This is a genomic window from Dinoroseobacter sp. S124A, assembly GCF_049801015.1.
Classification (GTDB): Bacteria; Pseudomonadota; Alphaproteobacteria; order Rhodobacterales; family Rhodobacteraceae; genus Dinoroseobacter.
Genome location: NZ_JBNAGD010000003.1, coordinates 1 through 111,620, shown reverse-complemented (window position 1 = coordinate 111,620; position 111,620 = coordinate 1). Strand labels below are relative to the sequence as shown.

Genomic DNA, 111,620 nt, shown 5'->3' with positions numbered 1-111,620 from the left:
CTTCGATGTGATTGTAATCGGTGGCGGCCATGCCGGTACTGAGGCAGCTGCTGCTTCAGCGCGGCTGGGTGCTCGCACGGCCCTCATTACGTTGTCGCTCGACAATATCGGGGTCATGTCCTGCAATCCGGCGATTGGGGGCTTGGGCAAAGGCCATCTGGTGCGCGAGATCGATGCCATGGACGGTGTCATGGGGCGCGTGGCAGATAAGGCAGGAATTCAGTTTCGACTTCTGAACCAGCGGAAGGGACCAGCTGTCCAAGGACCCCGTGCACAAAGTGACCGCAAGATTTATCAAAGGGAAATGCGGCGGGAGATGGAGTCTCTGCCATCGCTGCAACTGATAGCGGGCGAGGTGGCTGATCTCATCCAACAGGGAACTGCGATTGAGGGCGTCGTTCTCGCAGATGGAGCAGAGATTCGTGCGAGCTCGGTTATCGTTACAACGGGAACTTTCTTGCGCGGGGTAATTCACATCGGTGATCGGAGTTTCTCCGGCGGCCGGATTGGAGATCGGCCTTCGATCAGACTGGCTGAACGCTTTGATAGTTTTGACCTGCGCCTGGGGCGACTGAAAACCGGGACTCCGCCAAGGCTTGATGGACGAACTATTGATTGGTCGTCTCTGGAAAGTCAGCCTGGGGACGTCGACCCAACGATGTTCTCATTCCTGTCGTCGGCACCGACCGCGCGGCAGATTTCCTGCGGGATCACCCATACAAACCCACATACGCACGATATCATCCGGCAGAACCTCGATCGCTCAGCGATGTATGGCGGGCACATCGAGGGGGTAGGGCCCCGATACTGTCCATCCATCGAAGACAAGATTGTCCGGTTCGCTGACAAGATATCTCACCAAATCTTCCTCGAGCCCGAGGGACTCGAGACCAATACAGTATATCCGAACGGGATCTCGACCTCCTTGCCGGAAGATGTTCAGAATGATTATGTGCGAAGTATCAAAGGGTTGGAGCAGGCAGAGATTCTGCAGCTAGGTTATGCGATCGAGTATGACTATGTGGATCCCCGAGCTTTAGATCATACTCTGGCGGTTCGGGGATTGAACGGACTGTACTTGGCGGGACAGATCAATGGAACAACAGGGTACGAAGAAGCTGCGGCGCAAGGCCTTGTCGCGGGATTGAATGCCGCACTTGCCCCAGATCGCAACTTTGTTCCAAGTCGATCGACGTCGTATATCGGGGTTATGATTGATGATTTGGTCACCCATGGTGTCGCTGAGCCGTACAGAATGTTCACGTCTCGCGCTGAGTATCGCCTCGCGCTGCGCTGCGACAATGCAGATCAAAGGCTGACGCCGCTCGGTATTGAGCTGGGATGCGTTGGACCTGAGCGGAGCAAGGTATTCTCTCGGAAGAGTGAGGCGCTGCGTTCAGCACTCGACTTGCTCAACGAGCGCTCTCTAACACCCAAGCAAGCGAACCTAGCGGGTCTTCATGTGAATGAGGATGGCCGTCGTCGCACAGGATTGGATTTGCTTGCATTGCCGAGCGTAGGCTTTGATCAGTTATCTGGCATTTGGCGGGAGCTTGAGGTGGAAGCGTCGGTTGCCGCCCAGGCTAAGATCGAAGCAACTTACGCGCATTATGTTGCGCGTCAGCAGCGGGACGTTGAAGCAATGAAAAAGGATGAGGCGCTCGAACTGCCGATAGATCTAGATTATTCAACGATTGCGGGGCTGTCGAACGAGGTGCGTCAAAAGCTCGAGGCGGCTCGTCCAGATAATCTCGGGCAGGCTGCCCGGATTGAGGGGGTGACACCGGCCGCGCTGACGTTGATTTTGTCGTCCGTACGCAAGCGCTCCTTGCGCAAAGCTGTTTGAGTCTGGGAATGGTCTTGCAGGATGTTTCACGTGAAACACGCGAACGGCTCCAGATTTACGAAGCTCTTACCAAGAAATGGACGAAGAGGATCAATCTGATTGCTCCGAGTACTGTGCCGGAACTGTGGGAACGCCATATTGTCGATTCTGCCCAACTGTATGAGTTTATCCCTCATTGTGTCGAAAGCCTCGTAGATTTCGGATCTGGAGCCGGGTTTCCAGCGATGGTTCTTGGAATCCTCGCGTCTGAACAGCGTCCAGAGTTCACTGTGACCTGCGTCGAATCTGACAGCCGAAAGGCGGTTTTTCTCAGGACTGTCGCTCGCGAAGTCGGTGTTAATGTCAGAGTTCTCAATGACCGTGTTGAAGCGATAGAACCCCTGGAGGCAGATCTTGTAACAGCTCGGGCATTTGCCGCGCTTCCTTCACTGTTGGACGCATCCGAACGGCACCGGAAGCCTGAAGGCGTTTCTCTGTTTCCCAAGGGCAAATCTTATGAAAAGGAACTGGCCGCAGCGCGGAAAATGTGGGATTTTGATTTCAAGGCCCACCCCAGTCAAACCGAGCCGGGAACCGTTATTCTAGAAGTTGGAGCTTTCGCGCGTGTCTGAATTTTCGCACCAACCCCGCTCGCGTGTTATTGCGATTGCCAATCAGAAGGGGGGGGTTGGCAAAACGACGACGGCGATCAACCTGGCAACAGCTTTGGCTCTCTCAGGTAAATCGGTGCTCATTATCGACCTTGATCCGCAGGGAAATGCGTCCACCGGTCTGGGATTTCCGCCGGAGGAGCGGACGCTGTCAACCTATGACCTCCTTATTGAGAACGCGTCGATCGCTGATGTTTCACGTGAAACATCAATCGACAACCTTTACCTTGCAGCGGCGACGACCGACCTGAGCTCGGCGGATATCGAGCTCATTTCCAATAGCCGTCGTGTGTTCAAACTTCGGACGGCTTTGACCCAGCTCTCTAATATGCCTCAGAGGATCGACTATGTTCTGGTCGATTGCCCTCCAAGCCTGAACCTTCTGACGATCAACGCAATGGTGGCGGCGGATTCCGTGCTCGTACCGTTGCAAAGCGAATTCTTCGCGCTCGAAGGGTTGTCTCAGTTGCTGATGTCTGTCCGCGAGGTGCGCGAGACGGCAAACCCGAAACTTCGGATCGAGGGTGTTGTCCTTACAATGTACGATCGCAGGAATAATCTGTCGCGGCAGGTTGAAGAAGACGCGCGAGAGAACCTTGGTGACCTTATTTTCAAGACGATTATTCCAAGGAATGTGCGCGTTAGCGAGGCACCTTCTTATGCGATGCCGGTTATCAAATATGACCCGACATCGCTGGGGTCGCAGGCCTATCTAGGCCTTGCCGAAGAAATACTCGAACGTCACAGCCTGGTTGCCTGAGAGGGAAAGAGATGAGCGCAGACAAGAAAGCGGAACGTCGCGGGCTCGGGCGTGGCCTGTCAGCTTTGATGGCCGATGTGAATATCGGCACCCCTGAGAACGCAGATCAGGCCCCCGCGGAGCGTGCAACAAGCGCGGATCTCCGTGTTCCCATTGAAACGGTCCGGCCCAACCCGGATCAGCCCCGTCGCGTTTTTCTGCAGGAAGACTTGGACAGTCTTGCGGAATCGATCCGGGAAAAGGGCGTTCTTCAGCCATTGATCGTGCGCAAGGACCCGGACGACGCGGAGATGTACCAGATCGTTGCGGGCGAACGCCGTTGGCGCGCGTCTCAGCTCGCGCAGCAACACGATATTCCTGTTCTGGTGCGCGACTTGTCCGACACGGAATCTCTGGAAGTCGCGATTATCGAGAACATTCAGAGGGCGGATCTCAACCCTGTTGAAGAAGCGCAGGGCTATCGTCAACTCATGGACCGCTTCGGACACACTCAGGAGCGTCTGGCACAAGCTCTAGGTAAAAGCCGCAGTCATATAGCCAACATGTTGCGTCTGATGTCGTTGCCCGAGGATGTTCTGGACTTCCTTGCCGCCGGTGACCTGACCATTGGTCACGCGCGCGCGCTTATCACCGCGGATACGCCCAGTGCGCTCGCGCGGGAGATCATTCAAAAGGGTCTGTCTGTACGGGATGCTGAGCGGCTGGCCAAAGGTGTGACGGCGAAACCCCCGACCGCGAAGAAGCCAGCTTCCGGTAAACTCGAGAAAGACGCCGATACCCGGGCTTTGGAGCTCGACCTTGGTGCCAATCTGGGAATGCCCGTCTCGATTGACCACAAACCGAACGGGGAATCCGGCGCTCTGACGATCAAGTATGGATCCCTGGACGAACTGGATGACCTGTGTCGCCGTCTTGGCGGGTGAGCTCTAGTCGCTCGGTCGCGACCAGATAAATATCGAAACGAGGCTCAGAACGACAGCCTGGATCGCGAGGACGTAGGGCGCAACGCCGAGGATCAGACTGATCGAAAAGGCGGCCAGAATAGACGCACTGGCCATCCATTTTGCACGCAAGCTGATGGCGCCGCGTTCCTGCCAGTCGAGAATGGGTTGTCCCAATCTTGGATGCTCAATGAGCCAGAGGTGCAGCCGATCCGACCCTCGCGCGTAGCAGAATGCCGCGAGGAGCAGAAACGGAACCGTGGGCAAAAGGGGGAATACGATCCCGATAACCCCAAGTCCAAGCGCGGCCGAGCCGCCCGTGACCCAAAGAACCCTCATGTATGCGCCACCAAAAGCTGCCGCAGGACTGCGTTTAACACCATCATACCGGAAGAAGTGGCGCGCAGCTGCGTTCCGTCCAGTTTCAGAAGACCGGTTTCGATCAACTCGTTGAGGGGTTCCACAGGAAGGGCATGTCCCGAGAGCGCTTCATATCGGTCCGTTGAAACACCGTCATGAAGGCGCAGCCCCATCATCAACATCTCATCGGCTTGATCTGCGAAGGGAATTCGGGAACGCGGGGTTTCACCGTTTCCGGTCTTCTGAACCGCGTCCAGCCATTTTTCTGGCGAGAGATGGGTTGAGGTCGCCCATTTCCCGGACGTGAGCGACAGGCGTCCATGCGCCCCGGGACCGACCCCTGCGTAATCTCCGTAGCGCCAATAGATCAGGTTATGACGTGACATGGCATCGGGGCGGGCATGGTTTGAAACCTCATAGGCGGGCATGCCCGCCACCCCGCATATCTCCTGCGTGCGCTCATACATGTCGGCGCCGAGATCCTCGTCCGGCAGGCCCGGGAGCCGTCCAATGGCCGCGCGTGCGCCAAACGCCGTGCCGGGCTCAATGGTGAGCTGATAGAGCGACAGGTGGTCAACCGCCATATTTAGAGCCGTTTTGAGCTCAGCCTCCCAATCCTGCAGGGTCAGGTCTTGCCTGGCATAAATCAGGTCAAAGCTCACCCGATCAAAGCAGTCCCGCGCGATGTCAAAGGCCTTGCGGGCCTCGGCGACGCTGTGCAGCCGACCCAAAGCCCGCAGGTCGCGATCGTTCAGCGCTTGCACCCCCATGGACACGCGGTTGATCCCGGCATCCCGATACGCACGGAAGCGTCCGGCTTCGACAGAGCTTGGATTCGCCTCCAAGCTCGTTTCGAAACTGTTCGAGGTCCGCCAAGTGGCCCGGATCCGATCCATCAGATCCGCCACCAAGTCGGGATCCATCAGAGACGGTGTGCCGCCGCCAAAGAACACGGTATCCAGCGTCCGACCCTTGGTTTCCTGACCGACGCGGTCGATTTCAGAGAGCAACGCGGTTCGCCACAGATCCTGATCAACGCGATCGCGGACATGGCTGTTGAAGTCGCAATAGGGGCATTTGGAGGCGCAGAACGGCCAGTGCAGATAGAGCCCGAAGCCGCCATGCTGCCAATCCTCCATCGCGGCTAGCCTTTGAACGCCGTAACTTCGATCTCGATCAGCATTTCGGGCTCCAGCAGCCCGGCAAAGACCATAGTGGCGGCCGGACGGATCTCACCCAGGGCGGCGCCAAGAACGGGGATGACCTTCTGGGCCAGCGCGCGGTCCGATAGCGTGTATTGGACCCGGCAGATCGTATCGGGGCTGAAATCAGCTTCCTCTAGGACACTAAATATCGTTTTAAAACAATTACTTGCTTGGTCTTCGACGCCCAATGGCAAGCTCATGGTCGTGTAGTCATACCCGGTGACGCCCGACAGGAAGCACCAATCCCCCTGTACAACCGCCCGGGAGTAGCCAATTTCGGCCTCAAAGGGCGATCCTGAGGATATCAGGCGTCTCATGACCCCTCCGGAAAACACGCCGCCTTGAACTTCGCGAAAGCATCGGCGCGGTGGCTGATCTTGTTCTTCTCCCACCGGTCCATCTCACCAAAGGTAATGTCATAGCCATCGGGCTGGAACACCGGATCATAGCCATGTCCCTGATCGCCGCGCATAGGCCAGACCAATTGACCATCCATGGTGCCGGGAAAAACGTGGTCCGTCCCGTCGGGCAGGGCGAGCACCAGCGTGCAGCAGAACCGTGCCCGCCAAGGGGTTGCGGCGCCCTTCGCCAAGAGCGCGTCATGCACCTTGGCCATGGCCATCTTGAAATCGCGTCCCGTCGGGGTCTCGGCCCAATCTGCCGTGTAGACACCGGGCGCACCGTCGAGTGCGTCGACCTCCAACCCGCTATCATCGGCAAGGGCGGGCAAACCGGTCTCTTTCGCGGCGTAATGAGCCTTGATCCGGGCATTGCCGACAAAGGTCGTTTCGGTTTCCTCGGGTTCCGACAGACCATGCTCGGCCGCCGAGGTCACGGCGATGCCGTAAGGCTCCAGCAGATGGGCAATCTCTTCGATCTTGCCCTTGTTGTGACTGGCGACGAGCAGGGTCTTGTCGGCAAAGAGGGTCATTGGCCGACGGCCGCTTTCTGAGCTGCAACCAGCTCTGCGACACCGGCTTCGGCCAGATCCATCAGCGTGTTCAACGCATCGCGCGAGAAGGGTGCGCCCTCGGCAGAGCCCTGAACCTCGATCAGGCCCCCAGATCCGGTCATCACGAAATTCGCGTCCGTGCCGGCCTCGGAATCCTCGGCGTAGTCCAGATCGAGGACGGGCTGACCCGCGTAGATCCCGCAGGACACGGCGGCTACGTGATCCATCAGCGGATCGGTGATGATGTCGCCGGTTTTCATCAGCTTGTTCACGGCCAGACGCAAGGCAACCCAGGCTCCGGTGATCGACGCGCAGCGTGTGCCGCCATCCGCCTGGATCACGTCGCAATCCACGGTGATCTGCCGTTCGCCCAGGGCGACCCGGTCCACACCCGCCCGCAGGCTGCGCCCGATCAGACGCTGAATTTCCTGTGTTCGGCCCGATTGCTTGCCCGCTGCGGCTTCGCGTCGCCCCCGTGTATGGGTCGCGCGGGGCAGCATGCCGTATTCCGCCGTGACCCAGCCCAGTCCGGAATTGCGCAGGAAGGGGGGCACGCGCTCTTCGACCGAGGCCGTGCACAAGACGCGGGTTTCGCCCATGGAAACCAGGCAGGAGCCCTCGGCATGTTTCGTGAACCCGGTCTCGATGGAGACAGCGCGCATTTCATTGACTTGACGTCCTGACGGTCGCATGACGATCCTTTCGCTATTTGCGCCAGATAGGCGCGCCCTTATCTAAATGGCAAGCCGTTGACGCCAGAGTTGGGCGTGAAATAAAAGAGCGGCCCCCAAGCCGTTCTGGTGAGCATGACAAAGGCGCGCGACCCGATGGATGACCGATCCCAGGTGATGGCAGAAATGAACGATCGCTCCCGCGAGGTGTTTCGCCGGGTGGTCGAAGGCTATCTGAGCTCGGGCGACCCGGTGGGCAGCCGCACCCTGACGCGCAGCATGTCGGAAAAGGTCTCGGCCGCGACGATCCGGAACGTGATGCAGGATCTGGAATATCTCGGGCTGCTCGACTCGCCTCATATCTCCAGCGGTCGGATCCCGACGCAGCTTGGTTTGCGGATGTTCGTGGACGGTTTGCTCGAGGTTGGGGATCTGTCGCGCGAGGATCGCGAGACGATCGAATCCTCGGCGGGTGAGAACAATGATGTGGGCACCTTGCTGGATCGTGTGGGCTCGGCCCTCTCGGGGATCACGCAAGGAGCGAGCCTTGTGCTTACGCCAAAGCACGAATCCGCGCCGATCAAGCATATCGAGTTCGTCAGCCTTGGACCGGACCGCGCTCTGGTGGTGCTGGTCTTTGCCGATGGCCATGTGGAGAACCGGGTGTTTTCGCCTCCGCCGGGGCAGACGCCGTCCTCCATGCGTGAGGCTGCGAATTTCCTGAATGCTCTGGCCGAGGGTCGCACCCTGTCCGAGCTGTCCGATGTCATCGGGCGCGAGATTGCGACACGGCGCAGTGAGCTGGACCGCATCGCCGCGGCGCTGGTCGAGGCCGGAACTGCCGTCTGGCAGGATGCGGGCGAATCGAGCGAGCGGTTGATCGTGCGGGGCCGCGCGAACCTGCTGGGCGATGGTCCGCCCTCCGAGGACCTGGAACGGGTGCGCGAGCTTTTTGACGATCTGGAACGCAAGCGGGATATCGCCGCTTTCCTCGATCTGGCCGAGACGGGCGAGGGTGTGCGCATTTTTATCGGTTCAGAGAACAAGCTTTTCTCACTTTCGGGTTCCTCTCTGGTCGTCAGCCCTTATATGAACGCGGACCGCAAGATTATCGGAGCCGTTGGTGTGATCGGACCGACCCGACTGAATTACGGACGAGTCGTTCCGGTGGTGGAGTATACAGCGCAACTGGTCGGCAAGATCCTGGGCGACCGGGCATAGAGGAAACGAAGAGATGGCAGACCCCAAAACCGAAGAAGACATTTTCGCTGAGGTCGACGCGGAGATTGCCGCGGAAGAAGAGGCCGCCAATGCCGAAATGGAAGCCGCCCTTGCGGAAGAGGGGCCCGATGCCCCCGGTCCCGGGGTCGAGGCGATCATTGCCGAGCGGGACGAGCTGAAGGATCGGCTCATGCGCTCGCTGGCCGAGGCCGAGAACATCCGCAAGCGTGGCGAGCGGGATCGTCGCGAAGCCGAACAATATGGCGGCTCCAAGCTTGCGCGCGACATGCTGCCGGTGTTCGACAACCTGCGCCGTGCGCTCGATACCGTTGATGACAGCCAGCGCGAGATCGCAGGCGGCATGATCGAAGGCGTGGAGCTGACCATGCGCGAGATCCTCAATGTCTTTGGCAAGCATGGCATCACGCCGATTGCGCCCGAAGTGGGCGATACGTTTGATCCGCAGCTTCACCAAGCGATGTTCGAAGCCCCGGTGCCGAACATTCCGGCGGGCGGCATCATTCAGGTCATGTCCGAGGGCTTCCTCCTCCATGACCGGTTGCTGCGCCCGGCTCATGTCGGGGTATCCTCGACCCCGGCAAGCTAAACGCCTCACAGATCGAAAAGCCCCCGCCGGTTCGTGCCGGTGGGGGCTTTTTTATGTCCGGAGCTCGCGATGAGGGACCGGAAACAGGCTCTTCACAAGGGTTTCTTGCCCGCCTCGTCTTCTGAGAGCGTCTTCAACTCATAGATCAGGTCTAGCGCCTCGCGCGGACTGAGCGCGTCTGGGGAGATCTCGGCAAGACGGTCTTCCACAGGATGCGAGGCCGGGGCAACCGGGGCCGGGGGCGGCGCGCTCGCAAAAAGGGGCAGATCCTCCAGCAAGGCTTTGGCTGGATTGCCGCCCTCCCGCTCCCCGGATTCCAGCGTGTCCAGCACCGCGCGGGCCCGGGCCACCACGCTCTCCGGCAGGCCCGCAAGCTTGGCCACCTGAACCCCGTAGGAGCGATCCGCAGCCCCGCGCCGCACCTCGTGGAGGAAGATCACGTCGCCCTCCCACTCCTTGACCGAAACCGTCGCGTTCTCGACACCGGGCAGCTGCGTCGCGAGGCCGGTCATCTCATGGTAATGGGTGGCAAACAGGGCCCGACAGCGGTTGACGCTGTGCAGATGCTCCATCGTGGCCCAGGCGATCGAGAGCCCGTCATAGGTCGCGGTGCCGCGCCCGATCTCGTCGAGGATGACCAGCGCCCGATCCCCGGCCTGGTTCAGGATCGCCGCGGTTTCGACCATCTCGACCATGAAGGTCGAGCGGCCCCGGGCCAGATCATCCGATGCGCCCACCCGGCTGAAAACCTGCGTGACGAGCCCGATATGTGCGGCCTCGGCGGGGACATAGCTGCCCATCTGGGCGAGGATCGCGATCAATGCGTTTTGCCGGAGGAAGGTCGACTTACCCGCCATGTTTGGCCCGGTCAGCAGCCAGATCGCAGCGTCATCCGCGCTCAGGTCGCAGTCATTGCGTACAAACGGGCTGCCGGTGGCGCGCAAGGCGGCCTCGACCACCGGATGGCGTCCGCCCGTGATCTCGAACCGGCGGCTGTCATCCACCTGCGGGGCGCACCAGTCTTCGTCGCGGGCGAGTACGGCCATGGCCGTCATCACGTCGAGCTCGGCGAGCGCGCGGGCGCAATCGGACAGAACCGCTGCCTGATCCAGGATCGCCGCGCGGAGCCGTTCGAACACGGCCTTCTCAAGGGCCAGCGCTCGGCCCCCGGCATTCAGGATCCGTGTCTCAAGCTCCGACAGCTCCACCGTTGTAAAACGCACCGCGTTCGCGGTCGTCTGACGGTGGATGAACCGCTCGGACAGGGGCGGGGACAGCATCTTGTCCGCATGGGTCGCGGTGGTTTCGATGAAATAGCCCAGCACATTGTTGTGCTTCACCTTTAGGGAGCTGACCCCGGTGACCTCGGCATAGTCCGCCTGCATCCCCGCAATCACGCCGCGCCCCTCGTCGCGCAGCTGGCGGGCCTCATCGAGTTCTGGCTCGAACCCGGAGGCGACGAACCCGCCATCCCGCGCCAGCAGCGGAGGTTCGGCAATGAGCGCCTCCTCCAGCAGATCGCACAGGGCGTCATGGCCGAAAAAGCGGCTCTTTGACTGGGCCCAGAGCGGGGGAAGCCCGTCCTCGGGCAGCGCTTCGGCCAAAGCCTCGGCTTGAGCCAGCCCGTTGCGAATGGCGGCGAGGTCCCGTGGACCGCCCCGTTCAAGGGCCAGACGCGACAGGGCGCGATCCATATCCGGGACCTGTGCCAGCGCGCTGCGCACTATGTCCAGAAGGTCAGGCGCCTCAAGCCCGTGCCGCACCCCGTCCAGCCGGCCGCGGATCACGTTCAGATCCGCCGAGGGGCTCGCCAGTCGCCGGGCCAGCAGCCGCGCGCCCTGGGCCGTCGCGGTCCGGTCGATCACCGACAGAAGCGCGCCGTCGCGCCCACCGGAGAGGGATTGGGTCAGCTCCAGATTGCGCCGGGTCGCGGCGTCGATCTGTAGGCTGCGCTGGGCGCGTTCCTTCACCGGCTTGCGCAGCAGGGGCAGCTTGCCCTTCTGCGTCAGTTCCAGATAGCCGACAATCGCCCCCATGGCCGACAGATCCGCGCGCTCGAAACTGCCGAACGCATCCAGATCCGCCACACCATAGAGCCGGCAGAGCCGCCCGACGGCGCCGGTGCTGTCAAAGCTCGCGCGGGAGATTTCGGTCGCGGCCGCCCGGTGCTCTTCGACGAGCGCGCGCAGATCGCTCTGCTCGGTCAGTAGCACCTCGCGCGGGGTAAGACGCGCCAGTTCCAGCGGCAGCCGCGCCGGGGGGCAGGCCATGACGCGGAACTCGCCGGTCGAGATATCGACCCAGGCCATCGCCGCCTCGTCCCGCACGACCGCGAAGGCCGCAAGGTAGTTGTTGCGCCGTGCCTCAAGCAGGCTGGCCTCGGTCAGGGTGCCCGGCGTGACCAACCGCTGCACCGCCCGTTTAACCACCGATTTCGAGCCACGCTTCTTGGCCTCGGCGGGATCCTCGATCTGCTCGCAGACGGCGACCCGAAACCCCTTGCGGATCAGGGTGAGCAGATAGCCCTCGGCGGCATGCACGGGGACGCCGCACATGGGGATGTCGTCGCCATTATGCTTGCCGCGTTTGGTCAGCGCGATGTCGAGCGCCGCCGCCGCCTCGACGGCGTCGTCAAAGAACATCTCGTAGAAATCACCCATCCGGTAGAACAGCAGCGCATCCGCGTGATCTGCCTTGATCTCCAGGTATTGCGCCATCATCGGCGTCACGGTTGTGCTGGCCACCTGCATCCCCCTTGCCCGCGCGCAGAGTATGCCTCTGCGCGCCGGTGCGAAAGTCGCAATCGCCCGTGCGTGCAAGGTGTTGAGGCACCCCGCCAACCTCGTTACACCAGTCGGACCGTTGAGGAGGAGAGACCATGGCCGGCAACAACAAGATCACCCGCGAGGACGCGCTCGCCTACCATCTGGAGCCGACCCCGGGCAAGCTGACGGTCAATGCCTCGACCCCCATGAGTACCCAGCGAGATCTGAGCCTGGCCTATTCGCCCGGCGTCGCCGTGCCCTGCGAAGCGATCGCCGAAAATCCCGAGACGGCCTATGACTACACGACCAAGGGCAACCTTGTGGCGGTGGTCTCGAACGGCTCGGCTGTGCTGGGGCTCGGCAATCTGGGCGCGCTGGCCTCCAAGCCGGTGATGGAGGGGAAGTCGGTCCTTTTCAAACGGTTCGCGGATGTGAACTCCATCGATATCGAGCTCGACACCGAGGATCCCTCCGCGATCATTCAGGCGGTCAAGCTGATGGGGCCGACCTTTGGCGGGATCAATCTCGAGGATATCAAGGCGCCCGAATGCTTCATCATCGAGCAGCGCCTCAAGGAAGAGATGGACATCCCGGTCTTCCATGATGACCAACACGGCACGGCGGTGATCACGGCGGCGGGGCTGCTGAACGCGCTGCATATCACTGGCAAGAAGATCGAAGACTGCCGCATCGTTCTGAATGGGGCGGGCGCGGCAGGGATCGCCTGTATCGAGCTTGTGAAGGCGATGGGCGCCAAGCATGACAATTGCATCGTCTGCGACACCAAGGGCGTGATCTATCAGGGTCGCACCGAGGGTATGAACCAGTGGAAATCGGCCCATGCGGCGCGGACGGATCTGCGCACGCTGACCGAGGCGATGAAGGGAGCCGACGTGTTCCTCGGTGTCTCGGTCAAGGGTGCGGTGACGGCGGAGATGCTTCAATCCATGGCGGATGATCCGGTGATCTTTGCCATGGCGAACCCGGATCCGGAAATCACCCCGGAAGAGGCCCACGCCATTCGCCCCGACGCCATCGTCGCCACCGGCCGTTCGGATTACCCGAACCAGGTGAATAACGTGCTCGGCTTTCCGTATCTGTTCCGCGGCGCGCTGGATATCCGGGCACGGGCCATCAATGACGAGATGAAGATCGCCTGTGCGCAGGCTCTGGCCGAGCTTGCCCGGGAGGATGTGCCCGACGAGGTCGCGCTGGCCTATGGCCGCAAGCTGAGCTTTGGCCGGGATTACATCATTCCGACGCCGTTCGATCCGCGCCTGATCCATACGGTGCCGCCCGCCGTGGCGCGTGCCGGGATGGATACGGGTGTGGCGCGCAAACCCATCGTGGACATGGCGGGCTACGAGCAGTCGCTGCGCGCGCGGATGGATCCGACAGCCTCGATGCTGCAGGGCATGTTTGCCCGGGCAAAGGGCACACAGGCGCGCATGATCTTTGCCGAGGGCGACGATATCCGCGTTTTGCGGGCTGCGGTGACCTACCAACGGTCCGGCCTTGGCAAAGCGCTGGTCGTGGGTCGCGAGGATGACGTGCGCGAACGGTTGGAGGCCGCGGGGATCGGCGATGCTTACCGTGAGCTGGAGATCGTGAATGCGCGGAACACCCGGCATTTGGACAGCTACAAGGAGCTGCTCTACACCCGGCTGCAACGCAAGGGCTATGACCGGTCCGATGTGCACCGTCTGGCGGCGCGGGACCGGCATGTGTTCTCGTCGCTGATGCTGGCACATGGGCATGGGGATGGACTTGTGACCGGGGCGACCCGGAAATCGGCCCATGTTCTGGGGCTGATCAACACGGTGTTCGACGCCACCGCCGAGGATGGCGCGGTCGGGGTGACGGCGCTTTTGGTGAAGGGGCGGATCGTGCTGATCGCGGATACGCTGGTCCATGAATGGCCGAGCCAGACGGATCTGGCGGATATCGCGACGCGGGCGGCCGGGACGGCGCGGTCTCTGGGTCTCGAGCCTCGTGTGGCCTTTGTCAGCTTCTCGACCTTTGGCTATCCGGTCTCGGAGCGGGCCACAAAGATGCATGAAGCGCCCCGTGTTCTGGACGAGCGCGGTGCCGATTTCGAGTATGATGGCGAGATGACCGTGGATGTGGCGCTCGACCCGGACATCATGGAGCAATACCCGTTCTGCCGCCTCACGGGGCCTGCGAATGTGTTGGTGGTGCCGGCGCGGCACTCGGCCTCGATTTCGGTCAAGCTGATGCAGCAGCTCGGCGATGCGACGGTGATCGGGCCGATCCTGTCGGGCGTGGGCAAGCCGATCCAGCTCTGCTCGGCGACATCGACGGCCAATGACATTCTCAACATGGCAGTTCTGGCGGCCTGCAAGGTGGGCTAGGGGGCGCGGTCCTTGCGGACCGCGCGGACGCGCATCGCTGGATCGGTTTTGCGGCCGGTGACGTCACCGCCTCAGCGCCGACATGAAAAAGGCCCCTTTCGGGGCCTTTTGCGATGGGGATGGGTGAAGCGCGTTCAGCTTCCGGTAAAGGGAGCGGCGTCGCCCCAGATCGCCTTGACCCGGGCATCGCGTCCGCAGCCCTTGCGGTACCGCTTATAGGCTTCGGCCTTGGTCTTGGGTCCGAACCGGGTGAGGACGCGGGTTTGCGACTTGTAGTAATCCTGGTGGTAGTCTTCCGCCTCGAAGAAGGTCGCGGCCTCGCGGATCGGGGTGACAATCTTGCGGCCGAGATCGGCCTCCGCCTGAGCCACGGCGGCTTCGGCATCGGCACGTTGGGCCGAGGTGGCGAAGATCGCCGTTGTATAGCTGTGCCCGCGGTCGCAGAACTGCCCGCCCGCATCCAGCGGGTCGATGCTGCGCAGGAACTTGTCGAGGATCTCGCGCGTGGAGACCTTGCGCGGGTCATACTCGATCTCGACCACTTCCAGATGGCCGGTTCCGCCGCGCGTCACCTGCTTGTAGCTCGGGTTGTCGACCGTGCCGCCCGCGTAGCCGGAGACCACCTCGATCACGCCAGGCACTTGTTCGAAGTCTTTCTCGACGCACCAGAAACAGCCGCCCGCCACGACGATCTTCTCAGTGCCGCCGGCATGGGCCTGCTGGCATTCCGCGGCGATGCCGAGCACGATCGCCACGGCCAGAAGCACCGGCTTGAACCGGGCGAAATTCGGGAAGGGGAACGAGGGATGGGTCATAAAGGCCTCCTTGCGATGGGGGTATTTTGCCGCGAGCTGTCGCACAGGCTCAAGTCACCGGCCCGTGAGGTCACGCAGTGGTGAGGCAAAGCTTGGCTATGTTTCAATCCGGGTCTAACTTCGGCGGAAAACAGGGGAAATCACGGGCGAATGGTTACAGATCTCAACATTTTCAGATGCGGCCTTGCAGCAGGACTCGCGGCCGCCGCGATTGGTGAGCGTGTCACTGGGGGGGCTGCGTGATGCGGATCGCCATGTGGAGCGGGCCACGCAACCTGTCGACAGCGATGATGTACAGCTTCGGCGCGCGGGCTGATTGTGCCGTGCGCGACGAGCCGTTCTACGGCGCCTATCTCGCCCTGACCGGTCAGGATCACCCCATGGCCGAAGAGATCATCGCCGCCCATGAAACCGACCCGCAGGTGATCGCCGCATCCTGCCTGGCGCCCATCCCCGAGGGGGTGCCCCATCTCTACATGAAGCATATGCCCCACCATATGGTCCCGGGCGTGCCGGTGGATTGGGCCGAGGCGTGCGTGAACGTGCACCTGATCCGCCATCCTGCCCGGGTGATTGCGAGCTACGGGGCGAAACGGGCGGAGATGACGCTGGAGGATATCGGGTTCCCTCAGCAGAGCGCGCTGTTTGACAAGATCGGCGGAGTCGTCGTGGACAGCGCCGATATCCGCGCGGACCCTGCGGGCATGCTGCAGCGGATATGTGCCGAGATTGGTCTGTCTTACGATCCGGCGATGCTGTCCTGGCCTGCCGGGGGCCGCCCCGAGGACGGGGTCTGGGCCCGGCATTGGTACGGGGCGGTGCACCGCTCCACCGGGTTTGCCGGTCCCGAAGGGCCGCTGCCCGAGACGGAGTCCCCGCTCCTGCCCGAGGCGCTGGAGATCTATGAGGAGCTGGCCGCTAGAAAGCTTTCCTGACGGCTAGCGCGCATCCAGATAGGCGTCGATATCGTCGATCCGGTCTCGGTTGCCGGGATGGGTCGAAAGCCAGCCACCGCCATCACCAACCTCGGCGGCGAGGGCTTCGAAGAACTCCTTGAGGCCCGCGGGATCATACCCCGCCGCATCCGCCAGCCGCAGGCCGACCTGATCGGCCTCGGTTTCCTGCTCGCGCGAGAAGGAGAGCGAGAGCAGGACATTCCCCTCGAGCAGCACATCCTCGAGCAGCGGACCCGTTTCCCCGGCGATCAGCGCGACCATCACGTAGATCCCGAGGGAGCGATAGAGCCGCTTGAGCGCGTGTTTCTCCATCACATGGGCCATTTCATGGCCAAGCACGGCAGCAATCACATCATCGTCGAACTGGTTCGTCAGCGCATCGGTCAGCACGACCGTGCCGCCGGGCAGGGCGAGCGCGTTGGGCCCGAGGCCGGGCAGGGCGCGGAACTCCAGCGTCAGCTCTTCGGCGATTGCGCGGTCCGGCACCACCGCCCGCAGATCCTCGAAAATCTCGCGCGCACCTGCCTGCTGCCCCGCGCTCAGCTGGGTTGGACGCCCGATCGTGGCATCCATGGCCGCGAGCGTGCTGCGGTCCATGGCATGGATCAGGGGCGCAGGGGTCAGCGCGACCGCCACATTGACCAAAACCGCCAGCGCGACCGTGTACACCAGCCAGCCACCGAGCAACCCGCCGATCACGAAGAGGATCAGGCGGGGGTGAAACCGTTCGAGCCCGTGCAGGTGCGACCAGAACCCGGGTGGGTCCAGCGTGGCGATGGCGTCGAAATCCTCGCTTTCGAATTCCGCGCCGTTTTGAAACCGCAATTTGCGGGGCAGCGCTCCGAGCCGCGGTTCGATGGTTACATCACTCAGCGCGTTCTCGGCCATCAACCCGCCCTCGGCCCCAAAGAGCCGGGCATGTCCGCCCTGAACCCGGAGCTCGGCCGCGCTCTGCATCGAGCTGCCGCCGGATGTGGCCATCCCCTTGGCGCGTATGTCGGTCATCCGACCCTCACAAGTTGATGTCGAAATCGATGCCCTCGATATCGGTGAAGGCATCTCCGATGGAGCTCTTCTCCGCCTCGAAATGGGAGATGAAGCCATCCAGCGACCCGTCGGGCACGAATTCCGTATGGGCGGCAAAGTAGCTGGTCAACCGGATCTGGGCCCAGGGCAGGAGCAGCCCGAAGGAGAAGATCACCGCGACACCGTTCGTGGCGACGATCCACAAAATGGCCATGGGCGAGACCGTCGAGACAAAGCTGTGGCGTCCATCCAGCAGCGTATTGTTGTACACGACATTTCGAATGAAGGCCTGAAAGAGGGTGACCGAGGTCACGAAGGCGAAGAACAGGAAGAAAAGGGCCAAGAAAAACACCGTCCCGCCGAACAGCTCCGCCGTGTCTTGCGGATCGTTGAAATCCATACCGGTGATGCCCGAGTGGCCGATCGAAAGGGTCAGTATCACCCCAAGTCCACAGAAGACCACGAGCAGAAACCACAGGAGCGAGAGGCCAAAGGCCTTGTAAAAGGGTCCAATCGGGGCATCGAAGCTCAAGGGGCTCCGGCCCAGGACATGGCCGTTCGTGGTGTATCGGCGCTGGGCGCGCTCGGCAAAGGGCCAGGCAAGATAGAGCGTGAACACGGTCAGGAAGGGCACCAGCAGATAGGCTTTGAACGCCCCGCCATAGGTCCCGGTGAAGTTGAAGCGCACGCCGGACCAGCTCGACACCCGTGCGTTGAACCGGAGCGACCGGTAGAGCAGGTAGGGAAAGACCCCTATGAACAGCAGGGGCAGAACAATTGCCAGAATGGGGATCGTCGCGAGCACCGAATAGGCGATCAGCCCGATCACCACGATGATCCGCCCGATCAGGATCTGCTTGCCCGTGGCGTGGTAGTCGAAGCTCCGCCCGGCAATCTTGGTGTTGCGATAGAAGTACTGCTTGGTCCGCACCTTGGCCCAGGCGGAATAGATCCCGACTGTCAGAATGGTCAGGACCAGATTGACCATCCAGATCCCGAACCACTCTTTCGTGGTGCCATTGAATTCAACGCGTTCGCCCATGGCTGCCTCTGTTTGTGTCGCTCGCAAGCCTAAGCCGGGCAAACTGGCAAAACAAAGGCGCTGGGACGGACCGCGACGATATTACTTCAGGCGCTTGTTCCGGGCTGCCAGCAGTTTCAGGCGCAGGGCGTTCAGTTGGATGAAACCCGCCGCGTCCTTCTGGTCATAGGCTCCGGCGTCATCCTCGAAGGTGACATGGGCCTCGGAATAGAGGCTGTGCTCGGACCAGCGGCCCACGGTGCGCGCGAGACCCTTGTAGAGCTTGAGCCGCACAGTGCCGGTCACATGGTCCTGGCTCTGGTCGATCAGGGCTTGTAGCATCTCGCGCTCGGGCGAAAACCAGAAGCCGTTATAGATCAGCTCCGCATAGCGCGGCATCAGCTCATCCTTGAGATGCGCCGCGCCCCGATCCAGCGTGATCTGTTCGATCCCGCGATGGGCCTCGAGCAGGATGGTACCGCCCGGGGTTTCATAGATGCCGCGGGATTTCATGCCGACAAACCGGCCCTCAACAAGGTCGAGACGCCCGATCCCGTGCTTGCCGCCAAGCTCGTTGAGCTTGGTCAGAACGGTCGCCGGGGACATGGCCTCGCCATTGATCGAGACCGCATCGCCCTTCTCAAACCCGATCTCGACATATTCGGGCTCGTTGGGCGCCTCCTCGGGAGAGACGGTGCGTTGATAGACGTAATCGGGTGCGTCTTCTGCGGGATCCTCGAGGACTTTGCCCTCGGACGAGGTGTGCAGCAGGTTCGCATCCACCGAGAACGGCGCCTCGCCGCGCTTGTCCTTGGCGATCGGGATCTGGTTCTTCTCGGCGAAGTCGATCAGCTTGGTGCGGCTCGACAGGTCCCACTCACGCCAGGGGGCGATGACCTTGATGTCGGGGTTCAGGGCATAGGCGGCCAGTTCGAACCGGACCTGGTCATTGCCCTTGCCGGTCGCGCCATGGGCAACGGCATCCGCGCCCTCGGCCTCGGCAATCTCGACCAGCCGCTTCGAGATCAGCGGCCGCGCGATCGAGGTGCCCAGCAGGTAGAGACCCTCATAGACCGCATTGGCCCGGAACATCGGGAAGACGAAGTCGCGAACGAATTCCTCGCGCAGATCTTCGATATAGATCGCGCTCGCGCCCATCATCTCGGCCTTGGCCCGGGCGGGCTCCAGCTCTTCGCCCTGACCGAGATCGGCGGTGAAGGTCACGACCTCGCAGTTATACTCGGTCTGCAGCCATTTCAGGATGATCGACGTGTCCAAACCACCGGAATAGGCGAGAACGACTTTCTTTGGCGCGGACATGGGCGGGAGTCTCCTTGGGCTACTTCGCCCGTGCGGTTATCGACTTTTGCGCCGCAGGGCAAGCGGACCCCGCCTTGCACCCGCTGCAGGATGCTGAAACTGTCGGCCCATGACCGAGTTTGCCGATAATGCCCATAGGGCAGAGCGCGCCATGCGACCGCTTTTCCCTGCCACGCCGCTGCAGCGGAACGCGCATCTGTCCGAGCGGTTCGGAGCAGAGATCTGGCTGAAGCGCGAGGATCTCTCGCCGGTTCGGTCCTACAAGATCCGCGGGGCGTTCAACGCGATCTCGAAGCGTGTGGCCGAGGGGCAGACCCAGTTTGCCTGTGCCAGTGCGGGCAACCATGCTCAGGGCGTTGCCTATGCCTGTCAGCATTTCGGGGTGCATGGGGTGGTGTTCATGCCGGTGACGACCCCGCTGCAAAAGATCGACAAGACGCGGATCTTCGGTGGCGCGGCCATCGATATCCAGCTGGTTGGGGACTATTTCGACGACACGCTCGCCGCGGCACAGGCCTATTGCGGCGAGGCCGGCGCGACCTTTCTGTCCCCCTTTGACGATGCGGATGTGATGGAGGGGCAATCGACCGTCGCGGTCGAGGTGCTGGACCAATTGGACAGCCCGCCTGACATGGTGATTCTGCCCGTGGGTGGGGGCGGTCTCTCTTCAGGAATGAAGGGGTATTTCGACGCGTCGGGGGTTGCGGTCGATCTGCGCCTGGTGGAGCCGTCGGGGGCCACAAGCCTCGCTGCCGCGCTGGAGGCGGGCGCGCCACAGACCCTCGCCCGGGTGGATAACTTCGTGGATGGGGCCGCCGTGGCGCGGATCGGGGCGCGCCCCTTCGAGATCCTGCGCAATGTGCCGCGGGATCACGTGCTCTCGGCGCCGGAGGACCGGATCTGTCACACCATGCTCGAGATGCTGAATGTCGAAGGGATCGTGCTGGAACCCGCCGGGGCGCTGGCCGTGGACGTGTTGGAGCCGCTGCGCTCCGAGATCAGGGGCAAGCGGGTGGTCTGCGTGACGTCCGGCGGCAATTTCGATTTCGAGCGGTTGCCCGAGGTGAAGGAACGCAGCCTGCGCTTTGCGGGTCTCAAGAAGTATTTCATCCTGCGGTTGCCGCAGCGTCCGGGCGCCCTGAAGGAGTTTTTGGGCTTTCTCGGCCCCGAGGATGACATCGCGCGGTTCGAGTATCTCAAGAAATCCGCGCGGAATTTCGGTTCGGTTCTGATCGGGATCGAGACCAAGGATGCGGGCGCATTTGAGCAGCTCTTTGCACGGCTTGATGCGGCGGGCTTTCCGTTCCGGGACATCACCGAGGACGCGCTTTTGTCAGAGTTTCTGATCTGATGGCGGCGGGGGGGCAAAACAGGCTCTTTGACGGGCTGTTTGCAGATCCCGAGGTGGCGGCGCTCTTCTCTGCCGAGACGATGCTGGCGCAGTTCATGGCCTTTGAATGCGCGCTGACCCGGGCGCAGGGTCGGTGGCGCGCTCTGCGAAACGCAGAGCGCGCGGTCGCGCATATGGAAACGGTGCGCCTTGCGCCGGAGGGTGTTGCAGCGCGGGTCCGCCGGGACGGGGTTCCCGTCCCGGCCTTCGTGGCCGCGCTCCGGGCCGAGATGGGCGCGGATGCCGATGCCGTACATCAGGGTGCGACCAGCCAGGATGTGATGGATACGAGCCTCGCCTTGTCCCTGCGCGGTGTCAGTGACCTGTTGGACGCGCGGCTCGCGAACCTTCTGGCGCAGCTCGCAACGCTCACAAGACACCATGGGGCGACGCCTCTGATGGGGCGGACCCGGATGCAGGCGGCCCTGCCCATGACCGTGGCGGATCGGCTAGCAAGCTGGACCGCGCCCCTCGAACGCACGCGCGCCCGCCTGCCCGAGATCCGCGCCGGGGTCGAACATCTTCAGCTCGGAGGGCCGGTTGGCGTCCGGGCACCGGAGGATGACGCGGTCGCCGCCGACATGGCCAAGGCGTTGGGCCTGCAACCCCCCGGTCTCGTCTGGCATGCGACGCGGGATGGCGTGGTGGCCTATGGCAACTGGCTCGCGCTGGTGAGTGGCAGCCTCGGCAAGATGGGGCAGGACCTCGCGCTCATGGCGCAGCAGGGTCTGGACGAGGTGCGGCTCAGCGGTGGTGGCGCCAGCTCCGCCATGCCGCACAAGCAGAACCCGATTGCCGCCGAGATCCTCGTGACGCTCTCGCGGTTCAACGCCACCCAGATCAGTGGACTGCACCACGCCATGGTGCATGAGCAGGAACGGTCCGGGGCGGCCTGGTCGCTGGAATGGATGATCCTGCCCCAGATGTGCGAGGCAACCGGGGCCGCGCTCCTCCATGCGCGGGACCTGCTCGACGGGATCGAGCGGCTCGGTACGCCGACCGCCTAGGCGGCGACGGCTGCAGGACGCAGGCCGAGGATCTCGCGCGCCTGATCCGGGCGCGCCACCGGGCGCTCATACTGATCGCAAAGCGCGACGACCCGCCGGACCAGTGCCGCATTCGACGGCGCCAGCGTCTCACGGTCCAGCCGGACGTTGTCCTCGAGGCCCGTGCGCGCGTGGCCGCCGCCGGCCACGCACCATTCGTTCATCACGATCTGATTGGCCCCGATGGCCGCGCCGCACCATTCCGCCCCGGGCAGCAGCCGCTCAACCGTTTTCACATAGAACTCGAAGCTCTCGCGGTCCACGGGCATCGCATTCTTCACCCCCATGACGAACTGAATATAGGGCCGCGCTGGCAGCCGCCCGTCCCGATGCATCGCGGCGGCCTGATGGATATGGCTGAGATCGAACGCCTCGATCTCGGGGATCACGCCATGGGTGACCATCTCGCTGGCGAGCCAATCCACCAGATCGGGCGGATTCTCGTACACGCGCTTGGGGAAGTTGTTCGACCCGACGGTGAGCGAGGCCATGTCCGGGCGCAGGGGCAGCATCCCGCCCCGATCCTGCCCGGCCCCGGACCGTCCGCCGGTGGAAAACTGGATGATCATGCCCGGGCAATGCTTGAGAAGACCCTCCTGCAGGCGCGCAAATTTCTCAGGATCGCTCGAGGGACTCTCATCGGGGTTGCGCACATGGCAATGGGCGATGCTCGCGCCCGCCTCAAAGGCTTCGTGGGTGCTCTCGATCTGTTCGGCGACCGTGATCGGCACCGCCGGGTTCGCCGCCTTGGTGGCTACGGAACCGGTGATCGCAACGCAGATGATGCAGGGTTTGGTGCTCATGGCTCCATCCTCAGAAGTCAAAAAAGATCGTCTCTTGGGGGCCCTGCAGATGCACATCGAACCGGTAGCGGTCCGGGCCCTCGGGCAGGGCGAGCAGGGTGGGGATCCGGCGCTGATGCTCGATCCGGGTCAGGATCGGATCCTCGGCATTGGCGGCGGGTTCGTCGGCGAAGTAGATCCGCGTCTGTAGGCCCAGATTGATGCCGCGCGCCACGATCCAGAGGCTGATATGGGGCGCTTGCAGGGATCCGTCGCGGAACGGCACGCGCCCGGGCTTCACCGTCTCAAAGAGGTAGGCCCCGGTCGCGCCATCGCTGGCACTGCGCCCCCATCCGGTGAAATGTGGATCCCCGGGACCGCGCGGATCACCCGCCACAAACCGGCCCGCCGCATCCGCCTGCCAGATCTCGAGCAGAGCATCCTTGAGCGGTGCCCCCGCGCCATCATGGACCACGCCGGTCAGGGTGATCTGTTGGCCGTCTACTGGTCCGGTGATCAGACGCGCGCCGAGATCCTCGGGATAAACACCGGCGATCCCCGACCGGTTCGGAACGCAGCCGATATGGACATAGGGTCCGGCAGTCTGAGAGGGGGTCTCTTTGAGATCGTGCAGGGGCTGGGTCATGGTCACATTCCCTCGGGTCGGTTTTCGAACATGGTCTGACGGCGCCCGCGCAGTACGATATCGAATTTGTAGGCGCGCGCATCCATGGGGATGTTACGGGCCATGTCCAGCGGGGCAATCAGGCTTTTGACCGCCTCGGGTGACGAGATCGCGCCGACAATTGGGCAGCGCCAGATCAGGGGATCGCCCTCAAAATACATCTGGGTCACGAGGCGCTGGGCGAAGGCCGGGCCAAACACCGATAGATGGATATGGGCCGGACGCCAGTCATTGGCCGTGTTGGGCCAGGGGTAAGGACCGGGCATCACCGTGCGAAACTCGTAATGTCCATCCGGGCCCGAGATCACTCGCCCGCACCCGCCGAAATTCGGATCGAGCGGCGCGAGGTAGCTTTCTTTCTTGTGACGATAGCGCCCGCCTGCATTGGCCTGCCAGATCTCGATCAGCGCATCCGGCACTCCGCGCCCGGTCTCATCCAGCACGCGCCCATGAACGACGATCCGGGGCCCGATGGCCGCGCTGCCATCCTTGCTGAAATTGTGGATAAGGTCATTATCCCGCGGCCCGAGGATGTCGTGGCCAAAAACCGGCCCGGTCTCTTCGCCGAGGCTCGTGGGGAAAGAGAGCGGGGCAAAGCTCGGCGCCCGTTTCACGGTAGTCTTGTAGGCCGGGCTCAGCGGGGCCGGGTGCCAGTCCCGGTCACGGCGAAAATAGCCCCCTGAGGGTGGCGTCTCGGTCATGCCTCGCCCTCCATCTCGGCGAAGGTCGCCTTGGCAAGCTTGATCGCGTGGTTGGCCTTGGGCACGCCGGCATAGATGGCTACATGCTGGAACGCCTCCATCACGTCCGATTGGCTGGCCCCGGTATTGGCGCAGGCGCGCACATGCATCGGGATTTCGGCGAAATTCCCGGTGGCGGCGAGCAGGGCGAGGGTCAGCATCGACCGCTCGCGCCGGGTGATCGCATCGCTGGCCCAGACCGTACCCCAGGCACCTTCGGTGATCAGGGTCTGGAACGGCGTGTCGAGGTCGCTGCGCGCGGCCTCGGCGCGGTCCACATGGACGTCGCCCAGAACCTCGCGCCGGACGGCCATGCCCGCGTCATAGCGTGTGTTGGGGGTGTCTGTGCTCATGAAAACCGTCTCTTAATAGGGCAATCCGACATAGTTCTGCGCCATCGCGGCCTGGGCGGCCTTGTTGGTGCGCAGGAACTCGATCTCGGCCAGCTGGATCTTGTATTCGAACTCCGTCTGATCTGGGAAGCGATGCATCAGCGTGCTGAACCACCAGCTGAAGCGCTCGGTCTTCCAGACCCGGGCAAGGGCGCGTTCGGAATAGCGGTCAAGACCCTCGGCATCGCCCTCCTCATAGACTTGGCGCAACCCGGTATAGAGGTAATGCACATCCGAGGCGGCCGTGTTCAACCCCTTGGCTCCGGTGGGCGGCACGATATGCGCGGCATCCCCGCAGAGAAACAGCCGCCCCCAGCGCATGGGTTCGGTCACGAAGCTGCGTAGGGGCGCGATGGATTTCTCGATGGAGGGGCCGGTCACGAGCCGCGCGGCCTGCTCGCCGGGGATCCGCCGCCGCAATTCGTCCCAGAAGGCCTGATCGCTCCAGTCTTCGGGACGGTCATCGAGACGGCACTGGATGTAGTAGCGGCTGAGCGCCTCGTTCCGCATGGAACACAGCGCAAATCCCCGCTCGGAATTGGCGTAGATCAGTTCGTGATGGACCGGCGGTGTGCGCGAGAGGACCCCGAGCCAGCCGAACGGATAGACTTTTTCATAATCCTTGCGAAGGGTTTCGGGGATGGTCTTGCGACTGACCCCGTGGAACCCGTCGCAGCCCGCCACATAGTCGCAAGCCAGTGTCTGGCGGGCGCCATCCACCGTGTACTGCACCTTGGGGCTGTCTGTGTCGGCTCCAACGATCTCTACATCCGAGACCTGAAAAACCAGCCGTCCGTCCGTCGCCTCGCGCGCCTCATAGAGGTCGCGGGTCACCTCGGTCTGACCATAGACCATGACCGGCTTGTCCGTATGCTCGGTGAAATCGATGCGGAACATCTCGTCGCCATAGGAGAGCAGCGTCCCGTCATGGGCAAAGCCCTCGCGGTAGACCCGCTCGCCCACGCCCGCCTCGGTCATCAGATCGAGCAGCCCCTGTTCCAGCACGCCGGCCCGGATCCGTTGCAGAACATAGGCCTTGGTTTGCCGTTCGAGCACGACGGAGTCGATCCCGCGCGTGTGCAGAAGCTGCGACAGCAGGAGCCCGGACGGTCCCCCGCCAATGATGGCGACCTGAGTGCGCATCCTCTCCTCCGTGAACGCGGCAAGGAGGAGGCTAGTCCCATCCTCCGCCCAAGTAAATTGATCCGGACCCGGTCAGGGCGCGGGGGGTGTCGGGTTGAGCCGGGGCAGGGCAGCGAGATGCGCGGCCACACGTGCCCGACAGGCCGCGCCGACCCAATCGGGACCCAAAAGCGCCTCTGCCTCGGGCGCAAGCCGCAGGGCAAGACGCCGCCAATGGTGCAGGATCACAAGGCGCTGGGCCGTGGCGGTCATGGGGTCTTCGGGGCGGGTTGGGCCATGATCCAGAGCATCCCGAAGCCCTGCCAGATCTGTGCAGAGCGGTTCCTGCACCGCCGAAGCCGCGACCCAGGGTGGCAATGGCCCCGTCAGGGGGGCTGAGAGGGTGTCCGCACCACCGGGCACAGGGCCGAGATACCGGCCCGCGCCCAGTAAAAGAGCCTGTTTTGGGGCCTCGGCCCCGTCTCGTGTCACGATCACATAGCGTGCAGGGGCGTCGGGGATGGCCGGGGCATAGACCCGGTCGGCGACGGCGGCTGTCTCGGCCCGGCCCCGAGTGCTCAACCCGTAAAGCCCGATCCGCCCCCGGCGGGTGGCCGTGATCCAGCCATCCTTGCGCAGCCGGTGCAGTGCCACGCGCTGGGCCTCGGGCCTGATCCGCAGCTGTCCGAGGATCTCGGAGATCTGCGGTCCCGACAGGACCGCCCCGTCTGCCATGGCGGCGTCACCAAAAAGTGTCACCAGCAGGGACCAGACCTTCAGGTCGCCTGTCTGGCAAAGCGTCGCGATCAGGTCCGTGGTTTGTATGCGCGTCATTCGTTGCATCCGCATTGATCTGCGATCCGCTTCGGTGCACCCTTTGTCCAGCCACGGGAGGGGCGCATATGGAAGACTTGGGGGCACGGCCCGAGGAGCTCGAACCGATCGAGCGGGCCTCGCGCGACGAGATCGCAGCATTGCAACTGGACCGGCTGAAATGGTCCCTGAACCACGCCTATGCCAATGTGCCCATGTACCGCGCGCGGTTCGATGCGGCCGGGGTGCATCCCGATCAGCTGCAGCAGCTCTCGGATCTGTCGCGCTTTCCCTTCACCGGCAAGGACGACCTGCGGGCGAACTATCCGTTCGGCATGTTTGCCGTGCCCCGGTCCGAAATCCTGCGGATCCATGCCTCGTCGGGGACGACGGGCAAGCCGACGGTGGTCGGCTACACGGCGGCGGATTGCGACCTCTTCGCCAATATGGTGGCCCGCTCGCTGCGTGCGGCTGGGGTGCGCAAGGGCGATATGGTTCATAATGCCTATGGCTATGGCCTGTTCACTGGCGGGCTTGGCGCCCATGTGGGGATCGAGCGGCTGGGCGCGACCGTGGTGCCGGTCTCGGGTGGCATGACCCAGCGACAGGTGACGTTGATCACGGATTTTGCACCGGACGCGATCATGGTCACGCCCTCCTATATCCTCAACATCCTTGAGGAGTTTCACCGGCAGGGCCTCGACCCGCGGGACAGCTCGCTCAAGGTCGGGGTGTTCGGGGCCGAACCCTGGACCAACGCCATGCGCGCCGAGGTCGAGGCGGCGTTCGATATGCATGCGGTGGATATCTACGGGCTCAGCGAGATCCTCGGGCCCGGGGTCGCCAATGAATGCGTCGAGACCAAGGATGGTCTCCATGTCTGGGAGGACCACTTCTATCCCGAGATCATCGACCCGGCGACGGGCGCGGTCCTGCCCGATGGCGAAATGGGGGAGCTGGTCTTCACAACACTCACCAAGGAAGGTCTGCCCATGGTGCGCTACCGGACGCGGGACTTGACGCGGCTCTTGCCGGGGACTGCGCGGTCCATGCGGCGGATGGAAAAGATCACGGGGCGGTCGGATGACATGATGATCCTGCGCGGGGTGAATGTCTTTCCCACCCAGATCGAAGAGCAGTTGATGGCGACGGACGGCCTTGCGCCCCATTTCCAGATCGAGCGGTTCACGGATGGGCGGCTCGACGCCATGCGGGTCCATGTGGAGGCCCTGCCGAATGCTGCCGATGACGCAAGCCGGGGTGCCGCGCGCGCGGCGCTGGTGCGCCGGGTCCGCGAAACGGTCGGCGTCAGCGTCGAGGTCGCCGTGGGCGATCCGGGCAGCGTGGCGCGGTCCGAAGGCAAGGCCGTGCGGGTGATCGACCGGCGGTCCGATCCGGGATGAGCACGCGAGACAGGCTCTAAACAAGGCGATCAGGCGTCATAATCGATCTCGAGCGGGCCCGAGACCGGATAGCTCTGGCAGGTCAGGATGTAGCCGTCGCGCACCTGATCGTCCTCAAGCGCGTGGTTCGCCCGCATCTCGACCTCGCCGCGCAGCACCCGTGCGCGACAGGTCGAACAGACCCCGGCGGTGCAGGCAAAGGGCGCGTCGATATCCGCCGCCCGCGCGGCCTCGAGCAGGCTCTGATCCTGCGCAACGGTGAGGTCCTGACGAATGCCCCCCACCGTGATCTGCGTCGCGATGCCCGGCGCATCCGGCGCCACATGGCGGGGCGCGGGGGCGAGTTTGCCCGGCTGATCGGCGGCAAAAAGCTCGAACCGAATGCGATCTTCGGGCTGGCCATGGGCGGCGAGCGCGGTGGCGACTGCCTCCCGCATCGGGCCGGGGCCGCAGATATAGCTCGCATCAACCTGATCCAGCGGGATCCACCGGGTGAAGAGCGCAGCGCATTTCTCGGTATCGAGACGCCCGGAGAAGAGCGGAATGTCCTGCCCACTTTCGAGCACATGGATCACCGTCAGCCGGTCGAGATAGAGGTTCTTGAGGTCCTCCAGCGCGTCCCGGAACATGATCGAGGCCGGGCTGCGATTGGCATAGATCAGCGTCGCCTGCGCCGCTCCATCCTGCCGGAGCAATGTCCCGATCAGCGACAGGATCGGTGTGATCCCGGACCCGCCCGCCACAAACAGCAGATGTCTGCCCGCCGTCTCGGGCAGGGTGAACTGCCCCATGGGCGGCATCACCTGCAGGCTGTCACCCACGCGCAGCTCCGTATTGGCCCAGCCGGAAAACGCGCCGCCGGGCACATGCTTGATCCCGACGCGCAAGGCCTCGTCCCCCTCGGGCGCACAGATCGAGTAGGACCGGCGCAGCTCCACCTCGCCGATCTGCCGTCGGAAAGTCAGGTATTGCCCGGCCTTGAAGGCAAACGCCTCCGGCGTGTCCGGGCGCAGGGTCACGGCCACCGCGTCCCGCGTCGTGCGGTCGATCCGGGTGACGGTGGCAGTGTGAAAGCGCGGCGCGGCCATGGTCACATCCTCAGAGGCATTTGAAATAATCGAAAGGCTCAAGGCAGCTGCGGCAGCGCCATTGGGCCTTGCAGGGCGTGGATCCGAACTGGCTGACCCGTTCGAGATCCGTGCCCGCGCACCGGGGGCAGGCGGTGGGGCCGCCGCTCGGGCTGGGCGGCGCGATGCCGAAGGCCGTGAGCTTGGCGCGCCCGGCCGCGCTGATCCAGTCGGTGGTCCAGGGCGGAGCGATGCGCGTTTCGATCCGCAGCGCCTCGATGCCGCGTGCGGTCAGGGCCGTCTCGATATCTTGCGCGATGACGCGCGTGGCCGGGCAGCCGGAATAGGTCGGGGTCACGGTCACGGCCAGGGTCTCGGCCTCCCACCGGACATCGCGGATGACGCCCAGATCCACGACCGAGATGGCGGGGATTTCGGGGTCCGGAACTTCCTCAAGCCAAGACCAGATCTGCGCGACCGGGGGGTGCATGTCACCACACCGCATCGGGATGGCTGCGCGGCAGAATCTGCATCACCGCCAGCATCGGACCCAGATGCTCGGTATGGCGCGCGCCGGTCTTGCCGCCGGTCTGGGCAAATTCGCTCTCGGGAATGCGGAGGGTCGCCTCGGTCAGGGTCGCGCGAACCGTCTCCTCCCATGCAGGGCGCAGGCTGTCCGGCGTGGGGCCAAGCCCGGCCTCGGCGATCTCGGTCTCGACCGCATCCGGTGTCAGCGCCTCGCCCGCATAGGGCCAGAGCCGATCCAGCGCCGCCTGCATGCGGCGATGGCTTTCCTCGGTCCCGTCGCCCAATGCGATCACAAGACCCCGGGACCGTTCCAGATGATAGGCGCTTTCCTTCGCGACCTTGGCGGCGATCCCGGCGATCCGGGCATCGCCGCTCTGGGACAGGGCGGCCAAAAGCGGCTCTTGATAAGCGTCAAACAGGAATTGCCGCAGGATCGTGTGGCCAAAATCCCGGTTCGGCTGTTCCAGCAGCAAGAGGTTCCGAAACCCACGTTCATCGCGGAAATAGGCCAGATCATCGGCACTGCGTCCGGCCCCCTCAACCTCGGCGGCGAGGCCCAGCCACATCTGCGCCTGCCCGATGAGATCCAGCGCGGTATTGGCCAGCGCGATGTCTTCTTCGAGCACGGGCGCATGGCCGCACCATTCCGACACCCGGTGACCGAGCACCAGCGCATTGTCCCCGAGGCGACAGAGGTATTCGAACAGGGCCGCGTTCACATCGGCCCCACATCGTCGGGAATGTCGAAGAAGGTCGGGTGGCGATAGACCTTGTCCTCGGCCGGATCAAAGAGCGGACCCTTGTCCGACGGGCTGGAGGCGGCGATATGCCGGGCCTCCACCACCCAGATGCTGACGCCTTCGTTGCGGCGGGTATAAACGTCGCGCGCATTCAGGATCGCTCGCTCGGCATCCGGCGCATGGAGGCTGCCCACATGGCGATGACCCATGCCATGCTGCCCACGGATGAACACCTCCCAGAGGGGCCATTCACCGCTCATTCCGCCGCCACCCGGGTTGCGCATTTCGCGGCATGGGCGCTCAGGGCGTCGCGCACCCAGGCACCGTCATCCCACGCATCCCGCCGCGCCTGCAGCCGTTCGGTATTGCAGGGCCCGTTGCCCTTGAGCACCTCGAAGAACTCGTCCCAGTCAGGCTCGGAAAAGTCATACTGCCCGGTCTCGTCATTCCAGCGCAGATCCGGGTCGGGCACGGTCAGGCCGAGATACTCCGCCTGCGGGACGGTCTGGTCGACGAATTTCTGGCGCAGCTCGTCATTGGTGTTCATCTTGATCCGCCAGGCCATGGATTGCGCGGAATGCACGCTGTCCTTGTCGGACGGGCCGAACATCATCAGCGACGGATACCAGAACCGGTCGAGCGCATCCTGCGCCATGGCGCGCTGGGCGGGCGTGCCCTCGGCCATCTTACGCATGATGTCGAACCCTTGCCGCTGGTGGAAGGATTCCTCCTTGCAGATCCGCACCATGGCCCGGGCATAGGGCCCGTAAGAGGTGCGCTGCAACGGGACCTGGTTCATGATCGCGGCCCCGTCCACGAGCCAGCCCACCGCCCCCATATCCGCCCATGTGAGGGTCGGGTAATTGAAGATCGACGAGTATTTCATCCGCCCCTCGTGGAGCGCCTCGAACAGCTCATCCCGACTGACCCCGAGGGTCTCGGCCGCACAATAGAGGTAGAGCCCGTGGCCCGCCTCATCCTGCACCTTGGCCAGCAGGATTGCCTTGCGTTCCAGCGTGGGGGCGCGGGTGATCCAGTTGCCCTCGGGCAGCTGACCGACGATCTCGGAATGGGCATGTTGCCCGATCTGCCGGATCAAGGTCTTGCGATAGCCCTCGGGCATCCAGTCTTTGGGCTCGATGGTCTCGCCCGCGTCGATCCGGGCCTGAAAGGCGCGCTCCTGCGGGGTCATCTCCTCGTGGGACTTCACGCCGCGTCCGGTGGATTTGATCATCTGTGCATACATCGGTCAGACCCTTTCCAAAATCATTGCCACGCCTTGCCCGACCCCGACGCACATGGTGCACAGGGCGTAGCGCCCCTGCCTGCGGTGCAACTCGCGCACCGCCGTCAGCACCAGCCGCGCGCCGGACATGCCCAGCGGATGGCCGAGGGCGATCGCGCCGCCATTGGGGTTCACATGGCCCGCATCGTCCGGCAGGCCGAGCGTGCGCAGGCAGGCAAGCACCTGAGCCGCGAAAGCCTCGTTCAACTCGATCACATCCATCTGGTCGAGGGACAGTCCCGCGATCTCAAGCACCTTGCGCGTTGCGGGCACGGGACCGAGCCCCATGATGCGGGGCGCAACCCCGGCACTGGCCGTGGCGACGATCCGCGCGAGGGGCGTGTGATGGCGGCTCAGCGCATCGTCCCCAAGCAGGAGCGCCGCCGCGCCGTCATTCACCCCGGCGGCATTGCCTGCGGTCACGCTCCGCTCCGGTCCGTTGATCCCCTTGAGCCGGGCGAGTGCGTCCAGTGTGGTCTCGGCGCGCGGATGTTCATCCCTGTCGACCCGGGTCGTGCCCTTGCGCGTGGTGATCTCGACCGGGGTGATCTCTTCGGCGAAGTGACCGTTCTCCATGGCCTTGGCGCAGCGGGTCTGGCTGCGAAACGCATAGGCATCCTGATCCGCGCGGGCGATGCCATGATCCTCGGCCACGTTATCGGCGGTCTGGGGCATGGACTCGGTGCCAAATGCCGTCGCCATGGCCGGGTTCACGAAACGCCAGCCGATGGTTGTGTCATGGATCTCGGCCTGCCGGTCGAAGGGCCGGGTGGCCTTGGCCATCACGAAGGGCGCGCGCGTCATCGATTCCACGCCGCCCGCGATCACCTGCGTCGCCTCGCCAAGCCGGATCGCGCGTGCGCCTTGGGCCACCGCGTCGAGGCCGCTAGCGCAAAGCCGGTTGACCGTGATCCCCGGTACGGTCTCGCCCAGCCCGGCCAGCAGGCCCGCCATCCGCGCCACATTGCGGTTGTCCTCACCGGCCTGGTTTGCGCAGCCGAGCACGATCTCGTCGGTGGCCCTCGGGTCGAGCTTCGGGTGGCGGGTCAGAAGCGCCCGGATCGGGATCGCGGCCAGATCATCCGCGCGCACGGGCGCCAGCGCGCCGCCAAAGCGGCCAATCGGCGTGCGCACGCCGTCAAAAACATAGGCTTCGGTCATGACCGGTCCTCTCCCCCTCATGGGGTAGGATAAGGCAGCGTCGAAGCTCGCGCAATAAAAACGTTACAGATTGGATTGTCAGGATGAGCGTTTGTAACGCTATGATGCCGCCTCAGGTTCGTTATTGCCGGAGAACAATAACGCGAGTACGGTCCCCCAGATCCAGTGTCAGCGAGTCCCCCCGATGGTTGCCGCCCCCCGTCTCCGCATCCGCCTGCAATTCGAAGAAGGCTCGCGCCTTGGGCCGGGCAAGGCTGACCTGCTTGAGACGATCGGAAAGACCGGGTCGATTTCCGCCGCCGGGCGCGAGATGAAGATGAGCTACACGCGCGCTTGGGCGCTGGTGGAGCAAATGAATGAAAGCTTCGCCGAGCCCCTCGTGGCCAGTGCCCGGGGCGGGGCGAAGGGCGGCGGCGCGCAGCTGACCGAGGCTGGCCAGCAGGTGCTTGCCGCGTTCCGCGCCCTCGAGACCGCAGCGCAGCAGGCGGGTGCCGCCCAGATCGCGGCCATCACCGCCCTGCGCAAGGAGGCACCAGATGACTAGACTGCGGGCTCTGGCGTTTCTGGTCATGGCGATTGCCCTGCCCCTGCGCGTGGAGGCGGATGTCTCGGTCTTTGCTGCCGCGAGCCTCAAGAATGCCCTCGAGGAGATTGCTGCGGCTTGGACCGAACGCACGGGTGAAAAGGTGACCCTGACTTTCGCGGCCAGTTCGACCATCGCCCGGCAGGTGGATCAGGGCGCGCCCGCGGATATTGTCCTGCTGGCCAATGAGGCCTGGATGGATTGGCTCGAAGAGCGGGAGCGCCTGCGCCCCGAGACCCGCCATGGGCTGGTTGGCAATCGGCTGGTCCTGATCGCGGCGGAGCCTGTTTCCCTGACCCCCGCGCCGGGCTTTCCCTTGGCCGAGGCGCTGGGCGACGACCGTCTCGCCATGGCCCTTGTCGACGCAGTGCCCGTGGGCATCTACGGCAAGGCGGCCCTGACCAATCTGGGTGTTTGGCAGGACGTCGCGCCGCGCATCGCGCAAACGGACAATGCCCGGGCCGCGCTCGCCCTGGTCGCCACTGCCGAAGCCCCCTTTGGCATTGTCTATGCCAGTGATGCGCGGGCCGAGACGCGTGTGACGATTGCAGGGGAGTTCCCGCGCGAGAGCCATCCGCCCATCCGCTATCCGGCTGCCTTGAACGCCGAAAGCCCCGATCAGGCACTCGGATTCTTTGCCTTTCTCGCGGGTGATGCAGCGCGTCTTGTTTTCGACCGGCACGGGTTCGAGACCGATGACTGACTGGCTCGGCCAGGATGCGTGGGAGGCGGTCGCCTTATCCCTGCGCGTCTCGATCTGGGCCACGCTGTGCAGCTTGCCCTTGGGGATCTTCGTGGCCTATGCGCTGGCGCGCTGGCGCTTTCCCGGTCGACAGATCCTCAACGGGCTCGTGCATCTGCCTTTGATTCTGCCACCCGTGGTTACGGGCTACCTGCTGTTGCTGACCTTCGGGCGACGCGGCCCGGTGGGCGCTTTCCTCGAATCGAGCTTCGGGATCGTGCTGGCCTTCCGCTGGACCGGCGCTGCCCTCGCTGCGGCGATCATGGCGTTTCCGTTGATGGTTCGGGCGATCCGCCTTGCGATCGAAGCGGTGGATCCCCGGCTCGAGCAGGCGGCAGGCACGCTGGGGGCCTCGCCTTTGGTCGTCTTTGTCACCGTCACCCTCCCGCTGATCCTGCCGGGTGTTCTGACGGGGACGATCCTCGCCTTTGCCAAGGCGATGGGCGAGTTTGGGGCGACGATCACCTTCGTGTCCAATATCCCGGGCGAGACCCAGACGGTGCCGTCGGCGATCTATGCGTTTTTGCAGGTGCCCGGGGGTGAAGAAACGGCCTTTCGGTTGGTGATCGTCTCGGTTGTGCTGGCCATGGGCGCGCTGCTGCTGTCCGAGATGGTTTCGCGGGCCGTCGCCCGGCGGATTTCAGGCGCATGACCCTGTCTGTCGCCGTCCAGCATCGGGCCGGGTCCTTTGCGCTCGATGTGCAGTTCGAAGCCCCGCCGGGGGTGACAGCCCTGTTCGGCAAATCCGGCTCCGGCAAGACTACCGTCGTCAATGCGGTGGCGGGCCTTTTGCGCCCGGATGCGGGGTCGGTGCGTGTCGCGGGTCGGGTGCTTGTGGATCGGGGGCAGGGTGTCTGGGTGCCACCCCATGAGCGGCGTCTGGGCTATGTGTTTCAGGAAGGGCGGCTGTTTCCGCATCTCACCGTGCGCCAAAATCTTCTCTATGGTCAGAAACGGCGCGGAACCCAGAGGAGCGGGACGACTCTCGGGGCCGTTGTGGATTTGTTGGGGCTCTCGGGGCTTTTGCCGCGTCGACCGACGGATCTGTCCGGAGGCGAAAAACAGCGCGTGGCCATTGGCCGTGCGCTTCTGTCGGAGCCGGATATGCTCCTGATGGACGAACCTCTGGCGGCTCTGGACATGTCCCGAAAAGCCGAAATCCTACCCTATATTCAACGGCTTTGTAGCGAGGTCGGCGTTCCGATCCTCTATGTCAGCCATTCCGTGCCCGAGATCGCACGGATTGCCACAACCGTTGTCGCCTTGGACAGGGGGCGCGTTCTGCGCGTGGGGCGCGCGGAAGAGGTTCTCGCGGATCCAGACATCGCGCCTGTGCTCGGGATCCGCGATGCGGGCGCTCTGATCTCAGGCGTGCTGACGGATCATTTCGACGACGGTGTCAGCGCGCTGACGTTCAGTGGCGGAACACTGATGTTGCCGCGCCAACCTGACCCGGTGGGCACAGAGTTGCGGGTCCGGATCGAGGCCAAGGATGTCATGTTGGCGATCGACCGTCCCAGTGGGATTTCCGCGCTCAACTGCCTCACGGCCCGGATCGAAATGATCCGGCGTGGTGAGGGTCCGGGCGTTCTCGTGCAGCTCAGGGTCGGCTCTGACCTGCTGTTGTGCAGGATCACGCGCCGATCTGCCAACGCGCTGGACCTGAAAACCGGGCAATCCTGCTACGCCATTCTGAAATCGGTCTCGGTCGCCAAACAGGATATCGGCTAGGGCGTCAGCCTAGGCGACCAGCTGCGTCTCAAGACCGTCCGAGAACACAGCCTTGGCGGTCTCGAAGGCGGCAACGATCTCGGGGATGTCCACGGAGGCGCCACTGCCCGCCGCAGCTGCGGCCTCCCCATCAGCGCAAAGCTTGCCAAGCGCGCGAAACCCGAGGTTCCAGGCACAGCCTTTGATAAGGTGCATCAAAGCTTCGAGATCCGCACCCTTGTCGGCGTTCGGAAGCTGGCCGATCGCGGCCTCAACCTCCTCCATAAACACCTCTACAATTTCGCCGAAATCGTCCGCGCCGATTTCGTCCTGCAGCTCCCTGACCCGGTTCCAATCAATCATGATTCACTCGCTTTTCCGCCCTCGCATTGGCCGGAACTCTAGGCCGGGCATGTTAACGAATCCTGAGTGGGCGAATGGATTTCCAAAGCATTTTAAACTTCATCCCCTGTTAAGTGGGGGGGGCTTAGGAACAAGTCAGCAACACGAGTAGTTTCGAATGATTCCTGAGCCAACAGACGACCTGCCCCCCCACGATACGACTGCCGGAGCGCTTCACGTGCTCGTGGTCGATGACAGTCGATTGCAGCGCCGCATTCTCTCCATGGCGTTGAAGAAAAAGGGCTATGTGGTCTTTGAGGCCGAGGATGGGAATCACGGGCTGGAGGTGTTTCAGGACAATCGCATCGATATCGTGATCAGCGACTGGATGATGCCGGGTCTCTCCGGCCCGGAGATGTGTCGCGCTTTGCGTGATCTGAACTGTGATCACTATGTCTACATCATTCTTTTGACCACAAAGACTGAAAAGAATGAGATCGCTGAGGGGTTTGATGCCGGCGCGGACGACTTCCTGTCCAAGCCTGTGCACACGGTCGAACTTATGGCGAGAATCACCGCGGGCGAGCGTGTCATGCGCATGGAGCGGGAGCTGACCAACAAGAATGCGCTGATTTCCGAGACGCTGGCGGAACTGAAGACGCTTTATCAGGCCGTGGACAACGATCTGATCGAGGCCAAGAAGCTTCAGCAATCGTTGGTGCGGGACAAGATCGGGACGTTCCGCGATGCGGAGATTGCGCTGATGTTGCAATCAAGCGGGCATGTGGGCGGCGATTTGGTTGGTTTCTTCCGAATCAACTCGTCGGAGATCGGTCTCTATTCGCTCGATGTGTCCGGCCATGGGGTGAGCTCTGCATTGATGACGGCCCGTCTTGCGGGTGTGCTGTCCGGCTCGGTTCCAGGAAAGAACATCGCGATTGAGGCGGATCCTGAGGGGAACCCGGTTGGGCGGGATCCGGGTGCGGTCGCGGCGGATTTGAACACGCTGCTCCTCGAGGAAATGGATACCGAGCACTACTTCACCATCATCCTCGCCATCCTGAACAGTGAAACCGGGCATATCCGTCTCGTGCAGGCAGGCCATCCCCATGCCCAGCTTCTGCGCAGCGGCGGCAGCCCGGAGCTTATGGGCGATGGCGGATTGCCAATCGGGCTGCTCGACGGGGCCGAGTATACGAGCTTCGAGACCACATTGAACGCGGGCGATCGCATTCTGATGGTCTCGGATGGTTTCACGGAATGCACAGATCCCGATGGCAACATGCTGGATGATGCCGGGCTGTCAAAATGGGTCGCGAAGCATCGTGACCTCGATGGCCCGACACTGATGGAGGTGCTGCCGCGGGAACTGGACAGCTTCGCTCAGGGCGCGGATTTCGGCGACGATATTTCGGGCCTCGTGCTCGATTTTGGCCGTGTACCACAAGACGCGTAAGAAACGCTGGTCTCAGACCAAGCCCTGACTGCGACCCCATTGCGAAACAAACGCACGGTCCCCGGCATTGGCGAGCTCCACGGTCGCCTCGCTCGGGCTTATCCAGAGCGGTAAGTGATCCTCTTCGACCGGGGGGCCCATGCACAAGGTCGGCCTTCCGAGATAGATATGACAGAGTTTCTCGGCCCAGATCCCGTATTCCGGCATGAAGGTGAACCGACGAAAAACCCCCAGCTTTCGCAAAACGCAGATATGCCAGCCAGTCTCTTCGAGCACCTCACGGTGCAGGGCTGGCAACGGGGCTTCGCCGGGGTCGATCCCGCCCCCCGGCAGCTGGATCTCGGTCTGGGCCCCAAACTGAACGGTTGTGAGGATCTGTGACCCCCGCTGCAGGATCGCATAGGCACCCGGGCGCCTTTGATAGGCTTGCCCTGCCCGAACTGCTTCGCCATACCGTCTGATCATACCCGTCCAACGCCTCCCGCGTTGCCTTTGCGCGCCCTTGGATGCATCGCGGACGGCTTCTATATAGCTTCGGTATGCCAGCAACGCGCCCCTCTAGGAAGGCCCCTCCATGACACTCGCGTCCAAACTTGCCTGGGACGATACCGTCCTGCCGTTTCAACTCGACCGGTCCGATATCCGGGGGCGGGTGGCCCGGCTCGATGGTGTGCTCGATGGTGTCCTGGCGCAGCATGACTATCCCCCCATGATCGAGGCGCTGGTCGCGGAGGCCGCCGTTCTCACCGCGCTGATTGGCCAATCCATCAAGCTGCAGTGGAAACTATCGCTCCAGATCCGCGGCGATGGCCCCGCCCGCCTGATCGCGACGGATTTCTACGCGCCGGAGGAAGCGGGCGCGCCGGCCCAGATTCGCGCCTATGCCAGCTATGATGCCGAGCGGCTCGCGGCAGAGACCGACCCCTTCAAGGCGATCGGCCGGGGTTATTTCGCGATCCTGATCGATCAGGGCAAGGGGATGGAGCCCTATCAGGGCATCACGCCGATCGCCGGGGACAGCCTTTCGGCCTGCGCCGAGACCTATTTCGCTCAGTCCGAGCAATTGCCCACCCGGTTCGAGATCAGCTTCGGACGCAGCACCGAACCTGGTCAGGCGGAACACTGGCGCGCCGGTGGCGTGATGCTCCAGCATATGCCCAAGGCGTCGCCCTTTGCCGCGGGTGATGCGACCGGAGAGGCGGGGTTGCTCAAACCCGATGATATCCTGGCCGGTGACGAGGGTGAGAACTGGACCCGCGCGAATGTCCTGCTCGATACGGTCGAGGCTCTGGAACTGATCGGCCCTTCTGTGGCGCCATCGGACCTGCTGGTGCGGCTGTTTCACGAGGAAGACCCGCGGGTCTATGACGCCCTTCCGGTGAAGTTCGGGTGCACCTGTTCGCCGGACCGCGTACGCCAGAGCCTGTCGATCTACTCGGCCAAGGACATCGCGTATATGACCACCGAGGAGGGCATCGTCACCGCCGATTGCCAGTTCTGCGGCGCGCATTACGAATTCAAGCCCGAAACCCTCGGGTTCGAGGCGGTGGAGGGTCCGGATGCCGCTGGATGATGTCGCCAGTCGCGTCGCGCTGGCGTTGCAGGCGGCGCGCGGAGGCTCCTCGGATTTCGACCTGAACCCGGAATTTGCGCCGCCGCCGACCCGAAAATTGCGGCCAGCGGCGGTGCTCGTCCCTCTGATCCAGGGGCCCGGCGGGGTCGAGTTGATCCTGACCAAGCGCTCTTCGCGGCTCAAGCATCACCCGGGTCAGATCGCCTTTCCGGGGGGCAAGGTCGATGAGGGCGATGCCTCCGCGGCGGATGCGGCTTTGCGCGAAGCCTGGGAGGAAATCGGCCTGCCCGCCGATGCGGTGAAACTTGTGGGCGAGCTGCCGGCCCATGAGACGGTGACCGGCTACCGGATGCAGCCCTTCGTGGGCATTGTCACAAACCCGTTCGAGATCGTGCCGGAACTTGGCGAGGTTGCCGAGGTGTTCCGCGTCCCCTACGGCCATGTCACGGATCCGGCCCGGTTTTCCGTGCAGGACCGGATCTGGCAGGGGAAATCCCGTCGTTTTTACACGGTCCCCTACGGGCCCTATTACATCTGGGGGGCGACCGCGCGGATCCTGCGAGGCTTCGCCGACGCACTGCAGTGATCCTGCCGCCTGGACCCTGGGCGGACCCCGCCCCGCAGCGGGTTCTGCACCTGTTGACCGAGGCCGGGCATCAAGCGCTCTATGTTGGCGGGACGGTCCGGAACGCTCTGATCGGGGCACCTGTGACCGATCTCGACATGGCCACCAGCGCTTTGCCTGACACGGTGCACACCCTGGCCGAGGGGGCAGGGTTCAAGGTCATTCCCACCGGGCTGTCCCACGGCACCGTCACCGTGATCGCCGATGGTCACCCCATTGAGATCACGACCTTTCGCCGGGATGTCGCCACCGATGGCCGCCACGCTGACGTCGCGTTTTCGGAGGATGTTGCCGAGGATGCCAGCCGCCGGGATTTCACCATGAACGCGCTCTATGCCACTGCGGGCGGAGAGGTTGTCGACCCTTTGGGCGGTGCGCCGGACCTCGCGGCGCGGCGGGTGCGGTTCATTGGTGCGCCCGAGGATCGCATTCGTGAGGATTACCTGCGCATCCTGCGCTTTTTCCGGTTCACGGCCTGGTATGGCGCGCCCGAAGAGGGGCTGGATGCCGAAGGGCTCGCGGCTTGTGCTGCGCTCGCCGGAGGGTTGCGCACGCTCTCGGCCGAGCGGGTTACGGCGGAACTTCTGAAACTGCTGGCGGCGCAAGATCCGGCCCCGGCGGTCGCGGCGATGGCGCAATCTGGGGTCCTCTCCCGTACGCTGCCCGGCGCGAGTGCCGAGGCGCTGGCGCCCCTCATCCATTTGGAAGGCCAGCTTGATCTGTCCCCCGAGCCGCTGCGCCGGTTGGCTGGCCTGGGTGGCTCGACCGACGCGCTGCGCCTCTCCAAAGCGCAGGCCCGCAGACTGGCAGAGCTGCGTCACCATCTGGGGGCCCTGACCGGCCCGGCGGAGCTGGGCTATCGTCTTGGCGCGCTTGTCGCGCGGGATGTCCTGACCCTGAGGGCCGCGCTATTCTCGACGCCGTTGGACCCCGCGCAGATCCCTGAGGTCGAGCGGGGGGCGCAGATGGTCTTCCCCCTCCGGGCCAAGGACTTGCCGGACGCTTTGCAAGGACCCGAGATCGGGGCCGCGCTGCGCAGGTTGGAAACCGCCTGGATCGCCTCGGGCATGCGTCTGTCCAAGGCGGAGTTGCTGGCCCGCCTCTGAGCCTATGGCCGTGGCATTTCGCGTGTCCGAGGCTATATAGCTAGGACAGCCCAAGGACCGTTCCCATGTTCCGCTATTTCGAGCGTCTCATAGACCCGTATGTGGCCTATTCCGAGACGGATCGCCCCCCCACGCGCCTCTGGCCGTTCATCAAATCCTGGTCGCAGCCGTTCCGCGCCGTCTTTGCGGTTGCCGGGGTGATGTCCGTGCTGGTGGCGGCTGTGGAGATCGGGCTGATTTTCTACATGGGGCGGGTCGTGGACCTGTTATCCTCGAACACGCCCGCCACGATCTGGGAGAGCCACGGGCTTGAACTGGTGCTGGTGGCCGTGTTCATCCTGCTGCTGCGCCCGGTGTTGCAGGCCTTTGATGTGCTGCTTTTGAACAATGCGATTCTGCCGAATTACAGCACGCTCTTTCGTTGGCGCGCCCATCGGCAGGTGTTGCGGCAATCCGTGGGCTGGTTCGAGAACGACTTTGCCGGGCGGATCGCAAATCGGGTGATGCAGACGCCGCCGGCCGCGGGCGAGGCGGTGTTTCAGGTCTTTGACGCGCTGAGCTTCTCGCTCGCGTATCTGATCGGGGCGGCGATCCTGCTGATGGGGGCGGATCCGCGCCTCGCGCTGCCGCTCATCCTGTGGTTCGGGTTCTATCTCGCGCTGGTGCGCTGGACGATCGTGAATATCGGCCCCGCGTCCAAGGCAAGCTCCGAGGCGCGGTCCGAGGTGACGGGCCGGGTGGTGGACAGCTACACCAACATTCACGCGGTGAAACTCTTTGCCCATCATGACCGGGAGCTCGACTACGCCAAGGAGGCGATCGAGACCACCCGGACGACCTTTGCCCGCGAGATGCGGATTTTCACCACCATGGATATCGTGCTGGTGATCCTGAACGGGTTGCTGATCGTCGGGGTGGTCGGCTGGGCAGTGGTCCTCTGGATGCAGGACGCGGCTTCGGTGGGTGTGGTCGCGGCGGCGACGGCACTGACCTTGCGGCTCAATGCCATGACCGGCTGGATCATGTGGGCGGTGTCGAATTTCTTTCAGAATCTCGGCGTGATCGCCGAAGGCCTGCAGACCATTGCGCAGCCGATCACCCTTGTGGACGCGCCGGATGCCAAACCGCTGGAGCTGCGCGAGGGCGAGATCAGACTGGAGACCCTGAGCCACCATTACGGGCAGGAGACCGGCGGCCTCGACAAGATCGACCTGACCCTCGCGCCGGGCACGCGGGTCGGGCTGATCGGGCGCTCGGGGGCGGGGAAATCGACCCTCGTGAAGCTTCTGTTGCGGTTCTATGACGCCGATGCCGGTCGGGTGCTGATCGATGGTCAGGACATCGCGAAGGTGACCCAGGATAGCCTGCGCGCCGAGATCGGGATGGTGCAGCAGGACAGTGCGCTGCTCCACCGCTCAGTCCGCGACAACATCCTCTATGGCAAGCCCCACGCGACCGAGGCCGAGGTGATTGCCGCCGCCGAACGCGCCGAGGCCCATGATTTCATCCTTGGGCTGACGGACCCACAGGGCCGCACGGGCTATGACGCCCATGTGGGCGAGCGCGGCGTGAAACTCAGCGGCGGGCAACGCCAGAGGATCGCCCTCGCGCGTGTCATCCTCAAGAACGCGCCCATCCTCGTGCTCGACGAGGCGACTTCGGCCCTCGACAGCGAGGTTGAGGCGGCCATTCAGGATACGCTCTATGGCGTGATGGAGGGTAAGACGGTGATCGCCATCGCGCACCGGTTGTCGACCATCGCCCATATGGACCGGATCCTCGTTCTGGATGACGGCCGGGTGATCGAGGACGGCACCCATGCGGATCTGCTGGCCAAGGGCGGGCTCTATGCCCGGTTCTGGTCGCGGCAATCGGGTGGGTTCATTGATACGACGGAGGCTGCGGAATGAGTGTTTTGCGCCGGATCGAGGATCTGATTGACGGGTTCCAGCCCGCCGACGGGCCGCCACCGCAACAGCTGGGCGCGTTCCTGCGCTGGTGCTTGCGGGGCTCGATGCCCGTGCTCTGGGCGGCGGCGGCCCTCTCGGCGCTCGCGGGCACGCTCGAAGTGATCTCGGCCATGCTGCTAGGCTATGTGATCGACACGGCGCTGGGCGCCGGGCCCGAGGGCTTCTTTGCCAGCCAATGGCCCACGGTTCTGCTCTTTGCCGGGTTCTTCATCCTGATCCGGCCGGTGATCTTTGGCCTGTCTTCGGCGGCCAATGCCATCGTGGTGCAGCCCAACCTGAACCCGCTGGTCCTGTCGCGGCTGCACCGCTGGACCATGGGCCAGTCGGTGAGCTTCTTTGACAATGATTTCGCCGGGCGCATCGCCCAGAAGCAGATGCAGACCGCGCGCGCGGTGACGGATGTCACCTCCGAGGTGATCAATGTGGTCGCCTTCGCGCTCGCCTCCATCCTGGGTTCGGCGATCCTGCTTCTGACCATCGACCCTTGGGTTGCCTTGGCGCTGAGCGTCTGGCTCGTGGCCTATCTCGGCCTGATCCGGGCGTTTCTGCCCAAGGTGCGCAAACGCTCTGCCGCGCGGGCCGGGGCGCGGGCGAATGTCACCGGGCAGGTCGTGGATACGGTGACCAACATCAAGACGGTCAAGCTGTTCGGGCATTCCGAGCATGAGGACCGCGCGGCCCTGAACGCCATGGGCAGCTACCGCCGCAAGGCGCTGGATTTCGGGTACATCTCGTCGAGCTTCCGGTTCTGGCTCATGGCGATTGCGGGGGTGCTGCCGGTGTTGCTGATCGGCGGGACGCTGGTCCTGTGGACCAACGGGGCCGCCACCCCGGGGGACATCGCCGCCGCGGGGGCCATCGCGATCCGGATCGCGCAGATGACCGGCTGGGTCAGCTTCACACTGATGGCGATTTACGCGAATGTCGGCGAGGTCGAGGATGGGATGCGCACGCTGACCGTGCCCCATGAGCTGACCGATGCAGCGCAGGCCGAGGCCATGAAAACCACACAGGGTCGGATCGCCTTCGAGGATGTGACCTTCATGTATGGCCGCGATGTGGGCGGGATTGACGGGATCTCGCTGACGGTGGAGCCGGGGCAGAAACTGGGTCTTGTGGGGGCCTCGGGGGCGGGCAAATCAACCCTGACCGGGCTGCTTCTGCGGCTCTATGATACGGAATCCGGGCGGGTGACCATCGATGGCACCGACCTGCGCGCGGTTACCCAGGACAGCCTGCGCCAGCAGATCGCCATGGTCACGCAGGAGACGGCCATGTTCAACCGCTCGGCGCGCGAGAACATCCTCTATGGGCGTCCCGACGCGACAGAGGCCGAGATGATCGCCGCCGCCGAGCGGGCCGAGGCGCACGCGTTCATTCTGGATCTGGAGGATCACGCCGGGCGCAAGGGCTATGACGCTCATCTGGGCGAGCGCGGCGTCAAGCTCAGCGGGGGGCAGCGGCAGCGGATCGCCCTGGCGCGGGCGTTCCTGAAGGATGCGCCGATCCTCGTTCTGGACGAGGCGACCTCAGCGCTGGACAGCGAGGTCGAAGCCTCGATCCAGGATGCGCTCGACCGGGTGATGGAAGGCAAGACGGTGATTGCTATCGCGCACCGGCTCTCGACCATTGCCCAGATGGACCGGATCGTGGTGCTGGATCAGGGGCGGATCGTCGAGGATGGCACCCATACGGAGCTTCTGGCCAAGGGCGGTCTCTATGCGCGGTACTGGAATCGCCAGTCCGGAGGCTTCATCGGGTTGGTGGATGCGGCGGAATAACCAAGTTGCCGGAGCCGCGCGCGCCCGCTAAAGCCCGGCCATGACCGAGACAGTGACCATCACCCGACTGGGCCTTCATGGCGACGGCATCGCGCCGGGGCCGATCTATGCGGCGCGTACCCTGCCCGGAGAAGAGATCCGCGGCGAGATCGACGGCGACCGGATCTCTGCACCCAAGATCGCGACGCCCTCGGCGGATCGGGTGAAAGCCCCATGCGCCCATTACGCGCGCTGCGGCGGTTGCGCGGTGCAGCACGCCTCGGACCCGTTCGTCGCCAGTTGGAAGACGCAGATCGTGGTCGAGGCGCTCGCCGCCCATGGCCTGAGCGCCCCGATGCGGTCAATCCAGACATCGCCACCCCGCTCCCGGCGTCGCGCGACCCTGTCCGGACGGCGGCTGAAGAAGGGCACGTTGCTGGGGTTTCACACCCGCGGCAGCGATACGATTGTCGATATCCCGGCCTGCGAAGTGTTGGACCCTGCGATCACAGCGGCCCTGCCGGGTCTCGCGGCCTTTCTGCCCGAGCTCGGCTCCCGCAAGGGGGAGCTGGCGCTGGCGGTGACGGTCTCCGAGGCGGGGCTGGACGTGGATGTTCGGGGCGGCAAGGCGCTGGACGAGGCGCTGCGCCTACGGTTGACGGCGCTGGCCCAGCGATTGGATCTGGCCCGGCTCAGCCTGGAGGGCGATGTGCTGGTGACGCTCCGCCCCCCGGTGCAGCGCTTTGGCCCGTCGGTGGTCACGCCGCCGCCCGGCGCTTTCCTGCAGGCCACCCGCGAGGGGGAGGCCGCGCTCCTGGCGGCCGTGACCGAGGCGGTCGGCCCGGCCAAACAGGTCATCGACCTTTTTGCCGGATGCGGGACATTTGCCCTGCCTTTGGCCCAACGCGCCGAAGTGCTGGCCGTGGAAGGCGATGACGAGATGCTCGCAACGCTCGACGCCGCCTGGCGCAAGACGCCCGGCCTGTCGCGGGTGCAGGTCGCGACGCGGGATCTCTTCCGCCGACCGCTACTGCCCGATGAGCTGGCCAAAACCGATGCGGTGGTGATCGACCCGCCCCGCGCCGGGGCCGAAGCCCAGACCCGCTGTCTCGCCGAGGCGCGCGTGCCCCGGATCGCGGCGGTGTCCTGCAACCCGGTGACCTTTGCCCGCGATGCCAAGATGCTCTGCGATGCGGGATATCGCCTTGCTTGGGTGCAGGTGGTGGATCAGTTCCGCTGGTCCCCGCATGTGGAGCTTGCTGCCGCCTTCACCGCACCCCATATCGAGCCCGAAAGCTGAGGAATTCTGCCGATGACAGCCTTGCGCGCCCGCCTAGCCGACTGGATCGAGAGCCCCCAGATCCGCTCATTCATCATCGGGGTGATCGTGCTGAACGCGGTGCTTCTGGGGATGGAAACCTCCGAAAGCCTGATGGCGGCGACAGGCGGGCTGATCACGACCCTCGACAAGATCTGCCTTGGGATCTTCATCGTTGAACTGGCGATCAAGCTCGTTGCCCTTGGGCCGCGCTTTTTTCGTTCGGGTTGGAACATCTTTGACTTCCTGATCGTCGGTGTGGCGATCGTCCCGGGGGCGCAGGGCTTCTCGGTCCTGCGGGCGCTCCGCATCCTCCGGGTGCTGCGCGTGATCTCTGTCGCGCCGAGCTTGCGCCGGGTGGTCGAGGGCTTTGTGACCGCGCTGCCGGGCATGGGGTCGGTGTTTTTGCTGATGGCGATCATCTTTTATATCGGGGCGGTCATGGCGACGAAGCTCTTTGGCACTGGCTGTCCGACCTGCACGCCCGAGCAAGCGGCCCAGTTCGACACTTGGTTCGGAGATCTGGGCCGCTCGGCTTATTCCCTGTTCCAGATCATGACCCTCGAGTCGTGGTCCATGGGGATCGTACGCCCGGTGATGGAGGTCTACCCCTATGCGTGGATGTTCTTTCTGCCTTTCATCATGGTCACGACCTTCGCGGTAGTGAACCTGCTGGTGGGTCTGATCGTAAACTCGATGCAGGATGCCCACTCCGCCGAAGAGGTCGCCGCCACCGACGCGTATCGGGATGAGGTGATGAACCGGCTCAAGGCGATCGAAGAGGCGCTGGAAAAGCGGTCTCCCCCCAATTCGTGATTGGTCCGGGGCGGCGAAATCTGGCACTCTGTGGCCAATAACAAAAACGTCACCTCTTTCGAGCAGGCTTCACATATGACCCTTTCCCGCCGCCTCTTGCTGCTGGGTATCGCTGTCGGGCTATCCGGCTGCGGAGCTTCGCGATTCCGCAGCTATGACGGACCCGAAGTGACCCGGATCGTCGTGTTCAAGGACGAGCTGCGTATGTACCTGATGCATCACGACACAGTGCTGCGGGGGTTCGACATCGATCTCGGTTTTGCGCCCGTGGGCCCCAAGGAGGTCGAGGGCGATGGCAAGACCCCCGAGGGGCGCTACCGCATCGACCGACGCAACCCCAATAGCAGCTTTCACCTGTCGCTCGGGATCTCCTATCCGAACACGGCGGATGTCGCCCGCGCCCGCGCGATGGGCCAAAGCCCGGGGGGCGATATCTTCATCCATGGTCAGCCGAACCTGACCGGGCCGCGCACCGGCGAGAACTGGACTGCCGGTTGCATCGCCGTGACCAATCGCGAGATGGAAGACATCTATGCCATGGTCAAGAACGACACGCCGATCGACATCTATCCCTGATCCCTGATCCCTGATCCCTGATCCCTGATCCCTGATCCCGTGCCGGATCGGGGCGTGGCTCAGACGTCCGGGACCACTTGCGGGCCGCTGCCGCCGAGCACCATCGTCCACCACAGCTTGCCATTGGGTTCCTGATACCAGGAGAAGCCCAGATCCCGCGCCTCCGGATCGAGGATCATCTCCCGCGTGGCGGGGTCCTCCATCCAAGCGGCGAGGGTTTCCAGCTCGGTCTCGTAGGTCTCGGAGATCAGCTCGGCCCGGAACTGCCCCGGATAGCCCGAGCGGGCGGTCCGTTCCGGCGGCGAGGAGCCGTCGGAGCCGAAATGCCAGGGCCGGTTCTGCACGGCCATGTCCCGCGCATGGGTGGCGGCCGCGGCGTTCAGTTGCGGGTTGAGCGCGAGCGGGCTGCGCCCTCCGGCCTGCCGCAGGACATTGACCGAATCAAGGATCGCGAACTGGATCCGCCCGGTATCGGACGCGTTGATATCATAGACCCGGGGCAGGGGTTGCCCATCCGGGCCCAGGGTGGGCGGCGGCGGCGTGCAGGCGGCCAGGATGATCGGAAGGATCAGCCACAAAGCTAGAATTCGGCGCATGTAACCCCCTCGCATAGCGTGCCTTCTCTCTTCCCTAGCGATTATTCGACGGAACGTCCAACCGCTTGCCTGCGCACAATGTGATGACATGCGTGTGAATTGTACGTTAAGACCGACTCGCTTAGATTGAGCCGAAAACTTCTGAGATCATTGGAGCAGTCCGACCATGTCCAGACGAAATACCCCTGATGTTTCACGCCGTCGCTTCCTTGCGACCACGGGCGCGGCCTCTACCCTGCTGGCGAGCCCGGCTCTGGCGCAGATGGCCGGAACGACCGAGATCGAGCAGGAGCCGACCCAATCCGTGCGCCGTAATATCTCGGGCTTTCGTGCGCTCGACTGGCGGCCATACTTCTCGGATACCAAGAACGGTGCGATCCTCGTGGATATCTCGTCCCGGGCCTTGCATTACTGGTCCGAGGACCAGACCGAGTACCGGCTGTACCCGACCTCCGTGCCGCTGTCCGAGGACCTGACGCGCAAGGGTCGTACCCGCGTGACACAGAAGGTCGAAGGCCCGAGCTGGCGTCCGACGCCCTCGATGAAAAAGCGCAACCCGGAATGGCCGGACTTTGTGGGTCCGGGCCCGGACAACCCGCTTGGGACCCACGCGCTCTATCTCAGCTGGACCTATTACCGAATCCACGGCACCCATGACACGCGCAAGATCGGGCGCCGCTCGTCGAATGGCTGCATTGGCCTGTTCAACGAAGACATCGCGGAATTGTTCGAAAAAGCCCGCAGCGGAACACAGGTTCTTTTGATCTGACTTTGCCCGCGCGGGAATATGATCGAAATCAAGCGGCGCCCCGGCGCCGTTTTTTCTTGGCTACTTCAGATCCGCGCAAAGCACCGCCTTGACGTAAGGTTTTGTGAAGGTCGCCTCATAAAATCCTGAATTCCCGACACTCCTTCATGGGGACGCAGGGGGGTAAAGCCATGGACCGGGGTGCCCTGACCTCACTTGAATGGGGAGTGTTGCAGTTTTGACGACATTTGGGCGTCCGCGCGGGCGAAGCTCCGGCGTTGATTGCATTCGGAACTTTCTCCTGCTTAAAAAATACCACGAGGTACAGTCTAGAACGCTCACCAGCGTCTCTTGGCGTGTCCAAGTCGTAAATGTGAGCATCTCTTTGGAGGGAACCATGAAAAAACTCGTTCTCGCAGCCGTCCTGTCTGCAGCAGCTTCCACCGCCTTCGCTGGCTCCATGGAAGAGCCGATGATGGAAATGCCGGTCATCGTTGAAGAAACCAACTCGTCCGCAGGTGGCATCGTTCTGCCGCTGCTGCTGATCGCAGTTCTGGCCGCAGTCGCGTCCTAATCGCGTCACGCGATCGAGAAATTAGAAAAGGCGGCCTCCCGGGGTCGCCTTTTTTCGTGTCCGCAGGTTAGATCGGGCTCAGCCGCGCGGGGCGATCCAACCTGCGAGGTTGTCCTCGACAACCTGGGCGAGCGCCGCGATATGGGCGTCGTCATCGTTCAGGCAGGGGATATAGGTGAACTCTTCGCCGCCTGCTTCTTCGAAGCTTTCCTTGATCTCTTCGTTGATCTCTTCGAGCGTTTCGATGCAGTCGGCCGAGAAGGCCGGTGCAATCACGGCAATCTTCTTTTTGCCGCCTTCGGCCAGGCGCGCGACCTCTTCGACGGTGTAGGGCTGTAGCCACTCCTCGGGGCCGAACCGGCTCTGGAAGGTGGTGACGATCTCGCCATCTGGCCAGCCGAGACGTTCCTTCAAAAGGCGCGAGGTCTTCTGACACTGGCAGTGATAGGGATCACCCTCCATCAGGTAGCGCTTGGGCACCCCGTGATAGGAGGCGACCAGCACATCCGGCCGGTCCTTGATATCCGCATAGGCGCGCTCCACCGATTGGGCCAGCGCCTCGATATACATCGGATGCTCGAAATACGGCTCTACAGTGCGCACGATCGGCTGCCACTTGATATGTTCCAGCGAGCGGAAGAACTCGTCGCAGGCCGTAGCCGAGGTCGCGCCCGCGTATTGCGGATAGAGCGGGAAGAACAGGATCTTCTGACAGCCCTGGGCCTGCAGCTCCTCGACCTTGGACTTGGTGGAGGGATTGCCATAGCGCATGCAGAAATCGACCACGACATCATCGCCGAACTTCGCCTGCATCGCGGCTTTCATCTTGGCGGTCTGGTCCTTGGTGATCGTCATCAGCGGGCTCTCCCCCGCCTCTTCGTTCCAGATCGACTTATAGGCCGCGCCCGAGCTGAAGGGGCGCTTCGTCAGGATCACCAGCTGCAACAGGGGCTGCCAGATCCACGGGCTGTAATCGATCACGCGCCGATCCGAGAGGAACTCGTTCAGATAGCGCCGCATGGACCAGTAGTCGTAATTGTCCGGCGTTCCGAGATTGGCCAGCAGGATGCCGATCTTGCCGAAATTGACGGGCGGGTGGTCACTCGGCAGGTGAGAGGACGTGGTCTTGGACATCATATTCATCGGTATCGTGCCTTTGTCAGTCGTCGCCTTTGTCGGCGGCAGCCGAGTCGGTCATTGGGTTCATATCCCGGTCAAATTCCACCGTTCCCAGCGCGTCGGCCAGGCGGTGAGACGCCGATCCAGGGCGCATCGGTTGCGGCTGGCTTTCGGAAGGCGCCCAGCCGGTCAGGAACGCAAACTGGAACGTAGCGCGCACACGGCCGTTGTCGCCCGGAAATTCCGTCGCATAGAGATCGAGCGTCGCCGCCAGCACATCGCGGCGCAGGGGGCGGCGGTCGCGCTGGTCGAGCGCATTGGTTTCGCCCATGGCGCGCAGCTCCCGCATCAGATGCAGGGGCGTGGCATAATCCACCTGCCGGGGGGAGAGATCCGCAACCGGCAGGGCAAAGCCCGCCCGCTGCAGAAGCCCGCCCAGATCCCGTAGGTCGCCCATCGGGGCCACCCGGGGGCTGAGCCCGCCCCGCAGGCGGCTCTCGGCCTCGGCAAAGGCGATGCGCAGCTCGCGCAGGGTGTCACCGGCAAAGCTCACCGCCAGAAGCAGGCCATCCTCGGCCAGCGCGCGGCGCGCCTGCACCAGTTGCCCCACCGGGTCATCGGCCCAATGCAGCGCCATGGCATGGATCACCAGATCATGGGCGCCGGGCTCGAGATCGAGCAGGTCGGTATCCGCCACCACCGTGGCCTTCGGAAAGGCCTCGGCCCAGAACGCGGGAAAACCGGTGACAATCGCGGGCTTGGTAAAGCTCCTGTTAACCTCACTCAGTCTTTCCTGAAGCTCAGAGAGGGCTTCGCGATGGAGAAACAGCTCAGGACCGCCGCCGCGGCAGGCGCGGGCACGGTGCGCCGCAAGTGCGGTGCGATCGGTCAGGCGGGGTGGGCGATCCATCAAGTGTCCTCAGTTGAGAGGGCTATTTAAGTGTTTCAGGGACAATTGCAAACCGCGCTGCAGACGCTTTATCCGCCGAGTTGCGTTGGCTGTCGCGCGCCGGTGGCCAGCGATTTTGGCCTGTGTGGGGAGTGTCTGCGCGAGACGCCCTTCATCGCGGGCGGGATTTGCGGGACCTGCGGGGTGCCGGTTTCGGGTCTGGCCGAGGATGAAACCGATATCTGCGAGGAATGCATGACCACGCAGCGCCCGTGGAATCGCGGGCGTGCCGCCATGACCTACGAGGATCTGGGCCGGACACTGGTGCTTCAGCTCAAGCATAGCGACCGCACGGATCTGGCGCGTCCGGCGGGAGCGTGGCTCGCACGGGCGGCCCGGCCGCTGGTGCAGGGCGATACGCTGATCCTGCCAGTGCCGATGCATCGCACGCGCCTGTTGAAGCGGACCTATAATCAGGCCGTGTTGCTGGCGCGGGTCGCCGCCCGGCATCTGGAACGGCAGATGGTGCCCGATCTTCTGGTGCGGACGCGACGCACGCCGATGCAGGACCACCGCAGTCACACCGAACGCTTTGCCAATCTCGACGGCGCCATCAACGTGAACCCGGCCCGCGCGCGCAGCGCGGGGCTTGAGGGGCGCCATGTCCTTCTGATGGATGATGTGCTGACCAGCGGTGCAACACTTGCGGCTTGCGCAATCGCCTGTTTCGATGCGGGCGCGGCCGAGGTTGATGTGGCCGTTCTGGCCCGGGTGCGCCGTGAGGAGTTCGCGGCCTCCGCCCCGAGGGGGTCTGACGAGCTGATGTAAATAAGTCTTTCGGATTTACAGGCAATGTGTCAAACTTAGTTTACACATTGGAGTGAGTCCGATTCAGACCGTCAGTCTCAGCCTCTTTCGCTTCGACAGCGTGATAGACCGCCTTTGGGCGCTGACCCAGATGGGTGCGGCCCGGTTTGCGCTGCCGCAGACCCCCGGTATCGGGTTCTGGAAACTCTGCGGCTCGGGCTCTGGCGAGGGGTTCACCCCGGTTCCCAACACCGCTGTATATGCAATTCTTGCCACTTGGCCGGATCGCGAGACCGCCGAGGCGCAGACCCGCGAAGGCGCGGTCTGGTCGCGCTACCGCGCCAAGGCATGTGAGGATTGGACCGTCCTGCTGGCCACCACATCGGCGCGGGGGAAATGGTCCGGGCAGGCACCGTTCGAAGTGGACACGCCCAGCGCCCCGGGCCCGCTCGCCGCGCTGACCCGGGCCACGGTGCGCCCCTCGCGTGCCCTGCAATTCTGGAAACATGAACCGGCCATCAGCGACATGATTGGCCGCGATCCGAATGTCCTGTTCAAGATCGGGATCGGCGAGGTCCCCCTGATGCAGCAGGTCACCTTCTCCATCTGGCCCGACACGCAGAGCATGGCCGCCTTCGCCCGGCGCGGAGGCCCCCATGCCGAGGCGATCCGGGCCGTCCGCGAGGGCGGGCTCTTTGCCGAAGAGCTCTACGCCCGGTTTTCCGTTCTCGGCGATCACGGCACGTGGGAGGGGCGGCGACCGCTCTCGACGGCCACTGAGACCCGATCCGACATGAAAGAGACCGCATGACCCACCCGTTTCCCTTCTCCGCCATCGTTGGCCAGTCTGAAATGAAGCAGGCCATGATCCTCACGGCCATCGACCCGAGCATTGGCGGCGTGCTGGTGTTCGGCGACCGTGGGACGGGGAAGTCGACCTCGGTGCGGGCGCTCGCCGCGCTCTTGCCCGAGATCGAGGTGGTCGAGCGCTGCCCCTGCAATTCCGCCACCCGCGATGCGGTGCCCGAATGGGCCGAAGGCGTGGGCGAGGCGATGGTGTCCAAACCGACGCCGGTCATCGACCTGCCCCTGGGTGCGACCGAGGACCGGGTTGTGGGCGCGCTCGATATCGAGCGCGCGCTGACCCGCGGGGAGAAAGCGTTTGAGCCCGGATTGCTGGCGCGCGCCAACAGGGGCTATCTCTATATCGACGAGGTCAACCTGCTGGAGGACCACATTGTGGACCTCCTTCTGGATGTGGCGGTCTCGGGTGAGAACGTGATCGAGCGCGAAGGCCTCTCGATCCGCCACCCGGCGCGGTTTGTTCTGGTGGGCTCGGGCAACCCCGAAGAGGGCGAGCTGCGTCCGCAGCTTCTGGACCGGTTCGGGCTGAGCGTCGAGGTGAGCTCCCCGACCGAGATCGACGACCGGATCGAGGTGATCCGCCGTCGCGACGCCTATGAGATGGATTATGACGCGTTCATGGATCACTGGCAGGGCGAGGACGCCAATCTGCGCGCCCGGATCCTGGCGGCGCGCGCGGGGCTCCGTGCGGTGGCGACGCCCGAGGCAACCCTGCGGGACTGCGCCGAGCTTTGCGTGGCGTTGGGCGCGGACGGGCTGCGGGGCGAGCTGACTCTGCTCAAGGCCGCACGGGCCGTGGCAGCCTATGCGGGTGCCACCGAAGTGACACGCGACCACCTGCGCACCATCGCGGCCTCGGCCCTGCGCCACCGTCTGCGGCGTGACCCGCTGGACGAGGCAGGCTCGACCACCCGAGTGAGCCGCGTGGTCGACAGCGTTCTCGCGTGATCCAGACCCCCCATACGGACCCGGTGGAGCGCTGGGCCCAGGCGGCCACGGCGGTCGCCTTGCTTGCCATTGACCCCGAAGGTCTCGGTGGGCTGTGGATGCGCGCGCGTTCGGGTCCCGTGCGGGACCGGTTGCTCGCCCCCCTGCGCGATCTGCTTGCGGCTCCGCGCCGCCTGCCGCCGGGGATCGGCGACGCGCAGCTGTTCGGTGGCGTGGATCTGGCGGCGACGCTCTCGGCCGGGCGGCTTGTGCGGGCGCCGGGCCTGCTCGGGGCTGGTCCTGTTGCGCTGATCGCGCCCATGGCCGAGCGGATGACACCCGGGCTCGCCGCGCGTCTGGCGCAGATGCTGGATACGGATCAGGGCCATGCCCTGATCGCCATGGATGAGGGTGCGGAGGAGGACGAGCGCCTCGCGCAGTGCCTCGCGGACCGGCTGGCGCTGCATCTCGATCTGGAGGGGTTGGCCCAGGGTGACTGTCCCGAGCCCGCCTATAACCGCGATGAAATCGCCGCTGCCCGCGCCCGGCTCACCCAGGTGCGCTTGCCCGATACCGCCATCACGGCGATGACCGTGGCTGCCATGCGGCTTGGCATCGACAGCCTGCGCGCGCCCCTTTTGGCATTGCGCGTGGCGCGTGCCGCCGCGGCTTTGGACGGCCGGGCAGAGGCGTCCGAGGACGACCTGATCACGGCCACCGAGCTTGTGCTCGCCCCGCGCGCCACACGGTTTCCGCAAGAAGAGATAGAGGACGCGGACCCGCCAGAAACACCGCCGGACAGCCCGCCGCCGGAAAGCGATGCCGCGCCGGATGAGGAGCAGGACAGCGACGACACGCCCCAGCGCTTGCCGGAAGAGATCCTTCTGGAAGCCGCCAAAGCGATCCTTCCGCCCGACCTGTTGGCACGGATCGCGGCGGCCAAGGCGCCGCGCACGGCCAAATCCGGGGGCGGCGCAGGTGCGGCCAAGAAGGGCAATCGACGTGGACGGCCCCTGCCATCGCGCCCTGGGCGGCTCGACGGTCAGGCGCGGATCGATCTGGTCGCGACCCTGCGCGCGGCAGCGCCGTGGCAGACAATCCGCCGGAAACTGACCCCGGATGCGCCGCAGAAAGTGCTGGTGCGGGCCGAGGATGTCCGCCTGCGCCGCTTCGAAGAGAAGTCCGATCGCCTGCTGATCTTCGCCGTGGATGCCTCGGGTTCCGCCGCGCTGGCGCGATTGGCCGAAGCCAAGGGCGCGGTGGAGTTGATGCTGGCCGAGGCCTATGCCCGCCGGGATCACGTGGCGCTGATCGCGTTTCGCGGCACGGGGGCCGAGCTGCTGCTGCCGCCGACCCGGTCGCTTGTTCAGACCAAGCGTCGTCTGGCCGCTCTGCCGGGCGGGGGCGGCACGCCTTTGGCGGCGGGGCTTCGGGCTTCGCTGGACCTCGCGGAGCTGAGCAAGGGGCGCGGGCTGAGCCCGACTGTGGCGCTTTTGACGGATGGGCGGGCGAATATCGCACTGGATGGCTCGCCGGATCGCCCAAGTGCCGCCGAGGACGCGCGCGCCATGGCGCGGGCCCTGCGCGGGCAAGAGACGCCCTCGGTCGTGATCGACATGGGCAAGCGCCCGCAGCCGCAGTTACGCGAGCTGGCCGGGGAACTCGCCGCGCCGTATATCCCCATGCCCCGCGCGGACAGCCAGCGCCTGTCCAGCGCTGTGACCGCCGCGCTGGAGACATGAACTGGGATCTCGAAAAGCGCCACTGGCCCCATGCGGAGGCCAGTCGGTTTCTGCGGGTGACGCCGCATCAATGGCATGTGCAGGTCATGGGGCAGGGGCCGACGCTGCTCTTGCTGCATGGGGCGGGGGCGTCGCTGCATAGTTTCGCCGATCTGATGACCGCGCTCGCACCGCGGTACCGGGTGGTCGCGGTGGATCTGCCCGGGCATGGTTTCACCACCAAGGGCGGCAGCCAGCGTGCCGGTCTGGCGGCGGTCTCCACCGATCTGGCGGCTCTCTTGCGGCGGGAGGACCTGCTTCCGCAGGGGATCATCGGGCATTCCGCCGGGGCGGCGGTCGGGCTCGATCTGATCGACAAGCTGCCCGAGCCGCCGCGTGGTTTCATCGCGCTGAACGGGGCCTTTGCCGAGTTTGACGGTGTGGCGGGCTGGCTCTTTCCCATGCTGGCCAAGCTGCTGGCGCTCAACCCGTTCACTTCGCTGGTTTTTGCCAACACCACAACGCCGCGCAGTGTCGCCCAGCTGATCACCGCCACGGGATCCGAGCTCAGCGAGCGGCAGCTGATGCTTTATTACCGGCTGGTGCGGGACCGGGCCCATGTCTCGGGTGCCCTGGCGATGATGTCCCAATGGGATCTGCGCCCGCTGGGCAAGAAGATGCCGGGGATCGACACGCCAGCCCTTCTGCTGACTGGTGCGCGGGACAAGGCGGTGGCGCCGGCGGTTTCGGGGGATGCGGCGCGCAAACTGCCCCGAGCCGAGACGCGATGCCTGCCCCATCTGGGACACCTGATGCATGAGGAACGCCCCGACCTGATTGCCGCCGAGATCACCGGGTTTCTCGACGCGGTTTCCGCGCCGCAGGCGCAGCGGGCCTGAGCGCTAGTCCTGCTCCAGCCGGATCCGCAGTTCGCGCAAGATCGGCAGCACGGCGCGGACCTTTTCCGATCCCAGCGTCGAGGTCATCTCCGAGATGATCGGCGTGATCGCCTGCAGCGCCTGATCCCGGGCCGCACGTCCCGCGGGGCTGACGGCAACGAGCTTGCGGCGCGCATCATCCCAATCGGGCCGGATATGCACATGGCCTGCGGCTTCGAGCTTGCCCAGCGTGTTCGTCATCGCGCCCTTGGTGACGTGAAAACTGCGCGCAAGCTGCGCGGGCGTCTTCTCGGCGGCGGTATTGGCGAGATGGTTCAGCACGGAAAAATGGCTCAGTTCCATGCCCTTGGGCAGGGCCTTGCCCAGACGGGCGCGGGCGAGCTGATCCGTGGTGAAGAGCTCGGACAAAAGAGAGATCGCAAGGGCGTCGTCAACTGTATTCATCGCGGCGCAGCATAAGCTGCATCTGCGGTGAGGGAAGGGATTTTTCGCCGCGCTGCGGCAACTTCCCCGAGATCGAGGTCAATACAGGTCACACCGGGGGCGGTTCCGGCATCGGCCAGCACCCGCCCCCAGGGGTCGATGGCCAGACTGTGCCCAAAAGTGCGGCGCGGCCCGTTCGGTGCCGTCGGATGCGCGCCGGTCTGCGCCGGGGCGAGCACGAAGGCCCCGCATTCGATAGCGCGAGCCCGCAGCAGCGGGTGCCAATGGGCTTCGCCGGTGACCTGGGTGAAGGCAGCCGGAAGCGTCAGGATCTCGGCCCCGGCCCGGGCCAGATCCCGAAAAAGATGCGGAAACCGCAGGTCATAGCAGACGGCCATCCCGACCCGGCCAAAGGGCGTGTCCGCCACGACTGCCTGACCGCCGGGGCGGTAGCTGTCACTCTCGCGATAGGTTTCGCTCTCCGAGACCGTCACATCGAACATGTGGATCTTGTCATAGCGCGCGGCGATCTCGCCCTGCGCGTTGATCAAAAAGGACCGGTTGGCAAAGCGCCCATCCGCGTCCTCGGTCAAAAGGCCTAGCGATCCAAGCAGCAGCCACACCCCCTCGGCGGCGGCAAACTCCCGCATCTCGGCCAGCATCGGGTCCGTCGCCTCGGGGCGCAGCACCGCGCGCTGGTGGCTGTGGCTGTTCGAGATGCAATTGCTCACCTCGGGCGAGAGCAGGAATTCCGCCCCCTCTGCCACGGCCTGCCGCGCCAATGCCTTGATCTGCACGATATTGGTGGCCGGATCGTCGACCGAGGTCATCTGCAGCAGGCCCGCGCGCATCAGCCGGCCAACAGGGTGTCGAGCTTGCCCGCGCGCTCGAGCGCATAGAGGTCATCGCAGCCGCCCACATGGGTCTCGCCGATGAAAATCTGCGGTACGCTGGTGCGGCCACCGGCGCGCTGGATCATCTCGGGCTTGCGGGCGGGGGCGGCGAGCACGTCCACCTCTGCGAAGCTGACGCCCTTCTGTGACAGCAAGCGCTTGGCGGCATGGCAGAAGCCGCACAGGGGGGAAGTATAGATTTCAACGGGTTGCATGGAGATCTCCGGGAGTTGTTCCTCTTCATATAAGCCGCGGGCCCGGCACAGAAAAGATCCCGGAGGTTGACGCGGATGTTGTCAATTAAACTAGACAGCGGTATCGTCAGATCATGATGACACGAGTCGATCCAATCACCGCCGCCGAAGCCATCTCGGGCCCCCGCAAACGCGCCATCGTCATTGGCGCAGGACTGGGCGGGCTCGCCGCCGCCATGCGACTTGGGGCCAAGGGCTATGCCGTGACCGTGTTCGACCGGCTGGACATGCCGGGCGGGCGCGGCTCCTCGATCAGTCAGGACGGACACCGGTTCGATCTTGGCCCGACGATCATCACCGTGCCGCAGGTCTATGAGGACCTCTGGGCTGCCTGCGGGCGGAACTTCCACGATGATGTCACGCTCAAACCCATGGATCCGTTCTACGAGATCCGCTGGCCCGACGGGTCCAGCCTCAAGGCGCGGCAATCCACCGAGGCGATGGAGGCCGAGATCCAGCGGCTCGCGCCCGGGGATCTCAAGGGCTATCGCAAGTTCCTCAAGGACGCCCATCGCCGCTATGTGGTCGGGTTCGAGGGCATGGTGGCCAAGCCCATGCACAAGGCCTGGGAGACGATCAAGGTCCTGCCCACCTTTGCCATGCTGCGCGCCGATCAGTCGATCCTCGGCCTCGCCAAGCGCCGGGTGAAGGACAAGCGGCTGCAGATGGCGCTGTCATTCCATCCGCTCTTCATCGGCGGGGATCCGATGAACGTCACCTCGATGTATGCGCTCGTCAGCCATCTCGAGAAGGAATACGGCGTCCATTACGCCATGGGCGGTGTGCAGGCGATTGCGCAGGCCATGGCGAATGTGGTGGCCGAGCAAGGCGGTTGGCTGCGCCTTGGTGAGACGGTGGATGAGATCCTCGTCACCGATGGCAAGGTGCGCGGCATCCGCCTCGACAGTGGCGAGGTGGCCCATGCGGATATCGTGGTGTCGAACGCGGATGCGGGCCACACCTATGACCACCTGATGCGCAACGCCTCGAAGAAACGCTGGACCCCGGCCAAGCTGAAGTCGCGGCGTTGGTCCATGGGGCTGTTCGTCTGGTATTTCGGGACCAAGGGGACGGCGGGCGAGTGGCCCGATGTGGGGCACCACACCATCCTGAGCGGGCCGCGGTATGAGGGTCTCTTGCGGGATATCTTCATCAATGGACGGCTCGCCGATGACATGAGCCTCTATCTCCACCGGCCTTCACTCACCGATCCGAGCGTGGCGCCCAAGGGGGATGACACCTTCTACGTGCTCTCGCCTGTCCCCCATCTCGGCCATGACAACCCCGTCGACTGGGAGGCCGAGGCCCCCCGCTACAAGGCGAAGGTTCTGGCCGAGCTCGAGAAAACCATGCCGGGCATCTCGCGCCGCATCACGACCGAGGTCGTCTTCACGCCCGAAACCTTCCGTGACCGATACCTGTCACCGAATGGCTCAGGCTTTTCGATCGAACCGCGGATCCTGCAATCGGCGTGGTTCCGGCCCCATAACGTTTCGGAAGAGGCGGAGGGGCTGTTTCTCGCCGGGGCGGGTACCCATCCCGGTGCCGGCGTGCCCGGAGTGATCAGCTCGGCCGAGGTGTTGGCCAAGATGGTGCCCATGGCGCCGCCCATGCCGGTGGATGCCGTGCCGCTCAAGCAGGCCGCGGAATGAGCCTCGACGCGACGCCCGCCGATCTGGAACTGCCGCTGCGGTACAGCCCCGCGGATCTGGAGCATTGCAAGGAGGCGATCCGCCATGGCTCGCTCTCTTTCCATGCGGCCTCGCGGCTCTTGCCGACCAAGGTGCGGGACCCGGCGCTGGCGCTCTACGCCTTCTGCCGTCTGGCCGATGATGCGGTGGACGACCACCAGGAAAAACCCGCCGCGGTGCTGGACCTGAAGGATCGACTGGATCTCGCCTATCGCGGGACGCCCCGGAATGCCTGCGCGGACCGGGCCTTTGCCGCGATGATCGAGGCCCATGACATGCCCCGCGCCCTGCCCGAGGCCCTGATCGAGGGCTTTGCCTGGGACGCGATGGAACGGCAGTATGACACCCTGTCCGATGTGCGCGCCTATTCCGCCCGGGTTGCGGCGGCGGTGGGTGCGATGATGACCGTCCTGATGGGGGTGCGCGACGCCGATGCGCTGGCGCGGGCCTGCGATTTGGGCGTGGCGATGCAGCTGACGAATATCTGCCGCGATGTGGGCGAGGACGCCGCCGAGGGGCGTCTGTATCTGCCGCGCGCGATGATGGCCGAGGAGGGGCTCGACCCCGACTCGTTTCTCGCCAACCCGACCACTTCCGAGGCGCTGACCACGGTCACGCGCCGCCTGCTGGCCGAGGCACGACGGCTCTATGACCGGTCCGAGGCCGGGGTTGCGGCCCTGCCGCTGGGCGCGCGTCCGGGGATCTTCGCTGCGCGTCACATCTATGCCGGGATCGGGGCCGAGGTTGCGCGGGCAGGCTATGACAATATCAACCTGCGGGCGCATACCTCCAAGCTGCAGAAACTCGGCTGGCTGTCGCTCTCTGTGCTGCGCAGCGGGGTGACAACGGTCATGCCGCGTTCGGCCGTGTTGCACGCCACCCCCCTGCCGGAGACTGCGTTTCTCGTCGAGGCCGGGGCGCGCAGTGCGGACCGCTCGGCCTGGGGCGAGGGGCGTTCGGGCAGCCTTCTGGGACTGTTTGCCCAGCTTGAGGCCCGCGACCGCGCCACCCGCGGCATGGAACCACTCGGCGGCCGGCCTAGTTAACCTGATATGGAATTTGACTGGCTCCTCTTCACCGTCTTTCTCGGCGCCTGCGCGGCTGCGGCAACGACTGGCTCCATGTTTCCGCCCGGAAAGTGGTATGACGCGCTGCGCAAACCCGCGTGGAACCCGCCGAACTGGGTGTTTCCCGTGGTCTGGTCGCTGCTCTATCTGGTGATCGCGGGCTCCGCCGCGCGCGTCGCCCCGATGGAGGGCAGCGAGATGGCCATGGCCTTCTGGGCGTTTCAGATCGCGCTCAACACGCTCTGGACGCCGATCTTTTTCGGCTTGCAGCGGATCAAGGCGGGGATGGTGGTCATCCTGTTCCTATGGCTCGCGGTGTTTGGCGCCATGGTCACGGCCTGGCAACTCGACACGATCGCGGGGCTGATGCTTGCGCCCTACCTGCTCTGGGTGACGATTGCTGCCTCGCTGAACGGGGCTGTCTGGCGGCTCAACCCCGAGGCCGCCGCCGCCGCGCGTCCCGCCGCCACCTGATCGCGGCACGACCGGTTTTCTCGCGCACCGCCTCCGTATAGGCTTGGCTTACAGGTCAATAATTTACATAAAAACCGATATGAGCGATCCCAAGCGCTACCACGCCCCGAAATCCCTTGGCCGGGCGCTGAATTTCGCCGCCGGGGCGGGCAATACCGTCTGCACGCACTTGCTGGCGCCCCACGGTTTGAGCCTTGCGCAATGGGCGGTGCTGAACTGTCTGTGGCTGAACGGCCCGCTGGGGGTCAAGGCGCTGGCCGAGCTCACCGGGAACGCGCCGCCCGCCACCTCGCGCCTCGTGGATCGGATGATCACCGGCGGGCTCCTGACCCGCCGCCAGAGCACCGAGGATCGCCGCGCCGTCACGGTGGATGTCACCGAGCGGGGCGAGGCCCTGCGCCCGACCCATGAGATCTATAATTCCGTGAATACGGTCCTGCTCGACGGGTTCACCGAAGCCGAGGCCGAGGCCCTGTTCGACCAGCTCGCCCGGATCGAGGCGAATGCCGCCGCCTGGCTGGACAAGCCGTCGTCAGCGCTTGGCGCGGGGGCCGAAGAACAGCCAGATGATGAAACCCAGAAGCGGTAGGATCACCACGAAGAGGCACCAGATCACCTTGGAACCCGTGCTCGAATTGGACCCGACGATCGATACGATGGCCCAGATCGACAGAACCAGCATGATGAACCCGCCAAGGCCCGCTATCTCTATGCCCATCGCTTCGTCTCCTTCGCGTTTCGGTTGCGGCTGACACGGGTGTAACGGATCGGGCGCAGGGGGCCAACGGGTCGGCTTGCCTCCGCGGCCTTTCTCCGCCTAGATCGCGTCAGGAGGCCCCCCATGATCGACTGGCTCATCTTTGTTCCCGCGTGCTTTGCCCTGAACCTCGCCTTTGGGCCAAACAACCTGCTGGCCATGACCCATGGGGCGCAGGGCGGGGTGCTCTTTGCCGGGCGCGCGGCGCTGGGGCGGCTTCTGGTCTTTGTGCCGATGATCGCGGCGAGCGCCTTGGGGCTGGGCCTCTTGCTGACGGCGTCTGCGGCGGTGTTCCAAGGGGTGAAGCTGATCGGCGCGATCTACCTGATCTGGATCGGTTGGCGTCTCTGGCGCGGGGCAGGGCGGCTGCGGATCGACCCCCGCCGCGTGCGGGTCACGCCCGCCGCCGCGTTCCGGGCCGAGGCGCTGGTTGCGCTCAGCAATCCCAAGGCGATCCTGATCTTTGCCGCCTTTTTCCCGCAATTCGTGGCGACCGAAGCCTATTGGCAGAGCTATGCCCTACTGGGCGGGTGTTTTCTGCTGCTGGAGGCGGTGGCGATCTCGGCCTATGCGCTGGCCGGACGGTCCGCCGCGCGGGTGGCCGGGCCGCGCCTGTCCTGGATGCAGCGGGGGTCGGGGGCGATGATGATGGTCTTTGGTGCGCTTTTGCTGGTCAGCCCCGCGCCGAGCCAGCGCTAGTCGCCGAAGTTCCAGCCCGGGCGGCGCGGCACGCGCACGGCCAGCATTGGCATCAGCCACGGACCCCGGAACCTGTCGAGATCCAGCGCTTCGAACACGCCCGAGACCCGCTCGCCATGAAGAGTCGTCTCGACCCCGCAGCGGTTGTAGAACGGCGCGTCGAGCATCGCCTTGACCTGTCGCGGCGTGGTGCCCGGATCGGCCCGCGTCTCGCGTTTGACGAGCCAGTTCGAGCGGCGGAACCGGGTCTTGGGCGGGGCATCCATCACCGAGACGCCGCCCGTGCGGTCAAAGCTCAGCGCGACCTCCAGATCACTGCCATCGCGGCGCGCCACATCATAGAAGGACGCCGTGCCGGTCTTGGTCGGATACCGCCCCCAGGTCCAATAGCCGAAATCCGCCTCCAGCGCGCGGGTGCCGAAATTCGCATCGAAATAGCCATGGCCGCGCCATTGCCAGCCGGAGCGTCCCAGATCGACCTCGATCTCTGCCGTGGGGGCGAAGGGGCGCCAGATATGCGCGCCATCCGCGGTCAGGGGTACCTCGACCCCGGTGACGGCGGCGGGGTGGATCTTCACCGTGCCCTGCAGGCGCTGGCAATGAGGGGTGGAGACCTCGTCGATATCTACCGTGAGGGTCGTGCCATCCCAGTGCAGCCCGCTCGGCCCCACGGTGAAACTGTCCTCGGTCTGGCGCAGGGCGTCGCGGCCCCGGTCGGTCATGGTCCAGCGACCGCCCCGGCCATAGGTGGCCACGTTGATGCAGACATTATTGTCCGGGGATTTGCGGCCGGACCAGCGATACCAGGGCGAGAAGACCGACCCGATGAACGCGATTATGGAGATCGCGCGGGTGCCGCAGGCGCTGACCCCGTCGATATACCACCATGCGTAGCCATCCGCCGGGACGTCGATGTTGAAGTTCGGTCCTGCAGAATCGCCGCGGCCGCGTGCCGCCCGGAAAGGGTCGCCATCGGGATCCCCGCCCCCGGATGCGCCCCGCCCCCCGCCAGATAGAGGCCCGGCAGCTTGGTCCGGGCCTGCGGGCGCTGGAACGCCGCCATCAGCCCATGCGGGCTCCGTCCGTAGAGGGATCCGGCCGACCCGGGAAACAGGCGCGCGAAGTCCCGCGGCATCGTCAGGGCGCTGCGTCCGGGCCGCTCCGAGAAGTCCAGACCCATGGCCGCGAACCGGTTGAACACTTGCGTCTGACATTTGCGGAACTCCTCCTCGTCATTCCCGGCACTGGCCTCGTTCAGGACAGGCGGGCCGTTCATGATGACCTCAAACCGCTCGGCGCCATTGGGCGCGAGCCCGGCCCCGCGATCCTCGGCGCAGAGATAGAGCGTCGCGTCCGGGGGCATCTGCCCCGCGGCCAGCGCGTCGAACTCCACCTGCGGGTCATCGGCGAAAAATACGTTGTGATGGACCAGATCCCGGCCCGAGGGCGTGGCCGCGAAGGACCAGACATAGGCCGAGAGCGAGCGGTCCTGCACCCCGGGTGCGGGCACGGCCGGGCGTGGTGCCGGGCCAAGCAGCCCCAGATGCAGCGCACGGGGGTCACCGTTGAAGACCACCGTATCCGCTTGCAGCCGTGTGCCATCGGTCAGGTGAACCCCTGACACGCGCCCCGATTGCGTCTCGATCCGAGCGACGGGGCTGTCATAGCGCAGCTCGGCCCCTTTCTCGGTGGCGAGCTTGGCCAGGGCCTGTGCCAGAGCGTGCATGCCCCCCTCCACCCGCCAGACGCCCTGCGCCTCGGCCTGCCAGATCAGGGCCAGAACGGCGGGGGCCGCATAGGGCGAGCCGCCCACATAGGTCGCGTAGCGGCCAAAGAGCTGTTGCAGACGCGGGTCGCGGAACCGTTTCGACAGGCTCTTGGCCAGCGTTGTCAGCGGGCCCATGGCCGGGATCAGCGAGGGCTGCGCCAGCACGTGACGGGTCAGACCGGCCAGATCCGGGCTCGGCTCCTGCATCATCGGCTGGTCAAAGGCGGCAAAGAGCTTGGCGGCCTGCGCGCTGAAGGCGGCGAAGGCCTCGGCCTCTCGCGGTCCGGCAAAGGCGCGGACGGCATCGACCGAGCTCTCGGGATCCGCGTGCAGGTCCAGGGTGCTGCCATCGGCCCACCAATGGCGCGCCAGCACCGTCTCGCGGTGCAGGGTCACATGGTCCGACAGGCGCGCATCCACATCGTCGAACAGCGCTTCGAAGATCGGGCGCAGGGTCATAACCGTGGGTCCCGTATCCACCGGGCCCGCCGCACTGGGCAGGGTGCGCATCTTGCCGCCCGGCCCCGATTGCGCCTCGAGCAGGGTGACGTCGCAACCCGCATGGGCGAGCCGAATGGCCGAAGCCAGCCCGCCCATTCCGGCGCCGATCACAATCACCTTGTCCGATGTGCTATACATAAGGGGTCCGTTCAAATCCTGTCCTTGATTGTTGACAGCTCGCCGCAAACTGTCCAGTGTAATTTACAGTCTTGTGTCATTTGTAAGTGACATTCTGCCCTGGAGCCGTGCCATGACCCCAAACTCGCGCATTGAAGCCGCCCTCGATGTGGCCCTGATCCGCAGCCGCGCGGGGTCCTGCCCGCCCAAGCTGGCGACGGCGCTGGAATATGCGGTCAAGCCCGGCGGCGCACGGATCCGTCCGACGATCTGTCTCAATGTGGCGATGGCCTGCGGCGATGATGCGCCGGGGCTGACCGACGCCGCTTGCACGGCGATCGAGCTGATCCATTGCGGCAGCCTTGTCCATGACGACCTGCCGGCCTTTGACAATGCCGATATCCGCCGGGGCAAGCCGACCATTCACAAGGCGTTTTCCGAGCCGCTCGCGGTGCTGACCGGGGACACGCTGATCATCATGGCATTCGAGGAAATCGGCGTTGCAGCGATGCAGGATGCGGCCCGTGGTGGGCAGCTGATCCGCGAGCTTGCGCGCTTCTCGGGGATGCCCCACGGCATCTGCGCCGGGCAGGCCTGGGAGAGCGAGCCGGTCGTCGACCTGTCCGCCTATCACCGGGCCAAGACCGGGGCGCTGTTCACGGCTGCCACCCGCATGGGGGCCGCCGCCGCGGGCGAAGATCCGGAGGCCTGGACCGAGCTCGGCGCGCGGATTGGCGAGGCCTTTCAGGTCGCCGACGACCTGCGCGATGCGCTCTATGACGAAGAGACCCTTGGCAAGCCCGCCGGGCAGGACGCGATCCATGCCCGTCCCAACGCGGTGACCGAGCTTGGGGTGCAGGGGGCGATTCGCCGCCTCGATGACATTCTGTCCGGCGCGATCTCGTCGATCCCGTCCTGCCCGGGCGAGGCCGCCCTGTGCGAGATGGTGCGCAAGACTGCCGAGCGCCTGACCCCGGTCCTGCCGAACATTGCCAGCGCGCGCACGGCCTGACCCATGACCATGTCCTCCGGCGGTTTCAGCCGCCTTCCTTTCCTGCCGGACAGGCACGCGTTTTACCGGTGGTGGGTCGGCCTTGCCGGCTCCCCCAGCTTTCAATCCTGGGCCAGTGCCATGCCCGGCACACGCCGCCTAGCGCGCAAGGATGGCGAAGAGCTCTTCGATCTGGTCTCGGGATTTGTCTACAGCCAGGTCCTGCACGCCTTTGTCACCCTCGACATGCCCAGCCTGCTGGCCAAGGAGCCCTTGCCCGCCTGGCGTCTCGCCGCGCGCACGCGGCTGGAGCCCCGGCAGATGGAGGCCCTGTGCCAGGCCGCGACCGCGCTCAAGCTGCTCAAGCGGCGCAAGGACGGGAGCTATCAGCTCGGCCGTCTCGGCGCGGCCCTGCCCGGGGTGCCCGGGCTGACGGAGATGATTCGCCACCATGACGTGCTCTACCGGGACCTCGCGGATCCGATGGCCTTTCTGCGCGGCGGGACCGAGACCGAGCTGGCGCGCTTCTGGCCCTATGTCTTCGGCCAGAGCGGGACGAATGATCCTGAGATCGCCGAGCGCTATTCCAAGCTGATGGCGGACAGTCAGGGCCTCGTGGCCGAGGAAACCCTGCGCGCGATTCGCCTCGACGGTGCCCATCGCCTGATGGATGTGGGCGGCGGCACCGGTGCGTTTCTGCGGGCGGTGCGGGCCGAATATCCGGACCTGCGCCTGCGTCTGTTCGATCTGCCTGCAGTGGTGTCCGGAGCCGACCTGCCCGAGGGGGCGGATATGCGTGGCGGGTCGTTCCGCGATGACCCGGCGCTGCCGGGCGGGGCGGATGTGATCTCGCTCGTGCGAGTCCTCTATGACCACGCCGATTCGACGGTTGCGAGCCTTCTGGGCAAGGTCCATGCCGCGCTGCCGCCGGGCGGGCGCGTGATCGTGTCCGAGCCCATGGCGGGTGGCGCCGATCCCAGCCGGGTCGGGGATGCCTATTTCGCCTTCTACACCATGGCCATGCAGACCGGCAAAGCCCGCTCTGCCGAGGAAATCAAGGCGCATCTGGCGCAGGCCGGGTTCCAGCAGGTCCAGTGTCACAAGACCTATCGGCCGTTCGTGACCGGCGTCGTGACTGCGACCAAAGCCGCGTAAGGCGCACCGCACACACCCGCATTCCGAGTGTCTAATTTAGTTGACATATATAGCTGTAAGCGTAATCTTACAGTCAACTACGAACTGCGACATTGAGTCCGCTCGCGCGTCGCAGCCTAGAACACGGGGAACTTCACCATGGACGCCACAGCAGTCGTACAGACCGGACCGCGCGCGCTCGGCTTGCAGGAGGTGGGGCTGACCGATCCCACGGAGACCGACATCGTCGTGGCCATCGATCATTCCGGCATCTCCACCGGGACCGAAAAACTGTTCTGGACTGGCAATATGCCGCCCTTTCCCGGCTTCTCCTTCCCGCTGATCCCCGGCTACGAGGCCGCCGGTGAGGTGGTCGAGGCCGGATCAGACACCACCTTCAAGCCCGGTGATCGGGTCTTTGTGCCGGGGGCCAATTGCTATGGCGAGGTGCGGGGGCTCTTTGGCGGGGCGTCGAACATGCTCGTCTCCGATGCCGCTCGGGTGGTGCGTATCGACCGCGATCTGAAAGCCGAAGGCGCCCTGCTGGCGCTGGCCGCGACCGCCCGCCATGCCATGGCCGGGCTCAACAAATCCGTACCGGACCTGATCGTGGGTCACGGTGTGCTGGGCCGCCTGCTCGCCCGTCTGACCATTGCCGCCGGGGCCCCCGCGCCCACGGTCTGGGAAATCGACGAGGCCCGTCAGGGCGGCGCCCAGGGCTACGAGGTCATCCATCCCGACAGCGACACGCGCCGCGACTACCGGTCGATCTATGACGCGTCGGGCAAAGCCGACCTGATCGCCAGCCTCATCATGCGGATCCAGAAGGGGGGCGAGATCGTGCTCGCCGGGTTCTACGACCAGATCTCCTTCCCGTTTCCGCCCGCTTTTATGAAAGAAGCCCGCCTGCGCATCGCCGCTGAGTGGGACCGCGATGATCTCATCGCAACCCGCGCCCTGATCGATTCCGGGGCGCTCTCTCTCGACGGGTTAATCACCCACACCGCCAAGGCAACCGATTGTGCAGACGCTTACCAGACGGCGTTCGAAGACCCGGCTTGCCTGAAGATGATCCTGGATTGGAGTGCGACCGCATGACTCTTGATATCCCAAACCTGAAACCAGACTACGACCAGCGCCTGCGCGACGAGGCGGCCGAAGAGCCGACGCTCGAAGTGCCGCAGGGCGAGCCGACCAAGAAGACACAGATCATCGCGATCTATGGCAAGGGCGGCATCGGCAAAAGCTTCACCCTCGCCAATCTCAGCCACATGATGGCAGAGCAGGGCAAGCGCGTGCTGCTGATCGGGTGCGACCCGAAATCGGACACCACCTCGCTGCTCTTTGGCGGCAAGGCCTGTCCGACGATCATCGAGACCTCGACCGAGAAAAAGCTCGCGGGCGAAGAGGTCGGTATCGGCGATGTCTGCTTCAAGCGCGGCGGCGTTTTCGCAATGGAACTCGGTGGCCCCGAAGTGGGCCGTGGCTGCGGCGGACGGGGGATTATCCATGGCTTTGAACTTCTGGAAAAACTCGGGTTCCACGATTGGGACTTTGACTATGTGCTCCTGGATTTTCTCGGCGATGTGGTCTGCGGCGGTTTCGGCCTGCCTATCGCTCGGGATATGGCCCAGAAAGTTATACTCGTAGCCTCCAACGACCTGCAGTCCCTGTATGTCGCCAATAATGTTTGCTCGGCGGTGGAGTATTTCCGCAAGCTTGGCGGCAATGTCGGGGTCGCGGGGCTTGTCATCAACAAGGATGACGGCACGGGCGAGGCCGCGGCCTTCGCCAAGGAAGTCGATATTCCGATCCTCGCGGCAATCCCGCAGGACGAGGATCTGCGCAAGAAATCCGCCAATTACCAGATCGTCGGCACTGCCGCCGGACCGTGGGGCGATCTCTTTGCGGAGCTTGGCGAGAATGTCGCCGAAGCCCCGCCCTTGCGACCGACTGCACTCAGCCAGGATGGTCTGCTCGGTTTGTTCTCGGCTGAGGAAACCGGCGCGGATTTCGTGCTGGAGCCGGCCACGGACGCGGATATGCGCGGCAAGAATGCCAAACCCAAAGAGTCCCTCGAAGTGGTCTATGACGATGTTTGACATGGCCAAGATGGATGATCTGGACCAGGGCCTCGCGCGTCTTGCCGAGTTGCCCGAGGCCGTCGCGCAGTGTTTCGCCGAAACACCGGTTCCGCCCCGCCGCCCCACGCTGAGCCCCTGCCCGGTGACACGGCTGGGCCTGCCGAAAGGGGGCCGCGATGGATAAACCCCCGCTCGAGACCCGCTACGACAGTGCGGATGAGGTTGAAATTCACGAGGGTACCGCGCGCGAGCCGGTGCCCGAAGGCGTGACTGCGACGCCCGATGGCATGGGCTGTCATGCCCCCGGCGCGCAGATGGAGGCGGCGGCCCGGGCCTCGGGCATGTCCGAGATCCTCGACCAATACGCCGCCGATTACCCGCAAGGGCCCCATGACAAACCGCAATCCATGTGCCCGGCCTTTGGCTCGCTGCGCGTGGGGCTGCGGATGCGCCGCGTGGGCACGATGCTCTCGGGGTCGGCCTGCTGTGTCTATGGCCTGACCTTTGTGAGCCATTTTTACGGGGCGCGCCGATCCGTCGGCTACGTCCCCTTCAATTCCGAGACGCTTGTGACCGGCAAGTTGTTCGAGGACATCCGGGACGCTGTTCACAAGATGGCGGACCCGGAGAAATACGATGCCATCGTTGTGACGAACCTTTGTGTTCCGACCGCGTCGGGGGTGCCTTTGCGGCTGCTCCCGTCCGAGATCAACGGCGTGCGCATCGTGGGCATTGACGTGCCCGGTTTCGGCGTGCCGACCCATGCCGAAGCCAAGGACATACTCGCGGGCGCAATGCTCAATTACGCCCGCGCAGAGATCGAAGCCGGACCTGTTCAGGCCCCGGCTTCGGGCAAGGCGGATCGTCCCACCGTAGCTCTGCTCGGTGAGATGTTCCCGGCTGATCCCATCGGGATTGGCCAAATGCTCGCGCCACTCGGTCTGGCGGCAGGTCCGGTCGTTCCCTGCCGTGAGTGGCGCGAGCTATATTCTGCATTGGATTGCGGGACGGCCGCCGCAATCCACCCGTTCTATACGAGTGCCATTCGCGAGTTCGAAGCCGCCGGGCGGTCTGTCGTCGGTTCGGCCCCTGTGGGCCATGACGGCACGGCTGCCTGGTTGGCCGCGATCGGTGACAGTTTCGGCGTCTCTGCCGAGAAGATCGCCGAGGCACAGAACGCATTCCTCCCGGCGATCAAGGGCGCATTGGCAGCCACCCCCATCAAAGGCACGATTACCCTCTCGGGGTATGAAGGGTCCGAGTTGTTGGTGGCGCGTCTCTTGATCGAATCCGGGGCGGAGGTGCCCTATGTGGGCACCGCCTGTCCGCGCACCAAATGGTCCGAGCCGGACCGCGATTGGCTGGAGGCGCGGGGCGTCAAGGTTCAGTATCGCGCCTCGCTCGAGGATGATTGCGCGGCGATGGAGGCTGTTAAGCCCGATCTTGCCATCGGCACGACCCCGGTCGTCCAGAAGGGCAAGGAACTGGGCATCCCGAGCCTCTATTTCACCAACCTGATTTCCGCGCGGCCCCTGATGGGGGTGATGGGCGCGGGGTCCCTGGCGCAGGTCGTGAACGCGGCCATGGGCAACAAGGACCGCATGGATCATATGCGCGCATTTTTCGAAGGCGTCGGCCATGGCGACACGGCCGGGGTCTGGGAGGGGGATCCGAACCTCCGCCCCGATTTCCGCGCGACGAACCTCAAGAAGCTGGAGCGTGCCGAGAAGGCCCGCGTCGCGGCGAACGGAGGTGTGAAATGCTGAGCTTGGATTGGGGGGCTCTGCCCCCGGCCTTCGGCCTCCCCCGGAGTATTTTTGGAACAATGAAGGGGGGTGCCCCATGTTGATCCAGGATCATGACCGCGCAGGCGGGTATTGGGGCGCCGTGTACGCCTTCACCGCCGTGAAGGGTCTGCAAGTGGTGATCGATGGCCCGGTGGGCTGCGAGAACCTGCCGGTGACCTCGGTGCTGCATTACACAGATGCATTGCCGCCCCATGAATTGCCCATCGTGACAACCGGGCTTGGCGAAGAGGAGCTGGGCCGCGATGGTACCGAGGGCGCGATGAAGCGCGCCTGGGGTACGCTCGACCCAGCGCTGCCTGCCGTGGTGGTCACAGGCTCGATTGCCGAGATGATCGGCGGGGGCGTGACCCCACAGGGCACGAATATTCAACGGTTTCTGCCGCGCACGATCGATGAGGATCAGTGGGAAGCCGCCGACCGGGCGATGACCTGGATCTTCACCGAGTTCGGCATGACCAAGGGGCGGATGCCCCCTGAGAAGAAGCGCGAGGAGGGGGCCAAGCCCCGGGTGAACATCCTCGGGCCGATGTATGGCACCTTCAACATGCCCTCGGATCTCGCCGAGATCCGGCGGTTGGTCGAGGGGATCGGGGCCGAGATCAACATGGTCCATCCTCTGGGCGCCCATCTGGCCGAGATGCGGGGCCTTGTGAACGCGGATGTGAATATCTGCATGTATCGCGAGTTTGGCCGCGGCCTTTGTGAGGTGCTGGGCAAGCCCTATCTGCAGGCCCCGATCGGCATCGAGAGCACCACGAAATTCCTGCGGAAACTCGGGGATCTGCTGGGTCTCGACCCGGAGCCCTTCATCGAGACGGAAAAGCATTCCACGATCAAGCCGGTCTGGGATCTCTGGCGCTCGGTGACGCAGGACTTCTTTGCCACGGCAAGCTTCGCCATCGTGGCGAACGAGACCTATGCCCGCGGGATCCGCAACTTCCTCGAGACGGATATGGGCCTGCCCTGTGCCTTCGCCGTGGGTCGGGTCGCGGGCAAGAAGACCGATAATGACGAGGTGCGCGAGATGATGCACACCAAGCGTCCGCTGGTCGTCATGGGCTCGATCAACGAGAAGATGTATCTGGCCGAGATGGCGGGCGGCTTCGGCCCGAAACCGGCCTTTATCCCCGCAAGCTTCCCCGGTGCCGCCATCCGGCGCGCCACGGGGACCCCGATGATGGGCTATGCGGGCGCGACCTACCTGATCCAGGAGGTCTGCAACAGCCTGTTCGACGCGCTCTTCCACATCCTGCCGCTGGGCAGCGAGATGGATAGTGCGGCGGCCACACCGACGACGCTCCGGCGCGATTTCCCCTGGGATGATGATGCCCAGAGGCTCTTGGACCGGATCGTCTCCGAGCACCCGATTTTGACCCGTATTTCCGCCGCCAAGACCCTGCGCGATGCCGCCGAGAAGGCAGCGCTGGAGCAAGGTGACGAGCGGGTCGTCATTGAAACCGTCAAGGCCCTGCAACCCGCAGGCTTTGAGGACGCGACTTAAGGGAGGGAACGACAATGGCGGACCAGACAACGAACGGACCGGTGGAACACCGCGCCCACAAGATGCCGAAAGCTGAGTTTTACACCTATTTTGCGATCATTTTTGCCGCCGCAATCCCGGTCGCGATCCTCAGCTGGACCCTCGCGTCCATCAAGAGCGGCAGCTTTCAGAAAAAAGGGCCGATTGCCCGCGCCTGGACCCAGGCCCGGATCATCACGCCCATGATCTTTTCGGCGTGAGCCGGAAGATCCCGAGTTTCGGCCCTCGCCTGAGGGCTGGATATGCCGGCAGGGGATGAGCCCTTGCCGGGGCCCGGCCGCGGGGTTCGCGGTATCAGCAATAACTTTCCGGAGGAATGCACATGGCTGATAAATCCGACCTGTCCTTTACAGGTCTAACCGACGAGCAGGCTCAAGAGCTGCATTCGGTTTACATGAGCGGGCTCTGGCTGTTTTCGGCCGTCGCCATTGTCGCTCACCTCGCCACGTTCATCTGGCGTCCTTGGTTCTAAGGGAGCACTGAAAAATGTCCAAGTTCTACAAGATCTGGCTGATCTTCGACCCGCGTCGCGTGTTCGTGGCTCAGGGCGTGTTCCTGTTCCTGCTGGCGGCGATGATTCACCTCGTCCTGCTCAGCACCGAGCATTTCAACTGGTTTGAACTGGCCGCGATGTGATCGCGTCCGGGTCTCTGACCAGGGACCTCTACAAATCTGCTGCGGGCGGGCCCCCGGATCGGCCGCAGCATATGAATACCTTAATGACAACTGACGGCTGAGCGCGACCAGCACAGCAGCCGCCACTTGCGGAGACAGACGATGGCTTTGCTCAGCTTCGAGAGAAAGTATCGCGTCCGTGGAGGGACGCTGATCGGCGGCGATCTGTTCGACTTCTGGGTAGGCCCGTTCTACGTGGGCTTTTTCGGAGTCACGACAGCATTTTTCGCCCTATTAGGCACGGTAATGATTTTCTGGGGAGCGTCCCAACAGGGCACCTTCAATCCCTGGCTGATCAACATCGCGCCACCCGACTTGAAATACGGCCTCGGCATGGCCCCCCTGATGGAAGGCGGTCTGTGGCAGATCATCACCTTCTGCGCCATCGGCGCATTCGTCAGCTGGGCGCTGCGCGAGGTCGAGATCTGCCGAAAGCTCGGCATGGGCCTGCATGTGCCCGTGGCGTTCAGCTTCGCGATCTTTGCCTATGTGACCCTCGTGGTGTTCCGGCCGCTCCTTCTGGGTGCCTGGGGACATGGATTTCCCTACGGGATCTTCAGCCACCTCGACTGGGTGTCTAACACCGGCTACGCCTATCTGCACTTCCACTACAATCCGGCCCATATGATCGCGGTGACGTTCTTCTTCACCACGACCCTGGCGCTGGCTCTTCACGGGGCGCTGGTCTTGTCCGCCGCAAACCCGCCCAAGGGAGAGGAAGTCAAAGGTCCGGATAACGAAGACACCTTCTTCCGCGATTTCATCGGCTATTCGATCGGCACCCTGGGCATCCACCGCGTGGGTCTGCTTCTGGCGCTGAATGCCGGCTTCTGGTCCGCCGTCTGCATCATCATCTCCGGTCCCGTCTGGACCAAGGGATGGCCTGAATGGTGGAACTGGTGGCTCGAGCTGCCGATCTGGCCCAGCCAAGTGGGGATGTAAGCGATGCCCGAATATCAGAACATTTTCACCCAAGTCCAAGTGCAGGGCCCCGCAGAGCTCGGCGTCGACAATGAAAACAACATGACCGAATTGCGCACGAAGGGGACCTCCTTCTCGCAGCTCATCGGTTGGATCGGCAATGCCCAGCTCGGGCCTGTCTATCTGGGGTGGTTCGGCGTCATCAGCCTGATCACCGGGACCCTGTGGTTCAACATTGTCGGCTTCAACATGCTCAGCCAGGTCGGCTACAGCATTCCGGAATTCATCCGGCAGCTTTTCTGGCTGGCGCTCGAGCCGCCCTCGCCGGAATACGGGCTGCGCATGCCGCCGCTTGATGACGGGGGCTGGTACATCATCTCCAGCTTCTTCCTGCTGATCTCGGTGCTGGCCTGGTGGGTGCGCTCCTATCAGCTTGCCGAGATGCACAAGATGGGCAAGCACGTCGCCTGGGCCTTTGCCGCCGCGATCTGGCTGTTCCTCGTGCTCGGGCTCTTCCGTCCGATTCTGATGGGCTCCTGGTCCGAAGCGGTGCCTTACGGGATCTTCCCGCACCTGGATTGGACCACGGCCTTCTCGATCCGCTACGGCAACCTCTACTACAACCCGTTCCACTGTCTCTCGATCGTGTTCCTCTATGGCTCTGTCCTGCTCTTTGCGATGCATGGCGCGACCATTCTGGCGGTCACCCGTTTCGGCGGCGACCGCGAGCTGGAGCAGATCTATGATCGCGGTACGGCATCCGAGCGCGCGGGTCTCTTCTGGCGCTGGACCATGGGGTTCAACGCCACGATGGAAGGCATTCACCGCTGGGCCTGGTGGTTCGCAGTCCTCACGCCGATCACCGGCGGGATCGGGATCCTGCTGACCGGCACCGTGGTGGACAACTGGTTCCTCTGGGCCGTCGAGCACAACTTTGCGCCCGACTACACCCAGGACTACGGCTACGAGGCCTACACCACCTATGAGGGCTTCATTGGCCAAGAGGAGGCAAACTGATGTTCCCCAAATGGTTCTCTGAGTGGAACGCGAAGAACCCCACGGATATCTACAAGCCCGCCATCATCGTCGGCGTCGCTGGTAGCGCGGTGTTCCTCGCAGCCCTCTTCGTTAGCTGGGGTCAGCCCCTGGCGACGGACAGCATGCAGACCGGCCCCCGTGGCACGGGCATGAAAGTGGCCAAGTTCGAGCTGGAGCTGGATAAACCGGATCCCACGATCGAAGACTACTACACCGACGAGCCCTTCATTCCCGAAGAGGGGGAAGAGCTCGCCGGGGACATCTACGAGAATGTCCAGGTGCTCGGCGATCTGACGGATGCGAATTTCAACCGGCTGATGAACGCGATGACCCAATGGGTCGCACCGGAGCAGGGCTGTGCATACTGCCACTCCGGCGCGGATGACGGGGAATATGCGGATGATGACCTTTACACCAAGGTCGTCGCCCGCAGCATGATCCAGATGACCCAGAACATTAACGAGAACTGGGACGGCCACGTGAACGCCGTCGAGGTTGTCGGGGTCAATTGCTACACCTGTCACCGGGGCGAGAATGTGCCGTCGGATATCTGGTTCCGGATCGATCCCGTGAACGAGAACACCTCGGGCTGGTCTGCGGTGCAGAACCGGGCCACGGCGCAGTCGCAATTCACCTCGCTGCCCTCCGACGCACTGGAGCAGTACCTGCTGAACTACGAGACCATCGCCGTGCATGATCTCGAAAGCCGGGTCCAGAACGAGCCGGGTGATCCCACCTGGCAGCATACGGAGCGGACGTTCAGCCTGATGAACTACTTCTCCAACTCGCTGGGTCGGAACTGCGTGTTCTGTCACAACAGCCGGGCCTTCTACGATGGTGCGCAAGTGACGCCGCAATGGGCCACTGCGAGCCTCGGGATCCAGATGGTGCAGGAGTTGAACAACGACTACCTCGTGCCGCTCGAAGGGGTCTATCCGCCCGAACGTCTTGGCCCGCTCCATGCGGATGCGCCCAAGGCCGCGTGCAAAACCTGCCACAAGGGCTATCAGCGCCCGCTGCAGGGGACGAACGTGATCACCGATTGGCCGGAACTCGCGACCTCGGGTCCGCCCGTCTACGAATAGGCCTCATGGCCTTCCCCCGCCGGGCCCCTTCGCTTTTCCAGCAGGGGGCCCGGACTCCGGACCCGCAGGCTCGACCGTCGGTCCACCCCCGATCCACCCGCGCCGCTTGACCGGCATTGGCGCCCCCGGATCGGTCCGCGCGAGACCGCTCGCGCATGATCTCGCACCAGACCGCGAAGGAGGAGACGACCATGCCCAATTCCCGCCCCCAGACCCCCACGCTTGACCGGGTGGCCTGCCCGGCCGACCTGAAATCCCTCACGGATCGAGAATTGATGACGCTCTCGGATGAGCTGCGCGCCGAGGTGATCTCGGCAGTCTCCGAGACCGGGGGGCATCTGGGCTCCTCGCTCGGCGTAGTTGAGCTGACCGTGGCGATCCACGCGGTGTTCAACACCCCCTTCGACAAGCTGATCTGGGATGTGGGCCACCAATGCTATCCGCACAAGGTCCTGACCGAGCGCCGCGACCGCATCCGCACCCTGCGCCAGAAGGGAGGCCTGTCGGGCTTCACCAAGCGCAGTGAGAGCGAATATGACCCGTTCGGTGCCGCGCACTCCTCGACCTCGATCTCCGCCGCGCTGGGCTTTGCCACGGCGCGCGATCTCGGCGGGGCCACGGGCGATGCGATTGCCGTGATCGGCGATGGCTCGATCAGCGCCGGCATGGCCTATGAGGCGATGAACAATACCGGGCATGAGGGGCGCCGCCTCTTCGTGATCCTGAACGACAATGAGATGTCCATCGCGCCGCCCACGGGCGCCATGTCCACCTATCTCAGCGATCTGGCCTCGACCGGTCCGCTCCACGCGCTCAAGGACATCGCCGAGGGGTTCGAACGCAGCCTCCCCGGCCCCCTGCGCGAGGGCGCTCAGCGCGCCCGCGAGCTTGTGACCGGCGAGCACGGCTCTTCCGCGACGCTCTTCGAGGAACTGGGCTTTGACTATATCGGCCCGATTGACGGCCATGACGTGCCGCAGCTTCTGCAGGTGCTGCGCGCCGCCCGGGCCAAGGCGAGCGGGCCGATCCTGATCCATGCCTGCACGGTGAAGGGCAAGGGCTATTCCCCCGCCGAGCTCTCCGATGATTGCTACCACGGGGTGGCCAAGTTCGATGTGGCCACGGGCAAGCAGAAGAAATCCGCCCCAAACGCGCCCGCCTATACCAAGGTGTTCGGCGAGACCCTGACCGCCGAGGCCGAGCGCGACGCGCGGATCTGCGCGGTGACGGCGGCGATGCCGGGCGGGACGGGCGTGAACATCATGGGCAAGCGCTTTCCGGGGCGCGTCTTCGATGTGGGCATTGCCGAGCAACACGCGGTGACCTTCGCGGCGGGGCTCGCGGCGGGGGGCATGAAGCCCTTCTGCGCGATCTATTCCAGCTTCCTGCAGCGCGGCTATGACCAGGTGGTCCATGACGTGGCGCTGCAGAACCTGCCCGTGCGCTTTGCCATCGACCGCGCTGGCCTCGTGGGCGCCGATGGCCCGACCCATGCGGGCGCCTATGACGTGGCCTATCTGGCGAACCTGCCGAACATGACCGTGATGGCCGCCGCCGACGAGGCGGAGCTTGTCCATATGGTCGCCACCGCCGCAGCCCATGATGCAGGCCCCATCGCGTTCCGCTATCCGCGTGGCGAGGGCGTGGGCACCGAAATGCCCGAGCGGGGCCAGATCCTCGAGATCGGCAAGGGCCGGGTGATCCGCGAAGGCAGCTCGGTCGCGATCCTGTCTCTGGGTGCGCATCTGTCGGAATGCCTCAAGGCCGCCGAAGAGCTCGACGCACGAGGGATCTCGGTCACCGTCGCCGATGCCCGCTTCGCCAAACCGCTCGACACGCAACTGATCGCCGATCTGACCGACAGCCACGAAGCGCTCATCACGGTCGAACAGGGGGCCGAAGGCGGCTTTGGCGCGATGGTCCTGCATTGGCTCGCGAAAACCGGGCGTCTCGATGGCAAGCTCAAGATCCGCACCATGACCCTGCCGGACCGTTTCATCGATCAGGCGAGCCCGGATGACATGTACGCGGATGCCAAGCTGACCGCAGGTCATATCGCCGGACAGGCGCTGCACCTGATGGGGGCGGACACCGCGCTGCTCGAAGCGACCACCGCCTGACGCGACAGCACAGCGCGCAGGATCCCCCGGCGCGCCGTCTTTCTTAAGTCTCTAAATATCCCCGCCGGAGGCAAAAAATCAGCCCGGTGTGTCGCAAGACGCACCGGGCTTTGATCTGCCGTCAGGGGCGATTGGCTCAGCTCGGGCTGAGCGCGCCAAAGATCCGTTCCGAATGCTCCTCGAGATAGATCCGCAGCCAGGGCGTGTACTTCTCGGGCCGGCGCTTGGCCTCGGCACTCAGATCGAACAGATCGATCCAGGCATAATCGCAAACCTCGTCGGGATTGGGCGCCACCACCAGATCCGGGGTCGCCTCGGCGATGAAGAGATCCACGACCTCATGCTCGATCAACCCGTTGCCCACATCGGCGCGGTACTCCACCCGGTCGCGATGGGCCGGATAGAGCCCGGTGATCCCCAGCTCCTCCTTCAGGCGGCGCATGGCGCAATCCACTGGGCTTTCATCCCACAAGGGATGGGTGCAGCAGGTATTCGCCCAAAGCCCGGGCGTGTGATACTTCGACAGGGCGCGCCGCTGGATCAGCGTCTCGGTCCCGCGCATCACGAAAACCGACACGGCCTTGTGCTTGAGGCCGCGCTGATGCGCCTCCAGCTTGCCGACCGGGCTCAGCGCCCCATCGACCCAGGCGGGAACGAAGTCCCTCATACCGACACCGGCGAGATCAGCCCGCTCAGATGGGCCAGGTTCTTCACCCCGATCTTCAGATGGGCCATGGGCCGGGCGCGCACCAGTTTCTTGTTCATGTAAGCCTCGAAGGTCAGGCGCTGCACATCCACATCATGGCAGAGCGACACGAAACGCTCCCTGCGCTCGTCCGAGCGATAATAGGCGTCCTGCATCGCGCCCAAAACGCGAAAAACTGTCCCATGCTCCTTGAGGAAACGCTTGCGCGCCTTGGCGAGCGCTTTGACCTGCCCGGTGCGCAGGCATTCGAGCGCGGCTTCCCCCGCCACCCGGCCCCCGGCCATGGCATAGTAGATCCCCTCGCCCGAGGAGGGGGCAACGACGCCCGCGGCATCCCCGGCGAGCACGAGGTCCCGGCCATTGTCCCACTTGTCCAGCGGCTTGAGGGGGATGGGCGCGCCTTCCTTGCGGATGGTCTCGCATTCCATCAGGCCCGCGCTTTCGCGCAGCAGCTTCGTCGCGGCCTTCAGGTCCGTGCCATCCACCCCGGTGCCCATGCCGACACTGGCAGATTTGCCATGGGGGAAGACCCAGCCATAGAAATCGGGCGAGACCACGCCGTCATAGATCACGTCGCAGCGCTTGGGGTCGTAGTTTTCGGAGATGCCCTCGGGGGCCTTGATGATCTCGTGATAGGCGATGACATAGGGGATCGTGTCGCCGCCGGGCACTTCGGCCCGGGCCACATCCGAGCGCGCGCCATCGGCACCGATAATCAGCTTGGTGCGCAAGGACACCTCTTCGCGTGTGGCCTTGTCGCGATAGACGACCCATGTGCCCTGCTCGGACCGTTCGATCCGCACGAAGGTGCCTGTGTGCCGGTCCGCCCCGGCCTTGGCCGCGCGTTCGCGCAGGAATTCGTCGAAAAACTCGCGATCGACCATTCCGACAAAGCCGTTCTCGATCGGGATATCCACGTGGCGCGCGGTGGGCGACACCATGCGCGCGGTGTTGATCTTGGCGACGATCTGGCTGTCCGGAACGTCGAAATCCTCGATCAGGCGCGGCGGGATCGCCCCGCCACAAGGCTTGATCCGCCCGGCCCGGTCGATCAGCGCGACTTTCTTGCCGGCGCGTGCCAGGTCCTCGGCCGCGGTCGCGCCCGAGGGGCCTCCGCCCACAACGATCACATCATAGGTCATTCCATCTCCCCCTCATTCACCGGGAACCAAGGCGCCGCCGGTCTGCGGGGCGCGTGTCTTGCGTGCCTTGTCCACCACACGCCAGGCCATCAGGGCCGAGACGAGGAACAAGGCTGCTTCGAACAGAAATACCGAGCCGAAGGCTGCGGCGTCATTGGGCAGAACCTGCCGCAAGAGATCGGCGCTTGCCGCGCCCACCAGACCGCCGAACCCGGCGGCGATGGCCTGCGCCGCACCCCAGAGGCCCATGCGCGTGCCCTCGCGGGCTTCGCGGCCCTCTCCGGCGAGCTGCATCATGGATCCGATGGCGGCGACGGCGAACATGCCGTTGAAAAAGCCCAGCAGCACCACGGCTGGCACCAATGGTGCCGCCGGGCCGATCTGGCCGAGCCCGGTGATCAGGGCCAGCGCTCCGGCAGAGCCGATGCATCCGGCGATGACCCAGGCCCGGAGCGAGCCGAGATGCAGCCCCGTGGCGCAAACCCCCACGAGCACCATCCCGAGGAACACGCCCCCGTTCTGGGCGCCGCTCAGCGAGGTCGACTGCCCCGGCGTGAAGGCGAAGACGAGCCCGGCATAGGGCTCGAGGATGAGCTCCTGCATGAAATAGGCGGTCATCGACAGAAAGACGAAGACCGTGAAATTGCGGGCCTTACGCTCTGCCCAGACCTCGCGCATGCCATCCATGAAGGGCAGGGGGGCTTTCTCGACGGGCGGGACCGTGACCCGCGCTTCGATGCCCCAGACCGCAAGGCTGGTGAGCAGGACAGCGCCGATCGTGACAATGGCGACGATCCTGAGCAGAAGAGCAGGCGAATAAGGATCGAGGAAGCTGCCCACGGTGGCTGCCGTCACCGCGATTCCGGCGATCATCATCAGCCATGTGATCGTGGCCGCCGCCGCCCGCCGACGTGGGTCCGTGGCCGTGGCCAGCAGCGCCAGCAGCGAGGTACCGGAAGCTCCGACACCGACGCCGATCAGCGCATAGGCGAGGATCGACACCAGCAGACCGGCGACAAAGGCGGTCTCCATCAGGACAACGCCATAGGCCGCGCTCAGCCCTCCGGCGGCCAGAACAGCCATCCCGCCGATGATCCAGCGGGTGCGCTTGCCGCCCGTGTCCGATCGGTAGCCCCATTGCGGGCGGGTGATCTGAATGCCGTAATGCAGCGCTACGAGCAGACCGGGAAGGACAGCGGGCAAGGCCAGCTCCACCACCATGAGCCGGTTCAGGGTCGAGGTTGTCAGTACAACAATCGCCCCGAGGCAGAGCTGCACCAGCCCCATGCGGATGATCGAGATCCAGCCGAGCATGTCAGACGCCCCCGATCCCGCGCAGGGCGAAGGCCGTGACCATCATCCCCGTCACGTAAAACAGAACGCCGGTGCCGTTATACCAGGGCGCCTTGCCCTTGGGGTCGGCCAGCATCTCGCGCATCGCCCAAAGCTGCAGCACCACGAGGCCCGTGACCACCAGCGCCCGGTTGCCGAGCCCCCAGTGGAACAGAAGCGCGATCACCGCGAGCTGCGGGATCAGCATGACGACGCAGGCCAGCTTGGCCGCGCGCTCCGGGCCAAGCGTGACGGGCAGGGAGTTGACGCCCATCTGGCGGTCACCCTCCAGCGCTTTGAAATCATTGAGTGTCATGATGCCATGGGCGCCGATCCCGTAGAGGATCGCGACGATGACGATAGGCCAGCTCGGCGCACCGGTGACCATCACCGCGGTGCCTGTGAACCAGGGCAGGCTTTCATAGCTGAGCCCGACAAGGCCCGGCCCCCACCAGCCCGATTTCTTCAGGCGGACCGGTTCGGCGGAATAGGCCCAGGCGGCCAGAACGGCCACCACCGTGGCACCAAAGCCCCAGGGGCCCAGGGCCAGCCCGACCAGCAGCGCGAGCGCTGACATGGCAAGGGCGATCCACAGACCCCAACGGCCCGGGACACGTCCCGACGGGATCGGGCGGTTCGGCTCGTTGATCGCGTCCACATGGCGGTCGCACCAGTCATTCGCGGCCTGGCTCATGCCACAGACAATCGGCCCGGCCAGCAGCACGCCCAGAACGAGCGGGCCCCAATGATCCGTGACCGACGCCCCGCTGGCCACCACACCGCAGGCATAGGCCCACATGGGCGGAAACCACGTGATGGGTTTGATCAGCTCCAGAGCCGCCGAGGGCTCGGGCAGTTTGCGGGGCTGTAAATCGACGCTGACACTCATGTGTCAATCAAACACGACAACGCGAGTCGCAGCAAGCCCGGACAGACTGTCAGGCAGGGTTTACACCGGTTTTTTTCGAGAAGTGGCGGGCGCGTGCCGCCCGCTCAGTCTTCGCCGCCCTTGTTGAGCAAACCGTATTTGCGCAACTTGACGTAAAGGCTCTGGCGCGACAGCCCGAGCATCTCGGCCGCGGCCACACGGTTGTTGCGGGTCAGGCCCACGGCGGTTTCGATGCACATCTTCTCCACCACATCCGTGGTGGCCGACACGATGTCCTTGAGCGGCGCGGAGCCGACCAGTTCCATCACGTTCTGCATCGCCTCACCCGAGACAGCGCCCGCCATCGGGGTCGCGTCCCGCACCACTTCGAGCCGGGAGGCATCGCGCAGCACGAAGGCGAAGCCACCATTATGGCGCGCCTCCAGATGGGTGGCGGACATCTCGACCGAGAGCTGCGAGCCATAGGCGCTCTCCAGCCGTGTCGAGTAGATCGGCATCGCGCCATGGCGCGAGGCATTGTCCATCATGACCTTGAGGTCGACCGAGCCGCGCGCGAGGAAATCGCCCAGCGACTTGCCCTTGATATCCCCGACCTGCCCCACATCCGTGAGGTTCAGGAAGGCTTCATTGGCGTTGCGGATGACGCCGGTCGGGTCGGTGAAGACCACCGCGTCCGACCCCTCGCGATACAGAAGGGACAAGATCTCACTCAGCTCCTCGCCAATGACTTCTTGCGTGCCGGATCCTTCGAGACGGCACAGCAACGTTTTGTCACCGGAGGCGCGGAAGAGGCGCACCTGAATTTCCAGCTCCTTGCCGGAGCGCTTGGTCGTGGCGCGCACCTGCTTGCGGTTTTCCGAGGTGGCCGAGGACATCATCTGGTCCAGCAGCTCGCCCCGTTTCATCCCGTCAAACTCGTGGCCAAAGAGATTGCCCACAAGCGCATCCGCATCCGCACCCAGAGCCTGGGCCGCGGCGGAGTTCATATCCGTGATCCGACCGCTGGAGGCATCGACCATGACCAGCGGGTCACGGGTCGATTCCATTACGACCCGGTAGCGGGTCTCGTAATCGCGGTGGTTCTCGTAATCCTTTTCCAGCGCCAGCTGTGCCTTGACCAGACGATGCTGCAGCTCGGCCACCGGGCGCAGGTCGCGGCCCAGCATCAGGATCAGATCATTGTCGCCCGTGCGGTGCAGGGTATAGCGGATCGGGAATTCCCAATTCGCATTGTCGAAATGATTGACCTCGATGGCATCGGTCGCCGGCGCCTCGCCTTCGCGATAGGCGGCCAGTTGTTTTTCCAGTTTGGACAGACTGTCCTCGGCCAAAAAGTCCCGAATATCGCGTTTCTGCCAATGATCGAGCCGTCCGATTGTCGGGTTCAGCGGGTTCACGACGAGCGATTGGACCGTGCCTTTCAGGTCCAGAACAATGGCGAGGTCTGCTGCGGTGGCGACGATTTCATTGAAATGCTCCGGCGCAATGCGCGGCGCCGACCGGTCATCCCAGAAATCTCTTTCCCGCGTGTTCATCAATCTCTCCTGTCGCCCCGGGTCCTCTCCGGGATCTGCACGGTTACGATTCAAGTCTTCGCTGTTGGTTCGTCTCGATCTCGCAAAGCCGTAGCGCCTCTTCGGCGCTTGCAGCTACGTAGTCGGCCCCGGTCATCGCAATGATATCGAGGCCAGATTCTGTAACAGGACCACCCACCACAATTGGCACGATGCGCGGCACGCCAGTCCGAATTGTTTTGACCAAATCGCGTACCGATGCAAGCGTTCTGCGGCAAGAAGCGGTGACGCCGACCATGGCAAAGTGATGTATCTGCACCAGCCGTAGAATCTCGGCCTGGTTGTTTCCCAATGTCATATGCACGCGTACGCCCATGCGGCGGAATTGCTCGGCCACGACAAAGACGCCGAGGGTGTGCTGTTCGATTCGCGGCACGATCAGCATGATCGACGGGCCTTCGGGATCCGGGTCGACGCGTTCCACCCGGCGTACGCCGATGGTGCGGACGGTTTCCTGCAGCCGGGCGGCGCCGATGGTGACATCCGCAAAGCTCAGTTTGTCCGACGCCCAAAGCTCACCCATATAGCGGGCAGCGGCCGGGATGATCGCCTCGATCACATCCTGGGAGCTGACCCCCCGTTTCATGATGCGGGCCAGAAGGTCGTGCCGGGATTGCTCGTCCATGGCGATATAGGCTTCGGTGAGCGCCAGAAGCTGCGCAAGCGGTGCGCCGCCATTTGAGTCATCGGCGTCATTCGCCAGAACGTCCAAGGCTTGCGACGCGAGCGCCTGAACCTCGGCCGGCGAGAGGTGAATGTTGGACCCGGTCTGTGCCGGTCCTGCAATGTCGAAAGCGCTGTCCACAGCAACCCCGCTCTGCCCCTCGGTTTCGAGATCGTCCCTAAGCGCATCTGGGGCAGACGCTAACCCAGGGGCAGTATCTGTCAGAACGCCGGAATTGTCAAAGTTTCTGGACACCAGCGCGCGAAATGCGGCGACTTCGGCGTCCACGCCCGAGTCGCTGGCATTTTTTCCTTTGAATATATGATCCTTCATGGGCGAATCGCTTCCAGTCATTCATCTCACCGGTTGTCCGTCATTGTGTAAGTTTAAGTTGACACTTGCAACTCCCCATATGTAAATTCGGGTGAACAATCGTTTGCCGGAGGGGGAGTCGTCGGATGCAGACCGGTCCGAACACCCAACAAAACAAGGGCGGGCTCTACACGCCCGAGCAGAAGAAACGCCGCGATGAAACCGTCTGGACACTGATTCAGGGGATTCTGGCGCCGCTTCAGTTCGTCGCCTTCGCGATCTCTCTGGCATTCGTGCTGCGCTTTATGCTGACCGGCGAGGGATACGTGATCGCCACGGTCTCGATCCTGATAAAGACGGCGTTCCTCTATGCCATCATGGTGACCGGCGCGATCTGGGAAAAGGTGGTCTTCGGACAGTACCTGCTCGCCCCGGCCTTCTTCTGGGAGGATGTCGTCAGCTTCGTCGTCATCGCCCTTCACACACTTTATATATGGGCGCTTCTGAGCGGTTCCGTCTCCCCGGATGGGCAGATGGTCATCGCGCTGCTGGCCTATGTCACCTATGTCGTGAATGCGGGGCAGTTTCTTTGGAAGCTTCGCATGGCACGCCTGCAATCGGAGGCGATGGCATGAACAAACCCGTTTCTCAGGTCTCTCCCGGATGCCGGGACACCCCGGTCCTCAAGGAGCGTGGCCAGCGCGAGGTCTTTTGCGGCCTGACGGGCATCATCTGGCTCCATCGCAAGATGCAGGACGCGTTCTTCCTCGTGGTGGGGTCGCGGACCTGTGCGCATCTTTTGCAATCCGCCGCTGGCGTGATGATCTTCGCCGAGCCGCGCTTTGGCACGGCGATCCTCGAGGAAACCGATCTGGCCGGGCTCGCCGATGCTCAGGATGAGATCGACCGCGAGGTGGAACGCCTGCTCTCCCGCCGTCCGGATATCCGGCAGCTTTTCCTCGTGGGCTCCTGCCCGTCCGAGGTGATCAAGCTCGATCTGAGCCGCGCCGCCGAGCGTCTGACCCAGAAATTCGCGCCCCATGTGCGGGTGCTGAATTATTCCGGCTCCGGGATCGAGACGACCTTCACCCAAGGCGAAGACGCCTGTTTGGAATCCATGGTGCCGGTTCTGCCCAAGACCGACGCGCGCGAGCTGCTGCTGGTCGGCGCGCTGCCCGATGTGGTCGAAGATCAGGCGCTCAGCCTGCTGACCAAGATGGGGATCGGCCCGATCCGCGTCTTGCCCGCCCATCGTGCCGATGAGACGCCCGGACTGGGCCCGAACACGGTCTATGCGCCGCTGCAGCCCTTCCTGGGCGAAACCTGCGCCGCCATCGAACGGCGCGGCGCCCGCCGGATCGACGCGCCCTTCCCCTTTGGCGAAGAGGGCACGACCCTGTGGTTGCGCGCGATCGCCGATGAGTTTGGCGTCTCGGACGAGACTTTCGAGGCCGTCACCGCGGCCCCCCGCGCCCGCGCCCGCAAGGCCATCGCGGCGGCGGCCGAGACGCTCAAGGGTAGATCGATCTTCTTCTTCCCGGACAGTCAGCTCGAAATTCCCCTCGCGCGCTTCCTGACCCGCGAATGCGGCATGACCGCCATCGAGGTGGGCGCGCCCTATATCCACAAGGGCCTCGTCGGGGCGGATCTCGATCTGCTCGCAGGCGGGCCGACCATCTCCGAAGGCCAGGATGTCGACAAGCAGCTCGACCGCTGCCGCGCCGCGCGCCCGGACCTGACGGTTTGCGGGCTGGGCCTTGCCAACCCGCTCGAGGCCGAGGGGCTGACGACGAAATGGGCCATCGAGCTCGTCTTCTCGCCCGTGCATTTCTACGAGCAGGCGGGCGATCTCGCCGGGCTCTTCGCCCGCCCGATCCGGCGGCGTGACCTGCTCAAGCTGGAGGCTGCGGAATGATCCTGCGCGGCACCCCCTCCCTCATTGTTCTTCAAATACTCACGACGCGAGGCCTGTCATGAAGCTCACCGTCTGGACCTATGAGGGCCCGCCCCATGTGGGGGCCATGCGCGTCGCCACGGGGATGAAGGGGCTGCATTACGTGCTGCACGCACCCCAGGGCGATACCTACGCCGATCTGCTCTTCACGATGATCGAGCGGCGCGACCACCGCCCGCCGGTGACCTACACCACCTTTCAGGCCCGCGATTTGGGGGCGGATACCGCCTATCTCTTCAAGGATGCCTGCCGCGATGCCTATGAGCGGTTCAAGCCCGAGGCGATCATCGTCGGGGCCTCCTGTACTGCCGAGCTGATCCAGGATGATCCGGGCGGTCTGGCCGAGACCATGGGCCTGCCCGTGCCGGTGATCCCGCTGGAGCTGCCAAGCTATCAACGCAAGGAAAACTTCGGCTGCGACGAGACCTTCTTTCAGATTGTCCGCGCGCTCGCCAAGCCCGTCGAGAAAACCGCGCGGATCTCGTGCAATATTCTCGGTCCCACCGGGCTCGGCTTTCGCCATCGCGATGATGTCGAGGAGTTGACCGGGTTGCTGTCGGAGATGGGTGTGGATGTGAATGTGGTGGGCCCCATGGGGTCCAGCCCGTCCGATATCGCCCGGCTGGGTGCGGCTCATTTCAACGTCATGCTTTACCCCGAGACCTGCGAAGCGGCCTGCCGCTTTCTCGAGCGGGAGCTGGCTCTGCCCTATACCAAGATCGTGCCCATCGGTGTCGGTGCGACCCGCGATTTCATCGCCGAAGTACAAGGCATCACCGGGTTGACTACGCGCCCGGATGAGAGCCGTCTGCGCCTGCCCTGGTGGAGCAAATCCGTCGACAGCACCTACCTGACCGGCAAGCGCGTGTTCCTGTTCGGGGACGCGACCCATGTGAAGGCTTGCGCCCGCATCGCCCGCGACGAGATGGGGTTCGAGGTCGTCGGCCTTGGCTGCTACAACCGCGAGTTTGCTCGCGATATCCGTGCCCTGGGCAAGGAGTTCGGGATCACCCCGCTGATCACCGATGACTACCTCGAGGTCGAGGCCGCCATTGAAGAGGCCGCGCCCGAGATGATCCTTGGCACCCAGATGGAGCGTCATATCGGCAAGCGTCTGGGCATCCCCTGCGCGGTGATCTCGGCTCCGGTCCATGTGCAGGATTTCCCGGCGCGCTACTCACCGCAGGTCGGTTTCGAGGGCGCAAACGTCATCTTCGACACCTGGATCCATCCGCTGGTCATGGGGCTCGAAGAGCACCTGCTGGCGATGTTCCGCGAGGATTTCGAGTTCCATGATGCGGCGGGTCCGTCCCACCATGGGGGCCATGCGCCCAAGCCGTTGGATGAGGTTGAGGCGGCTGGGGGGCCAGCCCCCCAGACCCCCCGGAGTATTTCGGGAACAATGACAGAGGAACGGGCACCCGAGGCCACGGGCAGCGATGTCGCGGTCTGGCTCGCGGATGCGGAGAAGGAGCTCAAGAAGATCCCGTTCTTCGTGCGGGGCAAGGCCAAGCGCAACACCGAGAAATACGCGCTCGAACAGGGTGTGACCGAGATCAGTGTCGATACCCTCTATGAGGCCAAGGCGCATTATGCTCGATAGTGGTTCTCTGACCCCTCATCCCGATGGTCCGACGCCTTACCGCTTCGTGATCATCACGCTGGACAGCCATGTGCTGGGCCCTGCTGCGCGGGTGAATGCCGCGTTGCAGGTGGATTTCCCGGGACTGAAAGTGTCTGTCCACGCGGCCGGAGAGTGGTCCGAGAACCCCGCCAGCCTAGCGGCAACCCGCGCGGCCATCGCCGAGGCGGATATCGTGGTGGTGAACCTGATCTTCCTCGACGAACAGATCCAGGCGATCCTGCCGGATCTGCAGGCGCGGCGCGATCATTGCGATGCCATGGTCTGCGTGATCGCGGATCAGGCGTTGGTGAACCTCACACGCATGGGCGATGTGGATCTGTCGAAGCCCGCCTCGGGCGCCATGGCGATCCTCAAGAAGCTCAAGCCGAAGACCAAGAAGACCTCGTCCTCCGAGGGGCAGATGAAGATCCTGCGGCGCCTGCCCAAGATCCTCCGGTTTCTGCCGGGCAAGGCTCAGGATCTGCGCAACTACTTCCTGACCATGCAGTATTGGCTGGATGGCTCGGATGAGAATACCGAGCAGATGCTGCGCATGCTCATCAGCGCCTATGCGGCGCGGCCCGGCTGGTCCGAGATCAAGGCCCTGCCGCCGGTGGAATACCCGGAGGTGGGTCTGTTCCACCCGGCCCATCCGGAGCGCGTCTTCACCGACATCTCCGAGCTGCCCGGTCCGGCGCAGCCCGAGGCCACGGTCGGCCTGCTGATGATGCGCAGCTATATCCTGAGCCGGGACAGCGCCCATTACGAGGCGGTGATCGATGCGTTCGAGGCGCGCAACATCCGGGTCATCCCGGCTTTTGCCGGGGGGCTCGACGCGCGCCCGGCGATCTCGCGCTATTTCCGCGCCGAGGATGCCACCCAGATCGATGCGATGGTCTCGCTCACCGGGTTCTCGCTGATCGGGGGACCGGCCTATAATGACAGCGATGCGGCGATCGAGGTTCTGACGGGGCTCGACATTCCCTATCTTGCGGCTCATCCGCTGGAGTTTCAGACGCTTGGCCAATGGGCCGCCGCCCCCAGCGGGCTTGGCCCGGTCGAGACCACCATGCTGATCGCCCTGCCCGAGATCGACGGGGCGACCAACCCGACCGTCTTTGCGGGCCGCCATGGCGAGGATCGCTGCACCGGGTGTCAGTACCGCTGTGCGGCGCCCAATGATGTCAAGGCCATGGCCCCCTGCCTGGAACGGATCGACGTGCTGGTCGAAAAGGCCCTGCGCCTTGCGCGCCTGCGCCGCTGCGAGAATGCCGCCAAGAAGGTGGCCGTGGTTCTGTTCGGCTTCCCTCCCAATGCCGGCGCGGTGGGCACGGCGGCCTATCTGAGCGTGTTCGAGAGCCTGTTCAACACCCTGACCCGCATGAAGGCCGACGGTTACAGCGTCGAGGTACCCGAAAATGTCGACGCCCTGCGCGCGGCGGTGCTTGAGGGGAATGCCAAGAAATACGGGCAGGAGGCGAATGTCGCCGCCCATGTGAGCGCCGATCATATCGTCGCCAATACGCCGCCGCTTTCGGTGATCGAAGAGGTCTGGGGCCCCGCCCCGGGCAAGATCCAGTCGGACGGGCGCGGGGTCTTTATCCTTGGGCAGGAGTTCGGGAATGTCTTCGTCGGGGTCCAGCCGACCTTCGGCTATGAGGGCGACCCGATGCGCCTTTTGTTCGAGCGCGGCTTTGCCCCGACCCATGCCTTCACGCAGTTCTACATGTGGCTCAAGTCCACCTATCAGGCCGATGTGGTCTTGCATTTCGGGATGCACGGGGCGCTGGAATTCATGCCGGGCAAGCAGGCGGGGCTTGGGGCGCGCGACTGGCCGGACCGGCTGATCGGCGAGATGCCGAATGTTTATCTCTATGCGTCGAACAACCCGTCCGAGGCGACCCTGGCCAAGCGCCGGTCCAACGCGGTGACGGTCACCCATGTGACCCCGCCGCTGGCGACATCCGGCCTCTATAAGGGTTTGGCGGAGCTCAAGGACAGCCTCGCGCGCTTCCGCGCCATGGCGCCCGACGAGGATGACCGCGCAGAGCTCGCCGCGCTGATCGCGCAGCAGGCCGAGGCGGTGGATCTGGACGGCTCGGATCCGGACACGCTCTGGCTCAAGCTGCTGGAGACCGAGGATGCGCTGATCCCCGATGGTCTGCATGTGGTCGGGCGCGTGCCCACCGATGCCGAGATCAATGCCCATCTGGACGTGATGCCCGGTCAGGATGCCGAGGCGCGGGCGCGGATTGCCGAGCTTCTCAAGCGGGATGCGGAGCTGGACGGGCTGATGAAGGCGCTCTCGGGGCGTTACATCGCGCCGGTGCCGGGGGGCGATCTGATCCGGGCGCCCGAGGTGCTGCCCGCCGGGCGCAACATTCACGCTTTTGATCCGTTCCGGATGCCCACGCCCTTTGCCATGCAGGACGGCGCCAAACAGGCGGAACTGTTGCTCGAGACCCATGCCACCCTGCCGCGCTCGGTCGCGCTGGTGCTTTGGGGGTCGGACAATATCAAATCCGACGGCGGCCCGATTGCACAGGCGCTGGCGCTGATGGGCGCGCGTCCGAAATTCGACGGCTATGGCCGTCTCTGTGGCGCGGAACTGATCCCGCTTATCGAGCTTGGACGCCCGCGCGTCGATGTGGTCATGACCCTGTCGGGGATCTTCCGCGATCTTCTGCCGTTGCAGACCAAAATGCTGGCCGAGGCGGCCTATCTCTGTGCCTCTGCCGAGGATGAACCGGTCGAGTGGAACTACATCCGCGCCCATGCGCTGGCCTATGCCGAAGAGATGGGCTGCGATCTGGAAACCGCCGCGCTGCGGGTCTTTTCCAATGCCGAAGGGGCCTATGGGTCGAATGTGAACGCGCTGGTGGACAGCTCGGCCTTTGGCGAGGAAGACGAGCTGGCCGATGCCTATGAGGCGCGCAAGAGCTTTGCCTATGGCCGCTCGGGCAAGTCGGCGGCAAACCCGGCGCTGCTGCAAAAGACCCTGCGCGATGTGGACATCGCCTATCAGAACCTCGAGTCGGTCGAGCTCGGCGTGACCACGGTCGATCACTATTTCGACACGCTGGGCGGCATCGCCCGCGCGGTGAAGCGCGCCAAGGGGGGCGACGAGGCGGCGGTCTATATCGGCGATCAGACACGCGGTTCGGCCAAGGTCCGCACGCTCAAGGACCAGGTCGCGCTCGAGACCCGCTCGCGCAGCCTGAACCCGAAGTGGTTCGAGAGCATGCTCAAGCATGGCCATGAGGGCGTGCGCCAGATCGAGGCGCAGGTCACCAACACGCTCGGCTGGTCGGCCACCACCGGTCAGGTGGAGCCCTGGGTCTATCAGCGGCTGAGCGAGACATTCGTGTTAGACGACGCGATGCGCAAACGACTTGCGGACCTGAACCCGCAGGCAAGCGCCCGTATGGCGAACCGCCTCATCGAGGCGTTCGAGAGGGACTACTGGCAACCGGACGCCGACACGCTCGCCGCCCTGCAGGATGCAGCGGACGAGATCGAGGACGCGCTCGAAGGCATCAACATCGCGGCGGAATGACCACGCGGCCGCAACAGAAAGGGACGACGACATGAGTCCATTGGATAGAGCTCCCCCGGTCCTCAAGGGTCAGGACGGCGAAGGGTCCGTGCAAGTGCATCAGGACGCCTCGATGAAGATCGAGGGCGCCAAGGTTTTTTCCGTGTATGGCAAGGGCGGCATCGGCAAATCGACCACCAGCTCGAACCTGTCGGCGGCTTTTTCCAAGCTTGGCAAGCGCGTGCTGCAGATCGGCTGCGACCCCAAGCATGACAGTACTTTTACCCTCACAGGAAGTCTGGTCCCCACGGTGATCGACATCCTGAAAGAGGTGGATTTCCACGCAGAGGAGCTGAGGCCCGAAGACTTCGTCTTTGAAGGATTCAATGGGGTGAAGTGCGTGGAAGCAGGGGGGCCGCCCGCCGGCACAGGCTGCGGAGGGTACGTGGTGGGGCAAACGGTGAAGCTTCTGAAGCAACACCACCTGCTCGAGGACACCGACGTGGTGATCTTCGACGTGCTTGGTGACGTGGTCTGCGGTGGATTCGCGGCCCCCCTGCAACATGCTGATCGCGCACTGATCGTGACCGCGAACGACTTCGACAGCATCTACGCGATGAACCGGATCATCGCGGCGGTTCAGGCGAAGTCCAAGAACTACTCGGTGCGTCTGGCGGGCTGCGTGGCCAACCGGTCCCGTGAGACCGACGAGGTCGATCGCTACTGCAAGACGGTCGGGTTCAACCGGATCGCGCATATGCCCGATCTCGACGCGATCCGCCGCTCGCGGCTCAAGAAGAAGACCCTGTTCGAGATGGATGCCGAGGAAGACATCGTCGCGGTGCAGAAGGAGTATATCCGTCTGGCCGAGACCCTGTGGAACGGGACCGAGCCGCTGGCCCCTGCGCCGCTGCCCGATCGCGAGATCTTTGAGCTTCTGGGGTTCGATTGATGCCTGACGTCTGCATGAAACTGCACCAAGGGGGGATCGCCCCCCTTTCGCGCGCCCAAAGCCCCCTGCGGAGGCACCGGTAATGGCGGCTTACGAACAGACTCTGGACCGGGTCGAGGATTACTTCGACCGGACCGCCACCAAGACATGGGAGCGTCTGACCTCGGACGCGCCGGTCTCCAAGGTGCGCGCCACCGTGCGCGCGGGCCGGGACCGGATGCGCGACATCATGCTGGGGCAGATGCCCGACGACTTGCGCGGCACGCGGGTGCTTGATGCGGGCTGCGGTGCCGGTCAGATGACCGCCGAGCTGGCGGCGCGCGGGGCCGAGGTCGTGGCCATCGACATCTCGCCGAGCCTGGTGGAGATCGCCGAGAAACGCCTGCCCGACGCCTATCGCGACCAGGTCATGTTCACGTCCGGTGACATGCATAATCCCGAGCTGGGTGATTTCGATCATGTCGTCGCGATGGACAGTCTGATCTACTACGAAGCGGAGGATATCGGATCCTCGCTGGCACGGTTCTGCCCCCGCGTGCGCCGCTCGGTGATCTTCACCGTGGCCCCGCGCACGCCTTTCCTGATGACCTTCTGGGGGGTCGGCAAGCTCTTCCCGCGGGGCGACCGCTCCCCGACCATGATCCCGCACGCCCCTGCCAAGCTGTCAAAGGCTGCCGCGCAGAAGGGCGCACCGGGCGCGCTGCGCGAGGTCGAACGGGTGACCTCGGGCTTCTACATTTCCACCTGTCTGGAGTACCGGGCATGATCATCACCAAGGCACAGACAAAGCGGCTGGCAGGGCGGTTCCTGCCCTTTGCCGATGCGGCGAGCGATCAGCTCCCGCTCGGTCAGCTGCTGCGCCTGAGCCTGTTTCAGGTCTCGGTCGGCATGGCCACGGTCATGCTGCTGGGGACACTCAACCGGGTCATGATCGTCGAGCTGTCGGTGCCGGCGATGCTGGTGGCGATCATGATCGCCATTCCGGTGCTGGTCGCGCCCTTCCGGGCGATCCTCGGGTTCCGCTCGGACACCCACAAATCCGCCATCGGGTGGAAGCGGGTGCCGTATATGTGGTTCGGCACCCTGTGGCAGTTCGGGGGGCTGGCGGTCATGCCCTCCTGCCTTCTGGTGCTGGGCGGCGACGTCTATATCGAGATCCCCTTCGCGGGCGAGGTGCTGGCCGCACTGGCCTTCCTGATGACCGGGCTGGGGCTGCATATGACCCAGACGGCAGGGCTTGCGCTTGCGTCTGATCGGGCCACGGATGAAACCCGGCCCCGGGTCGTGGCGCTCCTCTATGTGATGTTCCTCGTGGGAATGGGTGTCTCGGCGGTGGTGATCGGCTGGCTGTTGCGCGATTTCACCCCCATCAAGCTGATCCAGGTGGTGCAGGCCACGGCGGGCGCGACCCTGATCCTGAACCTGATCGCGCTCTGGAAGCAGGAGATTGTTGTTCCGCTCAGTGCGGCAGAGCGCGCCGAGCCACGCCCCTCTTTCCGGGCGGCTTGGGATGACTTCGCGGCCGGAGGGCGCGCCGGTCGTCTGCTCGTGGTCGTGTTCCTCGGAACCCTCGGCTTCAACATGCAGGATGTGCTGCTGGAACCCTATGGCGGCGAGATCCTCGGCCTCAGCGTGTCGGCCACGACCTTCCTGACGGCCATGTGGGCCGCGGGCGCGCTGATCGGCTTTGCCATGGCCGCGCGTTGGCTTGCGGCGGGGATCAACCCGTTCCGCATGGGCGGGCGCGGGCTGCTGATCGGGCTGCTGGCCTTCTCGGCGGTGATCTTTGCGGCCCCCATGAACTCCGACGCGCTCTTCTTTGCGGGCGCTGGCCTGATCGGTCTGGGCGGCGGGCTCTTCTCCGTCGCGACGCTGACTGCGGCCATGACCCTGCCCGCCGAGGGGATCGCCGGGCGCGGCCTCGCACTGGGCGCCTGGGGGGCGGCGCAGGCCACGGCGGCCGGTGTCGGCGTCGCGCTGGGCGGGACCCTGCGGGACACGATCAACGCGGCTGTCACCACCGGGGCCTGGGGCGAGGCGCTCAACGACCCGGCCACGGGCTACTCGGTGGTCTACCACATCGAGATCGGCCTGATCTTCATCACTCTCATCGCGCTCGGCCCGCTTGTGCGGACCCGGGCACCGACCCGTAACGACCATCCAACAGGGGAGACCGGCAAGATCGGGCTCGCCGATTTCCCGACCTGACGCCGGATACGAAAGGATACCTCCATGGAAGAGACATTCTTCGGCAATTTTGACCTCGCCAGCCTGTCCATCTGGCTGTTCTACGGGTTCTTCGCGCTGCTGATCTACTATCTGCAGACCGAGAACATGCGCGAGGGCTACCCCCTCGAGGATGACGATGGCGAGACCGCCGCAAACCAGGGCCCGTTCCCGCTGCCGAAGGAGAAGACCTTCAAGCTGCAGCATGGCCGGGGTGAGCTGACCCTGCCCGGTGAGGACTTCCAGCGCCGTGAGAACCTGGCCCTGCGCAAGACCGCCGAAGGCAACGGGTTTCCGATGGAGCCCACGGGCGATCCCCTCACGGATGGTGTGGGTCCGGCCAGCTGGGCGGCGCGGCGCGACACACCCGAGCTTGATGCCCATGGCCATCCGAAAATCGTGCCCATGTCCGCCGCAGAAGGCTTCAGCGTCTCGGCCGGGATCGACCCGCGTGGTCTGCCGGTTCAGGCCGGTGATGACGAGATCGTGGGCCTGATTTCGGACATGTGGATCGACGAGGCCGAACAGCTCGTCCGCTTCCTCGAGATCGAGCTCGACGGCGCCTGGGGGGATGGCAAGCGCCTCGTCCCGCGCGAGATGGTCCGGATCAAGTCCGACCGGGTCAAGATCCGCTCGATCTATGGCAAGCATTTCAAGGGCGTGCCCAAGACCAAGTCCTCGCATCAGGTCACCCTGCTCGAGGAAGACAAGATCATGGGCTACTACGCGGGCGGCACCCTTTATGCCGACGAGTCCCGCCTCGAGCCGCAAATCTAGGACCAACGAAGGGAGCCTCTCGCGATGACAGACCATCACGACGATTTCCATGTCGAGCCTATTGAAGGGCTCCCTGAGCTCCCCCCGGAGGGGGAGACGATCCTCTGGCAGGGCAAGCCGAACTGGTGGGCCCTGGCCAAGGAAAGCCTCGCGCTGAAATGGGTGATGGGGTACTTCGTGTTCCTCGGCGCCTGGCGCTCGGTCGCGCTGATGGCGCAATACGACACGCTGACGAGCATCAAGGGGTCCGTTCCGTTTCTGATCCTTGGCCTGATCGTCTGCGCGATCCTGACCGCGATCGCATGGACCCAGGCGGTGACCACCGTCTACACCGTCACCAACCGTCGGATCGCCATGCGGATCGGCGCGGCCCTGACGATCACCTACAACTTTCCCTATCGCTGGATCGGGTCGGCCGACCTCGACCTGCGCAAATCCGGCACCGGGACCATCGCCCTGAAACTCACGGGCGAGACGCGGATGAGCTATATCAACTGCTGGCCCCATATTCGCCCCTGGCATATTCGCAATCCGGAACCGGCCCTGCGCTGCATTCCGGAGGCGGCCCGTGTCGCGGGCCTGATCGCCGAGGCAGCGGAATCCGCTGTCTTCTCCAAGACCTCCTCTGAAACCGGCTCGACAACCGCTGATGCGCAGACCGCATCGGGCGCGGTTGCGATGCCCGCAGAATAAGGACCCTTCGCGATGAACGACCCCGCAACCCATGAGCTTGCGAGGCGCGACCGGGAGATGATCCCGACGCTGCTCTTGCGTGCCATGCTCTTTCTGGTGCTCGCGTGCCTGGCGATCGTCGCCTATGCGCGCGTGACGGACAGGCCTCTTGAGGCCCAGTTCCCGGATCAACCGATCCTTGAAGAGCGTGAAATCCAGATCTTCGGCGAGATGAGCGGCGCAGCCCGCGTGCTCGACGGCGAAGGTCGCCTGATTGCCGATCTCAGCCCGCAGGAGGGTGGTTTCATCGCCGGCATGACCCGTGCGCTCGCCCGCGAGCGAATGAAGGTCGGCGTCTCCGAGACCGCGCCCGTGCGCATCGTCCGCTACGAGGACGGTCACCTGGCGCTGATCGACGAGGCCACCGGCTGGGAAGCCCAGCTGATCGGCTTTGGCAAGGATAACACCGCCGCGTTCGAGCGGCTGCTCTACACCCCGATCCAGGAGGGTTGATCATGGGATTGTTCACCAAGACACGCGAAACGGCACCCTGCACGGTGTCCATCAGCCACCGCTTCGAAGAGCTGTCGGCGCATGTGAAGTTCAACAATGGCGCCGTGGTCTATCCCGGCGACGCGGTGCTGGTTCAGGGCCCCGAGATCATGGCGCCCTATGGCGAGATCGTCTCCGAGGACCGGACAGCCGTCATCACCCGCGCCAGCGGTCTGGAGCGTCTGTGGACGCGGATGACCGGCGATCTCGAGTTTATCGAACTTTGCGAATTTTCATTCTCTGAGGAGGTCACGCTATGAACGTCCAGACCCCGGAGCGCCTGAACGGCCACCACTCCCCCGTCTCCAACCACGGTGTCGTCGACGACCAGATGACGTCCGAGAAGGCCACCGATGTGGCCATGCAGGACACGCTGCTGACACCGCGCTTTTACACCACGGATTTCGACGAGATGGATGCGATCTCGGTCGAGAGCATCCGCGACGAGTGGGATCCGCTCATCGCCGAAATGGTGGCCGACCCGAACAAGGGCCATTTCAAGAAGAACGCCGACTGGGACACGGTGGACTGGGACGGGATGGAGCCGGAGCTGCGTAAGGAGTTCATCGACTTCCTGATCTCCTCCTGCACCGCCGAATTCTCGGGCTGCGTGCTCTACAAGGAGATGAAGCGCCGTGGGTCCAACAAGGACATCACCCAGCTCTTCCAACTGATGGCCCGGGATGAGGCACGCCATGCGGGCTTCATCAATGACGCGCTGCGCGAGGCGGGCATCGCGGTCAATCTCGGCTTCCTGACCCAGCAGAAGAAATACACCTATTTCCGTCCGAAGTTCATCTACTACGCGACCTACCTGTCCGAGAAGATCGGCTATGCGCGCTACATCACGATCTTCCGCCACCTGCAGGAGAACCCGGACAAGCGCTTCCACCCGATCTTCAAGTGGTTCGAAGAGTGGTGCAATGACGAGTTCCGCCATGGCGAGGCCTTTGCCCTGCTGATGAAGAGCGATCCGAAACTGACCCGGGGCCGCAATGTCCTGTGGATCAAGTTCTTCCTGACGGCGGTCTATTCCACCATGTATGTGCGCGACCATCAGCGGCCCGCCTTCCATGAGGCGCTGGGCGTGGACACCGATTGGTACGGGCAGGAGGTGTTCAAGAAGACCTCCGAGATTTCCAAGCAGATCTATCCGATCACGCTGGACATCGATCACCCGCGCTGGATGCCGAACCTCAAGCGCATGGAGAAAGCCTCCCGCGATATGGCGGCGGCGAATGCCAAGGGCGGCCTTGGGGGGCTGCTCGGCAAGGCGTCGGCGGGCGCGCGAGCTGCGCTGGCCTTCGTGTCGCTCTACACCATCCCGGCGATCAAGCATGACGTGCCGAGCGAAACCCGCCTTGAGCCCGCCTACTGATGTTCGCATCGCCCTGGATCGTCGCGCTCTGCGCCTTGTTTGTCTGGTGGTTCGCCACCGGGGCGATCCTGTGCATCGTGAAGAACGCTGACCGCAGGGGGCCTCTCGCCCATCTGCGGTCGGTCATCCTGACGGCCCCGGCCTTCTTTGTCGGGATCTACGGATTTTCCAGCACCCTCACGCAGCCCAGCGTGGCCGGGGTTTGGATCGCCTTTGGGTCGGCCTTGCTGCTGTGGGGCTGGATCGAGCATGCCTTTCTGGCCGGGGTGATCACCGGCCCGAATAGCTATGTCTGTCCCAAGGGCTGCCCTGAATGGGAGCGGTTCTTCCGCGCTTGGGGCACCATCGCCTATCACGAGATGCTGCTGCTGACGGTGGTCATCGTGATGGGGATCACCGCCTGGGGCGCCGAGAACAAGTTCGGCTTCTGGACTTTCGCGGTGCTCTTTGTCGCCCGGATCAGCGCCAAGCTGAACCTGTTTCTGGGGGTCAAGAAGATCAATACGGAGTTCCTGCCAGAACCGCTGGCGCATCTGCCCAGTCATTTCCGGATCCGCCCGATCAACTGGCTTTTTCCCTATTCGGTCACAGCGCTAACTTTCGCCATGACCTGCTGGATCGAGCGGCTCTATGCGGCCGATACCGCTGCCGCCACGGTCGGGTTTACCCTGCTGGCGGTGTTCACGGCGCTGGCGCTTCTGGAACATTGGCTGATGGTTGTGCCCTTGCCGGACGAGAAGCTCTGGCGCTGGCTCATGCCCGCCGCCAAGGAAAAGCAGGGCTGATCCGGCAGCCCTGACGCCCCTGCGCGATTCGCTGCTGCGGTCCGGTCCACCCCCTCTGACATCCTGCCTAACACGCGCCTGACGGGGCGCGGCCAGAGTGGTCGTGATTTTTTCCGTGAAACCGGTACCTTTGGGTGTGTAAGTTTTAATTGACACTAAAAGTGTCCAACTTGTAAGATTTTCGGGTAAGACGGAGTGAGGACGCCCATGGAATTTGACCGCTTGTTTGCCGAGCAGCTCGATCAGCTGAAGGACGAAGGCAACTACCGGATTTTCGCCGAGCTAGAGCGTGAATGCGGTCAACACCCCAAAGCCCAGTGCCATGGTCAAGATGGCAAGCGGCAGATCACCGTCTGGTGCTCAAACGACTATCTCGGCATGGGCCAGCACCCCAAGGTGGTGGGCCGCATGCAAGAGGTGATCGGCCAGTGCGGCGCGGGCGCGGGCGGCACCCGGAACATCTCGGGGACCAACCACCATCACCGGCTTCTGGAAGACGAGCTCGCGGATCTGCACGGCAAGGAATCCGCGCTGTTGTTCACCTCCGGCTATGTCTCGAACTGGGCGGCCCTGAGCACGCTGGGCGCACGCCTCAAGGATTGCGTGATCCTGTCGGATGAGCTCAACCATGCCTCGATGATCGAAGGGATGCGCCATTCGCGCGCCAAGGTGGTCATCTGGAAACATAACGACGTGGCGGATCTGGACGCCAAGCTTGCGGCCCTGCCGGCGAACTGCCCCAAGATCGTGGCCTTCGAAAGCGTCTACTCGATGGATGGCGATATCGCGCCCATCGCCGAGATTTGCGACGTGGCCGACAAGCACGGCGCGATGACCTATCTCGACGAGGTGCACGCGGTTGGCATGTATGGCCCGCGCGGTGCCGGGATCGCCGAGCGCGATGGCGTGATGGACCGTGTTACCCTGATCGAAGGGACCCTGGGCAAGGCCTTTGGCGTGGTCGGCGGCTATATCACCGGCTCGACCTTGCTGTGCGACTTCATCCGGTCCTTTGCCAGCGGCTTCATCTTTACCACCGCGCTGCCCCCGGCGGTTGCGGCGGCGGCCCAGACCTCGATCCGGCATCTCAAGGAAAGCAGCGTCGAGCGCGACATGCAGAAAGAGCGCGTGGCCCAGTTCCGCGCCATGCTCGACCGGGCGGGGATCCCGCATCTGGACAATCCGAGCCACATCATCCCGGTGATGATCAAGGATCCGGTCAAATGCCGCCAACTGTCGGATATCCTTATGGATCAGTTCGGCATTTACGTGCAGCCGATCAACTATCCCACCGTGCCGAAGGGGACCGAGCGCCTGCGTTTCACCCCGTCGCCGAACCACACCGAGGCGGATTTGCAGCACTTGGTGAGCGCTCTCGAAATTTTGTGGAAGCAATGTGCTATTGCACAGGCCGTCGCCTAGGGCCGGGCTATAGTCCATAAGTGTGGTTGAACTTTACGCCTGTTTCGGGCGTATTGCCGCCATACGGTTTAATTGCCCCTCGGGAGGGAAACATGAAAACGACTTTCGTAGCTGCCGCCACGTTGGCCCTGCTCTCCGCTCCGGCGTTTGCGGACGGACACACTGCCGCCAGCGGCGACGCCGCCGCCGGTGAGAAGGCGTTCCGCCAGTGCCAGTCCTGCCACGTTGTGCAGGATGCCGACGGCAACACCCTGGCAGGCCGCGCGGCCAAGACAGGCCCGAACCTCTACGGTGTCGCAGGCGCGACCGCCGGTCAGGTCGAAGGCTTCCGTTACTCCGACGGCCATGTGGCTGCGGGCGAAGGCGGTCTGGTCTTTGATGAAGCGACCTTTGTCGCCTATGTTCAGGACCCCACCGCGAAGATCCGCGAAGTCTCCGGCGACTCCAAGGCGCGCTCGAAGATGTCCTTCAAGGTTCGCAAGGAAGAAGACGCGATCAACCTCTACGCCTATCTCAAGTCGCTCGCCGAGTAATCGCCGCGACCTGATCCGAGACTGCACGCCCGGCCCCTGCGCCGGGCGTGTTGCATTTGGGACCCCTGCCGGTGGAGAGCCCCTTGGTCACCCTCATTCGATCCGCGCTTGTTCTGGTGCTGGCCATCGCCGCGGCCCCGATCCGGGCCATGGAGGGCGATCCAGAGGCCGGGGAGCGGGCCTTTCGGCCCTGCCTTACCTGTCACATCGCCGAGCCCGGGGTCGACAGCCCGCGTGCGGGGCCCAACCTGCACGGCGTGCTGGGCCGCAGGGCCGCCGCACAGGAGGGTGTGGCCTATTCCGATGCACTTCGGACCGCCGGGACGGCAGGCCTTGTCTGGGACACGGAAACCCTCACCGCCTATCTACAGGACCCGGTGGGGTTCCTGCGCGCCTATCTCGGGGATCCGACCGCGCGGGGCCGGATGCTCGTCCGCGTGCGCAGCCCGCAAGACGCGCGGGACATCCTCGCCTATCTCTCGACCCAATGAGCAGGGCACTGCCGGAGGCCGGGCGCGACCTTGCGCGGCTTGACAGTTGAGGCCCCCTTGGCGATAGCCGATCCATGGCAGAGCCCAGTCCGACACAGCACCCAGCGCCTTCCGGCGGGACCCCCAAGTCCCGCAAGCCGAAGGAAAAGATGTTCTCCCCTCAGGACAAGGCCAATATCCGTTGGTTCTGGACGGGCTATCTGCGTGAAAAGCTGCCCTGGCTGATTCTGGTCTTCTTCATGGTCATCGCACAGGGCGCGGTCTACCAGCAGTTCCTCCGTCTCACCGAAAGCGGGCTGCGCGTGATCTTCGAGAGCGGCTCGGTCCGCGATCTGGTGATGGTCTGCCTTGCGGTCTTCGGGGTGTTCGTTTTTCGCGGCGTCATGAGCTACGTGGTGCCCCGGATGAGCACATGGATCGCCGCCGATGCGGTGGCCAAGCTGCGCCAGGACCTGATCGAACACCTGATGGAGCTCGACCTCGCCTTTTTCGAGAAAACACCGTCCGCCAACCTGATCCAGAAACTTGTGGGCCAGGTCGAGAGCGTCGGACGTTTCGTAGGCCAGACCTCGGTGAAGGCCGGACGCGATCTGGCGACGGTGGTGATTGTTTCGGCCTATCTCGCCTGGCAGCAGCCCTTGCTGTTCTTCAGTGCGGCGCTTGTCTTGCCGGTGATCATCAGTGCGATGCAGTTTGTGTCCCGCAAGGTCAAAATCGTGCAGGCCGAGACCGAGACTGCGATGCAGGAATATCTTGCCACCATCGACGAGACCATGTCCGGCATGCGCACGGTCAAGATCGCCGGGCAGGAGGGGGTCGAGCAGGAGCGCCTGCTGCGCTCGACCAAGCGCCTGCGCCGCCTGACCATCCGACGCAACATGGCCCAGGCGGTGATCCTGCCCTGCATCGATTTCGCGGCGGCCTTCGCCTATGTGCTGGTGATCGGCGGCGGCGGCTACATGGCGCTCAGCGCGAATTTTGACGTGGACGGGGCCGGGATCATCGCCTTCCTGATCGGGCTCGTGCTGATCTTTGATCCGGGACGGCGGATCGCCCAGTTCACCGTGTCCTTGCAGGCTGCACTGGTGCAGCTGGCGCGGGTGCGCGGGCTCTACGAGGAACGCCCGACGATCGTCGATGCGCCCGACGCCGTGGACAGCTTCGACACACGCGGCGATCTCGTCTTCGACAAGGTGACCTTCGGCTACGAGCCGGATCGCCCGCTTTTTCGGGATCTTTCCCTGACCTTTGGCGGGGGCGAGGTGACAGCGATTGTCGGGCCGACCGGGTCTGGCAAGACCACGGTGCTCAGCCTTTTGGGGCGGCTCTATGATCCGGCGGAGGGCAGCGTGCAGATCGGCGGTCTTCCGGTGGACCAAATCCGGATCGAATCCCTGCGCGGCGCGTTCTCGGTGGTGGCGCAGGACATCGTGATCTTCAACAGCTCGATCCTCGAGAACATCCGCTACGTCAAACCCATGGCCAGCGATGCCGAGGTGCAGGCTGCCGCCGATGCGGCCGAGCTGACCGAGATCATCGCCGAGCGCGGTGACCTGCCCGTGGGGCCCAAGGGCTCGCAGCTCTCCGGCGGGCAGAAGCAGCGGATCGCCATCGCCCGGGCCTTCCTGCGCGATGCGCCGATCATCCTGCTGGACGAGGCCACCTCGGCGCTGGACCAGAAGACCGAGGACCGGGTGAAGCGCGCCCTCGGACGTCTGGCCAAGGGCAAGACCACGATCATGGTCGCACACCGCCTGTCCTCGGTGATCGATGCGGACCGGATCTATGTGCTGGAAAGCGGCGCGATGGTCGAGCAGGGCACCCATGAAGACCTGTTGGCCGAGGGCGGCCTCTATGCGCAACTCTTCGAGAGCCAGAAGCAGAGCTACTCGAAATAGCGCCTGTCGCGCAGACGTCACCGGGGCGTCACCCCAGCGTCACAGCCAAGCGTTCAAACCGGGGCAACGCATCCAGACCGGGGGTTCACATGCTGCGCAGCGCAACACTTCTTTTCGTCATGCTGGGGGCTGGTTCCGCCGCCGCCGAGATGGCCGCAACCGGGCAGGGCGATGTCATCGAGCTCGGCCCGCGCCCCTTTTACTTGATCGACCAGATGGCCGAGGGTCCGCTCAAGCAAGAGCTGATGGCCTGCATGGGGCAGACGCCCCGGCGCACGCTGTTCTCCATCGGGCATCGCGGCGCGCCCCTGCAGTTCCCCGAGCACACGGTGGCGTCGAATGTGGCCGCCGCACGGATGGGGGCGGGGATCCTCGAATGCGATGTAACCTTCACCCGCGATCTCGAGCTTGTCTGCCGCCATGCGCAGAACGACCTGCACACCACCACCAACATCCTTGCGACACCGCTGGCGGAGACCTGCGTCGTCCCGTTCACCCCGGCCCGGGGAGAGGCCCCGGCGGCGGCGGAATGCCGGACCTCTGAGATCACGCTGGCCGAGTTCCGCAAGCTCACGCCCAAGATGGACGCGGCCAATCCTGCCGCCACCACGGTCGAGGAGTATCTCGACGGCACTGCGGGATGGCGGACGGATCTCTGTGCGGGCGAGGATACAGGGATCATGACCCATGCGGATTCCATCGCGCTGTTCAAGAGCCTCGGCGCTAAGTTCACGCCCGAACTCAAGAGCCCGTTGGTGGACATGCCCTTCAACGGCTTCACCCAGGAGGCCTACGCACAGAAATTGGTAGACGCGTACAAGGTGGCCGGGATCCCGCCCTCGGATGTCTGGCTGCAGAGCTTCAACCTGTCGGATATCCTCTACTGGATCGAGGCCGAGCCTGAGTTCGGCGCACAGGCGGTCTATCTGATGGATGAATACAGGCTGGATGGTTACTCGCCCATGGATCCGGCCACCTGGCCCAACACCATGGACGAGCTTAAATCGATGGGCATCACCTACATCTCCCCGCCGACCTGGATGCTTGTGACCTCTTCCGAGGATGATGGGATCGTGCCGTCCACCCTCGCGTTGGAGGCCAAGGCCGCCGGGCTGAAGATCATCACCTGGACCCTTGAACGTTCCGGCCCGCTGGCAGCTGGAGGGGGTTGGTACTACCAGTCCATCTCCGATCTCACCACGAGCGATGGCGTGATCTACGAGCTGATCGATGTGCTGGCGCAGGATGTGGAGGTCGCAGGGATCTTCTCCGACTGGCCCGCGACCGTGACCTATTACGCGAGCTGCATGGGTCTCGACTGACCGCCCCCATCGTTTCCAGATCATCCCCCGCTTGGCGGCAGGCGGGGGATTGTCTGTGCCAAGCTTGCCTATCGTGGCGCTGCGGCGCCTGATTCTTGTCAGGTTTGTCGCTGAGCCCTAGAATCGGTCGTGGAAGATTTTAGGAGGTCTCTTCATGCGTTTCGCCCCCATTGCCGCCGCCTTGCTGATACTTGTCTCCGGAGCCGCCAGCGCGGCCACGATCGAGGGTCCCAGCCAGATCACCGCCTCCACCGATGTCCCCGTTTGTGAGGCCATCTGCGCGGGGTTCGGTGCAGATATCGCCGACATCGTCGATGGGGATAGCTCCAACTTCAACGGTTTTGCGGGGCGGACGGGTGTTACGGGCACCATCACACTGGACCTGATCGGGACCTACAATCTGGAAAGCTTCACCCTCTTCAACGACCTGAACGTGCTGGCCGAAGGGGTCGAGACCTTTCAGCTGCGCTTCTTCGACGCGACGGATGCGCTGATCTCGACCTCCGCCGTGTTCAACGCGCCGGTCGGGCAGGTGACAGGGGAGACCTATGACTTCGCGGGTGAGGTTCTCGGCGTCAGCAAGGTGGAGCTGGATGTGCTGAGCCTTTTGAACAATTCGCGGATCGAGATCCGCGAGGTTCTGTTCAACGGGGAAGAGGTCGCGCCGGTCCCGCTGCCTGCGGGTCTGCCGCTTTTGGGTGCAGGGCTTCTGGCGCTGGGCCTGCTGCGTCGCCAACGCGGCTAAAGCCCCTTGGAAACCGGCCTGATCCCGTTCCGGGGTCAGGCAACCGGTTGTGCGCAGCTCTCGGTCTTTACTGTATCGCACGCATCGGACCCCAAACAGGCCCTACCAAGGCGCGCGCCTCGTGCGGTCAATCAGCCGGGCGCAGCGCGGCGGTGACGTAGTTCACGCTCAGATCCCGTTCGGACATGGACCAGCTTTGGGCAACCGGGTTGAACACGAACCCCTTCTTGTCCACGGGCTGGAACCCCGCCTCGGACAACAGTTTGAACAGCTCGTCAGGCGTGATGAACTTGCGCCAGTCATGGGTGCCCTTGGGCAGCCAGCGCAGGATGTATTCCGCCCCGACAATGGCCAGCGCAAAGCTTTTCGGGGTGCGGTTCAGGGTTGAGCAGCACATGATCCCGCCGGGTTTCAACAAGTGATTGCAGGCGGTGAGATAGCTGAGCGGGTTGGCCACATGCTCCACCACTTCCATGTTGAGCACCGCATCGAATTGCTCACCCGCCGCGGCCAGATCCTCCGCCGTGGTGTGGCGGTAGTCGATCTCGAGCCCGGATTGCTCGGCATGCAGGCGCGCGACCGGCAGGTTGCCCGCGGCTGCATCCGCCCCGACCACCGTCGCCCCGAGCCGCGCCATCGGCTCTGACAAAAGCCCGCCGCCGCAGCCGATATCGAGGATCCGCAACCCCTTGAACGGCGCGGGGGTGCTCAGATCACAGCCATACTCCGCCGCGATCTGCCGGGTGATGTAATCCAGCCGGATCGGGTTCATCAGGTGCAGCGGGCGGAACTTGCCCATCGGGTCCCACCATTCCGCAGCCATGGCCTCGAATTTGGCGACTTCGGAGGCATCGACGGTATCTGTCACGGTTGTCATGGACTTCTCTGTTGCAACTTGCGAAGGATGGGTCGGGTGGAGACGATTAGTATATAGGGCAGCAATGACGAGAGCGGCGAGCCAAAAACGCGCGGCGGAATACCTCTACCCGCCCCTCGACCCCTATGACCAGAGAGTATTGCCGGTCTCGGGCGGGCATCGGATCTATGTGGAGCAGTGCGGCAATCCTCAGGGCGTGCCGGTGGTCGTGCTCCATGGCGGGCCTGGCGGTGGCTGCAGCCCGGCGATGCGGCGCTATTTCGACCCCGACACATATCGCATCATCCTGTTCGATCAGCGCGGCTGCGGACGTTCGCGACCCCATGCCTCGGTCGAGGCCAACACGACCTGGCATCTGGTCGATGATATCGAAGCGATCCGCGAAACCCTCGAGATTCCCGGCTGGGACGTGTTCGGCGGCAGCTGGGGTGCGACCCTCGCGCTGATCTATGCCCAGACCTATCCCGAGCGGGTGACCCAGCTCATCCTGCGGGGCGTCTTCCTGATGACGCAGGCGGAACTCGACTGGTTCTATGGCGGCGGGGCGGCCCAGTTCTGGCCCGATGTCTGGAAACGGTTCGTCTCGCTCGTGCCCGAAGAGGAGCGGGGCGATCTGATCTCGGCCTATAACAAGCGGCTCTTCAGCGGCAACATGATGGAAGAGACCAAGTTCGCCCGCGCCTGGTCGGCCTGGGAGAATGCCCTGGCCTCGATCCATTCCGAGGGCCTGACAGGCGAGAGCCCCGCGGAATACGCCCGCGCCTTTGCCCGGCTGGAGAACCACTATTTCCTGAACAAGGGCTTTTTGGACGAAGACGGTCAGATCCTGCGGGATCTGCCAAGGATCGCCAATGTGCCCCTGACCATCGTGCAGGGGCGGTTCGACATGATCTGCCCGCCTGTTTCGGCCTGGAAGATCGCCGATGCCCTGCCGCAGACCGATCTGCGGATGATCCCGCTGGCCGGACATGCCCTGTCCGAGGCCGGGATCAGTGCCGAGCTGGTCCGCGTGATGGACCGTCTGCGCTACGGGCGGCGCCCGGCGGGCTGAAGTGATCTATCGGAATCGTTTGAAAAGGCGTTATATGTCCCGGTAACGATTGCCTGGCTCAGTAGAGATGGATCACAGCACCCGACGCAAACTCCTGCAAACCGGTCTTGCCGCTGCCCTTCTGGCGGCGGGGGGGATGCCGGTGGCTGCGGGCGCTCGGCACGGCGGGCGGCTGCGGATCGGGCTGAGCGGCGGGCCCGCGCCCGAGCTTTGGGATCCGCGGTTCGGGCCGGGCCTGTTCCAGATGGTCTCCGGCGCCGGGCTGGTCTTCGACACCCTGACAGAGATCGCGCCCGATGGCCTGTTGCGCGGCGCGCTGGCGACGGGTTGGACCCCGTCCGAGGCGGGCCGTGTCTGGACCCTCGATCTCGACCCCGAGGCGCGGTTCCATGGGGGACAGCCCTTCGAGGCTGCAGACGCCATCGCGTCGCTGGATCTGCACAAGACGCCCGGGGATGCAGGCCACGGCATCCGCAGCCTGATCGCCGAGATGCGCCTGCGCGGGCCGCACCGGTTCGATGTGCGTCTGCACCGGGCGAATGCGGATTTCCCCTATCTTCTGAGCGACCCCGCCCTGATCATGGGCCCCCGCAGCGGCGCGGCAGAGGTGTTCCGCACGGGTGCCGGGACCGGTCCTTACCGGGTTGCGAGCTTTGATGGCGCGGCGCGGCTGCTGGTTGCACGTGTCCCCGGCCATCCGCGGACCGCGCAGGGGAACTGGTTCGATACGGTGGAGATCCTCGTGCTGCCGCGGGCCGAAGACCGGGCGCGGGCCTTTGCCGAGGGCCGCGTGGATGTGGTCGATCGCCTGCCTACGCGGCTGTCGGAGCGTCTTGAACGGGCCCATCGCGCCCAGACCATCGCGATCCCGGCGACGGATGCCCTGCGGTTCTCGCCCGGCGCGGGCTGCGCCCCGGCGCGGGTGCGCCGGGTCATGGAGGTGCTCCATGCAGGGATCGACCGTCGGGCCCTGATCGCGGGCGACCCGGGTCTGTCTCTTGCAGCGATGCCCGGTCCGCAGAGCACGGATCCCGAGGCGACGAGGCAAGCGCTGGGCGCGCTGACACCCGAGGGGCTGACCCTCTCGATTGATGGCGATCTGGGGGAGCAGGGCGCGCGCCTTGTCGCCCGGATCGGTCAGCAGATGTCCGAGCTCGGAGTGCCGATGCGGCTTGCCACGTCAGGGGAGGTCGCGGATCTCCATGTGGCGCGCCTGACCACGCGACCGACCCATGCCTGGACCTTGCTGTCCCTGTTCGGCGGGGCGGCACAGCCAATCTCGGCATCCTGCGGACCCGCAGCGGCGGCGCAGGAATATGTCCCGATCCTGTCGGAGGCCAATCTGGTGGTTGCGGATTGGATAGGTCGGCCTGAACCGCAGGCGCAGCCCTGGGCCACGGGTCATACCCGCATGGGCCAACGCTGGTGGCGGGCCTGAGCGACCGTCTCGCGAACCTGACAGATTCGCTTTTCCCCGGTCTCGGAACTGTTTCCAGCCTGAAATCGATTGATTGAAATCAACCTGGTTTCCGTCAGGCGGCATACCCAGAAATCCTTACGTGCGACTTAATCGCCCGACGCGTTAGCCCTAACTGCGGCAACGCGCCGTATTTCGATCCGAGCCTGCAAAGCCTTCGCCGCGTTTACTTTTCTTCCAAGCCCTTCGAATTGCAGCCAAATTCACAGCTGCGCAAAAAAATTTACAAAAACGGGTGAAAGGCCGGAATTTATTCACAGAAAAACTGACCAAAAACAGGAGCTTGTTGTGAGCTTCACAAACCATGTTACGCCTGTGTCAGGAATTGTGGACGCAGTGTCTCAGGAGGGGATGAGCCAGATGACCGAGCAAAAACCAATCGATGGCGGTGAAATCTTGAAACCCGTACCGGCGGAGTTCGCCGCGTCGGCTCACATCGATGCCGCCAAATATGACGCGATGTATTCTGCGTCGGTTTCTGATCCTGAGGGGTTTTGGGGGGAGCATGGTCGGTCTTTGGACTGGATCAAGCCCTATACGAAGGTGAAGGACACGTCCTTTGCGCATGATGATGTGCATGTGAAGTGGTTCGAGGATGGCACGCTGAACGTGGCGGCCAATTGCATCGACCGGCATCTGGCCACGCGCGGGGATCAGACCGCGATCATCTTCGAGCCCGATGATCCTGCCGAGCCGGCCCAGCACATCACCTACAAGGCGCTGCACGCTTCGGTCTGCAAGATGGCCAATGTTCTTGAAGAGATGGGCGTGCGCAAGGGCGACCGGGTCATCCTCTATCTCCCGATGATCCCCGAGGCGGCCTATGCGATGCTCGCCTGCGCGCGGATCGGCGCGATCCATTCGATCGTCTTTGCGGGCTTCTCCCCCGATGCCCTGGCCGCCCGTGTGAACGGCGCCGATGCCAAGATTGTCATCACGGCCGATTACGCCCCCCGTGGCGGCCGTCAGACCCCGCTCAAGTCCAATGCGGATGCGGCCCTGCTGCACACCAAGGACAGCGTCAAGATGCTGGTGGTCAAGCGCACCGGCGGTCAGACCACCTGGGTCGACGGGCGCGATTTCGACTATAACGAGATGGCGCTGGAGGCCTCGGACCACCACATGCCCGTCGAGGTCGAGGCCGAGCATCCGCTGTTCATCCTCTATACCTCCGGCTCCACCGGTCAGCCCAAGGGCGTGGTGCACAGCTCGGGCGGGTATCTTCTCTATGCGGCGATGACCCAGAAATACGTCTTCGACGTGCATGAGGGCGACATCTACTGGTGCACGGCCGATGTGGGCTGGGTCACCGGCCACAGCTACATCGTCTATGGCCCGCTCGCCAATGGCGGCACCACGGTGATGTTCGAGGGCGTGCCGACCTATCCGGACGCGTCCCGCTTCTGGGAGGTCTGCGACAAGCACAAGGTCACCCAGTTCTACACCGCCCCCACCGCGATCCGCGCGCTGATGGCGAAGGGGCCGGAGTTTGTCGAGAAATGCGATCTGAGCACGCTCAAGGTGCTGGGCACCGTGGGCGAGCCGATCAACCCCGAGGCCTGGAACTGGTACAATGACCATGTGGGCAAGGGCAAATGCCCGATCGTCGACACCTGGTGGCAGACCGAGACCGGTGGGCACCTGCTGACGCCGCTGCCCGGGGCCACGGCCCTGAAGCCCGGCTCGGCCACGACGCCCTTCTTCGGCGTCCAGCCCGTCGTGCTCGAGCCCACCACGGGCGAAGAGATCACCGCGACCGAATGCGAGGGCGTGCTCTGCCTCAAGGACAGCTGGCCGGGCCAGATGCGCACGGTTTACGGCGACCATGAGCGCTTCGTGAAGACCTACTTCTCGGACTACAAGGGCTACTACTTCTCGGGCGATGGCTGCCGCCGGGACGCGGATGGCTATTACTGGATCACCGGCCGGGTCGATGACGTGATCAACGTCTCGGGCCACCGGATGGGCACCGCCGAGGTCGAAAGCGCGCTCGTGGCCCATGCCAAGGTCGCCGAGGCCGCCGTGGTCGGCTACCCGCACGAGATCAAGGGCCAGGGCATCTATTGCTACGTGACCCTGATGAATGGCGAAGAGCCCTCCGAGGAGCTCCGCAAGGAGCTGCGCACCTGGGTCCGCACCGAGATCGGCCCGATCGCCGCGCCGGACCTGATCCAATGGGCCCCGGGCCTGCCGAAAACCCGCTCCGGCAAGATCATGCGCCGCATCCTGCGCAAAATCGCCGAAGACGACTTCGGCGCCCTCGGAGACACATCAACCCTCGCAGACCCCTCCGTCGTCGACGACCTCATCGAAAACAGAATGAATAA

Annotated in this window: 112 protein-coding genes (1 of these 112 running past the window's edge); 72 read left to right on the top strand and 40 right to left on the bottom strand. The window is 64.3% G+C overall.

The window, feature by feature from the left end:
- The 4 genes in view from mnmG to ACP15I_RS08355 are tightly spaced (at most 11 nt apart) and all read left to right on the top strand, a layout consistent with a single transcriptional unit that may run on beyond the window.
- Positions 1–1,846 carry the 3' portion of a tRNA uridine-5-carboxymethylaminomethyl(34) synthesis enzyme MnmG gene (mnmG, locus tag ACP15I_RS08370; protein WP_424974700.1) on the top strand. Its footprint begins 14 nt before the window's first position, so 1,846 of the gene's 1,860 nt are visible here — the last part of the coding sequence; the start codon falls outside the window, past its left edge; it ends in the stop codon at positions 1,844–1,846.
- A gap of 8 nt (positions 1,847–1,854) precedes the next feature.
- Positions 1,855–2,457, top strand: a complete 603-nt coding sequence (gene rsmG / locus ACP15I_RS08365) for a 16S rRNA (guanine(527)-N(7))-methyltransferase RsmG (protein WP_424974699.1) — start codon at positions 1,855–1,857, stop codon at positions 2,455–2,457.
- Positions 2,450–3,256: a ParA family protein gene (locus ACP15I_RS08360; protein ID WP_424974698.1), complete on the top strand. Its 807-nt coding sequence runs from the start codon at positions 2,450–2,452 to the stop codon at positions 3,254–3,256. The genes rsmG and ACP15I_RS08360 overlap by 8 nt, the downstream gene beginning before the upstream one ends.
- Positions 3,257–3,267: 11 nt before the next feature.
- A complete protein-coding gene (locus ACP15I_RS08355; RefSeq protein WP_424974697.1) occupies positions 3,268–4,179 on the top strand; it encodes a ParB/RepB/Spo0J family partition protein in 912 nt (303 codons plus the stop codon).
- A gap of 3 nt (positions 4,180–4,182) precedes the next feature.
- Here the strand turns inward: ACP15I_RS08355 and ACP15I_RS08350 are convergent, their stop codons facing one another.
- Genes ACP15I_RS08350 through rph form a run of 5 tightly spaced genes read right to left on the bottom strand, consistent with a single transcriptional unit; the run spans position 4,183 to position 7,406 of the window.
- Positions 4,183–4,536, bottom strand: a complete 354-nt coding sequence (locus tag ACP15I_RS08350; RefSeq protein ID WP_424974696.1) for a YbaN family protein — start codon at positions 4,534–4,536, stop codon at positions 4,183–4,185.
- On the bottom strand, positions 4,533–5,696 hold the full coding sequence (gene hemW, locus ACP15I_RS08345) for a radical SAM family heme chaperone HemW (protein ID WP_424974695.1): 1,164 nt from the start codon (positions 5,694–5,696) through the stop codon (positions 4,533–4,535). The genes ACP15I_RS08350 and hemW overlap by 4 nt, the downstream gene beginning before the upstream one ends.
- Positions 5,697–5,701: 5 nt before the next feature.
- Entirely contained in the window at positions 5,702–6,079 is a 378-nt protein-coding gene (locus tag ACP15I_RS08340) for a RidA family protein (RefSeq protein WP_424974694.1), read from the bottom strand.
- Entirely contained in the window at positions 6,076–6,693 is a 618-nt protein-coding gene (gene rdgB / locus ACP15I_RS08335) for an RdgB/HAM1 family non-canonical purine NTP pyrophosphatase (protein WP_424974693.1), read from the bottom strand. Before rdgB ends, ACP15I_RS08340 begins: the two co-directional genes overlap by 4 nt.
- Positions 6,690–7,406, bottom strand: a complete 717-nt coding sequence (rph, locus tag ACP15I_RS08330; RefSeq protein ID WP_424974692.1) for a ribonuclease PH — start codon at positions 7,404–7,406, stop codon at positions 6,690–6,692. The genes rdgB and rph overlap by 4 nt, the downstream gene beginning before the upstream one ends.
- 156 nt (positions 7,407–7,562) lie before the next feature.
- Between rph and hrcA the strand changes: the two genes are divergently transcribed.
- Positions 7,563–8,606 (top strand): heat-inducible transcriptional repressor HrcA, encoded by a 1,044-nt coding sequence (gene hrcA, locus ACP15I_RS08325; protein ID WP_424966567.1) that lies wholly within the window; start codon positions 7,563–7,565, stop codon positions 8,604–8,606.
- Between the two features lie 13 nt (positions 8,607–8,619).
- Positions 8,620–9,213 carry a nucleotide exchange factor GrpE gene (locus ACP15I_RS08320; RefSeq protein ID WP_424966129.1) on the top strand — a complete coding sequence of 198 codons (594 nt, stop codon included), beginning with the start codon at positions 8,620–8,622 and terminating at the stop codon, positions 9,211–9,213.
- Between the two features lie 92 nt (positions 9,214–9,305).
- Here ACP15I_RS08320 and mutS read toward each other — a convergent pair whose 3' ends face one another.
- The gene (gene mutS, locus ACP15I_RS08315; RefSeq protein ID WP_424974691.1) at positions 9,306–11,957 is read right to left on the bottom strand and encodes a DNA mismatch repair protein MutS; all 2,652 of its coding nucleotides are present in this window, start codon (positions 11,955–11,957) and stop codon (positions 9,306–9,308) included.
- A 134-nt stretch (positions 11,958–12,091) separates the two neighbouring features.
- On the opposite strand from mutS, the gene ACP15I_RS08310 reads away from it, so the two are divergent.
- The gene (locus ACP15I_RS08310) at positions 12,092–14,350 is read left to right on the top strand and encodes an NADP-dependent malic enzyme (RefSeq protein ID WP_424974690.1); all 2,259 of its coding nucleotides are present in this window, start codon (positions 12,092–12,094) and stop codon (positions 14,348–14,350) included.
- A gap of 134 nt (positions 14,351–14,484) precedes the next feature.
- On the opposite strand, the gene msrA is transcribed toward ACP15I_RS08310, so the two are convergent.
- On the bottom strand, positions 14,485–15,165 hold the full coding sequence (gene msrA, locus ACP15I_RS08305) for a peptide-methionine (S)-S-oxide reductase MsrA (RefSeq protein WP_424974689.1): 681 nt from the start codon (positions 15,163–15,165) through the stop codon (positions 14,485–14,487).
- A 242-nt stretch (positions 15,166–15,407) separates the two neighbouring features.
- Between msrA and ACP15I_RS08300 the strand changes: the two genes are divergently transcribed.
- Positions 15,408–16,100 carry an HAD family hydrolase gene (locus tag ACP15I_RS08300; protein ID WP_424966566.1) on the top strand — a complete coding sequence of 231 codons (693 nt, stop codon included), beginning with the start codon at positions 15,408–15,410 and terminating at the stop codon, positions 16,098–16,100.
- 3 nt (positions 16,101–16,103) lie between these two features.
- Here ACP15I_RS08300 and ACP15I_RS08295 read toward each other — a convergent pair whose 3' ends face one another.
- From ACP15I_RS08295 to ACP15I_RS08285, 3 genes are all read right to left on the bottom strand, one after another.
- Positions 16,104–17,126, bottom strand: a complete 1,023-nt coding sequence (locus ACP15I_RS08295) for a M48 family metallopeptidase (protein WP_424974688.1) — start codon at positions 17,124–17,126, stop codon at positions 16,104–16,106.
- A gap of 7 nt (positions 17,127–17,133) precedes the next feature.
- On the bottom strand, positions 17,134–18,189 hold the full coding sequence (locus ACP15I_RS08290) for a YjgN family protein (protein WP_424974687.1): 1,056 nt from the start codon (positions 18,187–18,189) through the stop codon (positions 17,134–17,136).
- An 81-nt stretch (positions 18,190–18,270) separates the two neighbouring features.
- Complete coding sequence (locus ACP15I_RS08285; RefSeq protein WP_424974686.1) at positions 18,271–19,488, bottom strand: argininosuccinate synthase; 1,218 nt, start codon at positions 19,486–19,488, stop codon at positions 18,271–18,273.
- Positions 19,489–19,597: 109 nt separating this feature from the next.
- Between ACP15I_RS08285 and ilvA the strand changes: the two genes are divergently transcribed.
- Both ilvA and ACP15I_RS08275 read left to right on the top strand, forming a co-directional pair.
- Entirely contained in the window at positions 19,598–20,839 is a 1,242-nt protein-coding gene (ilvA, locus tag ACP15I_RS08280) for a threonine ammonia-lyase IlvA (RefSeq protein WP_424974685.1), read from the top strand.
- Entirely contained in the window at positions 20,839–21,885 is a 1,047-nt protein-coding gene (locus ACP15I_RS08275) for a 3-carboxy-cis,cis-muconate cycloisomerase (protein ID WP_424974684.1), read from the top strand. Before ilvA ends, ACP15I_RS08275 begins: the two co-directional genes overlap by 1 nt.
- Here the strand turns inward: ACP15I_RS08275 and ACP15I_RS08270 are convergent.
- The 6 genes from ACP15I_RS08270 to ACP15I_RS08245 all read right to left on the bottom strand — a co-directional run bounded on the left by ACP15I_RS08270 (position 21,882) and on the right by ACP15I_RS08245 (position 26,479).
- On the bottom strand, positions 21,882–22,727 hold the full coding sequence (locus tag ACP15I_RS08270) for a 3-keto-5-aminohexanoate cleavage protein (RefSeq protein ID WP_424974683.1): 846 nt from the start codon (positions 22,725–22,727) through the stop codon (positions 21,882–21,884). The two genes, ACP15I_RS08275 and ACP15I_RS08270, sit on opposite strands and share 4 nt — an antisense overlap.
- 10 nt (positions 22,728–22,737) lie before the next feature.
- A complete protein-coding gene (gene pcaG, locus ACP15I_RS08265; RefSeq protein WP_424974682.1) occupies positions 22,738–23,352 on the bottom strand; it encodes a protocatechuate 3,4-dioxygenase subunit alpha in 615 nt (204 codons plus the stop codon).
- A 2-nt stretch (positions 23,353–23,354) separates the two neighbouring features.
- Positions 23,355–24,092 carry a protocatechuate 3,4-dioxygenase subunit beta gene (gene pcaH, locus ACP15I_RS08260; RefSeq protein ID WP_424974681.1) on the bottom strand — a complete coding sequence of 246 codons (738 nt, stop codon included), beginning with the start codon at positions 24,090–24,092 and terminating at the stop codon, positions 23,355–23,357.
- Complete coding sequence (pcaC, locus tag ACP15I_RS08255; protein WP_424966117.1) at positions 24,089–24,484, bottom strand: 4-carboxymuconolactone decarboxylase; 396 nt, start codon at positions 24,482–24,484, stop codon at positions 24,089–24,091. Before pcaC ends, pcaH begins: the two co-directional genes overlap by 4 nt.
- A gap of 12 nt (positions 24,485–24,496) precedes the next feature.
- A complete protein-coding gene (pobA, locus tag ACP15I_RS08250; RefSeq protein ID WP_424974680.1) occupies positions 24,497–25,666 on the bottom strand; it encodes a 4-hydroxybenzoate 3-monooxygenase in 1,170 nt (389 codons plus the stop codon).
- Positions 25,667–25,738: 72 nt separating this feature from the next.
- A complete protein-coding gene (locus ACP15I_RS08245) occupies positions 25,739–26,479 on the bottom strand; it encodes a hypothetical protein (protein WP_424974679.1) in 741 nt (246 codons plus the stop codon).
- 68 nt (positions 26,480–26,547) lie between these two features.
- Here ACP15I_RS08245 and paaK point away from each other — a divergent pair, with 68 nt between their 5' ends.
- The gene (gene paaK / locus ACP15I_RS08240; protein WP_424974678.1) at positions 26,548–27,861 is read left to right on the top strand and encodes a phenylacetate--CoA ligase PaaK; all 1,314 of its coding nucleotides are present in this window, start codon (positions 26,548–26,550) and stop codon (positions 27,859–27,861) included.
- A 29-nt stretch (positions 27,862–27,890) separates the two neighbouring features.
- On the opposite strand, the gene ACP15I_RS08235 is transcribed toward paaK, so the two are convergent.
- The 6 genes from ACP15I_RS08235 to pcaF are packed head-to-tail and all read right to left on the bottom strand — an operon-like array spanning position 27,891 to position 32,642.
- Positions 27,891–28,949: a 2Fe-2S iron-sulfur cluster-binding protein gene (locus ACP15I_RS08235; RefSeq protein ID WP_424975032.1), complete on the bottom strand. Its 1,059-nt coding sequence runs from the start codon at positions 28,947–28,949 to the stop codon at positions 27,891–27,893.
- A 10-nt stretch (positions 28,950–28,959) separates the two neighbouring features.
- Complete coding sequence (paaD, locus tag ACP15I_RS08230; RefSeq protein ID WP_424974677.1) at positions 28,960–29,418, bottom strand: 1,2-phenylacetyl-CoA epoxidase subunit PaaD; 459 nt, start codon at positions 29,416–29,418, stop codon at positions 28,960–28,962.
- A 1-nt stretch (position 29,419) separates the two neighbouring features.
- Positions 29,420–30,175, bottom strand: a complete 756-nt coding sequence (gene paaC, locus ACP15I_RS08225) for a 1,2-phenylacetyl-CoA epoxidase subunit PaaC (protein WP_424974676.1) — start codon at positions 30,173–30,175, stop codon at positions 29,420–29,422.
- Positions 30,172–30,456: a 1,2-phenylacetyl-CoA epoxidase subunit PaaB gene (gene paaB / locus ACP15I_RS08220; protein WP_424966110.1), complete on the bottom strand. Its 285-nt coding sequence runs from the start codon at positions 30,454–30,456 to the stop codon at positions 30,172–30,174. The genes paaC and paaB overlap by 4 nt, the downstream gene beginning before the upstream one ends.
- On the bottom strand, positions 30,453–31,442 hold the full coding sequence (gene paaA / locus ACP15I_RS08215; protein ID WP_424966109.1) for a 1,2-phenylacetyl-CoA epoxidase subunit PaaA: 990 nt from the start codon (positions 31,440–31,442) through the stop codon (positions 30,453–30,455). Before paaA ends, paaB begins: the two co-directional genes overlap by 4 nt.
- Before the next feature lie 3 nt (positions 31,443–31,445).
- A complete protein-coding gene (gene pcaF, locus ACP15I_RS08210; protein ID WP_424974675.1) occupies positions 31,446–32,642 on the bottom strand; it encodes a 3-oxoadipyl-CoA thiolase in 1,197 nt (398 codons plus the stop codon).
- Between the two features lie 184 nt (positions 32,643–32,826).
- Between pcaF and ACP15I_RS08205 the strand changes: the two genes are divergently transcribed.
- The 4 genes from ACP15I_RS08205 to modC are packed head-to-tail and all read left to right on the top strand — an operon-like array spanning position 32,827 to position 35,698.
- Positions 32,827–33,186: a winged helix-turn-helix domain-containing protein gene (locus tag ACP15I_RS08205; protein ID WP_424974674.1), complete on the top strand. Its 360-nt coding sequence runs from the start codon at positions 32,827–32,829 to the stop codon at positions 33,184–33,186.
- The gene (modA, locus tag ACP15I_RS08200; RefSeq protein WP_424974673.1) at positions 33,179–33,928 is read left to right on the top strand and encodes a molybdate ABC transporter substrate-binding protein; all 750 of its coding nucleotides are present in this window, start codon (positions 33,179–33,181) and stop codon (positions 33,926–33,928) included. Before ACP15I_RS08205 ends, modA begins: the two co-directional genes overlap by 8 nt.
- Positions 33,921–34,619 (top strand): molybdate ABC transporter permease subunit, encoded by a 699-nt coding sequence (gene modB / locus ACP15I_RS08195; RefSeq protein ID WP_424974672.1) that lies wholly within the window; start codon positions 33,921–33,923, stop codon positions 34,617–34,619. Before modA ends, modB begins: the two co-directional genes overlap by 8 nt.
- Positions 34,616–35,698 (top strand): molybdenum ABC transporter ATP-binding protein, encoded by a 1,083-nt coding sequence (modC, locus tag ACP15I_RS08190; protein WP_424974671.1) that lies wholly within the window; start codon positions 34,616–34,618, stop codon positions 35,696–35,698. The genes modB and modC overlap by 4 nt, the downstream gene beginning before the upstream one ends.
- A gap of 9 nt (positions 35,699–35,707) precedes the next feature.
- Here the strand turns inward: modC and ACP15I_RS08185 are convergent, their stop codons facing one another.
- Positions 35,708–36,040, bottom strand: coding sequence for an Hpt domain-containing protein (locus ACP15I_RS08185; RefSeq protein WP_424974670.1), 333 nt, complete (start codon positions 36,038–36,040; stop codon positions 35,708–35,710).
- Positions 36,041–36,197: 157 nt separating this feature from the next.
- On the opposite strand from ACP15I_RS08185, the gene ACP15I_RS08180 reads away from it, so the two are divergent.
- Positions 36,198–37,475 carry a PP2C family protein-serine/threonine phosphatase gene (locus ACP15I_RS08180; protein ID WP_424974669.1) on the top strand — a complete coding sequence of 426 codons (1,278 nt, stop codon included), beginning with the start codon at positions 36,198–36,200 and terminating at the stop codon, positions 37,473–37,475.
- A 12-nt stretch (positions 37,476–37,487) separates the two neighbouring features.
- Here the strand turns inward: ACP15I_RS08180 and ACP15I_RS08175 are convergent, their stop codons facing one another.
- Positions 37,488–37,940, bottom strand: a complete 453-nt coding sequence (locus tag ACP15I_RS08175) for an NUDIX hydrolase (protein ID WP_424974668.1) — start codon at positions 37,938–37,940, stop codon at positions 37,488–37,490.
- A gap of 109 nt (positions 37,941–38,049) precedes the next feature.
- On the opposite strand from ACP15I_RS08175, the gene ACP15I_RS08170 reads away from it, so the two are divergent.
- The 8 genes from ACP15I_RS08170 (at position 38,050) to ACP15I_RS08135 (ending at position 47,219) form a co-directional block, all read left to right on the top strand.
- A complete protein-coding gene (locus ACP15I_RS08170) occupies positions 38,050–39,048 on the top strand; it encodes an Hsp33 family molecular chaperone HslO (RefSeq protein ID WP_424974667.1) in 999 nt (332 codons plus the stop codon).
- Positions 39,035–39,634 (top strand): CoA pyrophosphatase, encoded by a 600-nt coding sequence (locus tag ACP15I_RS08165; RefSeq protein WP_424966099.1) that lies wholly within the window; start codon positions 39,035–39,037, stop codon positions 39,632–39,634. The genes ACP15I_RS08170 and ACP15I_RS08165 overlap by 14 nt, the downstream gene beginning before the upstream one ends.
- Positions 39,634–40,779 carry a CCA tRNA nucleotidyltransferase gene (locus tag ACP15I_RS08160; protein ID WP_424975031.1) on the top strand — a complete coding sequence of 382 codons (1,146 nt, stop codon included), beginning with the start codon at positions 39,634–39,636 and terminating at the stop codon, positions 40,777–40,779. Before ACP15I_RS08165 ends, ACP15I_RS08160 begins: the two co-directional genes overlap by 1 nt.
- Positions 40,780–40,844: 65 nt before the next feature.
- Entirely contained in the window at positions 40,845–42,689 is a 1,845-nt protein-coding gene (locus tag ACP15I_RS08155) for an ABC transporter ATP-binding protein (RefSeq protein ID WP_424974666.1), read from the top strand.
- On the top strand, positions 42,686–44,530 hold the full coding sequence (locus ACP15I_RS08150) for an ABC transporter ATP-binding protein (RefSeq protein ID WP_424974665.1): 1,845 nt from the start codon (positions 42,686–42,688) through the stop codon (positions 44,528–44,530). The genes ACP15I_RS08155 and ACP15I_RS08150 overlap by 4 nt, the downstream gene beginning before the upstream one ends.
- A 40-nt stretch (positions 44,531–44,570) precedes the next feature.
- Positions 44,571–45,809 carry a class I SAM-dependent RNA methyltransferase gene (locus tag ACP15I_RS08145; RefSeq protein ID WP_424974664.1) on the top strand — a complete coding sequence of 413 codons (1,239 nt, stop codon included), beginning with the start codon at positions 44,571–44,573 and terminating at the stop codon, positions 45,807–45,809.
- Positions 45,810–45,821: 12 nt separating this feature from the next.
- A complete protein-coding gene (locus ACP15I_RS08140) occupies positions 45,822–46,643 on the top strand; it encodes an ion transporter (protein ID WP_424974663.1) in 822 nt (273 codons plus the stop codon).
- Positions 46,644–46,718: 75 nt separating this feature from the next.
- Positions 46,719–47,219, top strand: coding sequence for a L,D-transpeptidase family protein (locus tag ACP15I_RS08135; protein WP_424966093.1), 501 nt, complete (start codon positions 46,719–46,721; stop codon positions 47,217–47,219).
- A gap of 59 nt (positions 47,220–47,278) precedes the next feature.
- On the opposite strand, the gene ACP15I_RS08130 is transcribed toward ACP15I_RS08135, so the two are convergent.
- Positions 47,279–47,815 carry a CAP domain-containing protein gene (locus ACP15I_RS08130; protein WP_424966092.1) on the bottom strand — a complete coding sequence of 179 codons (537 nt, stop codon included), beginning with the start codon at positions 47,813–47,815 and terminating at the stop codon, positions 47,279–47,281.
- 166 nt (positions 47,816–47,981) lie between these two features.
- Here ACP15I_RS08130 and ACP15I_RS08125 point away from each other — a divergent pair, with 166 nt between their 5' ends.
- Together ACP15I_RS08125 and ACP15I_RS08120 are read left to right on the top strand one after the other, a co-directional pair.
- Positions 47,982–48,584 carry a L,D-transpeptidase gene (locus tag ACP15I_RS08125; RefSeq protein ID WP_424966091.1) on the top strand — a complete coding sequence of 201 codons (603 nt, stop codon included), beginning with the start codon at positions 47,982–47,984 and terminating at the stop codon, positions 48,582–48,584.
- A gap of 376 nt (positions 48,585–48,960) precedes the next feature.
- Positions 48,961–49,137 carry a hypothetical protein gene (locus ACP15I_RS08120; RefSeq protein WP_424966090.1) on the top strand — a complete coding sequence of 59 codons (177 nt, stop codon included), beginning with the start codon at positions 48,961–48,963 and terminating at the stop codon, positions 49,135–49,137.
- A gap of 78 nt (positions 49,138–49,215) precedes the next feature.
- On the opposite strand, the gene hemH is transcribed toward ACP15I_RS08120, so the two are convergent.
- Together hemH and ACP15I_RS08110 are read right to left on the bottom strand one after the other, a co-directional pair.
- Complete coding sequence (hemH, locus tag ACP15I_RS08115) at positions 49,216–50,271, bottom strand: ferrochelatase (RefSeq protein WP_424966089.1); 1,056 nt, start codon at positions 50,269–50,271, stop codon at positions 49,216–49,218.
- A gap of 25 nt (positions 50,272–50,296) precedes the next feature.
- A complete protein-coding gene (locus ACP15I_RS08110) occupies positions 50,297–51,166 on the bottom strand; it encodes a methyltransferase domain-containing protein (protein WP_424974662.1) in 870 nt (289 codons plus the stop codon).
- A gap of 30 nt (positions 51,167–51,196) precedes the next feature.
- Here ACP15I_RS08110 and ACP15I_RS08105 point away from each other — a divergent pair, with 30 nt between their 5' ends.
- The 5 genes from ACP15I_RS08105 to bchO are packed head-to-tail and all read left to right on the top strand — an operon-like array spanning position 51,197 to position 56,363.
- A complete protein-coding gene (locus ACP15I_RS08105; protein ID WP_424974661.1) occupies positions 51,197–51,973 on the top strand; it encodes a double zinc ribbon domain-containing protein in 777 nt (258 codons plus the stop codon).
- Positions 51,974–52,025: 52 nt separating this feature from the next.
- Positions 52,026–52,763, top strand: a complete 738-nt coding sequence (crtA, locus tag ACP15I_RS08100) for a spheroidene monooxygenase (RefSeq protein ID WP_424974660.1) — start codon at positions 52,026–52,028, stop codon at positions 52,761–52,763.
- Positions 52,760–53,764, top strand: coding sequence for a magnesium chelatase ATPase subunit I (gene bchI, locus ACP15I_RS08095; protein WP_424974659.1), 1,005 nt, complete (start codon positions 52,760–52,762; stop codon positions 53,762–53,764). The genes crtA and bchI overlap by 4 nt, the downstream gene beginning before the upstream one ends.
- Positions 53,761–55,485, top strand: a complete 1,725-nt coding sequence (locus ACP15I_RS08090) for a magnesium chelatase subunit D (RefSeq protein WP_424974658.1) — start codon at positions 53,761–53,763, stop codon at positions 55,483–55,485. The genes bchI and ACP15I_RS08090 overlap by 4 nt, the downstream gene beginning before the upstream one ends.
- Complete coding sequence (bchO, locus tag ACP15I_RS08085) at positions 55,482–56,363, top strand: alpha/beta fold hydrolase BchO (protein WP_424974657.1); 882 nt, start codon at positions 55,482–55,484, stop codon at positions 56,361–56,363. The genes ACP15I_RS08090 and bchO overlap by 4 nt, the downstream gene beginning before the upstream one ends.
- A gap of 3 nt (positions 56,364–56,366) precedes the next feature.
- Here bchO and ACP15I_RS08080 read toward each other — a convergent pair whose 3' ends face one another.
- The 3 genes from ACP15I_RS08080 to grxC are packed head-to-tail and all read right to left on the bottom strand — an operon-like array spanning position 56,367 to position 57,894.
- Positions 56,367–56,807: a MarR family winged helix-turn-helix transcriptional regulator gene (locus tag ACP15I_RS08080; protein ID WP_424974656.1), complete on the bottom strand. Its 441-nt coding sequence runs from the start codon at positions 56,805–56,807 to the stop codon at positions 56,367–56,369.
- Complete coding sequence (locus tag ACP15I_RS08075) at positions 56,804–57,637, bottom strand: carbon-nitrogen hydrolase family protein (protein WP_424974655.1); 834 nt, start codon at positions 57,635–57,637, stop codon at positions 56,804–56,806. The genes ACP15I_RS08080 and ACP15I_RS08075 overlap by 4 nt, the downstream gene beginning before the upstream one ends.
- Positions 57,637–57,894, bottom strand: coding sequence for a glutaredoxin 3 (gene grxC / locus ACP15I_RS08070; protein ID WP_424966079.1), 258 nt, complete (start codon positions 57,892–57,894; stop codon positions 57,637–57,639). Before grxC ends, ACP15I_RS08075 begins: the two co-directional genes overlap by 1 nt.
- Positions 57,895–58,007: 113 nt before the next feature.
- Here grxC and ACP15I_RS08065 point away from each other — a divergent pair, with 113 nt between their 5' ends.
- The 4 genes from ACP15I_RS08065 to ACP15I_RS08050 all read left to right on the top strand — a co-directional run bounded on the left by ACP15I_RS08065 (position 58,008) and on the right by ACP15I_RS08050 (position 61,754).
- Positions 58,008–59,585 carry a phytoene desaturase gene (locus ACP15I_RS08065; RefSeq protein WP_424974654.1) on the top strand — a complete coding sequence of 526 codons (1,578 nt, stop codon included), beginning with the start codon at positions 58,008–58,010 and terminating at the stop codon, positions 59,583–59,585.
- Positions 59,582–60,670, top strand: coding sequence for a 15-cis-phytoene synthase (gene crtB / locus ACP15I_RS08060; RefSeq protein ID WP_424966077.1), 1,089 nt, complete (start codon positions 59,582–59,584; stop codon positions 60,668–60,670). Before ACP15I_RS08065 ends, crtB begins: the two co-directional genes overlap by 4 nt.
- A gap of 6 nt (positions 60,671–60,676) precedes the next feature.
- Positions 60,677–61,165: a tryptophan-rich sensory protein TspO gene (tspO, locus tag ACP15I_RS08055; RefSeq protein WP_424966076.1), complete on the top strand. Its 489-nt coding sequence runs from the start codon at positions 60,677–60,679 to the stop codon at positions 61,163–61,165.
- Positions 61,166–61,244: 79 nt separating this feature from the next.
- The gene (locus ACP15I_RS08050) at positions 61,245–61,754 is read left to right on the top strand and encodes a MarR family winged helix-turn-helix transcriptional regulator (protein WP_424966075.1); all 510 of its coding nucleotides are present in this window, start codon (positions 61,245–61,247) and stop codon (positions 61,752–61,754) included.
- On the opposite strand, the gene ACP15I_RS08045 is transcribed toward ACP15I_RS08050, so the two are convergent.
- Positions 61,698–61,883: a PLD nuclease N-terminal domain-containing protein gene (locus tag ACP15I_RS08045; protein ID WP_424966073.1), complete on the bottom strand. Its 186-nt coding sequence runs from the start codon at positions 61,881–61,883 to the stop codon at positions 61,698–61,700. The genes ACP15I_RS08050 and ACP15I_RS08045 overlap by 57 nt on opposite strands.
- 123 nt (positions 61,884–62,006) lie before the next feature.
- Between ACP15I_RS08045 and ACP15I_RS08040 the strand changes: the two genes are divergently transcribed.
- A complete protein-coding gene (locus ACP15I_RS08040; RefSeq protein ID WP_424966072.1) occupies positions 62,007–62,621 on the top strand; it encodes a LysE family translocator in 615 nt (204 codons plus the stop codon).
- Here ACP15I_RS08040 and crtC read toward each other — a convergent pair.
- Positions 62,618–63,460: a carotenoid 1,2-hydratase gene (gene crtC / locus ACP15I_RS08035; RefSeq protein ID WP_424975029.1), complete on the bottom strand. Its 843-nt coding sequence runs from the start codon at positions 63,458–63,460 to the stop codon at positions 62,618–62,620. The genes ACP15I_RS08040 and crtC overlap by 4 nt on opposite strands.
- The gene (crtD, locus tag ACP15I_RS08030) at positions 63,457–65,028 is read right to left on the bottom strand and encodes a 1-hydroxycarotenoid 3,4-desaturase CrtD (protein ID WP_424974653.1); all 1,572 of its coding nucleotides are present in this window, start codon (positions 65,026–65,028) and stop codon (positions 63,457–63,459) included. Before crtD ends, crtC begins: the two co-directional genes overlap by 4 nt.
- 112 nt (positions 65,029–65,140) lie before the next feature.
- On the opposite strand from crtD, the gene ACP15I_RS08025 reads away from it, so the two are divergent.
- The 14 genes from ACP15I_RS08025 to dxs all read left to right on the top strand — a co-directional run bounded on the left by ACP15I_RS08025 (position 65,141) and on the right by dxs (position 78,403).
- Positions 65,141–66,019: a polyprenyl synthetase family protein gene (locus ACP15I_RS08025; RefSeq protein ID WP_424974652.1), complete on the top strand. Its 879-nt coding sequence runs from the start codon at positions 65,141–65,143 to the stop codon at positions 66,017–66,019.
- Positions 66,020–66,139: 120 nt separating this feature from the next.
- Positions 66,140–67,153: a methyltransferase gene (locus ACP15I_RS08020; protein WP_424974651.1), complete on the top strand. Its 1,014-nt coding sequence runs from the start codon at positions 66,140–66,142 to the stop codon at positions 67,151–67,153.
- 138 nt (positions 67,154–67,291) lie between these two features.
- A complete protein-coding gene (bchC, locus tag ACP15I_RS08015; RefSeq protein WP_424974650.1) occupies positions 67,292–68,230 on the top strand; it encodes a chlorophyll synthesis pathway protein BchC in 939 nt (312 codons plus the stop codon).
- Positions 68,227–69,234: a chlorophyllide a reductase iron protein subunit X gene (locus ACP15I_RS08010; protein WP_424974649.1), complete on the top strand. Its 1,008-nt coding sequence runs from the start codon at positions 68,227–68,229 to the stop codon at positions 69,232–69,234. Before bchC ends, ACP15I_RS08010 begins: the two co-directional genes overlap by 4 nt.
- Positions 69,221–69,400: a hypothetical protein gene (locus ACP15I_RS08005; protein ID WP_424974648.1), complete on the top strand. Its 180-nt coding sequence runs from the start codon at positions 69,221–69,223 to the stop codon at positions 69,398–69,400. The genes ACP15I_RS08010 and ACP15I_RS08005 overlap by 14 nt, the downstream gene beginning before the upstream one ends.
- Positions 69,393–70,982: a chlorophyllide a reductase subunit Y gene (gene bchY, locus ACP15I_RS08000; protein WP_424966066.1), complete on the top strand. Its 1,590-nt coding sequence runs from the start codon at positions 69,393–69,395 to the stop codon at positions 70,980–70,982. Before ACP15I_RS08005 ends, bchY begins: the two co-directional genes overlap by 8 nt.
- A 76-nt stretch (positions 70,983–71,058) precedes the next feature.
- Positions 71,059–72,525, top strand: a complete 1,467-nt coding sequence (bchZ, locus tag ACP15I_RS07995; protein WP_424966065.1) for a chlorophyllide a reductase subunit Z — start codon at positions 71,059–71,061, stop codon at positions 72,523–72,525.
- A 14-nt stretch (positions 72,526–72,539) separates the two neighbouring features.
- Complete coding sequence (gene pufQ, locus ACP15I_RS07990) at positions 72,540–72,764, top strand: cytochrome PufQ (protein WP_424966064.1); 225 nt, start codon at positions 72,540–72,542, stop codon at positions 72,762–72,764.
- 122 nt (positions 72,765–72,886) lie between these two features.
- A complete protein-coding gene (gene pufB / locus ACP15I_RS07985) occupies positions 72,887–73,036 on the top strand; it encodes a light-harvesting antenna LH1, beta subunit (protein ID WP_424966063.1) in 150 nt (49 codons plus the stop codon).
- Positions 73,037–73,050: 14 nt separating this feature from the next.
- The gene (gene pufA, locus ACP15I_RS07980) at positions 73,051–73,200 is read left to right on the top strand and encodes a light-harvesting antenna LH1, alpha subunit (RefSeq protein ID WP_424966062.1); all 150 of its coding nucleotides are present in this window, start codon (positions 73,051–73,053) and stop codon (positions 73,198–73,200) included.
- A 141-nt stretch (positions 73,201–73,341) separates the two neighbouring features.
- Entirely contained in the window at positions 73,342–74,181 is an 840-nt protein-coding gene (pufL, locus tag ACP15I_RS07975; protein WP_424966061.1) for a photosynthetic reaction center subunit L, read from the top strand.
- Between the two features lie 3 nt (positions 74,182–74,184).
- The gene (pufM, locus tag ACP15I_RS07970; RefSeq protein ID WP_424966060.1) at positions 74,185–75,177 is read left to right on the top strand and encodes a photosynthetic reaction center subunit M; all 993 of its coding nucleotides are present in this window, start codon (positions 74,185–74,187) and stop codon (positions 75,175–75,177) included.
- On the top strand, positions 75,177–76,283 hold the full coding sequence (pufC, locus tag ACP15I_RS07965) for a photosynthetic reaction center cytochrome PufC (RefSeq protein WP_424974647.1): 1,107 nt from the start codon (positions 75,177–75,179) through the stop codon (positions 76,281–76,283). The genes pufM and pufC overlap by 1 nt, the downstream gene beginning before the upstream one ends.
- Before the next feature lie 191 nt (positions 76,284–76,474).
- Positions 76,475–78,403 carry a 1-deoxy-D-xylulose-5-phosphate synthase gene (gene dxs, locus ACP15I_RS07960; RefSeq protein ID WP_424974646.1) on the top strand — a complete coding sequence of 643 codons (1,929 nt, stop codon included), beginning with the start codon at positions 76,475–76,477 and terminating at the stop codon, positions 78,401–78,403.
- A gap of 136 nt (positions 78,404–78,539) precedes the next feature.
- Here the strand turns inward: dxs and ACP15I_RS07955 are convergent, their stop codons facing one another.
- The 6 genes from ACP15I_RS07955 to ACP15I_RS07930 form a co-directional block, all read right to left on the bottom strand.
- Positions 78,540–79,070, bottom strand: coding sequence for an isopentenyl-diphosphate Delta-isomerase (locus tag ACP15I_RS07955; RefSeq protein WP_424966057.1), 531 nt, complete (start codon positions 79,068–79,070; stop codon positions 78,540–78,542).
- The gene (locus ACP15I_RS07950; RefSeq protein WP_424966056.1) at positions 79,067–80,251 is read right to left on the bottom strand and encodes a geranylgeranyl diphosphate reductase; all 1,185 of its coding nucleotides are present in this window, start codon (positions 80,249–80,251) and stop codon (positions 79,067–79,069) included. The genes ACP15I_RS07955 and ACP15I_RS07950 overlap by 4 nt, the downstream gene beginning before the upstream one ends.
- Positions 80,252–80,263: 12 nt before the next feature.
- The gene (locus ACP15I_RS07945) at positions 80,264–81,565 is read right to left on the bottom strand and encodes a BCD family MFS transporter (RefSeq protein WP_424974645.1); all 1,302 of its coding nucleotides are present in this window, start codon (positions 81,563–81,565) and stop codon (positions 80,264–80,266) included.
- Between the two features lies 1 nt (position 81,566).
- Entirely contained in the window at positions 81,567–82,472 is a 906-nt protein-coding gene (gene chlG, locus ACP15I_RS07940; protein WP_424974644.1) for a chlorophyll synthase ChlG, read from the bottom strand.
- Between the two features lie 104 nt (positions 82,473–82,576).
- The gene (ppsR, locus tag ACP15I_RS07935; RefSeq protein ID WP_424966053.1) at positions 82,577–84,007 is read right to left on the bottom strand and encodes a transcriptional regulator PpsR; all 1,431 of its coding nucleotides are present in this window, start codon (positions 84,005–84,007) and stop codon (positions 82,577–82,579) included.
- Positions 84,008–84,050: 43 nt separating this feature from the next.
- Positions 84,051–85,043, bottom strand: a complete 993-nt coding sequence (locus ACP15I_RS07930) for a cobalamin B12-binding domain-containing protein (protein ID WP_424974643.1) — start codon at positions 85,041–85,043, stop codon at positions 84,051–84,053.
- A gap of 125 nt (positions 85,044–85,168) precedes the next feature.
- On the opposite strand from ACP15I_RS07930, the gene bchF reads away from it, so the two are divergent.
- The 19 genes from bchF (at position 85,169) to ACP15I_RS07835 (ending at position 105,888) form a co-directional block, all read left to right on the top strand.
- Positions 85,169–85,657, top strand: a complete 489-nt coding sequence (bchF, locus tag ACP15I_RS07925; RefSeq protein WP_424974642.1) for a 2-vinyl bacteriochlorophyllide hydratase — start codon at positions 85,169–85,171, stop codon at positions 85,655–85,657.
- Positions 85,654–86,937 carry a ferredoxin:protochlorophyllide reductase (ATP-dependent) subunit N gene (locus ACP15I_RS07920; RefSeq protein WP_424974641.1) on the top strand — a complete coding sequence of 428 codons (1,284 nt, stop codon included), beginning with the start codon at positions 85,654–85,656 and terminating at the stop codon, positions 86,935–86,937. Before bchF ends, ACP15I_RS07920 begins: the two co-directional genes overlap by 4 nt.
- 58 nt (positions 86,938–86,995) lie before the next feature.
- Complete coding sequence (bchB, locus tag ACP15I_RS07915) at positions 86,996–88,579, top strand: ferredoxin:protochlorophyllide reductase (ATP-dependent) subunit B (protein ID WP_424974640.1); 1,584 nt, start codon at positions 86,996–86,998, stop codon at positions 88,577–88,579.
- Entirely contained in the window at positions 88,569–92,156 is a 3,588-nt protein-coding gene (locus ACP15I_RS07910) for a magnesium chelatase subunit H (protein WP_424974639.1), read from the top strand. The genes bchB and ACP15I_RS07910 overlap by 11 nt, the downstream gene beginning before the upstream one ends.
- A 31-nt stretch (positions 92,157–92,187) precedes the next feature.
- On the top strand, positions 92,188–93,087 hold the full coding sequence (bchL, locus tag ACP15I_RS07905) for a ferredoxin:protochlorophyllide reductase (ATP-dependent) iron-sulfur ATP-binding protein (RefSeq protein ID WP_424966047.1): 900 nt from the start codon (positions 92,188–92,190) through the stop codon (positions 93,085–93,087).
- Between the two features lie 82 nt (positions 93,088–93,169).
- On the top strand, positions 93,170–93,853 hold the full coding sequence (gene bchM / locus ACP15I_RS07900; RefSeq protein ID WP_424974638.1) for a magnesium protoporphyrin IX methyltransferase: 684 nt from the start codon (positions 93,170–93,172) through the stop codon (positions 93,851–93,853).
- The gene (locus tag ACP15I_RS07895) at positions 93,850–95,295 is read left to right on the top strand and encodes a PucC family protein (protein WP_424974637.1); all 1,446 of its coding nucleotides are present in this window, start codon (positions 93,850–93,852) and stop codon (positions 95,293–95,295) included. Before bchM ends, ACP15I_RS07895 begins: the two co-directional genes overlap by 4 nt.
- Positions 95,296–95,319: 24 nt before the next feature.
- Positions 95,320–96,090 (top strand): photosynthetic reaction center subunit H, encoded by a 771-nt coding sequence (puhA, locus tag ACP15I_RS07890; protein ID WP_424974636.1) that lies wholly within the window; start codon positions 95,320–95,322, stop codon positions 96,088–96,090.
- Positions 96,091–96,114: 24 nt separating this feature from the next.
- Entirely contained in the window at positions 96,115–96,783 is a 669-nt protein-coding gene (gene puhB / locus ACP15I_RS07885; RefSeq protein ID WP_424974635.1) for a photosynthetic complex putative assembly protein PuhB, read from the top strand.
- 12 nt (positions 96,784–96,795) lie between these two features.
- On the top strand, positions 96,796–97,275 hold the full coding sequence (gene puhC / locus ACP15I_RS07880; RefSeq protein ID WP_424966042.1) for a photosynthetic complex assembly protein PuhC: 480 nt from the start codon (positions 96,796–96,798) through the stop codon (positions 97,273–97,275).
- Between the two features lie 2 nt (positions 97,276–97,277).
- Entirely contained in the window at positions 97,278–97,574 is a 297-nt protein-coding gene (locus ACP15I_RS07875; RefSeq protein WP_424966041.1) for a hypothetical protein, read from the top strand.
- A complete protein-coding gene (gene acsF / locus ACP15I_RS07870; protein ID WP_424966040.1) occupies positions 97,571–98,692 on the top strand; it encodes a magnesium-protoporphyrin IX monomethyl ester (oxidative) cyclase in 1,122 nt (373 codons plus the stop codon). Before ACP15I_RS07875 ends, acsF begins: the two co-directional genes overlap by 4 nt.
- Positions 98,692–99,477: a putative photosynthetic complex assembly protein PuhE gene (gene puhE / locus ACP15I_RS07865; RefSeq protein ID WP_424974634.1), complete on the top strand. Its 786-nt coding sequence runs from the start codon at positions 98,692–98,694 to the stop codon at positions 99,475–99,477. Before acsF ends, puhE begins: the two co-directional genes overlap by 1 nt.
- A gap of 207 nt (positions 99,478–99,684) precedes the next feature.
- Positions 99,685–100,899: a 5-aminolevulinate synthase gene (hemA, locus tag ACP15I_RS07860; RefSeq protein ID WP_424966038.1), complete on the top strand. Its 1,215-nt coding sequence runs from the start codon at positions 99,685–99,687 to the stop codon at positions 100,897–100,899.
- 92 nt (positions 100,900–100,991) lie between these two features.
- On the top strand, positions 100,992–101,432 hold the full coding sequence (locus ACP15I_RS07855; protein ID WP_424966037.1) for a c-type cytochrome: 441 nt from the start codon (positions 100,992–100,994) through the stop codon (positions 101,430–101,432).
- An 83-nt stretch (positions 101,433–101,515) separates the two neighbouring features.
- A complete protein-coding gene (locus tag ACP15I_RS07850; RefSeq protein ID WP_424974633.1) occupies positions 101,516–101,923 on the top strand; it encodes a c-type cytochrome in 408 nt (135 codons plus the stop codon).
- Positions 101,924–101,997: 74 nt separating this feature from the next.
- On the top strand, positions 101,998–103,821 hold the full coding sequence (locus ACP15I_RS07845; RefSeq protein ID WP_424974632.1) for an ABC transporter ATP-binding protein: 1,824 nt from the start codon (positions 101,998–102,000) through the stop codon (positions 103,819–103,821).
- Between the two features lie 89 nt (positions 103,822–103,910).
- Complete coding sequence (locus ACP15I_RS07840) at positions 103,911–105,143, top strand: glycerophosphodiester phosphodiesterase family protein (RefSeq protein WP_424974631.1); 1,233 nt, start codon at positions 103,911–103,913, stop codon at positions 105,141–105,143.
- 154 nt (positions 105,144–105,297) lie between these two features.
- Positions 105,298–105,888: a VPLPA-CTERM sorting domain-containing protein gene (locus tag ACP15I_RS07835; protein ID WP_424974630.1), complete on the top strand. Its 591-nt coding sequence runs from the start codon at positions 105,298–105,300 to the stop codon at positions 105,886–105,888.
- Positions 105,889–106,015: 127 nt separating this feature from the next.
- Here the strand turns inward: ACP15I_RS07835 and ubiG are convergent, their stop codons facing one another.
- Complete coding sequence (gene ubiG / locus ACP15I_RS07830; RefSeq protein WP_424974629.1) at positions 106,016–106,765, bottom strand: bifunctional 2-polyprenyl-6-hydroxyphenol methylase/3-demethylubiquinol 3-O-methyltransferase UbiG; 750 nt, start codon at positions 106,763–106,765, stop codon at positions 106,016–106,018.
- A gap of 64 nt (positions 106,766–106,829) precedes the next feature.
- On the opposite strand from ubiG, the gene pip reads away from it, so the two are divergent.
- From pip to acs, 3 genes are all read left to right on the top strand, one after another.
- On the top strand, positions 106,830–107,816 hold the full coding sequence (pip, locus tag ACP15I_RS07825) for a prolyl aminopeptidase (protein ID WP_424966031.1): 987 nt from the start codon (positions 106,830–106,832) through the stop codon (positions 107,814–107,816).
- Between the two features lie 67 nt (positions 107,817–107,883).
- Positions 107,884–109,254, top strand: coding sequence for an ABC transporter substrate-binding protein (locus tag ACP15I_RS07820; RefSeq protein WP_424974628.1), 1,371 nt, complete (start codon positions 107,884–107,886; stop codon positions 109,252–109,254).
- 399 nt (positions 109,255–109,653) lie between these two features.
- The coding region (acs, locus tag ACP15I_RS07815) for an acetate--CoA ligase (RefSeq protein WP_424974627.1) at positions 109,654–111,620 on the top strand (1,967 nt) is incomplete at its 3' end.

Bases quoted from the DNA above. Each gene is read 5' to 3' on its own strand.
- rsmG (WP_424974699.1), top strand. From the start codon at position 1,855: ATGGTCTTGCAGGATGTTTCACGTGAAACACGCGAACGGCTCCAGATT.
- ACP15I_RS08355 (WP_424974697.1), top strand. From the start codon at position 3,268: ATGAGCGCAGACAAGAAAGCGGAACGTCGCGGGCTCGGGCGTGGCCTG.
- ACP15I_RS08350 (WP_424974696.1), bottom strand. From the start codon at position 4,536: ATGAGGGTTCTTTGGGTCACGGGCGGCTCGGCCGCGCTTGGACTTGGG.
- hemW (WP_424974695.1), bottom strand. From the start codon at position 5,696: ATGGAGGATTGGCAGCATGGCGGCTTCGGGCTCTATCTGCACTGGCCG.
- ACP15I_RS08340 (WP_424974694.1), bottom strand. From the start codon at position 6,079: ATGAGACGCCTGATATCCTCAGGATCGCCCTTTGAGGCCGAAATTGGC.
- rdgB (WP_424974693.1), bottom strand. From the start codon at position 6,693: ATGACCCTCTTTGCCGACAAGACCCTGCTCGTCGCCAGTCACAACAAG.
- rph (WP_424974692.1), bottom strand. From the start codon at position 7,406: ATGCGACCGTCAGGACGTCAAGTCAATGAAATGCGCGCTGTCTCCATC.
- hrcA (WP_424966567.1), top strand. From the start codon at position 7,563: ATGGCAGAAATGAACGATCGCTCCCGCGAGGTGTTTCGCCGGGTGGTC.
- ACP15I_RS08320 (WP_424966129.1), top strand. From the start codon at position 8,620: ATGGCAGACCCCAAAACCGAAGAAGACATTTTCGCTGAGGTCGACGCG.
- ACP15I_RS08310 (WP_424974690.1), top strand. From the start codon at position 12,092: ATGGCCGGCAACAACAAGATCACCCGCGAGGACGCGCTCGCCTACCAT.
- msrA (WP_424974689.1), bottom strand. From the start codon at position 15,165: ATGACCCATCCCTCGTTCCCCTTCCCGAATTTCGCCCGGTTCAAGCCG.
- ACP15I_RS08300 (WP_424966566.1), top strand. From the start codon at position 15,408: ATGCGGATCGCCATGTGGAGCGGGCCACGCAACCTGTCGACAGCGATG.
- ACP15I_RS08295 (WP_424974688.1), bottom strand. From the start codon at position 17,126: ATGACCGACATACGCGCCAAGGGGATGGCCACATCCGGCGGCAGCTCG.
- ACP15I_RS08290 (WP_424974687.1), bottom strand. From the start codon at position 18,189: ATGGGCGAACGCGTTGAATTCAATGGCACCACGAAAGAGTGGTTCGGG.
- ACP15I_RS08285 (WP_424974686.1), bottom strand. From the start codon at position 19,488: ATGTCCGCGCCAAAGAAAGTCGTTCTCGCCTATTCCGGTGGTTTGGAC.
- ilvA (WP_424974685.1), top strand. From the start codon at position 19,598: ATGACCGAGTTTGCCGATAATGCCCATAGGGCAGAGCGCGCCATGCGA.
- ACP15I_RS08275 (WP_424974684.1), top strand. From the start codon at position 20,839: ATGGCGGCGGGGGGGCAAAACAGGCTCTTTGACGGGCTGTTTGCAGAT.
- ACP15I_RS08270 (WP_424974683.1), bottom strand. From the start codon at position 22,727: ATGAGCACCAAACCCTGCATCATCTGCGTTGCGATCACCGGTTCCGTA.
- pcaG (WP_424974682.1), bottom strand. From the start codon at position 23,352: ATGACCCAGCCCCTGCACGATCTCAAAGAGACCCCCTCTCAGACTGCC.
- pcaH (WP_424974681.1), bottom strand. From the start codon at position 24,092: ATGACCGAGACGCCACCCTCAGGGGGCTATTTTCGCCGTGACCGGGAC.
- pcaC (WP_424966117.1), bottom strand. From the start codon at position 24,484: ATGAGCACAGACACCCCCAACACACGCTATGACGCGGGCATGGCCGTC.
- pobA (WP_424974680.1), bottom strand. From the start codon at position 25,666: ATGCGCACTCAGGTCGCCATCATTGGCGGGGGACCGTCCGGGCTCCTG.
- ACP15I_RS08245 (WP_424974679.1), bottom strand. From the start codon at position 26,479: ATGACGCGCATACAAACCACGGACCTGATCGCGACGCTTTGCCAGACA.
- paaK (WP_424974678.1), top strand. From the start codon at position 26,548: ATGGAAGACTTGGGGGCACGGCCCGAGGAGCTCGAACCGATCGAGCGG.
- ACP15I_RS08235 (WP_424975032.1), bottom strand. From the start codon at position 28,949: ATGGCCGCGCCGCGCTTTCACACTGCCACCGTCACCCGGATCGACCGC.
- paaD (WP_424974677.1), bottom strand. From the start codon at position 29,418: ATGCACCCCCCGGTCGCGCAGATCTGGTCTTGGCTTGAGGAAGTTCCG.
- paaB (WP_424966110.1), bottom strand. From the start codon at position 30,456: ATGAGCGGTGAATGGCCCCTCTGGGAGGTGTTCATCCGTGGGCAGCAT.
- paaA (WP_424966109.1), bottom strand. From the start codon at position 31,442: ATGTATGCACAGATGATCAAATCCACCGGACGCGGCGTGAAGTCCCAC.
- pcaF (WP_424974675.1), bottom strand. From the start codon at position 32,642: ATGACCGAAGCCTATGTTTTTGACGGCGTGCGCACGCCGATTGGCCGC.
- ACP15I_RS08205 (WP_424974674.1), top strand. From the start codon at position 32,827: ATGGTTGCCGCCCCCCGTCTCCGCATCCGCCTGCAATTCGAAGAAGGC.
- modA (WP_424974673.1), top strand. From the start codon at position 33,179: ATGACTAGACTGCGGGCTCTGGCGTTTCTGGTCATGGCGATTGCCCTG.
- modB (WP_424974672.1), top strand. From the start codon at position 33,921: ATGACTGACTGGCTCGGCCAGGATGCGTGGGAGGCGGTCGCCTTATCC.
- modC (WP_424974671.1), top strand. From the start codon at position 34,616: ATGACCCTGTCTGTCGCCGTCCAGCATCGGGCCGGGTCCTTTGCGCTC.
- ACP15I_RS08185 (WP_424974670.1), bottom strand. From the start codon at position 36,040: ATGATTGATTGGAACCGGGTCAGGGAGCTGCAGGACGAAATCGGCGCG.
- ACP15I_RS08180 (WP_424974669.1), top strand. From the start codon at position 36,198: ATGATTCCTGAGCCAACAGACGACCTGCCCCCCCACGATACGACTGCC.
- ACP15I_RS08175 (WP_424974668.1), bottom strand. From the start codon at position 37,940: ATGATCAGACGGTATGGCGAAGCAGTTCGGGCAGGGCAAGCCTATCAA.
- ACP15I_RS08170 (WP_424974667.1), top strand. From the start codon at position 38,050: ATGACACTCGCGTCCAAACTTGCCTGGGACGATACCGTCCTGCCGTTT.
- ACP15I_RS08165 (WP_424966099.1), top strand. From the start codon at position 39,035: ATGCCGCTGGATGATGTCGCCAGTCGCGTCGCGCTGGCGTTGCAGGCG.
- ACP15I_RS08155 (WP_424974666.1), top strand. From the start codon at position 40,845: ATGTTCCGCTATTTCGAGCGTCTCATAGACCCGTATGTGGCCTATTCC.
- ACP15I_RS08150 (WP_424974665.1), top strand. From the start codon at position 42,686: ATGAGTGTTTTGCGCCGGATCGAGGATCTGATTGACGGGTTCCAGCCC.
- ACP15I_RS08145 (WP_424974664.1), top strand. From the start codon at position 44,571: ATGACCGAGACAGTGACCATCACCCGACTGGGCCTTCATGGCGACGGC.
- ACP15I_RS08140 (WP_424974663.1), top strand. From the start codon at position 45,822: ATGACAGCCTTGCGCGCCCGCCTAGCCGACTGGATCGAGAGCCCCCAG.
- ACP15I_RS08135 (WP_424966093.1), top strand. From the start codon at position 46,719: ATGACCCTTTCCCGCCGCCTCTTGCTGCTGGGTATCGCTGTCGGGCTA.
- ACP15I_RS08130 (WP_424966092.1), bottom strand. From the start codon at position 47,815: ATGCGCCGAATTCTAGCTTTGTGGCTGATCCTTCCGATCATCCTGGCC.
- ACP15I_RS08125 (WP_424966091.1), top strand. From the start codon at position 47,982: ATGTCCAGACGAAATACCCCTGATGTTTCACGCCGTCGCTTCCTTGCG.
- ACP15I_RS08120 (WP_424966090.1), top strand. From the start codon at position 48,961: ATGAAAAAACTCGTTCTCGCAGCCGTCCTGTCTGCAGCAGCTTCCACC.
- hemH (WP_424966089.1), bottom strand. From the start codon at position 50,271: ATGTCCAAGACCACGTCCTCTCACCTGCCGAGTGACCACCCGCCCGTC.
- ACP15I_RS08110 (WP_424974662.1), bottom strand. From the start codon at position 51,166: ATGGATCGCCCACCCCGCCTGACCGATCGCACCGCACTTGCGGCGCAC.
- bchI (WP_424974659.1), top strand. From the start codon at position 52,760: ATGACCCACCCGTTTCCCTTCTCCGCCATCGTTGGCCAGTCTGAAATG.
- bchO (WP_424974657.1), top strand. From the start codon at position 55,482: ATGAACTGGGATCTCGAAAAGCGCCACTGGCCCCATGCGGAGGCCAGT.
- ACP15I_RS08080 (WP_424974656.1), bottom strand. From the start codon at position 56,807: ATGAATACAGTTGACGACGCCCTTGCGATCTCTCTTTTGTCCGAGCTC.
- ACP15I_RS08075 (WP_424974655.1), bottom strand. From the start codon at position 57,637: ATGCGCGCGGGCCTGCTGCAGATGACCTCGGTCGACGATCCGGCCACC.
- grxC (WP_424966079.1), bottom strand. From the start codon at position 57,894: ATGCAACCCGTTGAAATCTATACTTCCCCCCTGTGCGGCTTCTGCCAT.
- ACP15I_RS08065 (WP_424974654.1), top strand. From the start codon at position 58,008: ATGATGACACGAGTCGATCCAATCACCGCCGCCGAAGCCATCTCGGGC.
- crtB (WP_424966077.1), top strand. From the start codon at position 59,582: ATGAGCCTCGACGCGACGCCCGCCGATCTGGAACTGCCGCTGCGGTAC.
- tspO (WP_424966076.1), top strand. From the start codon at position 60,677: ATGGAATTTGACTGGCTCCTCTTCACCGTCTTTCTCGGCGCCTGCGCG.
- ACP15I_RS08050 (WP_424966075.1), top strand. From the start codon at position 61,245: ATGAGCGATCCCAAGCGCTACCACGCCCCGAAATCCCTTGGCCGGGCG.
- ACP15I_RS08045 (WP_424966073.1), bottom strand. From the start codon at position 61,883: ATGGGCATAGAGATAGCGGGCCTTGGCGGGTTCATCATGCTGGTTCTG.
- ACP15I_RS08040 (WP_424966072.1), top strand. From the start codon at position 62,007: ATGATCGACTGGCTCATCTTTGTTCCCGCGTGCTTTGCCCTGAACCTC.
- crtD (WP_424974653.1), bottom strand. From the start codon at position 65,028: ATGTATAGCACATCGGACAAGGTGATTGTGATCGGCGCCGGAATGGGC.
- ACP15I_RS08025 (WP_424974652.1), top strand. From the start codon at position 65,141: ATGACCCCAAACTCGCGCATTGAAGCCGCCCTCGATGTGGCCCTGATC.
- ACP15I_RS08020 (WP_424974651.1), top strand. From the start codon at position 66,140: ATGCCCGGCACACGCCGCCTAGCGCGCAAGGATGGCGAAGAGCTCTTC.
- bchC (WP_424974650.1), top strand. From the start codon at position 67,292: ATGGACGCCACAGCAGTCGTACAGACCGGACCGCGCGCGCTCGGCTTG.
- ACP15I_RS08010 (WP_424974649.1), top strand. From the start codon at position 68,227: ATGACTCTTGATATCCCAAACCTGAAACCAGACTACGACCAGCGCCTG.
- ACP15I_RS08005 (WP_424974648.1), top strand. From the start codon at position 69,221: ATGACGATGTTTGACATGGCCAAGATGGATGATCTGGACCAGGGCCTC.
- bchY (WP_424966066.1), top strand. From the start codon at position 69,393: ATGGATAAACCCCCGCTCGAGACCCGCTACGACAGTGCGGATGAGGTT.
- bchZ (WP_424966065.1), top strand. From the start codon at position 71,059: ATGTTGATCCAGGATCATGACCGCGCAGGCGGGTATTGGGGCGCCGTG.
- pufQ (WP_424966064.1), top strand. From the start codon at position 72,540: ATGGCGGACCAGACAACGAACGGACCGGTGGAACACCGCGCCCACAAG.
- pufB (WP_424966063.1), top strand. From the start codon at position 72,887: ATGGCTGATAAATCCGACCTGTCCTTTACAGGTCTAACCGACGAGCAG.
- pufA (WP_424966062.1), top strand. From the start codon at position 73,051: ATGTCCAAGTTCTACAAGATCTGGCTGATCTTCGACCCGCGTCGCGTG.
- pufL (WP_424966061.1), top strand. From the start codon at position 73,342: ATGGCTTTGCTCAGCTTCGAGAGAAAGTATCGCGTCCGTGGAGGGACG.
- pufM (WP_424966060.1), top strand. From the start codon at position 74,185: ATGCCCGAATATCAGAACATTTTCACCCAAGTCCAAGTGCAGGGCCCC.
- pufC (WP_424974647.1), top strand. From the start codon at position 75,177: ATGTTCCCCAAATGGTTCTCTGAGTGGAACGCGAAGAACCCCACGGAT.
- dxs (WP_424974646.1), top strand. From the start codon at position 76,475: ATGCCCAATTCCCGCCCCCAGACCCCCACGCTTGACCGGGTGGCCTGC.
- ACP15I_RS07955 (WP_424966057.1), bottom strand. From the start codon at position 79,070: ATGAGGGACTTCGTTCCCGCCTGGGTCGATGGGGCGCTGAGCCCGGTC.
- ACP15I_RS07950 (WP_424966056.1), bottom strand. From the start codon at position 80,251: ATGACCTATGATGTGATCGTTGTGGGCGGAGGCCCCTCGGGCGCGACC.
- ACP15I_RS07945 (WP_424974645.1), bottom strand. From the start codon at position 81,565: ATGCTCGGCTGGATCTCGATCATCCGCATGGGGCTGGTGCAGCTCTGC.
- chlG (WP_424974644.1), bottom strand. From the start codon at position 82,472: ATGAGTGTCAGCGTCGATTTACAGCCCCGCAAACTGCCCGAGCCCTCG.
- ppsR (WP_424966053.1), bottom strand. From the start codon at position 84,007: ATGAACACGCGGGAAAGAGATTTCTGGGATGACCGGTCGGCGCCGCGC.
- ACP15I_RS07930 (WP_424974643.1), bottom strand. From the start codon at position 85,043: ATGAAGGATCATATATTCAAAGGAAAAAATGCCAGCGACTCGGGCGTG.
- bchF (WP_424974642.1), top strand. From the start codon at position 85,169: ATGCAGACCGGTCCGAACACCCAACAAAACAAGGGCGGGCTCTACACG.
- ACP15I_RS07920 (WP_424974641.1), top strand. From the start codon at position 85,654: ATGAACAAACCCGTTTCTCAGGTCTCTCCCGGATGCCGGGACACCCCG.
- bchB (WP_424974640.1), top strand. From the start codon at position 86,996: ATGAAGCTCACCGTCTGGACCTATGAGGGCCCGCCCCATGTGGGGGCC.
- ACP15I_RS07910 (WP_424974639.1), top strand. From the start codon at position 88,569: ATGCTCGATAGTGGTTCTCTGACCCCTCATCCCGATGGTCCGACGCCT.
- bchL (WP_424966047.1), top strand. From the start codon at position 92,188: ATGAGTCCATTGGATAGAGCTCCCCCGGTCCTCAAGGGTCAGGACGGC.
- bchM (WP_424974638.1), top strand. From the start codon at position 93,170: ATGGCGGCTTACGAACAGACTCTGGACCGGGTCGAGGATTACTTCGAC.
- ACP15I_RS07895 (WP_424974637.1), top strand. From the start codon at position 93,850: ATGATCATCACCAAGGCACAGACAAAGCGGCTGGCAGGGCGGTTCCTG.
- puhA (WP_424974636.1), top strand. From the start codon at position 95,320: ATGGAAGAGACATTCTTCGGCAATTTTGACCTCGCCAGCCTGTCCATC.
- puhB (WP_424974635.1), top strand. From the start codon at position 96,115: ATGACAGACCATCACGACGATTTCCATGTCGAGCCTATTGAAGGGCTC.
- puhC (WP_424966042.1), top strand. From the start codon at position 96,796: ATGAACGACCCCGCAACCCATGAGCTTGCGAGGCGCGACCGGGAGATG.
- ACP15I_RS07875 (WP_424966041.1), top strand. From the start codon at position 97,278: ATGGGATTGTTCACCAAGACACGCGAAACGGCACCCTGCACGGTGTCC.
- acsF (WP_424966040.1), top strand. From the start codon at position 97,571: ATGAACGTCCAGACCCCGGAGCGCCTGAACGGCCACCACTCCCCCGTC.
- puhE (WP_424974634.1), top strand. From the start codon at position 98,692: ATGTTCGCATCGCCCTGGATCGTCGCGCTCTGCGCCTTGTTTGTCTGG.
- hemA (WP_424966038.1), top strand. From the start codon at position 99,685: ATGGAATTTGACCGCTTGTTTGCCGAGCAGCTCGATCAGCTGAAGGAC.
- ACP15I_RS07855 (WP_424966037.1), top strand. From the start codon at position 100,992: ATGAAAACGACTTTCGTAGCTGCCGCCACGTTGGCCCTGCTCTCCGCT.
- ACP15I_RS07845 (WP_424974632.1), top strand. From the start codon at position 101,998: ATGGCAGAGCCCAGTCCGACACAGCACCCAGCGCCTTCCGGCGGGACC.
- ACP15I_RS07840 (WP_424974631.1), top strand. From the start codon at position 103,911: ATGCTGCGCAGCGCAACACTTCTTTTCGTCATGCTGGGGGCTGGTTCC.
- ACP15I_RS07835 (WP_424974630.1), top strand. From the start codon at position 105,298: ATGCGTTTCGCCCCCATTGCCGCCGCCTTGCTGATACTTGTCTCCGGA.
- ubiG (WP_424974629.1), bottom strand. From the start codon at position 106,765: ATGACAACCGTGACAGATACCGTCGATGCCTCCGAAGTCGCCAAATTC.
- pip (WP_424966031.1), top strand. From the start codon at position 106,830: ATGACGAGAGCGGCGAGCCAAAAACGCGCGGCGGAATACCTCTACCCG.
- ACP15I_RS07820 (WP_424974628.1), top strand. From the start codon at position 107,884: ATGGATCACAGCACCCGACGCAAACTCCTGCAAACCGGTCTTGCCGCT.